The organism is Cupriavidus sp. DB3 (genome assembly GCF_020418465.1).
In the GTDB taxonomy this organism is placed as follows: domain Bacteria; phylum Pseudomonadota; class Gammaproteobacteria; order Burkholderiales; family Burkholderiaceae; genus Cupriavidus; species Cupriavidus cauae.
The window spans coordinates 456,401-570,916 of record NZ_JAIZPL010000005.1 but is presented as its reverse complement, the minus strand read 5'-3'; the positions used below and the strand labels follow the sequence as shown (position 1 = coordinate 570,916).

The 114,516-nt window shown below is 68.7% G+C and carries 94 protein-coding genes, 1 other RNA gene and 1 pseudogene (1 of these 96 running past the window's edge); 62 read left to right on the top strand and 34 right to left on the bottom strand.

Annotated elements, in window-relative coordinates:
• A protein-coding gene (locus K7G19_RS18895; RefSeq protein ID WP_226108562.1) for a cysteine hydrolase family protein crosses the window boundary here: on the top strand, positions 1 to 471 show its 3' portion. 135 nt of this gene lie to the left of the window's left edge; the window shows 471 of its 606 coding nt (coding positions 136–606); the start codon falls outside the window, past its left edge; the stop codon is at positions 469 to 471.
• A gap of 177 nt (positions 472 to 648) precedes the next feature.
• Here K7G19_RS18895 and uvrA read toward each other — a convergent pair whose 3' ends face one another.
• Positions 649 to 6,570, bottom strand: coding sequence for an excinuclease ABC subunit UvrA (gene uvrA / locus K7G19_RS18890; protein WP_226108560.1), 5,922 nt, complete (start codon positions 6,568 to 6,570; stop codon positions 649 to 651).
• 514 nt (positions 6,571 to 7,084) lie between these two features.
• Between uvrA and K7G19_RS18885 the strand changes: the two genes are divergently transcribed.
• On the top strand, positions 7,085 to 8,449 hold the full coding sequence (locus tag K7G19_RS18885) for an ankyrin repeat domain-containing protein (RefSeq protein ID WP_226108558.1): 1,365 nt from the start codon (positions 7,085 to 7,087) through the stop codon (positions 8,447 to 8,449).
• Positions 8,450 to 8,632: 183 nt separating this feature from the next.
• On the opposite strand, the gene K7G19_RS18880 is transcribed toward K7G19_RS18885, so the two are convergent.
• The 7 genes from K7G19_RS18880 to ilvA form a co-directional block, all read right to left on the bottom strand.
• On the bottom strand, positions 8,633 to 10,372 hold the full coding sequence (locus tag K7G19_RS18880; RefSeq protein ID WP_226108556.1) for a TolC family protein: 1,740 nt from the start codon (positions 10,370 to 10,372) through the stop codon (positions 8,633 to 8,635).
• A 137-nt stretch (positions 10,373 to 10,509) separates the two neighbouring features.
• Positions 10,510 to 11,673 (bottom strand): ABC transporter permease, encoded by a 1,164-nt coding sequence (locus tag K7G19_RS18875; protein ID WP_226108554.1) that lies wholly within the window; start codon positions 11,671 to 11,673, stop codon positions 10,510 to 10,512.
• Between the two features lie 44 nt (positions 11,674 to 11,717).
• Complete coding sequence (locus tag K7G19_RS18870; RefSeq protein WP_226108552.1) at positions 11,718 to 12,746, bottom strand: ABC transporter ATP-binding protein; 1,029 nt, start codon at positions 12,744 to 12,746, stop codon at positions 11,718 to 11,720.
• Positions 12,743 to 13,912: an HlyD family secretion protein gene (locus K7G19_RS18865; protein WP_226108551.1), complete on the bottom strand. Its 1,170-nt coding sequence runs from the start codon at positions 13,910 to 13,912 to the stop codon at positions 12,743 to 12,745. The genes K7G19_RS18870 and K7G19_RS18865 overlap by 4 nt, the downstream gene beginning before the upstream one ends.
• A 27-nt stretch (positions 13,913 to 13,939) precedes the next feature.
• Positions 13,940 to 15,061, bottom strand: coding sequence for a TetR/AcrR family transcriptional regulator (locus tag K7G19_RS25125; RefSeq protein WP_370639576.1), 1,122 nt, complete (start codon positions 15,059 to 15,061; stop codon positions 13,940 to 13,942).
• 126 nt (positions 15,062 to 15,187) lie between these two features.
• On the bottom strand, positions 15,188 to 16,021 hold the full coding sequence (gene queF, locus K7G19_RS18855) for an NADPH-dependent 7-cyano-7-deazaguanine reductase QueF (RefSeq protein WP_226108550.1): 834 nt from the start codon (positions 16,019 to 16,021) through the stop codon (positions 15,188 to 15,190).
• A 210-nt stretch (positions 16,022 to 16,231) separates the two neighbouring features.
• Positions 16,232 to 17,770, bottom strand: coding sequence for a threonine ammonia-lyase, biosynthetic (ilvA, locus tag K7G19_RS18850; protein WP_149320149.1), 1,539 nt, complete (start codon positions 17,768 to 17,770; stop codon positions 16,232 to 16,234).
• 340 nt (positions 17,771 to 18,110) lie between these two features.
• Between ilvA and otsB the strand changes: the two genes are divergently transcribed.
• The 3 genes from otsB to otsA all read left to right on the top strand — a co-directional run bounded on the left by otsB (position 18,111) and on the right by otsA (position 22,358).
• Positions 18,111 to 19,034, top strand: coding sequence for a trehalose-phosphatase (gene otsB / locus K7G19_RS18845; protein ID WP_150084766.1), 924 nt, complete (start codon positions 18,111 to 18,113; stop codon positions 19,032 to 19,034).
• A 119-nt stretch (positions 19,035 to 19,153) separates the two neighbouring features.
• Positions 19,154 to 20,911, top strand: coding sequence for a glycoside hydrolase family 15 protein (locus K7G19_RS18840; protein ID WP_149320169.1), 1,758 nt, complete (start codon positions 19,154 to 19,156; stop codon positions 20,909 to 20,911).
• 55 nt (positions 20,912 to 20,966) lie between these two features.
• Positions 20,967 to 22,358 (top strand): alpha,alpha-trehalose-phosphate synthase (UDP-forming), encoded by a 1,392-nt coding sequence (otsA, locus tag K7G19_RS18835; protein WP_149320151.1) that lies wholly within the window; start codon positions 20,967 to 20,969, stop codon positions 22,356 to 22,358.
• A 93-nt stretch (positions 22,359 to 22,451) separates the two neighbouring features.
• Here otsA and K7G19_RS18830 read toward each other — a convergent pair whose 3' ends face one another.
• From K7G19_RS18830 to K7G19_RS18795, 8 genes are all read right to left on the bottom strand, one after another.
• Positions 22,452 to 23,060: an NTP transferase domain-containing protein gene (locus K7G19_RS18830; protein WP_149320152.1), complete on the bottom strand. Its 609-nt coding sequence runs from the start codon at positions 23,058 to 23,060 to the stop codon at positions 22,452 to 22,454.
• Entirely contained in the window at positions 23,042 to 24,070 is a 1,029-nt protein-coding gene (locus K7G19_RS18825) for an XdhC family protein (RefSeq protein ID WP_226108549.1), read from the bottom strand. The genes K7G19_RS18830 and K7G19_RS18825 overlap by 19 nt, the downstream gene beginning before the upstream one ends.
• Entirely contained in the window at positions 24,043 to 24,636 is a 594-nt protein-coding gene (locus K7G19_RS18820) for a CoxG family protein (RefSeq protein ID WP_226108548.1), read from the bottom strand. Before K7G19_RS18820 ends, K7G19_RS18825 begins: the two co-directional genes overlap by 28 nt.
• Entirely contained in the window at positions 24,627 to 26,036 is a 1,410-nt protein-coding gene (locus tag K7G19_RS18815; RefSeq protein ID WP_226108547.1) for a VWA domain-containing protein, read from the bottom strand. The genes K7G19_RS18820 and K7G19_RS18815 overlap by 10 nt, the downstream gene beginning before the upstream one ends.
• Complete coding sequence (locus K7G19_RS18810; protein WP_226108545.1) at positions 26,037 to 26,945, bottom strand: MoxR family ATPase; 909 nt, start codon at positions 26,943 to 26,945, stop codon at positions 26,037 to 26,039.
• Positions 26,946 to 27,120: 175 nt separating this feature from the next.
• Positions 27,121 to 28,011, bottom strand: a complete 891-nt coding sequence (locus K7G19_RS18805; protein WP_226108543.1) for a xanthine dehydrogenase family protein subunit M — start codon at positions 28,009 to 28,011, stop codon at positions 27,121 to 27,123.
• 17 nt (positions 28,012 to 28,028) lie between these two features.
• Positions 28,029 to 30,491, bottom strand: coding sequence for a xanthine dehydrogenase family protein molybdopterin-binding subunit (locus K7G19_RS18800; RefSeq protein ID WP_226108541.1), 2,463 nt, complete (start codon positions 30,489 to 30,491; stop codon positions 28,029 to 28,031).
• A gap of 13 nt (positions 30,492 to 30,504) precedes the next feature.
• Positions 30,505 to 31,053, bottom strand: a complete 549-nt coding sequence (locus K7G19_RS18795) for a (2Fe-2S)-binding protein (RefSeq protein ID WP_150084480.1) — start codon at positions 31,051 to 31,053, stop codon at positions 30,505 to 30,507.
• Positions 31,054 to 31,461: 408 nt separating this feature from the next.
• Between K7G19_RS18795 and K7G19_RS18790 the strand changes: the two genes are divergently transcribed.
• The 16 genes from K7G19_RS18790 to K7G19_RS18715 all read left to right on the top strand — a co-directional run bounded on the left by K7G19_RS18790 (position 31,462) and on the right by K7G19_RS18715 (position 51,361).
• Positions 31,462 to 32,040 (top strand): YqaA family protein, encoded by a 579-nt coding sequence (locus tag K7G19_RS18790; RefSeq protein ID WP_149320159.1) that lies wholly within the window; start codon positions 31,462 to 31,464, stop codon positions 32,038 to 32,040.
• A gap of 156 nt (positions 32,041 to 32,196) precedes the next feature.
• Entirely contained in the window at positions 32,197 to 36,171 is a 3,975-nt protein-coding gene (locus tag K7G19_RS18785; protein WP_150084479.1) for an FAD/FMN-binding oxidoreductase, read from the top strand.
• 10 nt (positions 36,172 to 36,181) lie between these two features.
• Positions 36,182 to 36,640 carry an HIT family protein gene (locus tag K7G19_RS18780; RefSeq protein ID WP_226108539.1) on the top strand — a complete coding sequence of 153 codons (459 nt, stop codon included), beginning with the start codon at positions 36,182 to 36,184 and terminating at the stop codon, positions 36,638 to 36,640.
• A gap of 228 nt (positions 36,641 to 36,868) precedes the next feature.
• A complete protein-coding gene (locus K7G19_RS18775) occupies positions 36,869 to 38,797 on the top strand; it encodes an ABC transporter ATP-binding protein/permease (RefSeq protein WP_149320276.1) in 1,929 nt (642 codons plus the stop codon).
• A gap of 61 nt (positions 38,798 to 38,858) precedes the next feature.
• Complete coding sequence (locus tag K7G19_RS18770) at positions 38,859 to 39,278, top strand: gamma-butyrobetaine hydroxylase-like domain-containing protein (RefSeq protein WP_149320275.1); 420 nt, start codon at positions 38,859 to 38,861, stop codon at positions 39,276 to 39,278.
• A 44-nt stretch (positions 39,279 to 39,322) separates the two neighbouring features.
• The gene (ubiE, locus tag K7G19_RS18765) at positions 39,323 to 40,054 is read left to right on the top strand and encodes a bifunctional demethylmenaquinone methyltransferase/2-methoxy-6-polyprenyl-1,4-benzoquinol methylase UbiE (protein ID WP_149320274.1); all 732 of its coding nucleotides are present in this window, start codon (positions 39,323 to 39,325) and stop codon (positions 40,052 to 40,054) included.
• A gap of 41 nt (positions 40,055 to 40,095) precedes the next feature.
• Positions 40,096 to 41,085 carry a Tim44 domain-containing protein gene (locus K7G19_RS18760; RefSeq protein WP_149320273.1) on the top strand — a complete coding sequence of 330 codons (990 nt, stop codon included), beginning with the start codon at positions 40,096 to 40,098 and terminating at the stop codon, positions 41,083 to 41,085.
• A 146-nt stretch (positions 41,086 to 41,231) separates the two neighbouring features.
• A complete protein-coding gene (locus K7G19_RS18755; protein WP_226108537.1) occupies positions 41,232 to 41,927 on the top strand; it encodes an SCP2 domain-containing protein in 696 nt (231 codons plus the stop codon).
• Between the two features lie 118 nt (positions 41,928 to 42,045).
• Complete coding sequence (ubiB, locus tag K7G19_RS18750) at positions 42,046 to 43,620, top strand: ubiquinone biosynthesis regulatory protein kinase UbiB (RefSeq protein WP_150084475.1); 1,575 nt, start codon at positions 42,046 to 42,048, stop codon at positions 43,618 to 43,620.
• Between the two features lie 352 nt (positions 43,621 to 43,972).
• The gene (locus K7G19_RS18745; protein ID WP_226108535.1) at positions 43,973 to 45,409 is read left to right on the top strand and encodes a sodium:solute symporter family protein; all 1,437 of its coding nucleotides are present in this window, start codon (positions 43,973 to 43,975) and stop codon (positions 45,407 to 45,409) included.
• Positions 45,410 to 45,790: 381 nt separating this feature from the next.
• Positions 45,791 to 46,123 (top strand): FmdB family zinc ribbon protein, encoded by a 333-nt coding sequence (locus K7G19_RS18740; protein ID WP_149317643.1) that lies wholly within the window; start codon positions 45,791 to 45,793, stop codon positions 46,121 to 46,123.
• A 13-nt stretch (positions 46,124 to 46,136) separates the two neighbouring features.
• Positions 46,137 to 46,838 carry a DUF502 domain-containing protein gene (locus tag K7G19_RS18735; protein ID WP_149317644.1) on the top strand — a complete coding sequence of 234 codons (702 nt, stop codon included), beginning with the start codon at positions 46,137 to 46,139 and terminating at the stop codon, positions 46,836 to 46,838.
• Between the two features lie 46 nt (positions 46,839 to 46,884).
• Positions 46,885 to 48,693: an aspartate--tRNA ligase gene (gene aspS, locus K7G19_RS18730; protein WP_149317645.1), complete on the top strand. Its 1,809-nt coding sequence runs from the start codon at positions 46,885 to 46,887 to the stop codon at positions 48,691 to 48,693.
• Positions 48,694 to 48,872: 179 nt separating this feature from the next.
• Positions 48,873 to 49,757 carry a hypothetical protein gene (locus tag K7G19_RS18725; RefSeq protein WP_149317646.1) on the top strand — a complete coding sequence of 295 codons (885 nt, stop codon included), beginning with the start codon at positions 48,873 to 48,875 and terminating at the stop codon, positions 49,755 to 49,757.
• Between the two features lie 282 nt (positions 49,758 to 50,039).
• Positions 50,040 to 50,573 carry a dihydroneopterin triphosphate diphosphatase gene (nudB, locus tag K7G19_RS18720; protein ID WP_150084473.1) on the top strand — a complete coding sequence of 178 codons (534 nt, stop codon included), beginning with the start codon at positions 50,040 to 50,042 and terminating at the stop codon, positions 50,571 to 50,573.
• Positions 50,570 to 51,361, top strand: a complete 792-nt coding sequence (locus K7G19_RS18715; protein ID WP_150084471.1) for an endonuclease/exonuclease/phosphatase family protein — start codon at positions 50,570 to 50,572, stop codon at positions 51,359 to 51,361. The genes nudB and K7G19_RS18715 overlap by 4 nt, the downstream gene beginning before the upstream one ends.
• Before the next feature lie 54 nt (positions 51,362 to 51,415).
• Here the strand turns inward: K7G19_RS18715 and mobB are convergent, their stop codons facing one another.
• On the bottom strand, positions 51,416 to 51,925 hold the full coding sequence (mobB, locus tag K7G19_RS18710) for a molybdopterin-guanine dinucleotide biosynthesis protein B (protein WP_226108533.1): 510 nt from the start codon (positions 51,923 to 51,925) through the stop codon (positions 51,416 to 51,418).
• A gap of 340 nt (positions 51,926 to 52,265) precedes the next feature.
• Between mobB and clsB the strand changes: the two genes are divergently transcribed.
• The 6 genes from clsB (at position 52,266) to K7G19_RS18680 (ending at position 61,099) form a co-directional block, all read left to right on the top strand.
• A complete protein-coding gene (gene clsB / locus K7G19_RS18705; RefSeq protein ID WP_226108531.1) occupies positions 52,266 to 53,597 on the top strand; it encodes a cardiolipin synthase ClsB in 1,332 nt (443 codons plus the stop codon).
• Positions 53,598 to 53,963: 366 nt separating this feature from the next.
• Positions 53,964 to 54,554: a TetR/AcrR family transcriptional regulator gene (locus K7G19_RS18700; RefSeq protein WP_006578334.1), complete on the top strand. Its 591-nt coding sequence runs from the start codon at positions 53,964 to 53,966 to the stop codon at positions 54,552 to 54,554.
• 71 nt (positions 54,555 to 54,625) lie between these two features.
• Positions 54,626 to 56,413 carry an acyl-CoA dehydrogenase C-terminal domain-containing protein gene (locus K7G19_RS18695; RefSeq protein WP_226108529.1) on the top strand — a complete coding sequence of 596 codons (1,788 nt, stop codon included), beginning with the start codon at positions 54,626 to 54,628 and terminating at the stop codon, positions 56,411 to 56,413.
• A gap of 112 nt (positions 56,414 to 56,525) precedes the next feature.
• Positions 56,526 to 58,952, top strand: coding sequence for a 3-hydroxyacyl-CoA dehydrogenase/enoyl-CoA hydratase family protein (locus K7G19_RS18690; RefSeq protein ID WP_226108527.1), 2,427 nt, complete (start codon positions 56,526 to 56,528; stop codon positions 58,950 to 58,952).
• Positions 58,953 to 58,971: 19 nt separating this feature from the next.
• Positions 58,972 to 60,171 (top strand): acetyl-CoA C-acyltransferase, encoded by a 1,200-nt coding sequence (locus tag K7G19_RS18685; protein WP_149317653.1) that lies wholly within the window; start codon positions 58,972 to 58,974, stop codon positions 60,169 to 60,171.
• Positions 60,172 to 60,322: 151 nt separating this feature from the next.
• On the top strand, positions 60,323 to 61,099 hold the full coding sequence (locus tag K7G19_RS18680) for an enoyl-CoA hydratase (protein ID WP_150084461.1): 777 nt from the start codon (positions 60,323 to 60,325) through the stop codon (positions 61,097 to 61,099).
• Between the two features lie 93 nt (positions 61,100 to 61,192).
• On the opposite strand, the gene K7G19_RS18675 is transcribed toward K7G19_RS18680, so the two are convergent.
• Positions 61,193 to 61,597, bottom strand: a complete 405-nt coding sequence (locus tag K7G19_RS18675) for an acyl-CoA thioesterase (RefSeq protein WP_149317655.1) — start codon at positions 61,595 to 61,597, stop codon at positions 61,193 to 61,195.
• Positions 61,598 to 61,864: 267 nt separating this feature from the next.
• Between K7G19_RS18675 and K7G19_RS18670 the strand changes: the two genes are divergently transcribed.
• The 4 genes from K7G19_RS18670 to K7G19_RS18655 all read left to right on the top strand — a co-directional run bounded on the left by K7G19_RS18670 (position 61,865) and on the right by K7G19_RS18655 (position 66,925).
• Positions 61,865 to 63,820, top strand: a complete 1,956-nt coding sequence (locus tag K7G19_RS18670; protein ID WP_149317656.1) for an ABC transporter ATP-binding protein/permease — start codon at positions 61,865 to 61,867, stop codon at positions 63,818 to 63,820.
• Positions 63,821 to 64,144: 324 nt separating this feature from the next.
• Positions 64,145 to 65,242 carry an ABC transporter substrate-binding protein gene (locus K7G19_RS18665; RefSeq protein WP_149317982.1) on the top strand — a complete coding sequence of 366 codons (1,098 nt, stop codon included), beginning with the start codon at positions 64,145 to 64,147 and terminating at the stop codon, positions 65,240 to 65,242.
• Positions 65,239 to 66,150, top strand: coding sequence for an ABC transporter ATP-binding protein (locus tag K7G19_RS18660; protein ID WP_226108525.1), 912 nt, complete (start codon positions 65,239 to 65,241; stop codon positions 66,148 to 66,150). The genes K7G19_RS18665 and K7G19_RS18660 overlap by 4 nt, the downstream gene beginning before the upstream one ends.
• A 1-nt stretch (position 66,151) precedes the next feature.
• The gene (locus tag K7G19_RS18655; protein ID WP_149317984.1) at positions 66,152 to 66,925 is read left to right on the top strand and encodes an ABC transporter permease; all 774 of its coding nucleotides are present in this window, start codon (positions 66,152 to 66,154) and stop codon (positions 66,923 to 66,925) included.
• A 16-nt stretch (positions 66,926 to 66,941) separates the two neighbouring features.
• Here K7G19_RS18655 and K7G19_RS18650 read toward each other — a convergent pair whose 3' ends face one another.
• Positions 66,942 to 67,409, bottom strand: a complete 468-nt coding sequence (locus tag K7G19_RS18650) for an Lrp/AsnC family transcriptional regulator (protein ID WP_149317657.1) — start codon at positions 67,407 to 67,409, stop codon at positions 66,942 to 66,944.
• A gap of 130 nt (positions 67,410 to 67,539) precedes the next feature.
• Complete coding sequence (locus K7G19_RS18645; RefSeq protein ID WP_149317658.1) at positions 67,540 to 68,202, bottom strand: cysteine dioxygenase family protein; 663 nt, start codon at positions 68,200 to 68,202, stop codon at positions 67,540 to 67,542.
• A gap of 167 nt (positions 68,203 to 68,369) precedes the next feature.
• Between K7G19_RS18645 and K7G19_RS18640 the strand changes: the two genes are divergently transcribed.
• The 6 genes from K7G19_RS18640 to K7G19_RS18615 all read left to right on the top strand — a co-directional run bounded on the left by K7G19_RS18640 (position 68,370) and on the right by K7G19_RS18615 (position 74,273).
• Positions 68,370 to 69,344, top strand: a complete 975-nt coding sequence (locus K7G19_RS18640; RefSeq protein WP_226108523.1) for a LysR substrate-binding domain-containing protein — start codon at positions 68,370 to 68,372, stop codon at positions 69,342 to 69,344.
• A 222-nt stretch (positions 69,345 to 69,566) separates the two neighbouring features.
• Positions 69,567 to 70,871 (top strand): Glu/Leu/Phe/Val dehydrogenase, encoded by a 1,305-nt coding sequence (locus tag K7G19_RS18635; RefSeq protein ID WP_149317660.1) that lies wholly within the window; start codon positions 69,567 to 69,569, stop codon positions 70,869 to 70,871.
• 272 nt (positions 70,872 to 71,143) lie between these two features.
• Positions 71,144 to 72,043: a glutamate/aspartate ABC transporter substrate-binding protein gene (locus K7G19_RS18630; RefSeq protein ID WP_149317661.1), complete on the top strand. Its 900-nt coding sequence runs from the start codon at positions 71,144 to 71,146 to the stop codon at positions 72,041 to 72,043.
• Between the two features lie 76 nt (positions 72,044 to 72,119).
• On the top strand, positions 72,120 to 72,848 hold the full coding sequence (locus K7G19_RS18625; protein ID WP_006578983.1) for an amino acid ABC transporter permease: 729 nt from the start codon (positions 72,120 to 72,122) through the stop codon (positions 72,846 to 72,848).
• A 10-nt stretch (positions 72,849 to 72,858) separates the two neighbouring features.
• The gene (gltK, locus tag K7G19_RS18620; RefSeq protein WP_149317662.1) at positions 72,859 to 73,542 is read left to right on the top strand and encodes a glutamate/aspartate ABC transporter permease GltK; all 684 of its coding nucleotides are present in this window, start codon (positions 72,859 to 72,861) and stop codon (positions 73,540 to 73,542) included.
• A complete protein-coding gene (locus K7G19_RS18615; RefSeq protein ID WP_149317663.1) occupies positions 73,539 to 74,273 on the top strand; it encodes an amino acid ABC transporter ATP-binding protein in 735 nt (244 codons plus the stop codon). The genes gltK and K7G19_RS18615 overlap by 4 nt, the downstream gene beginning before the upstream one ends.
• Positions 74,274 to 74,333: 60 nt before the next feature.
• Here the strand turns inward: K7G19_RS18615 and K7G19_RS18610 are convergent, their stop codons facing one another.
• A complete protein-coding gene (locus K7G19_RS18610; protein ID WP_149317664.1) occupies positions 74,334 to 75,164 on the bottom strand; it encodes a class II glutamine amidotransferase in 831 nt (276 codons plus the stop codon).
• 255 nt (positions 75,165 to 75,419) lie between these two features.
• Between K7G19_RS18610 and K7G19_RS18605 the strand changes: the two genes are divergently transcribed.
• The 5 genes and pseudogenes from K7G19_RS18605 to rnpB all read left to right on the top strand — a co-directional run bounded on the left by K7G19_RS18605 (position 75,420) and on the right by rnpB (position 80,314).
• Positions 75,420 to 76,493, top strand: coding sequence for a tartrate dehydrogenase (locus K7G19_RS18605; RefSeq protein WP_149317665.1), 1,074 nt, complete (start codon positions 75,420 to 75,422; stop codon positions 76,491 to 76,493).
• A gap of 20 nt (positions 76,494 to 76,513) precedes the next feature.
• Complete coding sequence (locus K7G19_RS18600; RefSeq protein ID WP_226108643.1) at positions 76,514 to 77,797, top strand: glycerate kinase; 1,284 nt, start codon at positions 76,514 to 76,516, stop codon at positions 77,795 to 77,797.
• Positions 77,798 to 77,880: 83 nt separating this feature from the next.
• Entirely contained in the window at positions 77,881 to 78,924 is a 1,044-nt protein-coding gene (pyrC, locus tag K7G19_RS18595; RefSeq protein WP_149317666.1) for a dihydroorotase, read from the top strand.
• 39 nt (positions 78,925 to 78,963) lie between these two features.
• A pseudogene (locus tag K7G19_RS18590) lies at positions 78,964 to 79,794 on the top strand (DUF3025 domain-containing protein); the annotation flags it as partial.
• A gap of 175 nt (positions 79,795 to 79,969) precedes the next feature.
• An RNA gene (rnpB, locus tag K7G19_RS18585) (RNase P RNA component class A) lies at positions 79,970 to 80,314 on the top strand.
• 74 nt (positions 80,315 to 80,388) lie between these two features.
• On the opposite strand, the gene K7G19_RS18580 is transcribed toward rnpB, so the two are convergent.
• Positions 80,389 to 80,811, bottom strand: coding sequence for an OsmC family protein (locus K7G19_RS18580; protein ID WP_226108521.1), 423 nt, complete (start codon positions 80,809 to 80,811; stop codon positions 80,389 to 80,391).
• Between the two features lie 732 nt (positions 80,812 to 81,543).
• Here K7G19_RS18580 and rplM point away from each other — a divergent pair.
• From rplM to erpA, 4 genes are all read left to right on the top strand, one after another.
• Complete coding sequence (rplM, locus tag K7G19_RS18575) at positions 81,544 to 81,972, top strand: 50S ribosomal protein L13 (RefSeq protein WP_006576930.1); 429 nt, start codon at positions 81,544 to 81,546, stop codon at positions 81,970 to 81,972.
• Positions 81,973 to 81,983: 11 nt separating this feature from the next.
• Complete coding sequence (rpsI, locus tag K7G19_RS18570) at positions 81,984 to 82,376, top strand: 30S ribosomal protein S9 (protein WP_006576929.1); 393 nt, start codon at positions 81,984 to 81,986, stop codon at positions 82,374 to 82,376.
• Positions 82,377 to 82,615: 239 nt separating this feature from the next.
• On the top strand, positions 82,616 to 83,029 hold the full coding sequence (locus tag K7G19_RS18565) for a polymer-forming cytoskeletal protein (protein ID WP_149317667.1): 414 nt from the start codon (positions 82,616 to 82,618) through the stop codon (positions 83,027 to 83,029).
• A gap of 109 nt (positions 83,030 to 83,138) precedes the next feature.
• Positions 83,139 to 83,507: an iron-sulfur cluster insertion protein ErpA gene (gene erpA, locus K7G19_RS18560; protein ID WP_149317668.1), complete on the top strand. Its 369-nt coding sequence runs from the start codon at positions 83,139 to 83,141 to the stop codon at positions 83,505 to 83,507.
• Positions 83,508 to 83,688: 181 nt separating this feature from the next.
• On the opposite strand, the gene K7G19_RS18555 is transcribed toward erpA, so the two are convergent.
• Positions 83,689 to 84,486, bottom strand: a complete 798-nt coding sequence (locus tag K7G19_RS18555) for a phytanoyl-CoA dioxygenase family protein (RefSeq protein ID WP_226108519.1) — start codon at positions 84,484 to 84,486, stop codon at positions 83,689 to 83,691.
• Between the two features lie 198 nt (positions 84,487 to 84,684).
• Here K7G19_RS18555 and K7G19_RS18550 point away from each other — a divergent pair, with 198 nt between their 5' ends.
• A complete protein-coding gene (locus K7G19_RS18550; RefSeq protein WP_150084454.1) occupies positions 84,685 to 85,620 on the top strand; it encodes a LysR substrate-binding domain-containing protein in 936 nt (311 codons plus the stop codon).
• 81 nt (positions 85,621 to 85,701) lie between these two features.
• Here the strand turns inward: K7G19_RS18550 and K7G19_RS18545 are convergent, their stop codons facing one another.
• Both K7G19_RS18545 and K7G19_RS18540 read right to left on the bottom strand, forming a co-directional pair.
• A complete protein-coding gene (locus K7G19_RS18545) occupies positions 85,702 to 86,823 on the bottom strand; it encodes an anhydro-N-acetylmuramic acid kinase (RefSeq protein WP_226108517.1) in 1,122 nt (373 codons plus the stop codon).
• 31 nt (positions 86,824 to 86,854) lie between these two features.
• Positions 86,855 to 88,231, bottom strand: coding sequence for a M23 family metallopeptidase (locus tag K7G19_RS18540; RefSeq protein WP_149317672.1), 1,377 nt, complete (start codon positions 88,229 to 88,231; stop codon positions 86,855 to 86,857).
• Between the two features lie 214 nt (positions 88,232 to 88,445).
• On the opposite strand from K7G19_RS18540, the gene tyrS reads away from it, so the two are divergent.
• From tyrS to K7G19_RS18520, 4 genes are read left to right on the top strand one after another with little or no spacing between them, the layout of a single operon-like run.
• Positions 88,446 to 89,687 carry a tyrosine--tRNA ligase gene (gene tyrS / locus K7G19_RS18535; protein ID WP_149317673.1) on the top strand — a complete coding sequence of 414 codons (1,242 nt, stop codon included), beginning with the start codon at positions 88,446 to 88,448 and terminating at the stop codon, positions 89,685 to 89,687.
• 10 nt (positions 89,688 to 89,697) lie between these two features.
• Entirely contained in the window at positions 89,698 to 90,216 is a 519-nt protein-coding gene (dtd, locus tag K7G19_RS18530) for a D-aminoacyl-tRNA deacylase (protein WP_226108515.1), read from the top strand.
• A gap of 16 nt (positions 90,217 to 90,232) precedes the next feature.
• Positions 90,233 to 90,895, top strand: a complete 663-nt coding sequence (locus tag K7G19_RS18525; RefSeq protein WP_149317675.1) for a YbhB/YbcL family Raf kinase inhibitor-like protein — start codon at positions 90,233 to 90,235, stop codon at positions 90,893 to 90,895.
• A gap of 60 nt (positions 90,896 to 90,955) precedes the next feature.
• A complete protein-coding gene (locus tag K7G19_RS18520; protein ID WP_150084448.1) occupies positions 90,956 to 91,633 on the top strand; it encodes a histidine phosphatase family protein in 678 nt (225 codons plus the stop codon).
• A 130-nt stretch (positions 91,634 to 91,763) separates the two neighbouring features.
• Here the strand turns inward: K7G19_RS18520 and K7G19_RS18515 are convergent, their stop codons facing one another.
• Entirely contained in the window at positions 91,764 to 92,486 is a 723-nt protein-coding gene (locus K7G19_RS18515; RefSeq protein ID WP_149317677.1) for a queuosine precursor transporter, read from the bottom strand.
• Between the two features lie 206 nt (positions 92,487 to 92,692).
• Between K7G19_RS18515 and tam the strand changes: the two genes are divergently transcribed.
• On the top strand, positions 92,693 to 93,460 hold the full coding sequence (tam, locus tag K7G19_RS18510; protein WP_150084446.1) for a trans-aconitate 2-methyltransferase: 768 nt from the start codon (positions 92,693 to 92,695) through the stop codon (positions 93,458 to 93,460).
• 10 nt (positions 93,461 to 93,470) lie between these two features.
• Here the strand turns inward: tam and K7G19_RS18505 are convergent, their stop codons facing one another.
• From K7G19_RS18505 to lptF, 3 genes are read right to left on the bottom strand one after another with little or no spacing between them, the layout of a single operon-like run.
• Positions 93,471 to 93,992: a sirohydrochlorin chelatase gene (locus K7G19_RS18505; RefSeq protein ID WP_226108513.1), complete on the bottom strand. Its 522-nt coding sequence runs from the start codon at positions 93,990 to 93,992 to the stop codon at positions 93,471 to 93,473.
• A 3-nt stretch (positions 93,993 to 93,995) separates the two neighbouring features.
• Positions 93,996 to 95,150 (bottom strand): LPS export ABC transporter permease LptG, encoded by a 1,155-nt coding sequence (gene lptG, locus K7G19_RS18500; protein WP_149317680.1) that lies wholly within the window; start codon positions 95,148 to 95,150, stop codon positions 93,996 to 93,998.
• Entirely contained in the window at positions 95,147 to 96,268 is a 1,122-nt protein-coding gene (gene lptF, locus K7G19_RS18495; protein ID WP_149317681.1) for an LPS export ABC transporter permease LptF, read from the bottom strand. The genes lptG and lptF overlap by 4 nt, the downstream gene beginning before the upstream one ends.
• 187 nt (positions 96,269 to 96,455) lie before the next feature.
• Between lptF and K7G19_RS18490 the strand changes: the two genes are divergently transcribed.
• The 3 genes from K7G19_RS18490 (at position 96,456) to K7G19_RS18480 (ending at position 99,949) form a co-directional block, all read left to right on the top strand.
• On the top strand, positions 96,456 to 98,012 hold the full coding sequence (locus K7G19_RS18490) for a leucyl aminopeptidase (protein ID WP_149317682.1): 1,557 nt from the start codon (positions 96,456 to 96,458) through the stop codon (positions 98,010 to 98,012).
• Between the two features lie 13 nt (positions 98,013 to 98,025).
• Positions 98,026 to 98,469, top strand: a complete 444-nt coding sequence (locus K7G19_RS18485) for a DNA polymerase III subunit chi (RefSeq protein ID WP_149317683.1) — start codon at positions 98,026 to 98,028, stop codon at positions 98,467 to 98,469.
• A gap of 265 nt (positions 98,470 to 98,734) precedes the next feature.
• A complete protein-coding gene (locus tag K7G19_RS18480) occupies positions 98,735 to 99,949 on the top strand; it encodes an Rpn family recombination-promoting nuclease/putative transposase (RefSeq protein ID WP_226108511.1) in 1,215 nt (404 codons plus the stop codon).
• A gap of 72 nt (positions 99,950 to 100,021) precedes the next feature.
• Here K7G19_RS18480 and rocF read toward each other — a convergent pair whose 3' ends face one another.
• Complete coding sequence (gene rocF, locus K7G19_RS18475; protein WP_226108509.1) at positions 100,022 to 100,933, bottom strand: arginase; 912 nt, start codon at positions 100,931 to 100,933, stop codon at positions 100,022 to 100,024.
• A 90-nt stretch (positions 100,934 to 101,023) separates the two neighbouring features.
• Positions 101,024 to 101,449: a VOC family protein gene (locus K7G19_RS18470; protein ID WP_226108506.1), complete on the bottom strand. Its 426-nt coding sequence runs from the start codon at positions 101,447 to 101,449 to the stop codon at positions 101,024 to 101,026.
• A 110-nt stretch (positions 101,450 to 101,559) separates the two neighbouring features.
• On the opposite strand from K7G19_RS18470, the gene K7G19_RS18465 reads away from it, so the two are divergent.
• A complete protein-coding gene (locus K7G19_RS18465; protein WP_226108504.1) occupies positions 101,560 to 102,141 on the top strand; it encodes a TetR/AcrR family transcriptional regulator in 582 nt (193 codons plus the stop codon).
• Between the two features lie 118 nt (positions 102,142 to 102,259).
• Here K7G19_RS18465 and ilvD read toward each other — a convergent pair whose 3' ends face one another.
• Entirely contained in the window at positions 102,260 to 103,933 is a 1,674-nt protein-coding gene (gene ilvD / locus K7G19_RS18460; RefSeq protein ID WP_226108502.1) for a dihydroxy-acid dehydratase, read from the bottom strand.
• 203 nt (positions 103,934 to 104,136) lie between these two features.
• Between ilvD and K7G19_RS18455 the strand changes: the two genes are divergently transcribed.
• Positions 104,137 to 105,135: a LysR family transcriptional regulator gene (locus K7G19_RS18455; RefSeq protein WP_226108500.1), complete on the top strand. Its 999-nt coding sequence runs from the start codon at positions 104,137 to 104,139 to the stop codon at positions 105,133 to 105,135.
• 80 nt (positions 105,136 to 105,215) lie between these two features.
• A complete protein-coding gene (lgt, locus tag K7G19_RS18450; protein WP_226108498.1) occupies positions 105,216 to 106,019 on the top strand; it encodes a prolipoprotein diacylglyceryl transferase in 804 nt (267 codons plus the stop codon).
• A gap of 55 nt (positions 106,020 to 106,074) precedes the next feature.
• Here lgt and K7G19_RS18445 read toward each other — a convergent pair whose 3' ends face one another.
• Positions 106,075 to 107,829 (bottom strand): ShET2/EspL2 family type III secretion system effector toxin, encoded by a 1,755-nt coding sequence (locus tag K7G19_RS18445; RefSeq protein ID WP_226108495.1) that lies wholly within the window; start codon positions 107,827 to 107,829, stop codon positions 106,075 to 106,077.
• Positions 107,830 to 107,892: 63 nt separating this feature from the next.
• Here K7G19_RS18445 and K7G19_RS18440 point away from each other — a divergent pair, with 63 nt between their 5' ends.
• A complete protein-coding gene (locus K7G19_RS18440) occupies positions 107,893 to 110,157 on the top strand; it encodes a hypothetical protein (RefSeq protein ID WP_226108493.1) in 2,265 nt (754 codons plus the stop codon).
• Positions 110,158 to 110,164: 7 nt separating this feature from the next.
• On the opposite strand, the gene K7G19_RS18435 is transcribed toward K7G19_RS18440, so the two are convergent.
• Positions 110,165 to 111,115, bottom strand: a complete 951-nt coding sequence (locus K7G19_RS18435; RefSeq protein WP_226108491.1) for a LysR substrate-binding domain-containing protein — start codon at positions 111,113 to 111,115, stop codon at positions 110,165 to 110,167.
• Positions 111,116 to 111,267: 152 nt separating this feature from the next.
• Here K7G19_RS18435 and K7G19_RS18430 point away from each other — a divergent pair, with 152 nt between their 5' ends.
• From K7G19_RS18430 to K7G19_RS18420, 3 genes are all read left to right on the top strand, one after another.
• Complete coding sequence (locus K7G19_RS18430; protein ID WP_226108489.1) at positions 111,268 to 112,440, top strand: CaiB/BaiF CoA-transferase family protein; 1,173 nt, start codon at positions 111,268 to 111,270, stop codon at positions 112,438 to 112,440.
• A 14-nt stretch (positions 112,441 to 112,454) separates the two neighbouring features.
• The gene (locus K7G19_RS18425) at positions 112,455 to 113,285 is read left to right on the top strand and encodes a CoA ester lyase (RefSeq protein ID WP_226108487.1); all 831 of its coding nucleotides are present in this window, start codon (positions 112,455 to 112,457) and stop codon (positions 113,283 to 113,285) included.
• Between the two features lie 347 nt (positions 113,286 to 113,632).
• Positions 113,633 to 114,367, top strand: coding sequence for a GntR family transcriptional regulator (locus K7G19_RS18420; protein ID WP_226108485.1), 735 nt, complete (start codon positions 113,633 to 113,635; stop codon positions 114,365 to 114,367).
• Positions 114,368 to 114,516: the final 149 nt, after the last annotated feature.

The window sequence follows — 114,516 nt, the reverse complement described above, 5'->3', positions numbered from 1 at the left end:
GAGGCCGTCGCCGAGTGCCAGCGCCTGCTGGCCGCCGCCCGCAAGGCCGGCGCACCGGTGGTGCACATCCAGCATCACGGCAAGCCCGGCGGCGCGATCTTCGATCCGCAGGGCCCCTATGTCGAGCTGATTGCCGAACTGGCGCCTGCGCAGGGCGAGGCGGTGATCGCCAAATCCCTGCCGAACGCGTTCGCCGGCACGGGCCTGGCCGACGCACTGGCCAGGACCGGCCGCAAGCAGCTGGTGGTGGCGGGCTTCATGACCCATATGTGCGTCAGCGCAACGGCGCGCGCCGCGCTCGATCTGGGCTTCACCACCACGGTAGTCGCGGCCGCCTGCGCGACGCGCGATCTGCCCGATCCCGTCAACGGCGAGGTGGTACCCGCCGCGGTCGTGCATCGCACCGCCCTGACGGAACTGAACGACCTGGTGGCGCTGGTGGTGCCGGATGCGGGAGCGTTGGGGGCGTAAGCGAGAACGCAGCCGTCTCCGCGGACGCGGGGATCCAGCGACGTTGGAAAGACGTTGGGATTCCCCGGCTTCGCGGGAAGGATGTGCGCGCTGGTGGTGCTTCGCCAGAGCCCATGGCGGAAGAGGCCGCTCGCGCGGCCTCTTCTGCTTCTTCTGCTGTCTGGGGATCGAGCGGGGCTATGCCACTGCCCCGCGCACCACCCTCGGCCCGACCTCGTTGGCCGCGACCGCCGCGGTGCGCGCCAGCACCGGCACCAGCGCCGCCCCGGTATGGCTGCCCGGCGTGCGCGCCAGCACGTCGGGCGGTGCCGCCGCGACGATGGTGCCGCCGCCGTCGCCGCCTTCCGGACCGAGGTCGATGACCCAGTCGGCTTCGGCGATCACGTCGAGGTCGTGCTCGATCACCACCACGCTGTGGCCGCCGTCGACCAGCCGGTGCAGCACGCGGATCAGCTTGGCGACGTCCGCCATATGCAGGCCCACGGTCGGCTCGTCCAGCACGTACAGCGTATGCGGCGGCTTCTGGCCGCGGCGCGTGATGTCGTCGCGCACCTTGGCCAGTTCGGTGACCAGCTTGATCCGCTGTGCCTCGCCGCCCGACAGCGTCGGCGACGGCTGGCCCAGCGTCAGGTAGCCGAGCCCCACGTCCTTGAGCAGCTGCAGCGGATGCGCGATGTTCGACTGCGCGGCAAAGAACTCCACCGCCTCGTCGATCTCCATCGTCAGCACCTCGCCGATATTGCGGCCCCGCCAGGACACCGCCAGCGTCTCCGCGTTGAAGCGCTGGCCGTGGCAGACGTCGCACAGCACCTTGACGTCCGGCAGGAAACTCATGCCGATGGTGCGCACGCCCTGGCCCTCGCAGGCCGGGCAGCGGCCGTCGCCGGTGTTGAACGAGAAGCGCGACGCGGTATAGCCCCGCGCGCGCGCCTCCAGCGTATCGGCGAAGAGCCGCCGGATCGCGTCCCAGACGCCGATGTAGGTGGCCGGGCACGAGCGCGGCGTCTTGCCGATCGGGGTCTGGTCGACCTCGAGCACGCGGTCGATCGCCTCCCAGCCGGTCACCGACTCGCAGCCCTGCCAGACATGCTGGACGTCGAGCTTCCTCACGCCCTTGCTGGCGCCCGCGGTGCCCGCCGCGGTCTCGCTTGCCTGCGCCGACTTGCGCGCGCGGCGCGTGGCCGGCGACGACAGCACCGAGCGGCCGACCGCATCGAGCAGATTGGTCATCAGCACATCGCGCGCCAGCGTGGACTTGCCGGAGCCGCTGACGCCGGTGATCGCGACCAGCCGCGACAGCGGCAGGCTGGCGGTGACGTTGCGCAGGTTGTGCAGCGTGGCGCCGTGCACGGTCAGCCAGCGTTCGGGCACCGCCGTGTCCGCAGTGCCCGCCTTGCCTCGCGTTGCCGCCGCCGACACGGGCCGGCGCGCCTGCAGCGGATGGACGATCGGCCGGGCCAGGAACTGCCCGGTCAGCGACGACGGCTGCGCCGCCAGATCGGCGACGCCGCCCTGCGCGACCACATGGCCGCCGCGCTTGCCGGCGCCGGGGCCGATGTCGATGATGTGGTCGGCGCGGCGGATGGTGTCCTCGTCGTGCTCGACCACCACCAGCGTGTTGCCCTTGTCGCCGAGCTTGCGCAGCGCGTCGAGCAGGATGCGGTTGTCGCGCGGATGCAGGCCGATGGTCGGTTCGTCCAGCACATAGCAGACGCCCTGCAGATTGCTGCCGAGCTGCGCCGCCAGCCGGATCCGCTGCGCCTCGCCGCCCGACAGGCTGGGCGCGGCGCGGTCCAGGCTCAGGTAGCCCAGGCCAACCTCCTCGAGGAATTCGAGCCGGCTGCGGATCTCGCTGACCACGTCGCGCGCGATCTCGGCGTCGCGGCCGCCCAGCGTCAGCTGCTCGATCCACGCGCGGGTCTGCGACACGGTCCACTGCGCGATGTCGACGATCGAGCGGCCGGCGAAGCTGACCGCGCGCGCGGCCGCGTTCAGCCGCGTGCCGTGGCACGAGGGGCAGGCCGCATGGCCGACGCCTTCGGGCTCGAGCTCCTCCGACGGCAGCGTCTGCTCGCGGCCGCGTTCGTCGCCGCCGATCACGCTGTCGTCATAGGCGGCGCGCTGCTCGCCCGTCAGCGCCAGGCCCGTGCCGACGCAGCTCTCGCACCAGCCATGCTTGCTGTTGTACGAGAACATGCGCGGGTCCAGCTCGGGATAGCTGGTGCCGCATTGCGGGCAGGCGCGCTTGGTCGAGAAGACCTTGGTCTGGCCGACGCCATCGCCGTTGTGGCCGTTGCCGAACGCTTCGCGCAGGCCGTCCAGCGGCGCCAGCAGATGCATCACGCCCTTGCCGTGCTCGAGCGCCTGCTCCAGCAGCGCGCGCAGCGCCGCCTCGTTGTCGGGAGAGACCACCACGTCGCCGACCGGCAGCTCGATCGTGTGTTCGCGGAAGCGGTCCAGCCGCGGCCACGGATCGACCGGCAGGAAGGCACCGTCGACGCGCAGGTGCGTATGGCCGCGCGCCTTGGCCCATTTGGCGAGATCGGTATAGACGCCCTTGCGGTTGACCACCAGCGGCGCCAGCAGGCCGACGTGCTGGCCGCGGTATTCCCGCAGCAGCTGCGCGACGATCGATTCGGGGCTCTGCGCGCTGACCGGCGTGCCGTCGTGCACGCAGTGCTGCAAGCCGAGCTTCACGTACAGCAGCCGCAGGAAGTGCCAGACTTCGGAGGTGGTCGCCACCGTGCTCTTGCGGCCGCCGCGCGACAGGCGCTGCTCGATCGCCACGGTCGGCGGAATGCCGAACACCGCGTCGACCTCGGGCCGGCCCGCGGGCTGCACGATCGAGCGCGCGTAGGCGTTCAGCGATTCGAGATAGCGCCGCTGGCCCTCGTGGAACAGGATGTCGAAGGCCAGCGTCGACTTGCCCGAGCCCGACACGCCGGTCACCACGTTGAACTTGTTGTGCGGGATATCGACGTTCAGCGACTTCAGGTTGTGCTCGTGCGCGTTGACGATGCGCACCACGTTCTCGCCCTGGATTTCGGCCAGCGCGCGCCGCGCGCGGCGGGCGGCCGGCGAGCCGTGCGCCGACTGCAGCCGCAGCGCGTCGTGCTCGGCCTGCGCGTCGCTGCGCCCGATCTGGTTCTCGTACTGCAGCAGCGCCGCGCCGGTATGCGAAGCCGCGCACCGCTTGACGTCGTCCGGCGTGCCCGCGCAGACCAGCTGCCCGCCGGCGTCGCCGCCTTCCGGGCCGAGATCGATCAGCCAGTCGGCGGCGCGGATCACGTCGAGGTTGTGCTCGATCACGATCAGCGAATGGCCGCCGTCCAGCAGCTTGCCGAAGGCGCGCATCAGCTTGGCGATGTCGTCGAAGTGCAGGCCGGTGGTCGGTTCGTCGAACATGAAGAGCCGCCCTTCGCTGGCGTCCGGCGCGACGCGCTTGCGCGCGGCCTGCGCGGTCTCGGCCAGGAAGCCGGCCAGCTTCAGGCGCTGCGCCTCGCCGCCCGACAGCGTCGGCACCGGCTGGCCCAGCTTCACGTATTCGAGGCCGACGTCGACGATCGGCTGCAGCACGCGCAGCACCTCGGCGTCGGCGGCGAACAGCGCCACCGCCTCGCTGACGGTCAGCTCCAGCACGTCGGCGATGCCCAGCGCGCGGCCGCCGCGCTCGATCCTGACCTCGAGGATTTCGGCGCGATAGCGCGTGCCGTCGCAGTCCGGGCAGCGCAGGTAGACGTCCGACAGGAACTGCATCTCGACGTGCTCGAAGCCCGAGCCGCCGCAGGTCGGGCAGCGTCCGTCGCCCGAGTTGAAGCTGAAGGTGCCGGCGGTATAGCCGCGCTGCCTGGCCAGCGGTGCCTTGGCGAACAGCTTGCGGATCTCGTCGAAGGCGCCGACATAGCTGGCCGGATTGGAGCGCGCGGTCTTGCCGATCGGCGACTGGTCGACGAACACCGCATCGCCGATCTGCTCGGCGCCGACCAGTGCGCGATGCGCGCCGGGGCTTTCGGTGGCGCGGCCGAAATGGCGGGCCAGCGCGGGGTGCAGCACGTCCTGGATCAGCGTCGACTTGCCCGAGCCCGACACGCCGGTCACGCAGACCAGGCGCTGCAGCGGGATCGACACGGTGACGTCCTGCAGGTTGTGCTCGCTGGCGCCCTCGAGCACCAGCCGCGGCGTGGTGTCGTCGACCGGCCGGCGGACCCAGTCCGACGCATCGGCGACGCGGCGCTGGCCGCTCAGGTACTGGCCGGTCAGCGTGCCGGCGTGGCGGATCTCGGCCGGCGTGCCGTCGTAGACGATCTCGCCGCCGCGCTCGCCGGGGCCCGGGCCCATGTCGATCAGGCGGTCGGCGGCCAGCATCACCGACGGATCGTGCTCGACAACCACCAGCGTGTTGCCGGCATCGCGCAGCCGCCGCATCGCCTCGACGATCCGGTTCAGGTCGCGCGGATGCAGGCCGATGCTGGGCTCGTCCAGCACGAACAGCGTGTTGACCAGCGAGGTGCCGAGCGCGGTGGTCAGGTTGATCCGCTGCACCTCGCCGCCGGACAGCGTGCGGCTCTGGCGGTCCAGCGTCAGGTAGCCGATGCCGACGTCGCACAGGTACTTCAGGCGCGTGCGGACTTCGGTCAGCAGCAGCTTCAGCGCGTCGTCGAGCAGCGCGCTCGGCAGCGTCAGCGTGTCGAAGAAGCGGCGGATGCGCTCGATCGGCAGCAGCATCAGGTCGTGCACGGTCAGGCCGGGCAGCGCCTCGAGCTGGTCGCGCCGCCAGGCCACGCCACGCGGCATCACGCGGCGGGCGGGATCGAGCACGGCATCGGCGTTCTCGCGCGAGCCCAGGCGCCACAGCATCGCCTCGGTCTTCAGGCGTGCGCCGCCGCAGGTCTCGCACAGCGTGTAGCTGCGGTACTTCGACAGCAGCACGCGGATATGCATCTTGTAGGCCTTCGACTCCAGATAGTCGAAGAAGCGGCGCACGCCGTACCACTGGCTGTTCCACTTGCCGTTCCAGGCGGGATCGCCGTCGATGACCCAGTCGCGCTGCGCCTGTGTCAGTTCGGCCCACGGCGTGTCGCGCGGAATGCCGGCGCGCGCGGCGTAGCGCATCAGGTCGTCCTGGCACTCCTTCCATGCCGGCGTCTGCATCGGCTTGATCGCGCCCTCGCGCAGCGTCTTGCGCCCGTCGGGAATCACCAGGCCGAGGTCGACGCCGATCACGCGGCCGAAGCCGCGGCAGGCCTCGCAGGCGCCGTAGGCCGAGTTGAACGAGAACAGCGCCGGCTGCGGGTCTGCATAGCGCAGGTCGCTTTCAGGACAGTGCAGGCCGGTGGAGAAGCGCCAGATGGTGGCTTCGGCGTCGGCGGCTTCCCCGGAAGCCGCTTCGCCCTCCGGCAGCACGTAGATATTGACCCTTCCGGCGCCGCGCTTGAGCGAGGACTCGATCGCCTCGACCACGCGCGCCTTGTCGGCGCGCTGCAGGCGGAAGCGGTCGGCCACCACGTCGAGCATCTTGCGCGGGCCTGTCGGCGAGTTCACCACGCGCTGCGCCTGCACGCGGGTGTAGCCGCTGACCGACAGCCATTGCGCGATCTCTTCCTCGGTCGCGGACTCCGGCAGCTCGACGGGGAAGGTCACCGCCAGGCGCGGATCGCCGTCGCGGGTGCGTTCGAGCAGCTCGGCGTAGATCGTCTCGGGGGTGTCGTGGCGCACCGGCAGCGCGGTCTCGCGGTCGAACAGCTGGGCCGAGCGCGCGAACAGCAGCTTCAGGTGGTCGTTCAGCTCGGTCATGGTGCCGACCGTCGAGCGCGAGCTGCGCACCGGATTGGTCTGGTCGATCGCGATCGCCGGCGGCACGCCCTCGACGCGCTCGACCTGCGGGCGGTCCATGCGATCGAGGAACTGGCGGGCGTAGGCGCTGAAGGTCTCGACATAGCGCCGCTGCCCTTCGGCATAGAGGGTGTCGAAGACCAGGCTGGATTTGCCGGAGCCGGACGGACCCGTGACCACCGTCATTTCGCCGGTGCGCAGGTCCAGATCGACTTGCTTGAGATTGTGCTGACGCGCGCCGCGGATGCGGATGACGCCGGAAGACATGGGGGAATCCTTTCGATGGCCGCACCGCGCCCAAGGCCGGGGGCGGTGGAAAGTCGGGCGTAAACTTTAGCAAAAGTCCCGCGGACGCGTCCGAATGCCACCCGGACGCCGGCTGGCGGCCCGCCGATGGCCGCCGGACGCGGGATGCCGCACCGACTGCCGCCGATTCTCCCGGCGCGCTCCTTTGCACAGATTCCGGGTGTTTTCAATAGATTCCGCCAGCCGGCACCCATAGCATGGCGGCGCCGGCGGTGGGCGCGTCCGGTCGAGCGGCATACCGCTCCGGCTGCCGGAATCGCCGCCGGCAGTCTCCGCAGTCCCCCGGCCGCCGCTGGCAACGACAAGCCGCCACCGGCGGCCGCCGGCAGCTACCCGCCTTCACAGGCAGCCGCCTGCTCCCACCAGCAAGCCCACCGCCGTCCTTACGCCGCCAGCCCGCCATCCCGGCGCTCGGCTGGCAACCGGCGCCGCCACCTTCCGCGGCGTCCATCCCCAACGCCAGGAGTACACGCACATGGTGCTAACAACCAGGAGTCTCGTCGACGCCAAACCTGCCGGTGCGGCGGGCGGCGCACCCACCGTGGAAGGGGCGGAGGTCGCCGCCCTGCATGCCGCCCTGCATGCCGCCATCACGCGCGGCGACGCCGCGGCGATCGACACGCTCGCCGCCGGCCAGCCCGCGCTGCTGCGGGTGCCGGACCGCGATGGCAATACCGCGCTGCACCTGGCGATGCTCGCCGGCGGCGATCTGAAGACCGTCGAACGTCTGCTGCAGCATGGCGCCGATCCGGCGCTGACCAACGTCAATGGCGATACCGCGCTGCATCTGGCTTTCCAGATCCGGCCGCCCGCGCCGCAGCTGGTACGCGCGCTGCTGCGCCAGCTGGAGTACCAGGGCACCCATGCCGCGAAGCTGGCGCTGTCGGCCCGCAATGGCGACCATCAGCCGCCGGTGGCGCTGGCGGCCGACACGCTGGCAGACGACGGCGCGCTGTCGGCCACCATCGGCGAACTGGTCTCGGACTATCTCGGCTGGCTCGCACGCAGCGGTACCGGTGAACTGGCCCACGCCGCCGGCAGCGGCGACGTGGCGCAACTGGCGCCGTGGCTGGCGCGCGCCGAATCGTTGTCGCTGCCGCTGTCGCCGCGCGGACACGGGGCGCTGGCCATCGCCGCCGGGCGCGGCCACCTGGCGGCGATGCGCGAACTGATCGCGGCCGCGCAGCCGCACGGCACCTGGCTGATCGACCTGGCTTCCTTTCCCGACGGCGAGACGCCGCTGGCGCGCGCCGCCACCTTCGGGCGGCGCGAGGCGGTGGCGCTGCTGCTCCAACATGGCGCCGCGGTCGACGGGCGCGACGCCGCGCGCCGCACGCCGCTGATGCGCGCCGCGGTCTACGGCCATGCGGACGTGGCCGCGACGCTGCTGGCCGCGGGCGCCGATCCGCGGGCGAGCCAGGCCGAAGGCTGGACGCCGCTCGGCTATGCGGCCGCGGCGCTGCAACCGGAGGTCGTCGCGATGCTGCTGATGCATGGCGCCGGCGATAGCGTGCAGCAGCGCAATGCCGCGATGCGCACGCCCTTGCTGCTGGCGGCGGCGAGCGACGAGCTGGGGCGGTCCCCGGCGGTGCGGGCGCGCACGGTGGCCCTGCTGCTGCAGGCCGGTGCCGGCGTCGATGCGGCCGATCAGCACGGCACGACGCCGTTGATGTTCGCCGCACGGTCCGGCGACGTCGCCGTGGTCAGGCTGCTGCTCGAGGGCGGCGCCAATGCGCTGCTGCGCAATGCCAAGGGGCACACCGCGCTGACGCTGGCGCAGGCCGCGGGACAGCACGAAGTCGCCGCGCTGCTGGCCGCGGCGGCGAACGCGCCGGTCTGAGGCGGAGCCGAGCTTGGACGCCGGGCCGACGCTTCAGCGCAAGGCCGTGGTTCCGTGGCGCCGCCGGTCCCGCCCCGCCACCAGCCTCCGCCGAGGCTCAGTGCGAGGCCGTCGTCGCGGGGCCGCCGGCGAGTTCCCGCGGCGCGCCGTCGGCCTCGGCCTGCCACCAGCCGCCGCGGAGGTTCAGCGCGAGGCCGTGGTCGCGGGGTTGGCGGCCCGGTCCGGCGGCGGGGCCCCGGCATTGGCCTCGGCCTCGGTCTGCCACCAGCCGCCGCCGAGTGCCTGCAGCAGGGCCGCCGAATCGGCCAGCCGATCGGCGCTGGCCCGCGTCAGCGCCAGCGTGGTTTCGCGATGCTGGCGTTGCGCGTCGATCAGCGCCAGCTGGCTGACGCCGCCTAACCGATATTGCTCGCTGACGATGGCAAGCGTGGCGGCGGCGCGCCGGGCCGCTTCGGCCCGCGCGCGCAGCGTGGCGGCATCGCTGTGCACCGCCTGCAGCGCATCGGCAACCTCGCGCAGCCCCTGCAGCACCGCCTGCCGGTGCGCCGCCAGCGCCTGGCGATAGGCCGCCTCCGCCGCGCGTTGCCGCGCCCGCAGCGCGCCGCCGCGAAACACCGGCTGCACCAGTCCCGCGGCGATATTCCATACATTGAGGTGATCGAACAGGTCGCCGCCGCTGCGCGACTGCGTGCCCGCGCTCGCCGACAGCGTCAGGCTCGGATACAGGTTGGCGGTGGCGACGCCGATATCGGCGCTGGCCCGGTGCAGCAGCGCCTCGGCCGCGCGGATATCGGGACGCCGGCGCGCCAGCGTCGAGGGCAGGCTGACCGGCAAGGTGTCGGGCAGCCGCAGTTCGGCAAGGCGGAATACCGGCACGGCGGTGGCCGGCGCGTTGGAAGCGGCCTGTCCCGCCTCGCTGTCCGCCCCAGGTCCGGCCGCCGGTCCGCCCGTCGGGGCGCTCGCCGCTTTGTTCGACCGCTCGCTCGACGGTTGGCGCGCGCGTTCGCTCGCCGGTCCACTGGTCGAAGCGCTCGCCGCCTTGTGCGCCGGTTCGCCCGCGAGTTCGCTCACCGGCTCCGCCGCCGCTGCCGGCGGCAATCCCAGATAGACCGCCAGCTGATGGCGCGTCGCCGCCAACTGCCGCGTCAGGCCCGGCAGCAGCGCCTCGGTCTGCGCCAGTTCGCCGCGTTGGCGCTCCGCTTCGACCCTCGCGGTCCCGCCGAGCGTGACCCCTTGCTCGACGATCGCCAGCTGCCGCCGCTGCGCGTCGACCAGCGCCTCGGTGTCCTCGATCTGCGCGCGCAGGCTGGCCTCGCGGATGGCGGCGGTGGCGACATTGGCGGCGAGCGACAGCCGCGCGGCCTCGAGCTCGAAGCGCTGGAAATCCACCGCCGCGCGCAGGCCTTCCAGTTCGCGCCGCTGGGCGCCGAACAGGTCCAGCACGTAAGAGACCCGCACCGACGCGCCGTACAGCGTGAAGGGCGGGGGACTGGGGAACGCCGTGATGCCCATCGACTCGATATTGACCTGCTGGCGCGCGGCGTCGAGGCGCGCGTCGATGGCGGGCCACTGCGCGATGCCCGCCGCCGCCGCGTAGTCGTGCTGCGCGCGCTCGAGGCTGGCCTGCGCCTGCGCCAGCGTCGGACTGTTGGCGAGCGCGGTGCGGATGGCGCCATCGAGGGCGGCGCTGCCGAACAGCCTCCACCATTGCGCCGGCACGTCGGCGCCATCGAGCAGACGCTGCGCATCACCGTGCCGCACTGGCGCGGAGGTCGTCGTCGAAGGCGAGGACCCGGCGCCGTAGCGGGTGCCGTCGGGCGCTGGCGGTGCGACGAAGTCCGGGCCGACGGCGCAGCCGGCGAGCAGCGTGGCGGCACCGACGAGCGGCGCCAGCCGTTTGCATCGGAACGCGGACAGGGTCATCGCAATCTCCTTGCTGGCATCGAGGTTTGGCGAACGCATCGGTCGATCGTCACAGCCCGATCAGTCTTCACCGTCGCTTCGGCAGTCGCAGTCGCATCGGCCATCACGGTCGCATCGGCACCACAATCTCACCGCCCTCAATCCAGCGTCCGTCGATAGAAGCGCACCGCGATCGCCATCACCACCGCGGTAAACAGCAGCAACGGCCAGACATTGGGCCAGAGCTCTGTCCAGCCGCTGCCCTTGAGCAGGATGCCGCGGATCATCCGGTGGAAATACGTCATCGGCAGCAGGTTGCCGATCGCCTGCGCCCACTGCGGCATGCCCTGGAACGGGAACATGAAGCCCGACAGCAGGATGCCCGGCAGGAAGTAGAAGAAGGTCAGCTGCATCGCCTGCAGCTGGTTCTGCGCCAGCGACGACAGCGTGATGCCGACCGTCAGGTTGGCGGCGATGAACAGCAGCGCGGCCAGATAGACCGCGACCACCGAGCCGACGAAGGGCACGCCGAAGACCCAGCGCGCCGCCAGCAGGATGATGGTGCTCTGGATCAGCCCGATGAAGACATAGGGCACGATCTTGCCGCTCATCACCTCGAGCGGGCGCACCGGCGTGGCGAGCAGGTTCTCCATCGTGCCGCGCTCGCGTTCGCGCGTCATCGCCAGCCCGGTCATCATCACCATCGTCATCGACAGGATCACGCCCATCAGGCCCGGCACGATGTTGTACTGGGTCAGGCCCTCGGGGTTGTAGAGCCGGTGCACCTGCACGTCGAAGGCCGGCTTGCCGCCGGCGAGCGGCGCCAGTGGGCCCTTCAGGTCCTTGTCGGCGACCGCGACCGGCATCTGCGCCAGCGCGGCCAGCGCGGCGCCGGTCGCCGAAGGATCGGTGGCGTCGGCCTCGACCAGCACCGCGGGCCGTTCGCCGCGCAGCAGCCGGCGCGTGAAATCGGGCGGGATGGTGACGACGAACTGCAGCTCGCCGCGCATCAGCGCCTCGCGTCCCGCGGCCTCGTCGGGCAGCGTGCCGACCACGCGGAAATAGCGCGAGGCCTGCATGCTGGCGACCAGCGAGCGCGTGAATTCACTGTGGTCGGCGGCGATCACGCCGGTGGGCAACTGGCGCGGATCGGTATTGATGGCGAAGCCGAACAGCAGCAGCTGCAGCACCGGCAGCCCGACGATCATGCCGAACGTCACGCGGTCGCGGCGCAGCTGCAGGAATTCCTTCAGCACGATGCTCCACCAGCGCCGCAGCGAGAAGCCGAGGGGCGCTTCGCCGGCGTGCCCGCCGGCTCTCATATCGCCTCCCGCATCTCCTCTCGCATGGCCTCGCGCATCGCGCCTCACGGTCCGGCCCTCCGTGCATGCCCGGCGGCCCGCCGGTCCGCGCGCGCGCTGTTGTCGGCCCGCATGTTGTCGTCCGCCCGGTTCATCATGTGGATGAACACGTCCTCCAGGCTGGTGTCCACCGGTGCGATCCGATGTCCGCCTTCGCCGGCCAGCCGCCGCAGCGTGGCTTCCAGCGCGGCGGCGTCGCGGCCGGTCACGTGCAGCGCGTTGCCGAACACCACGGTCTGCTCGACCGCCGCTTCGTCGGCGAGCTGGCGCGACAGCGCGTTCAGGTCGCCGCCCTCGACCGACCAGGTCGACAGGCCCTGCGCCGCCACCACCTGCTCGGCGGTGCCCTGCGCCAGCAACTTGCCGTAGGCGATATAGGCGAGCTTGTGGCAGCGCTCGGCCTCGTCCATGTAGTGCGTGCTGACCAGCACCGAGATGCCGCGCGCGGCGAGCCGATGCAGTTGCTCCCAGAAATCGCGCCGCGCCTTCGGATCGACGCCGGCGGTGGGCTCGTCGAGCAGCAGCAGCTCCGGTTCGTGCAGCAGGCAGGCGGCCAGCGCCAGCCGCTGCTTCCAGCCGCCCGACAGCGCGCCGGCCAGCTGGCGCGCGCGGCTGGCCAGCCCCAGTCCGTCGAGCGCGCGCTCGACCGCCGCCTTGCGATCGGGCACGCCGTAGACGCGCGCGACGAAGTCGAGGTTCTCGCGGATCGACAGGTCTTCCCAGTACGAAAACTTCTGCGTCATATAGCCGACGCGACGCTTGATCTGCGCGCTGTCGCGCAGGATGTCGAAGCCCAGGCAGGTGCCGTGGCCGGCGTCGGGCGTCAGCAGCCCGCACATCATGCGGATCGACGTGGTCTTGCCGCTGCCGTTGGGGCCGAGGAAGCCGAAGATCTCGCCACGGCGCACCTGCAGCGTCAGGCCGTCGACCACCTGCTTGTCGCCGAAGCGCTTGCCCAGGTCGTGCACGTCGATCGCCAGTTCGGGGGCATCGCGCTCCATCGTCGGGGTGTCGGCTGGCGCGCTGCGGTTCATGACCGCGCTCCACTTGCGGGGGCCGTTGGGGCCGATTCGTTCGTTGCCGCCGCAGCCGGCTCGACCTCCACCGGCTGGCCCGGGTGCAGCCGCGCCGCGTCGGCCGGCGCCGGGCGCGCCTCGACCAGGAAGACCAGCTTGCGCCGCGTCTCGTTGCTGTAGATCACCGGCGGCGTGTATTCGGCCTGGCTGGAGACGTAGCGGATCGTGGCCGGGATCGCGGCGCCGCAGCCGTCGCAGGTCAGCCGTACGGTTTGCCCGGCCCGCAGCGTGCCGACCGCCGCTTCGGGCACGAAGAAGCGGACCTTGACGTTGCCCGGCGGCAGCAGCCGCACCACCGGGCTGCCGGCCGGCACCCATTCGCCCTGCCGGTAGAGCGTGTCGTAGACCAGGCTGCCCGCGGGCGCGGCGATGGCCTTGCGCGAGAGCCGCCAGTCCGCCTGCGCCAGCGCGGCGCGCGCGGCTTCGACCTGGGCCTGTTGCGCGCCGCGGCGCGCTTCGCGTCCGGGCAGTCGGGCCACCGCCAGATCGCTGCGCAGCTCGCGCACCCGCGCGGCGTCGGCCTGGGCGGTGGCGCGGCTCTGTTCGAGCTGGGCCTGCGGGATCGCGCCGATGCGCAACTGCGCCTCGTCGCGCGCCAGCGCGGCGGCGCTGCGCTGCGCGGCGGCCTCGGCCTGCGCCAGTTGCGCGCGGACGGCGTCGATTTCCGGGGGGCGCCGGCCCGTCTGCAGATCGGCGAGCTCCGCTTGCGCGGCTTCGAGCTGCGCGACCGCCTGTGCGCGGGCGGTCGATTCTTCCTCGGTCTCCAGCGCGAACAGCGGCGCGCCGGCGGCGACCTGCTGGCCGCGCTCGACGCTCAGGCGCTCCAGCCGGCCGGGGAAGGGGGAGGCCAGGTGGACGAACTCGCCTTCGACATAGCCTTGCCAGCGGGCGGGGGGCGCGTCGCCGCAGCCGGACAGGACCAGCGCCGCCCCCAGCGCGCCGGCCCCCGCCGGGTTCGGCGCCCAGGCCCGGGCCAGCGCCGCCAGCGCCCAGGCCCGAGCCAGCGCCCAGGCCCGAGCCAGCGCCGCCAGCGCCCCAATCCGTAACCATGCGCTCCGTCGACCTGCCGGAGGCGATGACGCGGGTGGGTGGCAATCGATCTGCGGAAGGTCGGCGGCGGGCATGGCGGCGGTGCGGGTCGGTGGTGGTGGTCAGCGGCGATCGGCGGCGCGGCCCTTGCGGCGATCGGTGGGCCGCGCCTCAGGGCGGGCAGAGGAGACGGCAGAGGGCACGGCATCGGGCGCGGCACCGGGCGCGGCACCGGGCACGGCAGAGGGCACGGCAGAGGGGACGGCAGAGGGGACGGCGGAGGAGACGGCGGAGGAGACGGCACGTTCCGCGGGACGGATGCCATGCGTCAGCAGCGCGCGCGCATGCGCGACCATGGCGTCGACATCGACGGCGTCGGCCCCCGGCAGGCGCCGCCAGATATGGCCGGTGGCCAGCGGCAGCAGCGCCAGGCCGATCACCGAGACCATCAGCAGCGGCGGGGCCAGCGCAGCGTCGATCCGGCCGCGCTCGCGCGCCTCGCTCAGCGCGGCGACCACGACGCCCAGGCGCTGCAGCCCGAAGCGCTGCATCACGCGTTCGCGCAACTGGCCCTCGCCGGTGACGATCTCGCGCACCCAGAGGGCCGGAAACCATGGCGTGGCCACCGCCGCGCGGATCAGCCGCTCGGCGATGCCGGCCAGCAGCGCGGCGGGGTCGGCAACCGCGCCCGAAGCATCGATATCGGCTCCTGCCCTTGCACCGGCTCCGGCCCTGTCCCCGGCTTTGGCGGCGGCCTTTGCACCAGCACCGCCCCCGGCGCGAGCACCAACGCCAGCACCAGCACCAACGCCAACGCCAGCACCAGCGCCAACGCCAGCACCAGCACCAGGCGCGGCGTCGCCCGGCTCAGCCTGCGCAAAGACCCGGTCCACCAGCGGCCCGAGGCGTTCCTCGGCCACCGCATCCAGCAGACGGCCCCGGTCGCCGAAGTAGTAGTGGACCAGCGCCGGCGTCACGCCGGCGCGGGCCGCGATGGCCTTGACCTGGGTCGCGGCGATACCGTGCTCCGCAAACAGCGTCACGGCGGCGTCCAGCAGGCGCTCGCGCTGGTCCTCGGCGGCAAGCGTACGACCCGGGCCGCGCGGCGGCGCGCTGCCGAGGCCCTTGCTCGCCGGGGCGCTCCGCCCGGGACGGCCGGGGCGGCGCAACGGCGCGGGCTGCTGCGGCGAAGCAGGGAGGGCGGCGGGAGAAGCGGCGGAAGAGCGGGAGCGGCGGGCGGTCATGGGCGGAGGGGATCTGGTGTGCTGGATATTAATTGGCACATTAATTAATTCAAGGCCTGTTACAAAGAAGGCCGGCGCAGCGCTGTCGCGCCGACGCCGGCCCGGCCTTGTCTTCGGAGAGGGACCTTATTGCCGCGCGTTGCGCCGGTTATCCGGCCACGGTGTGTTGAAGTTGGTGCGGAATGGATTGATGTCCAGGCCGCCGCGCCGCGTATAGCGCGCGTAGACGGCCAGCTTGACCGGCTTGCACTGGCGCAGCACGTCCATGAAGATGCGCTCGACGCACTGCTCGTGGAACTCGTTGTGATTGCGGAACGAGATCAGGTACTTCAGCAGCCCTTCCTGGTCGATCGGCGCGCCGACATAGCGGATCTGCACGCTGCCCCAGTCCGGCTGCCCGGTGACCAGGCAGTTCGACTTGAGCAGATGCGAGACCAGCGTTTCCTCGACCGGCGTCTCTTCCTGGTCGGCGCGCAGCAGCTGCGGCGCCGGCTCGTAGATGTCGGTCTCGATGTCGAGGCGGTCCAGCAGCAGGCCGTCGAGCTCGCCCATCTGCTGGCGGCCGAAGTCCGGCTCGGCCGTCAGGCGCACCTGCACCGCGCCGCCGGTCGCTTCGGACAGGTCGTTGCGCAGCAGCTGCTGCAGCGCCTCCGGCGATTCCAGCCGGGTCTGGTTGAAGCTGTTCAGATACAGCTTGAACGACTTCGATTCGACGATGTTCGGCGTGTCGGCCGGGATGATGAAGCTCGCCAGCGCGACCTGCGGCTTGCCCTTCGGATTGAGCCACGACAGCTCGTAGGCATTCCAGATGTCCACGCCGAAGAACGGCACCGCGCGGCCGTCGGGCAGGCCGATCTCGGCGCGCTTGGGCGCGCGCGGGATCGGAAACAGCAGGCTGGCGTCGTACTCGGTCTTGTAGGCCGAGACTTTGCCCAGCGGCGAATGTTCGGGCACGGTCATGAGGACTCCTGTCGGGGTTCCGCCATTCAGCGGTTCAGCGGTTCAGCGGTTCAGCGGTTCGGCGGTTCAGCGGTTCAGCGGTTCAGCGGTTCGGCGGTTCAGCGGTTCGGCGGTTCGGCGGGTCGGCGGTTCGGCGATCCGTCGATCAAGCGATTTCCGCAATCCGGCGGTTCGGCCACCCGGCGTGACGGCGGCGGACGGCAGCCGCCGTCACGCCAGGAACAGCTTGTAGACCGGATTGTCGGTTTCTTCCCAGTGTAAGTAACCGAGCGTGGCAAGGAAGGCCCGGAATTCGCGCTTCTCGTTCTTCGGCACCTGGATGCCGACCAGGATGTTGGACGTGTCGGCGCCCTGGTTGCGGTAGTGGAACAGGCTGATGTTCCAGTTCGGGCTCATGCTCGACAGGAACTTCATCAGCGCGCCCGGACGCTCGGGAAATTCGAAGCGGTACAGCAGCTCGTCCTGGGCCAGCGCGGAGTGCCCGCCGACCATATAGCGGATGTGCTGCTTGGCCAGTTCGTCGTTGGACAGGTCCAGCGCCGCGAAACCATGGCGGCGGAAGCTCGCGGCGATCTTGTCGCTCTCGGCGCGGCTGCCGATCTGCACGCCGACGAAGATGTGGGCGAGCTGGTTGTCGGCGATGCGGTAGTTGAACTCGGTCACGTTGCGCGTGCCCAGCTGCTCGCAGAAGCGGCGGAAGCTGCCGCGCTCCTCGGGGATGGTCACCGCGAACACCGCCTCGCGCGCCTCGCCGACCTCGGCCCGCTCGGCCACGAAGCGCAGGCGGTCGAAGTTCATGTTGGCGCCCGAGGCGATCGCCACCAGGTTCTTGCCCTTGAGCTTCTCGCGCTCGGCATAGGCCTTCAGGCCGGCGACGGCCAGCGCGCCCGAGGGCTCCAGGATGCTGCGGGTGTCCTGGAACACGTCCTTGACGCCCGCGCACAGCGCGTCGGTGTCGACCAGCACGATCTCGTCGACCAGTTCGCGCGCGATGCGGAAGGTTTCCTTGCCGGCCAGCTTGACCGCGGTGCCGTCCGAGAACAGGCCCACGTCCTTGAGTTCGACGCGCTTGCCGGCCTCGATCGAGCGCTTCATCGCGTCGGAGTCGACCGTCTGCACGCCGATCACCTTGATTTCGGGCCGCACGGCCTTGATGTACGACGCCACGCCGGCGATCAGCCCGCCGCCGCCGATGGCGACGAACACCGCGTGCAGCGGGCCCGGGTGCTGGCGCAGGATTTCCATCGCCACGGTACCCTGGCCGGCGATCACCTCGGGATCGTCGAACGGATGGATGAAGGTCAGCTTGTGCTTGCGCTGCAGTTCGGCGGCGTGCTGGTAGGCGTCGCTGTACGACTCGCCGTGCAGCACGACCTGCACCCACTTGCCGCCGTGCTTGCGCACCGCGTCGATCTTGACCTGGGGCGTCGTCACCGGCATCGCGATGATGGCCTTGCACTCCATCCGCGCCGCGGCCAGCGCGACGCCCTGCGCGTGATTGCCGGCCGAGGCGGCGATCACGCCGCGCTTGAGTTCGTCGGCGGTCAGCGAGGCCATCTTGTTGTAGGCGCCGCGCAGCTTGAACGAAAACACCGGCTGGGTGTCCTCGCGCTTGAACCAGACCCCGTTGCCAATTCGCGCCGACAGTTCGCGGGCGTAGGTCAGCTCGGTCTCCTGCGCCACGTCGTACACCTTGGCGGTCAGGATCTTCTTCAGGTAGTCGGGTTTGCTGGCTGTCTTGCGGGTCATGTCGACGACCGGCGCGGGGCCGGATTGGATGGACGGAGGAAGGCGGAGGGCCGGCGCCGGGGGCGGGGCGCAGGGCGGCTCGGGGTCGCGGCGCGCGATGCTTGCGCCGCCCCGGCATCGGCCTTGGCGTTCGGGAAACCGCTAATGATAAAGGATCGGGCGGCGTCGGGTCCGCATGGCGCCCGGTGCTACGCCATGGTGCAGGCCCCCTGGCGTGCCGCACCGCCGCGGTGCTCGCGGGGCGTCGCGGCCGGCGGCGTGCGTGCGCCGGTGACCCATCCGCCTTGTAGGACGCCATCCGGTGGACGCTCGTCAAGCTAACGTGATACGGTGTGCGGCGATGTCATCCCTTCCGCTGATCGATCCCGATAACGCGCTATTCCTCGACTTCGACGGCACGCTGGCCGACCTGGCGCCACGCCCGGAGCTCGTGCAGGTCGAAGCGGGACTGGTGGGAACGCTGCGCACGCTGCACCGGCAGCTGGGCGGCGCGGTCGCGATCGTATCGGGGCGCACCATCGCCGAACTTGACGCCTTCCTGGCGCCGCTGCAGCTGCCCACCGCGGGCGTGCATGGCGCCGAACTGCGCGACGCCGAGGGCCGGCGGCTCGAAGTCCCCGCCCCCGATCTGGACCGGCTGCACCGCCGGCTCGAGGATTTCGCGCAGGCCCATCCCGGCCTGCGGCTCGAACGCAAGCCGATGGCGCTGGCGGTCCACTACCGCGCCGCGCCGGAGCTCGAGACGCTGGTGCGCGAACAGGTCGCCCAGGCGCTGGGCGATGTCAGCGGACTCGAAATGCTCCACGGCAAGATGGTGGTCGAGGTCAAGCCGGCCGGCGTCACCAAGGGCAGCGCGGTCGAGCTGATCATGCGCTCGCCGCCGTTTGCTGGCCGCATGCCGATCTTCGCCGGCGACGACGTGACGGACGAGGACGGCTTCGCGATGGTCGCCCATCTGGGCGGGGTCGGCGTGCTGGTCGGCCAGCGGCCGAGCGCCGCCACCGTCAGCGTGCCGGCGCCCGCGGACCTGCGCGCCTGGCTGCATCGCAGCGCGAAGGCGCTCGATGGCGGTGCGGCCGGTGGTGCCGGTGCCGCCGGCGAGGGCGGCAAGGCTGGCGGGCCATCCTCCGCGCATGCCGCCGGCGCCGACACCCATGCCGGCACCGATGCCGGCACCGATATCGACGCCGCTCCCGCCGCTGCCGCGGCAGCGGCGCCGTCCGGCAGCGGCACCAATCCATCCGCGTCCACCACCTCATCCTGACAAGGGGGAAGTTTGTGAGTCAGCCTGAATCCGGGGTAGCGCGCAACCGCGCCGACGAGATCAACAGCGACGGCACACAGCAGGGCGGGCGATATTGCCCGCCTTCGCTATCGCTGGGCATGATCGGCAACTGCGCCTTCTCGGCGCTGGTCGATTCGCGCGGCCGCATCGTCTGGTGCTGCCTGCCGCGCTTCGACGGCGATCCGGTCTTCAACGCGCTGCTGGACCCAAGCGAGAACGCCGGCCACTTCTCGATCGAGATCGAGGACTTCGCCGAATCGCGCCAATGGTACGAGCCGAATACCGCGGTGCTGCGCACGCGCCTGACGGACCGTCACGGCAATTGCCTCGAGATCACCGATTTCGCGCCGCGCTTTTTCCGCCTCGGCCGCTATTTCCGTCCGCTGACGCTGGTGCGGCGCATCCGCCCGGTCAAGGGCGCGCCGCGCGTGCGGGTCTGCATCGCGCCGCGCTTCAACTGGGGCCGCACGGTGCCGCAGACCTCGCGCGGCAGCAGCCACGTCCGCTTCGTCGGCGACGACATGACGCTGCGCATGACCACCGACGCGCCGCTGACCTATGTGATGGCCAACACGCCGTTCCTGGTCACGCAGGGCATGAACTTCATCCTCGGCCCCGACGAGACGCTGCAGCACGGCGTCGACGAGACCGCGCGCGACTTCGAGCAGGAGACCATCTCGTACTGGAAGCTGTGGACGCGCCGGCTGGCGGTGCCGCGCGAATGGCAGGACGCGGTGATCCGGGCCGCCATCACGCTGAAGATGTCGCTGTACGAGGAGACCGGCGCGATCGTCGCCGCGATGACCACCAGCATTCCCGAGGCCCCGCACAGCGGCCGCAACTGGGACTATCGCTTCTGCTGGCTGCGCGACGCCTTCTTCGTGATCCGCGCGCTCAACAGCCTGTCCGAAGTCGGCACCATGGAGGACTATCTGCGCTGGATGTCCAATGTGGTGATGCAGTCCAAGGACGGCCATATCCAGCCGCTGTACGGCATCGGCCTCGAACGCGAGCTGCCCGAGAGCGTGCTCGAACATGTCGCCGGCTACCGCGGCATGGGGCCGGTGCGGGTCGGCAACCAGGCGCAGGAACACTTCCAGCACGACGTCTACGGCAACGTGGTGCTCGGCGCCGCGCAGGCCTTCCACGACCACCGGCTGCTGCATCGCGGCGGCCCGGCCGAATACCGCGTGCTGGAGCAGGTCGGCGAACAGGCGGTGCGCGTGTTCGGCACGCCCGATGCCGGTATGTGGGAGTTGCGCACGCGCGCCCGGGTGCATACCTCGTCCGCGCTGATGAGCTGGGCGGCCTGCGACCGGCTCGCCAAGATCGGCGACGAGCTGCAGCTGCCGGCGCGGGCGGCCTACTGGCGCAAGCATGCGGACACGATGCGCGAGCGCATCCTGCGCGAATCGTGGAGCGAGGAACGCCAGGCCTTCGCCGAGAGCTTCGGCGGACGCGAGCTCGACGCCAGCGTGCTGCTGATGGCCGAGGTCGGCTTCATCGATCCGCGCGACGCGCGCTTCGTCGCGACCCTCGAACGGCTGGAAGAGGTGCTGTGCGACGGCCCCTACATGCGCCGCTACGAGGCGCCCGACGATTTCGGCAAGCCCGAGACCGCCTTCAACATCTGCACCTTCTGGCGGATCGATGCGCTCGCGCGCATCGGCCGCAAGGAACAGGCACGCGAGATCTTCGAGGCGATGCTGGCCGCGCGCAATCCGCTCGGCCTGCTGTCCGAGGACACGCATCCGGTCACCGGCGAAATGTGGGGCAATTTCCCGCAGACCTATTCGATGGTCGGCCTGATCAACGGCGCGATGCGCCTGTCGTCGCCATGGGACGCGGTGATCTGAGCCGGCCCCGATTCACCGGGCGGCGCGCGCCGGCGCGCCGCCACACAGGAGGCCTATGTCAAGACTGGTAGCGGTATCCAACCGCGTCGCCGACCCCCGCAATGCCGCCGCCGGCGGTTTGGCGGTGGCGCTCGGCGAAACGCTGAATGCCACCGGCGGGCTCTGGTTCGGCTGGAGCGGCCGGGTCGTCGAGACCGCGCAGGGTGGCACGCCCGGAGAAGGCGAACTGCATCTGCAGCATGCCGGCGACGTAACGCTGGCCACGGTCGACCTGAGCCGCGAGGACCACGACGCCTACTACCTCGGCTACAGCAACGGCGTGCTCTGGCCGGTGTTCCACTACCGCGTCGATCTGGCCGATTTCGACGCCGGCCATCTGAACGTCTACCGCCGCGTCAACCAGCTGTTCGCGCGCAAGCTGGCGCCGCTGCTGCGGCCGGACGACATGATCTGGATCCACGACTATCACCTGATTCCGCTGGCCGCGGAACTGCGGGCGATGGGATGCGGCCAGCGCATCGGTTTCTTCCTCCATATCCCGCTGCCGCCACCGCCGATCCTGACCACCATTCCGCAGCACGAATGGCTGATGCGCGCGCTGTTCGCCTACGACCTGATCGGCTTCCAGAGCCAGGCCGACCTCGAGCACTTCGCGCGCTACGCGCAGTCCGAGGCCGGCGCCGAGCCGATGGGCGACCACCGCTACCGCGCCTTCCATCGCACCGTGCGGGCGCAGGCGTTTCCGATCGGCATCGACGTCGACGAATTCGTCTCGCTGGGCAAGGGCCACGAGGCCCAGGAAACCTACGAGATGATGATGGCCCAGTACGCGCGCCGGCGGCTGCTGCTGGGCGTGGACCGGATGGACTATTCGAAGGGGCTGCCGGAGCGGCTGAAGGCGTTCCAGGCGCTGCTGGCGCAGTATCCCGAGAACCGTTCGAGCGCCACGCTGATCCAGATCGCGGCGCCCTCGCGCGAGTCCGTCGACGCCTATGCCGATCTGCGCCGCCAGCTGGAGGGCATGTCCGGGGCGATCAACGGCGAGTATGGCGAGCTCGACTGGATGCCGATCCGCTATATCCACCGCACCACGTCGCGCCGGCGCCTGCCCGGGCTGTGCCGCGCGGCGCGCGTCGCGCTGGTGACGCCGCTGCGCGACGGCATGAACCTGGTCGCCAAGGAATATATCGCCGCGCAGGACCCGGACGATCCCGGCGTGCTGGTGCTGTCGCGCTTCGCCGGCGCTGCCGAGCAGCTCAAGGAAGCGCTGCTGGTCAATCCCTACGACATCCAGGGCACCGCGCAGGCGATCCAGCAGGCGCTGCACATGCCGCTGGCAGAGCGGCAGAGCCGCCATCAGAAGCTGCTCGAGAACATCCGCGCCCAGGACGTGCACTGGTGGAGCCGCGAATACCTGCGCAGTCTTGCGGAGAGCGATCAGGGGTGATGGGGCACTCCATCTTTTTTCCGTCGCCCCAACCCTCTCCCCCTGAGGAGGAGAGGGAGAACGCAATCAGCTAGCGGGCCGCGCCCGCAGCCATCAGCGCAGGTCCTCGGGCGTATCGATATCCCTGAAGGCGCCGTCGTGATCGGTCAGGATGCGTGTCACCGCCCGGCCCTGCAGCAGCGCGCGGGCGCCCTCGTCGCCGTCCAGCCGCAGCAGCGCGTCGCGCCACGCGCGGCCGAACGCCACCGGGTGGCCGCGCCGGCCGTCGCGCCACGGCGCGGCAATCGCTTCGGCGCTGGCCTCCGGCGTGACGATGCTCAGCGCCACCGCGCGCACCAGTTCGACCGGCAGCCACGGCATGTCGGCCAGCGCCACCAGCCAGCCGGCCGCCTGTTCGCTGGCCGTGACCGCCGCCGCCAGCGCGGCGCCCATGCCGGCCTCGGCGCGCGCCGAGGCAACGACCTTGCAGCCGCCCTCGCTCAGTTCCCGTTCCAGTTCGGGTTGTCCCGGCCGCACGACGGCGATCGCGCCAGGCAGCGCGGTGGCCAGCGTGCGGGCGCTGTGCCAGGCCACCGTGCGTCCGTCCGGCAGCGCCTGCAGCAGCTTGTTGCGCGCGCCGCTGGCATCGAAGCGGCGGCCGTAGCCGGCGGCCAGCAGGATGCCGGCCGGCAGATCGGAATCGATCAGCGGCCCGGACTGCATGCGCTCGCCTCGTTGGCGGCCAGTTCGCGCGCGGCCTTGGCGCCCTCGACCTGCAGGATGTCGGGCAGCGACACGTGGTTCTTCGCCGCCACCACCTCGGCCAGGATCGAGATCGCGATCTCCGGCGGCGTGCGGCTGCCGATATAGATGCCGACCGGCCCATGCAGCCGCGCCAGCTGCGCGTCGTTCAGGTCGAATTCCTTCAAGCGCTCGCGCCGCGCCTGGTTGTTGCGGCGCGAGCCCAGCGCGCCGACATAGAACGCGCGCGTGCGCAGCGCCTCCATCAGCGCGAGATCGTCGAGCTTGGGGTCGTGCGTCAGCGCGATCACCGCGCAGCGCTCGTCCAGCTTCATCTCGATCACGGTGTCGTCCGGCATGGTGCGCACCATGGTGACGCCGGGAATGTCCCAGGTCTCGGTGTATTCCTCGCGCGGATCGCAGACGGTGACCTGGAAGCCGAGGCCGACCGCGATCTGGCACAGGTACTTCGACAGCTGGCCGGCGCCGATCACCAGCATCCGGTAGCGCGGCCCGTGGATCGTCGCCAGCGTGCGGCCGTCGAAGGTCAGGCCGTCGGTGGCCTCGGCAGGGCCCAGCGTGGCCTTGCCGGTCTCCATGTCGAGCGTGCGGGTCACCAGCCTGCCGTTCTCGACCGCGTCCAGCAGCTCGGCCAGTCCGCTGTCGGCGCTGACCGGCTCGGCGACCAGCTCGATCGTGCCGCCGCAGGGCTGGCCGAAGCGGTGCGCCTCCTCGGCGCTGATGCCGTACTTGATCGCCTCCGGCGCGCGGGCCGCGATGCCCTCGCGCCGGACCCGGTCGATGATGTCGTCCTCGATGCAGCCGCCCGACACCGAGCCGACCACCAGCCCGTCGTCGCGCACCGCCAGCATCGCGCCCTCGGGGCGGGGCGACGAGCCCCAGGTCCTGACCACCGTGACGAGCAGCGTGCGGTGGCCCTCGGCGGTCCAGCGCACGCTGCTTTTCAGGACTTCGAGATCCACGCTGTCCATGATCGCTTCCGTTTGGTTTGTTCGCCTGCTTGTTTGTCAGCCGGTTCGCCCGCGGCAGTGGCTTGGTTCGATTCGCCCGCCAAAGGTTCACCGGCTTCGCCTGCCTGTCCGTCGGCCGGCTGCTGGCCGCCGCTGACCGCCTCGGAAATGCGCGTGAAGAAGGTGTCCGCCATCTTGCGCGCGGCGCCGTCGACCAGCCGCGAGCCGATCTGCGCGATCTTGCCGCCGACCTGCGCCTGCACCGTGTACGACAGCACGGTCTCGTCGCCGTCGGGGTCCAGCCGCACCTTCGCGGTGCCCTTGCCGAAGCCGGCCGCGCCGCCCTGGCCGTCGAACGCGATGGTATAGCTGTCCGGCGCCTGGATGTCCTGCAGCGCCATCCGGCCCTTGAACTTCGCCTTCACCGGCCCGATCGCGGCCGTCATGCTGAGCAGATAGGCGTTGTCGCCATCGGGCTCGATACTCTCACATCCCGGAATGCAATGCTGGAGCAGGGCCGTGTCGTTCAACGCCTCCCAGGCGACCTGCTGCGGCACTGGCAGCCGGTGGGTTTGGGTCATTTCCATGGTGCGGGGTTCTCCTTGTCGTTGGGGGCTCGCCGGCCCGGGGCCGGACCGGGGCGCTGTTGCGCCGCGGAATGCGATGCGGAATGCGGTGCGGAAGGCGGCGCCGCCAGCAGCGATTCCAGCGCGAACAGGCTCGCCAGGTTGTGGGCGGGGCGCAGCGCGTCGACATGCGGCAGGATCGCCTGCACGCCGCGCGCCTGCGGCGTGAAGCCCGCGTAGCGCAACAGCGGATTCAGCCAGACGATGCGATGGGCGAAACGCCGCAGGCGCGCCATCTCGTCGCCGAGCAGGTCGATCCGTTCGTGATCGAGGCCGTCGGTGACCAGCAGCACGGTGGCGCGGCCGCCCAGCGTGCGGCGCGCCCACTGGCGGTTGAAAGTCGCCAGCGCGGCGCCGATGCGCGTGCCGCCGGCCCAGTCTCTCACCTGCTGCGAGATGGCCTCGACCGCGTCGTCCGGATCGCGCTCGCGCAGCGCCCGGCTGACATTGGTGAGCCGCGTGCCGAACAGGAAGACCGACAGCCGCTCGCGCGATTGCATCAAGGCATGGCAGAAGTACAGCACCGCACGCGAATACTGGCTCATCGATCCCGAGATATCGAGCAGCAGCACCAGCGGCGGGCGGCGCTCGGCGTGGCGGCGATATTTCCAGCGCATCCATTCGCCGTGCTGGCGCACCGCCAGACGCGCGCTGGCGCGCAGGTCGGCATGGGTGCCGTGCGCGGCGGCCCGCAGCCGGCGCGTGCGCTCGGTGGCCAGATGGGTGCGGCGCGAGCGGATCAGATGCTGCAGCGCGCGCCATTCGTCGGCCGACAGCGTGTCGAAGTCGCGCTGCGCCAGCCGCTCCTGCGCCGAGAAGGTCAGCACCGCGCCGATGCGCTCCTCGGCAGGCGAAGGCGCCGGTGCGGGTTGCGCGGCGGGCGGCTCGCGCGCGGCCAGCGCATCGGCGAGACGGTTGCTGCGGCGGGGCGGCGGTGCGCCGGCCTCGACGCGCGGCAGCAGCAGCGCGCGCAGCTTGCCCTCCCAGTCGGGGTCGCGCCAGAACAGGTCGAAGGCGGCGTCGAACAGCGGACGTTGATCGGGGCCGGACAGCATCAGCGCCGCCAGCGTGGCGTGCACCTCGTCGCGCCGGCCCAGGTCGACATGCCGCAGCGCCTGCAGCGCGTCGACCGCCTGCGCCGGCGACAGCGGCAGGCCGGCCGCGCGCAGCAGCCGTACGAAATGGGTGATATTGCGGGCCAGCACCGGCAGGGGCGGCGGCAGCGCCGCCGGCGCGACCGGCGTGGCCTGCCCGACCGGTGGACCCGGCGGCTCCGGCGGGACCGGCGCCGCCGCCGCGTCCGGCGCTGTCCCCGAACGAGGCTCGGGCGGAGTCGCGTCGGCTGGCTGGCGCGGCGTCATTCAGCGCTCCCCGGCCGGCTCCGTCGGCGTGCCGGCCAGCAGTTCGGCTACCGTTGGCCCGTCGACGCGCGCGAGATCGTCCTGGTACTTGAGCAGGACCCCGAGCGTGTCGCGCACCGAATCGGGATCCAGCTCGGTCACGCCGAGCGCCGCCAGCGCGCGGCACCAGTCGATTGCCTCGGCGATGCCGGGCGCCTTGAACAGATCGATGCCGCGCAGGCGGTGCACGAAGTCGATCGCCTGTGTCTGCAAGGCGGCCGCGGCCTCTGGTGCGCGGGCGGCGACGATGTCGAGCTCGCGCTGGCGCTCGGGATAGCCGATCCAGCGATAGAGGCAGCGGCGCTTGAGCGCGTCGTGCACCTCGCGCGTGCGGTTCGACGTGATCACGATCAGCGGCGGGCGTTGCGCGGCGATGCGGCCGATCTCCGGGATCGACACCTGGTATTCGGACAGCACCTCGAGCAGGAAGGCCTCGAACGGTTCGTCGGCGCGGTCGATCTCGTCGATCAGCAGCACGCGCGGCACCGCAGGAGCGGCCGGGTCGGGCAGCAGCGCCTCCAGCAGCGGGCGCTTGAGCAGGAATTCGTCGCGGTACAGCGATTGCGCCTCGGGCCGCTCGCCGCGCGCCTCGGCCAGCCGCAGCGCCATGATCTGGCGCGGATAGTCCCATTCGTACAGCGCGCTGGCGGCGTCGAGCCCTTCGTAGCACTGCAGGCGCAACAGCCTGGTGCCGAGGCCCGCGGCGATCGCCTGCGCCAGCGCGGTCTTGCCGACGCCGGGTTCGCCTTCCAGGAACAGCGGGCGCTGCATCTTCAGCGCGAGGAACAGCACGGTCGCGGTCTCGCGGTCGGCGAAATATTGCTCGCGCTGGAGCAGCGTCAGGGTCTGGTCGATCGAATCGGGCAGCATGAAGGCGAGGTCGGGCGATGGCTGGCGATGGCTGGCGATGGCTATGGCGGGCAGGCGGGCGGCGCGCTGATAAACGAAATCAGGTTCGCAGGGGGAAAGACTGCGGCGGGACGGCGGACCGGCGAGCCGCTGTCCTTCACGGCCCGCCGCGCCGCTTCACGTCCCGCCCCCCGCTTCAGGGCGATGGCGTGGACGACTGCGAGGAGGCCTTCATGGACGATTGCCCCAGCGCCTGCTCGACCGCCCGCGCCGCCAGCACCGGAATCAGATGCGCCCGGTACTCGGCGGACCCGTGCAGGTCGTCGTTCAGGCCCTCGGTCGGAATCGTCACGGCGCGCGCGGCCGCCGCGCTGAAGTCGGCCGACAGCGCCCGCTCCAGCGGCTCGCAGCGGAACACCGCATCGGCGGCGCCGGTCACGGCAACGCGCACGTCGCCGCCACTGCCACCGTTGCCACCGCCGCTGCCGTTCGCAGCGCCGCCGCCGACGCCACGCGCCACCATCACGCCGACCAGCGCAAAGCGCGAGGCCGGGTTGCGGAACTTGACGTAGGCCGCCTGCCGCGGACAGGGGAAGCGCACCGCGGTGATCAGCTCGTCCGGCTCGAGCGCGGTCTCGTACATGCCGACGAAGAAGTCGTCGGCGGCGATGCTGCGCCGGTCGGTCACCACGGTGGCGTTCAGCCCGAGCACCGCGGCCGGATAGCAGGCGGCCGGATCGTTGTTGGCGATCGAGCCGCCCAGCGTGCCGAGCGCGCGCACCTGGCGGTCGCCGATGCCGCCGGCCAGCGCGGCCAGCGCCGGCAGCCGGCGTTTGACCTCGGGGTGCGCCTCGACATCGGCGTGCCGCGCGCCGGCGCCGATCACCAGCGTGTCGCCCTCGACGCGGATATCGCGGATGCCTGGAATGCGGTTGATATCGACCAGCGTCGATGGCGCGGCCAGCCGCAGCTTCATCGCGGCGATCAGGCTCTGTCCGCCCGCCACGATCTTGGCGTCGGGGTCGTTGCGCAGCAGCGCGGCCGCGGCCTGGGCATCGGTCGCGCGTTGGAACTCGAATGCGTACATGGAAGTCTCCTCGCGCGTCAGATGGTCCGGGCCGCGGTGGCGGTCTGGCCGGTGGTCTGGTTCGCGGCCTGGCCCGCGGCCGGGGAAGCCCCCTGCGTGCCGCCGCGCTGCCTGGCCGCGTGGATCGCCTGCCAGACCCGGTGCGGGGTCGCGGGCATCTGCAGGTCGCGCACGCCCAGCGGCGACAGCGCGTCGATCAGCGCGTTGATGAAGGCCGGCGGCGAGCCGATCGCGCCGGCCTCGCCGCAGCCCTTGACGCCCAGCGGGTTGTGCGTGCACGGCGTGCCCTGCGCGGTCTCGACGGTGAAGTCGGGCAGATCGGCCGCGCGCGGCATCGCGTAATCCATGTACGAGCCGGTCAGCAGCTGGCCGCTGTCGCCGTCGTAGACGCACTGCTCGAGCATCGCCTGCCCCAGCCCCTGGCCGATGCCGCCGTGCACCTGCCCCTCGACGATCATCGGATTGATGATGTTGCCGAAGTCGTCGACCGCGGTGAACTTGACCACCTGCGTCTCGCCGGTGTCCGGGTCGACCTCGACCTCGCAGACATAGGCGCCCGACGGATAGGTGAAGTTGGTCGGGTCGTAGAACGCGTTCTCGTTCAGCCCCGGCTCCAGCCGTTCGAGTGGGTAGTTGTGCGGCACATAGGCCGACAGCGCGACCTCGCCGAAGGTCTTGCTGCGGTCGGTGCCGGCCACGCGGAACACGCCGTTGCTGAACTCGATGTCGTCGGCCGACGCTTCGAGCAGGTGCGCGGCGATCTGCTTCGCCTTGGCCTCGATCTTGTCGAGCGCCTTGACGATGGCCGAGCCGCCCACCGCCAGCGACCGCGAGCCGTAGGTCCCCATGCCGAACGGCACGCGGCCGGTGTCGCCGTGCACCACCTCGACCGCGTCGAGCGTAATGCCGAGCCGGTCGGCCACCACCTGCGCGAAGGTGGTCTCGTGGCCCTGCCCGTGGCTGTGCGAGCCGGTGAAGACGGTCACGGTGCCGGTCGGATGCACGCGGATCTCGCCGACCTCGAACAGGCCGGCGCGCGCGCCGAGCGCCCCGGCGATATTCGACGGCGCCAGCCCGCATGCCTCGATGTAGCAGGAATAGCCGAGACCGCGCAGCTTGCCGCGGCGCTGGGCCTCGTCGCGGCGCGCCGGGAAGCCGGCGACGTCGGCCAGCTCCTGCGCGCGCTGCAGGCAGGGCTCGTAGTCGCCGGTGTCGTAGGTCAGGCCGACCGGCGTGGCATAGGGGAAGCTGCGGATGAAATTGCGGCGGCGCAGTTCGGCCGGATCGATGCCGAGCTCGCGCGCCGCGGTCTCGACCAGGCGCTCGACCACATAGGTCGCCTCGGGCCGGCCCGCGCCGCGATAGGCGTCGACCGGCGCGGTATTGGTGAACACCGCGGTGACCTCGGCGTAGATCGCCGGGGTCGCGTACTGGCCGGCCAGCAGCGTCGCGTACAGGATGGTCGGCACGCTGGAGGCGAAGGTCGACAGGTAGGCGCCCATGTTGGCGGTCGTGTGGACCCGCATCGCCAGGAACTTGCCGTCGGCATCGAGCGCCAGTTCGGCGCGCGTGACATGGTCGCGGCCGTGGGCGTCGGTCAGGAAGGACTCCGAACGCTCGGCGGTCCACTTGATCGGCCGCTTGACTTTCTTCGACGCCCAGGTCAGCGCGACGTCCTCCGGATACAGGAAGATCTTCGAGCCGAAGCCGCCGCCCACGTCGGGCGCGATCACGCGCAGCCGCGATTCCGGCAGGCCCAGCACGAAGGCGCCCATCAGCAGCCGCTCGACGTGCGGGTTCTGGCTGGCGACGTACAGCGTATAGCTGTCGTCCATGCGGTTGTAGCTGGCGTTGACCGCGCGTGGCTCGATCGCGTTGGGGACCAGCCGGTTGTTGACGATCTCCAGCGTGGTCACGTGCGCGGCCTTGGCAAACGCCGCATCGGTGGCCGCGCGATCGCCATGGCCCCAGACGTAGCAGGTGTTGGCCGGCACGTCGTCGTGCACCAGCGCGGTGGCCGAGGTCGCGTCGGCGGTGCGCACCACCGCCGGCAGCTCCTCGTAATCGACCTCGATCTTCTCGGCGGCGTCGCGCGCCTGCTGCAGCGTCTCGGCCACCACCAGCGCGACCTGGTCGCCGACATGGCGGACCTTGCCCTGGGCCAGCACCGGATGCGGGGGCTCCTTCATCGGCGAGCCGTCGATGCTGTGGATCAGCCAGCCGCAAGGCAGGCCGCCGACCTTGTCGGCCGCCATGTCCTCGCCGGTGAAGACGCCGATCACGCCCGGCGAGGCCATCGCCTCGCGCGTGTCGATCGAGCGGATGCGCGCATGCGCGTAGGGCGAGCGGACGAAATAGCCGTAGCTCTGCTGCGGCTGCACGATGTCGTCGGTGTACTGGCCGATGCCGGTCAGGTAGCGGTAGTCTTCCTTGCGCTTGACGGAGGCGCCGACCAGCCGTTGGGTCTCGGGTGCGTTCATGGCGGGCTCCTCCTTACTCGGCCGCTGCGGTGGCCGCTGCGTTGGTCGGTGCCGTGGCCGATGCGTTGGCCGATGCGTTGGCCGATGCAGCGCCGCCGGTCATCGCGGCCTGGCCCTGCTGCACCGCGCGCACGATGTTGTGATAGCCGGTGCAGCGGCACAGGTTGCCGTCCAGATGCGCGCGGATCGTCGCGGCGTCTGCGTTCGGGTGCTCCTGCACCAGCGCGGTCGCGCTCATCACCATGCCGGGCGTGCAGAAGCCGCATTGCAGGCCGTGGCAGTCGCGGAAGGCGGCCTGCATCGGATGCAGTTCGCCGTCGGGGGCCAGCCCCTCGATGGTGGTCACCTGGCTACCGTCCGCCTGCACCGCCAGCAGGTTGCACGACTTTACCGCCCGCCCGTCCAGATGCACGGTGCAGGCGCCGCATTGCGCGGTGTCGCAGCCGACATGGGTGCCAGTCAGGCGCAGCTGTTCACGCAGGAATTGGACGAGAAGGGTGTGGGGTTCGACCTGGGCGTCGACGGTCTTGCCGTTGACGGTCAGGCGGATCGGAATCGCCATGCTGGTCTCCATGTGGGTGGACGCACATGGCCGGCCCCGGACATCCCGCGTGTATCCCGAAAATGCGCGATGACTGCCCGGAACAGGCTACGGCGCGGTGCTGCCGCTTGTTGGAACGCGGCTATTTCGTGATGGTGGTGCAGCGAGTGTTACAGCAACGATGCAGCTAACGATGCAGCGGTCAATTCGGGCGACGGGCGATCCGCCGCGGTCCATCGGCCGGTGAACGTTCGGGCCGAAAAGGCTCTAACAGTAAATCACAAATCCCTGGGGTGTGCCATGCGGGTTGCCCCGTTCGGCGCTTGCTAGAATGGCCGGCCGCGTGGGCGGGGCAGGTCCGGCATGACCTTGTCGCCGACGGCCACCGTACCCCTCTTCGAACCCTGCACCGAACCACCGCATTCATCGATGGAAGGCCTGATCGACTGGCTGTTCGACACCGCCGCGCTGCCCAAGGTTGGACTGAGCGCGATCTTTCTCGTCAGCCTGCTGTCGGCGACGTTGCTGCCGGTCGGCTCGGAGCCCGCGGTATTCGGCTATATCAAGCTCAATCCGGACATGTACTGGCCCGCGCTGCTGGTGGCCACCGCCGGCAACACGCTCGGCGGCGCGATCGACTGGTGGCTGGGCTATGCGGCCAAGCTGGCGCTGGTGCGCTACCACCTGCGGCGCCAGCATCGCGAACACGAGCGCGAGCATGCCGAACACCGCAAGCATCCGCGCAAGCCCCGCAAGCCGCCGCTGGACGCGCGCTACTTCCGCTGGATGCGCCGGCTCGGCCCGAAGACGCTGCTGCTGTCCTGGCTGCCGATGTTGGGTGATCCATTGTGCACATTGGCCGGATGGCTGCGCCTGCCGTTCTGGCCGAGCCTGGGCTACATGGCGATCGGCAAGCTGCTGCGCTATCTGGCGATGACCAGCGCGCTGCTGTGGATTCCGGACAGCTTCTGGCAGCGGCTCGGCGACACCATGCGGGCCTGGTTCTAGACGGTCCGCCGATTCCCGCCGCCAGCCGGAGTGCCCATCGCCCCAGCGCGGGTATGGAATTGCTGCGCCGCGGAAAAACGGGGCGTTGCAGTACAATCGCGCTTTAGTTGACGACAGGCGCACCGTCCCCGTGCGCCGCATGCCGCGGTCCCGCCCATGAATGCCCCACTCGTGCTCGACGCCAAGCTCGCCGCGCAGGACGCTCCTCCGCGCCTGCGCGAGATCCCCTATAACTACACCTCCTTTTCAGACCGCGAGATCGTGATCCGCCTGCTGGGCGAGGAGGCCTGGCGGATCCTGGACGAACTGCGGGGCGAGCGCCGCACCGGCCGTTCGGCGCGGATGCTCTACGAGGTGCTGGGCGACATCTGGGTGGTCCGCCGCAATCCGTATCTGCAGGACGACCTGCTGGAGAACCCGAAGCGCCGCGAGATGCTGATCTCCGCGCTGCACCACCGGCTCGCCGAGATCGAGAAGCGCCGCGCCGCCGATCGCGCGGAGCATGCCGAGCCGGCCGCCGAGGACCGCTCGCACCGGGTCGAGCAGCTGGTCACCTTCGCCCGGCAGGCCATCGAGGAATTCAAGCGCGAGTTCACCGACGCCTACGACCTGCGCAAGCGCGCGTTGCGCGTGCTGGGCCGCGTCACGCAGAAGGACAACATCAAGTTCGACGGGCTCTCGCGCGTGTCGCACGTGACCGACGCCACCGACTGGCGCGTCGAATATCCGTTCGTGGTGCTGACCCCCGACAGCGAGGAAGAGATCGCCGGGCTGGTCAAGGGCTGCTTCGAACTGGGCCTGACCATCATTCCGCGCGGAGGCGGCACCGGCTATACCGGCGGCGCCGTGCCGCTGACACCGTTGTCGGCCGTCATCAATACCGAGAAGCTCGAACAGCTGGGTCCGGTCGAGGAGACCGACCTGCCGGGCGTGCAGGGCAAGGTCGCGACGATCTTCTCCGGCGCCGGCGTGGTGACGCGCCGCGTCGCCGATGCGGCCGACAAGGCGGGCCTCGTCTTCGCGGTCGATCCGACCTCGATCGACGCGTCGTGCATCGGCGGCAACGTCGCGATGAACGCCGGCGGCAAGAAGGCCGTGCTGTGGGGCACCGCGCTGGACAACCTGGCCTGGTGGCGCATGGTGGATCCGGAGGGCAACTGGCTCGAGGTCACGCGCCTGGACCACAACCTGGGCAAGATCCACGACGTGCCGGTGGCCACCTTCGAGCTCAAGTGGTTCGACGGCAACCGCGCCCCGGGCGAGAAGCTGCTGCGCAGCGAGACGCTGGCGATCGAGGGCCGCAAGTTCCGCAAGGAAGGGCTGGGCAAGGACGTCACCGACAAGTTCCTGGCCGGCCTGCCGGGCGTGCAGAAGGAAGGCTGCGACGGCATCATCACCAGCGCGCGCTGGATCCTGCATCGGATGCCGCGCCATATCCGCACGGTCTGCCTGGAGTTCTTCGGCCAGGCGCGCGACGCGATCCCGAGCATCGTCGAGATCAAGGACTTCCTCGATATCGAGTCGAAGACGCCGGGCGGCGCGATCCTCGCCGGCCTCGAGCATCTGGACGAGCGCTATCTGCGCGCGGTCGGCTACGCCACCAAGAGCAAGCGCAATGCCTTCCCGAAGATGGTGCTGATCGGCGACATCGTCGGCGACGACGAGAACGCGGTCGCGCGCGCCACCTCGGAAGTCATCCGCATGGCCAACGGCAAGAGCGGCGAGGGCTTCGTCGCGATCAGCCCGGAGGCGCGCAAGAAGTTCTGGCTCGACCGTTCGCGCACCGCCGCCATCGCCCGCCACACCAACGCCTTCAAGATCAACGAAGACGTGGTGATCCCGCTGAACCGGATGGGCGAATACACCGACGGCATCGAGCGCATCAATATCGAGCTGTCGATCAAGAACAAGCTCAAGCTCGCCGACGAGCTGGAGAGCTTCTTCGCGCGCGGCAACCTGCCGCTGGGCCGCAGCGACGACGCCAACGAAATCCCCAGCGCCGAACTGCTGGAGGACCGCGTGCAGCAGGCGCTGACGCTGCTGCGCGACGTGCGCGCGCGCTGGATGTACCTGCGCGACAACCTCGACACGCCGCTGACGCAGGCGCGCGCCGCGCTGATCGGCCATGGCCTGGGCCTGCTGGGCCAGGCCTTCGAGGCGCGCCTGGCGCAGCAGCCCGATGCCGCGGTGTTCCACCTGCTGCAGGACCGCACCATCCGCGTGTCGTGGAAGAACGAGCTGCGCGCCGAGCTGCGCAAGATCTTCAACGGCGGCGAGTTCAAGCCGATCCTCGACGAGGCGCAGAAGATCCACAAGCAGGTGCTGCGCGGCCGCGTCTTCGTCGCGCTGCACATGCACGCCGGCGACGGCAACGTGCACACCAACATCCCGGTCAACTCCGACGACTACGACATGCTGCAGGACGCCCACAAGGCGGTGGCCCGCATCATGGCGCTGGCGCGCTCGCTCGACGGCGTGATTTCCGGCGAGCACGGCATCGGCATCACCAAGCTCGAGTTCCTGACCGAGGAAGAGATCGGCGACTTCCGCCAGTACAAGCAGCGCGTCGATCCGCAGGGCCGCTTCAACAAGGGCAAGCTGCTGCCGGGCGCCGATCTGCGCAATGCCTACACGCCGTCGTTCGGCCTGATGGGGCACGAGTCGCTGATCATGCAGCAGAGCGACATCGGCGCGATCGCCGACAGTGTCAAGGACTGTCTGCGCTGCGGCAAGTGCAAGCCGGTGTGCGCCACGCACGTGCCGCGCGCCAACCTGCTGTACAGCCCGCGCAACAAGATCCTGGCCACCTCGCTGCTGATCGAGGCCTTCCTGTACGAGGAGCAGACCCGCCGCGGCGTGTCGATCAAGCACTGGGACGAGTTCTCCGACGTGGCCGACCACTGCACCGTCTGCCACAAGTGCGTGACGCCGTGCCCGGTCAAGATCGACTTCGGCGACGTGTCGATGAACATGCGCAACCTGCTGCGCAAGATGGGGCAGAAAAAGTTCAACCCCGGCACCGCGGCGGCGATGTTCTTCCTGAACGCGACCAACCCGCAGACCATCAACATGACCCGCAAGGTCATGATGGACTGGGGCTACAAGGCCCAGCGCGCCGGCAACGAGCTGATGAAGACGCTGGCGCGCAAGCAGACCGCGCATCCGCCCGCCACGGTCGGCAAGCCGCCGGTGCGCGAGCAGGTGATCCACTTCGTCAACAAGAAGATGCCGGGCAACCTGCCCAAGAAGACCGCGCGCGCGCTGCTCGATATCGAAGACAACGAGATCGTGCCGATCATCCGCAATCCGAAGGCCACCTCGGTCGAGAGCGAGGCGGTGTTCTACTTCCCGGGCTGCGGCTCGGAGCGGCTGTTCTCGCAGGTGGGTCTCGCCACGCAGGCGATGCTGTGGCACGTCGGCGTGCAGACCGTGCTGCCGCCGGGCTATCTGTGCTGCGGCTATCCGCAGCGCGGCACCGGCCAGTTCGACAAGGCCGAGAAGATCGTCACCGACAACCGCGTGCTGTTCCACCGGGTCGCCAATACGCTGAACTACCTCGACATCAAGACGGTGGTGGTCAGCTGCGGCACCTGCTACGACCAGCTCGCCGGCTATGAATTCGAGAAGATCTTCCCGGGCTGCCGCATCATCGACATCCACGAATACCTGCTCGAGAAGGGCGTCAAGCTCGAGGGCGTGACCGGGGCGCGCTACATGTACCACGACCCCTGCCACACGCCGATCAAGACGATGGACCCGACCAGGCTGGTCAACCAGCTGATGGGCGGCAACGGCGAGGCCGGCAGCATCGAGAAGAACGAGCGCTGCTGCGGGGAATCGGGCACGCTGGCGGTGACCCGTCCGGACGTGTCGACGCAGGTCCGCTTCCGCAAGGAAGAGGAAATGCGCAAGGGCGCCGGCAAGCTGCGCGCCGACGGCTTCGACGGCGACGTCAAGATCCTGACCAGCTGCCCGTCGTGCCTGCAGGGCCTGTCGCGCTACAACGAGGATGCCTCGGTGCAGGCGGACTACATCGTGGTCGAGATGGCGCGCCATCTGCTGGGCGAGAACTGGATGCCCGACTACGTCGCCGCGGCCAACGCGGGCGGCATCGAGCGGGTCCTGGTGTGAGGACCCGGCCATGAGCGCGGCGGAGCAGGGCGCGGCCCGCGTGACGGGCTGCCCGCTGTGCGAAGGGGAGGGAGGCGAGCTGGCCTGGCAGGATCCGGGCCGGCGCGCCCGCGTGATCCTGGTCGAGCACGAGCGCTTTCCCGGCTTCTGCCGCGTGGTCTGGCAGGACCACGTGGCCGAGCAGACCGATCTGTCCGATGCCGACCAGGCCTGGCTGATGCGGCTGGTGGCCCGCGTCGAACGCACCGTGCGCGACGCGATGGCGCCCGACAAGGTCAACCTGGCCGCCTTCGGCAACATGGTGCCGCACCTGCACTGGCACATCATCCCGCGCTATCGCTGGGACACCCACTTTCCCGAGGCGGTCTGGGCCGCGCCGCAGCGCGAGCGCGACGCGAGCCGCATCGAGGCGCTGCAGGCGCGGCTGCCGGCCTTGCGCGCGGCGCTGGCCGCGTTGCGGGCCGACTGACGCCGATCCCGACTGACGCCGATCCCGCATCGCGCTCCGGTCGCCCCGGCCGTCAACCCGGCCGTCAACCCGACGCGCCGCCAATGCGCTCAATAGGGATGTCTGCCCCGCGGGCGTGGAACCCGGCCGGGGCGGGCGCCGTCTGATGCCTGATCCGGCTGGATAGGCCGATGACGCCGTTTCCGCCAATTCCGCCGCTCCCGTTTTCCCCTTCGCCGACCCGACTTCATGTCCACGCCCACCACCGCTACCGTGCCCGGTCCCGCCGTTCCGGCCCGCGAGCTGCAGATCCAGAGCCGCCTGCGCTTTCGCGCGACCTGGGCGCTGATCAAGCCCTACTGGAAATCCGAGGACCGCAAGGCCGGCCTCGGGCTGTTGCTGCTGCTGGTCGCGCTGAACCTGGGCATCGTCTACATCAACGTGCTGCTCAACGAGTGGAACCGCGTGTTCTACAACGCGCTGGAGCAGCGCGACTACGCCTCGTTCAAGGAGCTGCTGCTGCGGTTCAGCATGATCGCGGCCTGCTTCATCGTCGCCGCGATCTTCCGCCAGTACTACACGATGATGCTGCAGATGCGCTGGCGGACCTGGATGACCAACCAGTTCCTCGGCAAGTGGCTGGCCTGGCAGGCCTACTACCGCATCGAGCAGACCCACGCCACCGACAACCCCGACCAGCGGCTGGCCGATGACCTGCGGCTGTTTACCGACGGCGCGCTGTCGCTGTCGCTCGGCCTGCTCAATTCGGTGGTCACGCTGGTGTCCTTCGTCGGCATCCTGTGGGCGGTGTCCGGGCCGATCAGCTTCGCGCTGGGCGGCACGACGATGACGATCCCCGGCTACATGGTCTGGTTCGCCGGCGGCTACGCGGTGCTCGGCTCGCTGCTGACGCACTGGATCGGCCGGCCGCTGATCGGCCTGAATTTCCAGCAGGAGCAATACGAGGCGAACTTCCGTTTCTCGCTGGTGCGGCTGCGCGAAAACGCGGAGCCGGTCGCGCTCTATCGCGGCGAGCCCACCGAGCAGGCCGGGCTGCGCGCGCGCTTCGAGCAGATCCGCGTCAACTGGAACCAGCTGATGTTCTATACGCGGCGGCTGACCTTCATCAGCTCGGGCTACGGCCAGTTCGCCATCATCTTCCCGATCCTGGTGGCCGCGCCGCGCTATTTCGCCGGCAAGATGACGCTGGGCGGGCTGATGCAGATGTCGACCGCCTTCGGCCAGGTGCAGGGCGCGCTGTCGTGGTTCGTCGACAACTACGCGACGCTGGTCGGCTGGAAGGCCGCGTCGAACCGCCTGATCGATTTCCAGCACGCGATTCGCGAGGCCCAGCGGCAGGAGCGCCTGCACGACGGCGAGCACGACATCCAGGTCAACGTCGGCGAGGCGCACGCGGGCGGGCGCGACCGCATCGAGATCGACGCGCTGGCGCTGGCCCTTCCGGTCCTGTCCGGCCCCGGCCTGCCGGTGGTCAAGCGGCCGCTGGTGTCGGCGTTCTCGCTGACGATCGAGCGCGGCGAGCGCTGGCTGGTGACCGGTCCGTCGGGCTGCGGCAAGAGCGTGCTGTTCCGCGCGCTGGCCGGCATCTGGCCATACGGCAGCGGCTCGGTGGCGATGCCGGCGGCGTCGCGCACGTTGTTCCTGCCCCAGCGCAGTTATCTGCCGGTCGGCACGCTGGCCGACGCGCTGGCCTATCCGCAGGCCGGCGACGCGCATCCGGCCGAGGCGCTGCGCGACGCGCTGCGCCAGGCCCAGCTCGGCGCGCTCGCCAACCAGCTGGACGTGTTCGACAACTGGGCGCTGCGGCTGTCGCCCGGCGAGCAGCAGCGGCTGGCGTTCGCCCGCGCGCTGCTGTGCAAGCCCGATTTCCTGTTCCTCGACGAGGCCACCAGCGCGCTCGACGAGGAAACCGAGCGCGCCATGTACCAGCTGATGGTCGACGCGCTGCCCGGCGCGGCAATCGTCAGCATCGCGCACCGCAGCACGGTCGCGGCCTTCCACAATCGCCGCCTGCGCTATCTGCCGGAGCGCGAGACCTTGCAGTCCGATGGCGCGGCCGATGGCGTGGCGACCGAGGCCGGCGTGCCCCGGCCGGCGCTGGAAGATGGGCAAGGCGGGTCGCGTGCGGTAAGCTATCGGGTCGTACAAGAAGCGTGAACTCGGCGTGAGTCCCGACCCGGGGCCCGGGTTCGCGCCAACACGGCTGGCGCCGACAATCATGGCAGGACTGGAAAAAGATACCCCGCACCCCACCGCGCTGACGGTCCATACGCAATCGCGCGTGCTGGAAATCGGCTTCGACAATGGCGCCAGCTTCCGGCTGCCGTTCGAGTACCTGCGGGTCTATTCGCCGTCCGCCGAGGTGCAGGGCCACGGCCCGGGCCAGGAAGTGCTGCAGACCGGCAAGCGCGACGTCAACGTGACCGCGGTCGAGCCGGTCGGCAACTACGCGATCCTGATCCGCTTCTCCGACGGCCACGACAGCGGCATCTATTCCTGGGATCTGCTGTACCGCCTCGGCGCCGAGCAGGAGGCGCTGTGGCAGGACTACCTGCGGCGGCTCGAGGCCGCCGGCGCCGATCGCGACACGCCGATGCCGCCCGCCGCGGCGCACGGCCACGGCTGCGGCCACCACTGAGCCGGCCGGTCCCCACCGACTCCCCTGGATTTCTGGAGCCAGCGATGAGCGAAACCCACTTCGGGTTCGAGAAGGTCGACGAGACCGAGAAGGCCGGCAAGGTTGCCGGCGTGTTCCATTCGGTCGCGTCGAAGTACGACCTGATGAACGACCTGATGTCGGGCGGCATGCACCGGCTGTGGAAGCTGTTCACGATCGCCCAGGCGGGCGTGCGGCCGGGCCACAAGGTGCTCGACATCGCCGGCGGCACCGGCGACCTGGCCAAGGCATTCGCCCGCCAGGCCGGCCCGACCGGCGAGGTCTGGCTGACCGACATCAACGAATCGATGCTGCGCGTCGGCCGCGACCGGCTGCTGAACGACGGCATCGTGACGCCGACCTGCCTGTGCGACGCCGAGCGGATCCCGTTTCCGGACAATCACTTCGACCTGGTCACCGTGGCCTTCGGCCTGCGCAACATGACCCACAAGGACCGCGCGCTGGCCGAGATGCGGCGCGTGACGAAGCCTGGGGGCAAGGTCATGGTGCTGGAGTTCTCCAAGGTCTGGAAGCCGCTGGAAAAGGCGTACGATGTCTATTCGTTCAAGGTGCTGCCCTGGCTGGGCCAGCGCGTCGCGGGCGACGCCCACAGCTACCGGTATCTCGCCGAGTCGATCCGCATGCACCCCGACCAGGGGTCGCTTGTGCGGTTGATGGAACAAGCGGGCCTCGAGAACGTCGAATACTTCAACCTGACGGCAGGCGTGGTCGCCTTGCATGTCGGCCGTAAGTACTGAATCAGCGCCGATTGCGGCGCAATAAAAGGGGATAACAAATCATGTCCACGATTCGCGGAAAATTCCTGGCGGGGTCGCTGGCCGGCATGCTGGCCTTCGGGATGGTGTTCGATGCGGAGGCCAAGCGCATGGGCGGCTCCCGCAGCTTCGGCAAGCAGTCGTCCAACGTGACCCAGCAGCGCCAGCAGGCGCCGCAGACGCCGGCCCAGCAGCAGGCTCAGCAACCGGCCCAGCAGGCGGCGCCGGCGACCGCCGGAGCCGGCGCCGCGACGGCCGCCGCGCCCCGCCGCAACTGGGGCGGCATCCTCGGCGGCATCGCCGCCGGCCTGGGTATCGGCTGGCTGCTGTCGCACTTCGGCCTGGGCGGCGCCGCGCTGACCTTCCTGTCCAACCTGATCCTGATCGCGCTGATCGCCATGGTCGCCATCTGGCTGATCCGCAAGTTCCGCGGCGGCGCCAAGCGCCCGCAGCCGGCCTACGCCGGCGCTGGCGCTGCACCCGGTGCAGGCCGTACCGACCTGAACCGCGGCGCCTTCGATCGCGGCCAGGAGCCGATGATGCGCGAGCCCGTGCTGCAGCCCTCGGCGCAGCCTGCCGCGCAACCGGCCCTGCAACCGGCCGGGGTGGCGCAGTCGCAAGGCGTGCAGCCCTGGGGCGTGCCGGCGGACTTCGATACCGAAGCCTTCCTGCGCAACGCCAAGGTCTACTTCGTGCGCCTGCAGGCCGCCTGGGACGCCGGCAATCTCGACGACATCCGCGAATTCACCACGCCGGAAATGTTTGCCGAGATCAAGATGGACCTGGGCGATCGCGGCGCGCAAAGCAACCACACCGACGTGGTCACGCTGGACGCGACGCTGCTCGGCATCGAGTCCACCGACAACCAGCATGTGGCGAGCGTGCGCTTCAGCGGCATGATCCGCGAGAACGAGGGCGAGGCGGCCCAGCCGTTCGCCGAAGTGTGGAACCTGGCCAAGCCGGCCAGCGGCGCCGGCGGCTGGGTGCTGGCCGGGATCCAGCAGGAATCCTGAGTCCGCGGCTGAGCCGCTGGTCGAGCCAGTCTCCGGGCGCGGCGTGATGTGCCCGGCGCTGGCTTAGAATGGAGGCCCACGCGCCAACGCGCGTGGGCCTTTTTCATTGGCGCCGGCCTGGCCGGCGTGGTCCGCCCCATCACGCCATGAACACTCTTCCGTCCGCGCTGGCCGGCCCCATCGTCGCCGCGCTCAATCATCTGCTGGAACAGGAACCGTGGGCGCGCAAGCTGCTGACGCCCTATGCCGGCCGCGTGATCGGCTTCGATGCCGCCGCCTTTGCGATGGCCCTGCGGATCGACGCGCAGGGCCTGGTGGCGCTGGCCGCCGCCGACGCGCCGCCGCCCGCGGTGACCATCACCGTGCCGCTGCAGCAATGGCCGCTGGTGGTGGCCGACGTCGCCGCCGGCGGGCAGGCCGCCGCGATGCGGCATGTGCGTCTGGAGGGCGATGCCGAGCTGGCCAATACCGTGTCGACGCTGGCGCGCAGCCTGCGCTGGGATGCCGCGGAGGATCTGGCGCGGGCCTTGCGTGCCGTGATGGGCGGCACCGTCGGCGACAGCGTCGCGCAGCGGCTGGTGGACGGCGCGCAGCAGGCCCATGCCGGCGCGCTGCGGGTCGGGCGGGCGCTGGTCGAGAACGTGACCGAATACCTGCTGGACGAACAGCCGACGCTGGTCCGCCATGCCGCGCTGGACGATTTCCGCGCCGACGTGGCCGCGTTGCGCGACGATCTGGCCCGGCTGGAAAAGCGCCTGGAGCGGCTGGAGCGCGGCACGGGTGCTGGCTCCGGCGCTGGCACCGGTACCGGCCCCGCCCGGCTGCCGTCCGCGCATCGCTGAACCGGAGCCACCGGGCCAACCGCGCCGACCGCGGAACCGCTGACGAGAATCCCGCCTGCCGGCGGCAAGGACGCGCAACAGCGCGCCCCGATCCGGCCGGCTTACCAACAAGACCTGCATGACCCGTTTCCTGCGCCTCTGCAAGATCGCCTTTGTCATCTTCTATTACGGCCTGGACGAGCTGGTGCTGTCCGGTTTCCAGAACCGGCATATCCGCCTGCTGGTCAGGGTCATCACGATCGGCCGCCGGCTCGATACCGTGCCGCGCGGCGTGCGGCTGCGGCTGGCGCTGACGCGGCTGGGGCCGATCTTCGTCAAGTTCGGCCAGGTGCTGTCGACCCGGCGCGACCTGCTGCCGGCCGACATCGCCGATGAACTGGCGCTGCTGCAGGACCAGGTGCCGCCGTTCGATCCGGCCGTCGCGGTCGCCATCATCGAGCGCTCGCTGGGCCGGCCGCTGACCCAGCTGTTCGAGACCTTCGAATACCAGCCGGTCGCCAGCGCGTCGATCGCGCAGGTGCACTTCGCCACGCTGAAGGCCGGCACGCACCGCGGCCGCGAGGTAGCGGTCAAGGTGCTGCGCCCCGGCATGCTGCCGGTGATCGACAGCGACCTGGCGCTGATGCGCGACGTCGCGATCTGGATCGAGCGGGTCTCGGCCGACGGCAAGCGGCTCAAGCCGCGCGAGGTGGTCGCCGAGTTCGACAAGTACCTGCACGACGAGCTGGACCTGATGATCGAGGCGGCCAACGCCAGCCAGCTGCGCCGCAATTTCCAGGACACCGAACTGCTGCTGGTGCCCGAAGTGTTCTGGGACTTCTGCAGCAGCGAGGTGTTCGTGATGGAGCGGATGCACGGCATCCCGATCTCGCGCACGGAATCGCTGAAGGCCGCCGGGGTCGACCTGCACCGGCTGGCGGAGGAGGGCGTCGAGATCTTCTTCACCCAGGTGTTCCGCGACGGCTTCTTCCACGCCGACATGCACCCCGGCAACATCCTGGTATCGGTGCAGCCCGAGACCTTCGGCCGCTATATCGCGCTGGACTTCGGCATCGTCGGCGCGCTGTCGGAGTTCGACAAGAACTACCTGGCGCAGAACTTCATTGCCTTCTTCCGCCGCGACTACCACCGCGTCGCGCTGCTGCACGTGGAATCGGGCTGGGTGCCGCCGCAGACCCGGGTCGAGGAGCTCGAGAGCGCGGTGCGCGCCTGCTGCGAGCCGTACTTCGACAAGCCGCTGAAGGAAATCTCGCTGGGCATGGTGCTGATGCGGCTGTTCCAGACCTCGCGCCGCTTCAACGTCGAGATCCAGCCGCAGCTGGTGCTGCTGCAGAAGACGCTGCTCAATATCGAGGGGCTCGGCCGGCAATTGGATCCGGACCTGGACCTGTGGAAGACCGCCAAGCCCTACCTGGAACGCTGGATGCACGAGCAGGTCGGCTGGCGCGGCGCCTGGGAACGCATCCAGGTCGAGGCGCCGCAGTGGGCCAAGATGCTGCCCGACTTTCCCCGCCTGGCCCACCAGTTCCTGGAGCGCCGCGCGCTGGTCAACAACAGCCAGCAGGACCGCCTGCTGGCCGCGCTGGTGGTCGAGCAGCGCCGCACCAACCGGATGCTGGCGATCGGGCTGCTGCTGGGCGGCGCCGTGACCATCGCGCTGGTGCTGACGCAGCTGGCGGACTGGTTCGGTTGAGGGTTTGGCCGGGGTTGGCCTGGCTGCCGGCTGGCCCGATGTTGACCCGATGGTGGCCCGATGTTGACCCGCCGTTGGCCGACGGTTTGGCCTATATCGGCCGCTGACCCTGTGCGGGCCGATGCCCCGCCCGGCTGCCAATTTTTTTGGCACAACGGGCTTGTATCGTCGCTTGCATCGCTATAATCCGCGTCTTGATTCGGCTACGACCGCAGGCCAGTGCTCCTCCCAGGGCACCCGATCCGCCACCCACGCGGCCCCGACCGATGAATTGGACTGCGGACGCGCGCACCTTGCCGCCGTCCGCCATTCGGTTTCTTGGCCCCTGGGCTCTTTGGGATAGGGCAGCAGCATGCTGATCTGGTTTGTCATCATCTACTGGGTAATCTCGGTCGGCATCGGCCTGTGGGCCGCGCTGCGCGTGCGCAACACGACCGATTTCGCCGTGGCCGGCCGCAGCCTGCCGTTCTACGTGGTCACCGCGACCGTGTTCGCGACCTGGTTCGGCTCCGAGACGGTGCTCGGCATTCCGGCGGTATTCCTGAAGGAGGGGCTGTCCGGCGTCGTCTCCGACCCGTTCGGCTCGTCGCTGTGCCTGATCCTGGTCGGCCTGTTCTTCGCCCGTCCGCTGTACCGGATGAACCTGCTGACGATCGGCGACTACTATCACAACCGCTATGGGCGCCTGGCCGAGATCCTGACCACGCTGTGCATCGTGGTGTCCTACCTGGGCTGGGTCGCGGCGCAGATCAAGGCGCTGGGGCTGGTGTTCTATACGGTGTCGGACGGCGCCCTGTCGCAGGACGCCGGCATGATGATCGGCGCCGCCAGCGTGCTGGTCTACACGCTGTTCGGCGGCATGTGGTCGGTGGCGATCACCGACTTCATCCAGATGATCATCATCGTGATCGGCATGCTGTATATCGGCTACGAGGTCAGCGGCCAGGCCGGCGGCGTGTCGGCGGTGGTGTCGCACGCGGCCGCGGCGGGCAAGTTCGAGTTCCTGCCGGAGCTCGACCTGATCCAGATCATCGGCTTTGCCGCCGCGCTGTCGACGATGATGCTCGGCTCGATCCCGCAGCAGGACGTGTTCCAGCGCGTCACGTCGTCACGCACCGAGCAGATCGCCGGCCGCGCCTCTGTGCTGGGCGGCGTGCTGTACTTCTGCTTCGCCTTCATCCCGATGTTCCTGGCGTACTCGGCCACGCTGATCGATCCGGCGATGGTGCAGCGCTATATCAATACCGATTCGCAGCTGATCCTGCCGACGCTGATCCTGGACCACGCGCCGCTGTTCGCCCAGGTGATGTTCTTCGGCGCGCTGCTGTCGGCGATCAAGAGCTGCGCGTCGGCCACGCTGCTGGCGCCGTCGGTGACGTTCGCCGAGAACATCCTGCGGCCGTATTTCCGCCATCTCGACGACAGGCGCTTCCTGCGGGTGATGCAGGCGGTCGTGCTGGTGTTTACCGTCCTGGTCACGCTGTTCGCGCTGAACTCGCACCTGTCGATCTTCCACATGGTCGAGAATGCCTACAAGGTCACGCTGGTGTCGTCGTTCGTGCCGCTGGCCTTCGGCCTGTTCTGGAAGCGCGCCACGCGCCAGGGCGGCCTGGCGGCGATCCTGCTGGGCCTGAGCTCGTGGCTGGTCTGCGAGATCCTGTTCTCCGAGGCCGCGGTGCCGCCGCAGATGGTCGGCCTGCTGTTCTCGCTGGGCGGCATGCTGGTCGGCTCGCTGCTGCCGCAATGGATCGGCGACCGCCCGCCGGTCAAGGAAGTGCATATCGCGTGATCGCGGCGCGAAAGGGCTGGCGCACGCCAATCCGGGCTGAACAATCCGGGCTGAAGCGAGGCGCTGAACCCGGGCGATTTCGGAGCGGATTCGCGGCAAATCCGGGGCCGATCCGAGTCGAATCCGGGGCCCATCTGCCGCCAATCCGGCGTCGATCCGGCCGAATCCCCTCAATCGGCCGGTCTGCGCCCCAGGCAGGCCGCTTTTCCGGCGGCAACGGCGCCCAAACGGTTTATAATTCAAGGCTTTGCATGGCCGGACGGTGGCGGGCGACAGCCCGGAACGCCGCGCCGGCCGCGCGCGTTGATTTCCTTTGATTTTTTGTTGACCCCTTTGTTGACCCCCGTTGTTGACCCAATGGGGATCTCCCGGAGAGCCACGATGCCGATCTATGCCTACCGTTGCGACGCCTGCGGCCATGGGCGCGATGTGCTGCAGAAAATGAGCGATGCCCCGCTCACCGACTGCCCATCCTGCAATACGGCGGGGGCCTTCAAGAAACAGCTGACCGCGGCCGGTTTCCAGCTCAAGGGTTCGGGCTGGTATGTGACCGACTTCCGCGGCGGCAACACCAACAACGGCGCCAGCACCGGCGCCAGCTCGGGCGCGGGCAGCACCGGCGACGCCGGCGCCGCCAAGCCGGCCGAGACGTCGGCCTCCGCCAGCGCGGCGCCCGCGGCCGGCGGCTGCGGCAGCGCCTGCGCCTGCCACTGAACCAGGAAGGAACGTGGCAACCAACAAGAAAACTTCCGCACTGAAGACCTGGTTCCTGACCGGCCTGCTGGTGCTGGTCCCGCTGGGCATCACGCTGTGGGTGCTCAGCCTGATCATCGGCACGATGGACCAGAGCCTCGCGCTGCTGCCCGAGGCCTGGCAGTTCGACCGCCAGCTGTTCGGCATGCGCGTGCCCGGCCTGGGCGCGATCCTGACGCTGCTGTTCATCCTGCTGGTCGGCGTGCTGACGCACAACTTCATCGGCCAGCGCCTGGTGCGCTGGTGGGAAGCGCTGCTGCACCATATCCCGGTGGTGGGACCGATCTATTCCAGCGTCAAGCAGGTCTCGGACACGCTGCTGTCCTCGTCCGGCAACGCCTTCCGCAAGGCGCTGCTGGTGCAGTACCCGCGCGAGGGCTCGTGGACCATCGCCTTCCTGACCGGCCGGCCCGGCGGCGACGTGCAGAACCACCTGCAGGGCGAATACGTCAGCGTCTACGTGCCCACCACGCCGAATCCGACCTCGGGCTTCTTCCTGATGATGCCCAAGGCCGACACCATCGAGCTCGACATGACCGTCGATGCCGCCCTGAAGTACATCGTGTCGATGGGCGTGGTCGCGCCGGCCGAGCTGCCGCGCAAGGCCGCGCCGAGCCGAGCCCCCGCCGCCGCTGCCGCCGGCGCCTCCGCCGCCGACCCATCGCACTCCAATTGACCGCGGGCCGCCCGAGCGCGGCCGCGCCTTACCGGGAATTTCTCCTATGTCCTCCATGCGAACTCACTACTGCGGTCTCGTGACCGAACAACTGACCGGCCAGGAAGTGGCCCTGACCGGCTGGGTGCAACGGCGCCGCGACCACGGCGGCGTGATCTTCATCGACCTGCGCGATCGCGAGGGCCTGGTGCAGGTCGTCTGCGATCCGGACCGCCCCGAAATGTTCAAGGTCGCCGAGGACATCCGCAACGAGTTCTGCATCCGCGTGACCGGCAAGGTGCGCGCGCGTCCGGCCGGCACCGAGAACGCCAACCTGACCTCGGGCAAGATCGAGGTGCTGTGCCATGAGCTGACCGTGCTGAACCCGTCGGTCACGCCCCCGTTCCAGCTCGACGACGACAACCTGTCGGAGACCACCCGCCTGACGCACCGCGTGCTGGACCTGCGCCGCCCGCAGATGCAGTACAACCTGCGCCTGCGCTACAAGGTGGCGATGGAAGTGCGCAAGTACCTGGACGAGCAGGGCTTCATCGACATCGAGACGCCGATGCTGGGCAAGAGCACGCCCGAGGGCGCGCGCGACTACCTGGTGCCGTCGCGGGTCAACCCGGGCCACTTCTTCGCGCTGCCGCAGTCGCCGCAGCTGTTCAAGCAGATGCTGATGGTGTCGGGCTTCGATCGCTACTACCAGATCACCAAGTGCTTCCGCGACGAGGACCTGCGCGCCGACCGCCAGCCCGAATTCACGCAGATCGACTGCGAGACCTCGTTCCTGACCGAGCAGGACATCCGCGACCTGTTCGAGAACATGATCCGCACGGTGTTCAAGAACACCATCGGCGTGGCGCTGGACGACCGCTTCCCGGTGATGGAATTCCGCGAGGCGATGGCCCGCTTCGGCTCGGACAAGCCGGACCTGCGCGTCAAGCTCGAGTTCACCGAGCTGACCGAGGTCATGAAGGACGTCGACTTCAAGGTGTTCTCGGGCCCGGCCAACAGCGACAACGGCCGCGTGGTCGCGCTGCGCGTGCCCGGCGGCGGCCAGATCTCGCGCGGCGAGATCGATGCCTATACGCAGTTCGTCGCCATCTACGGCGCCAAGGGCCTGGCCTGGATCAAGGTCAACGAAGTGGCCAAGGGCCGCGACGGCCTGCAATCGCCGATCGTCAAGAACCTGCATGACGCCGCCATCGCCGAGATCCTGAAGCGCTCGGGCGCGCAGGATGGCGACATCCTGTTCTTCGGCGCCGACAAGGCCAAGGTCGTCAACGACGCGATGGGCGCGCTGCGCCTGAAGATCGGCCACTCGGAATTCGGCAAGGCCAACGGCCTGTTCGAGGACGCGTGGAAGCCGCTGTGGGTGGTGGACTTCCCGATGTTCGAGTACGACGAGGAAGACGCCCGCTGGGTCGCGATGCACCACCCGTTCACCAGCCCCAAGGACGAGCACCTGGAGTACCTGGCCACCGATCCGGGCAAGTGCATCGCCAAGGCCTACGACATGGTGCTCAACGGCTGGGAAATCGGCGGCGGCTCGGTGCGTATCTATCGCGAGGACGTGCAGAGCAAGGTGTTCCGCGCGCTGAAGATCAACGAGGAAGAGGCCCGCGTGAAGTTCGGCTACCTGCTGGATGCGCTGCAGTACGGCGCGCCCCCGCATGGCGGCATCGCCTTCGGCCTGGACCGCATCGTCACGATGATGGCCGGCGCCGATTCGATCCGCGACGTGATCGCCTTCCCGAAGACGCAGCGCGCGCAGGACCTGCTGACGCAGGCGCCGAGCTCGGTCGATGAGAAGCAGCTGCGCGAGCTGCATATCCGCCTGCGCACGCCCGAGCCGAAGGCTTCGGCGTGATGCCGCTGGCGAGGTAGCGAGAGACGACGGCCGTGCGCGAGCGCGGCCGTTTTTCGTTTGTGTAGGCTGGGGAGGGCGATCGAGGTTTCCAATTGTTTCCCATGGGAACGATCGGCCACCCCGCGAGGTCATCCATCGGGCTGCCGCGGGCAGCCGCACCTGACAAGGGGAGAACAAAGGTGACACTGGATATCGAACTGATCCGCCAATTCCTGCTGCAGCACGCGGAGACGATCCTGACCTGGCTGGTCGCCGGGCTGGTGATGATGCTGCTGGCGCGCTTCGAGCTGCGCCGGGCGGTGCGCAAGTCCGCGCAGGCGATGTCCGAATCGGTGGCGACCACGGTGGCCGCCTGCGTCCCCGATATCGCGCACGCCGCGCAGGTGGGCAGCGCGGCGGCCGAAGGCGGCGCCGTGCAGATGCAGCGCGCCGAGGCGCTGCGGCGCGTGGCGCTCGATACGGTTGCCGCGGTGATGGCGCGCGGGCGCTGGCTGGAGGAAGTCGGCAACCTGCGCCTGCCGGAGGATGCCCTGCTGACGGGCCGCCGCGGCAGCGGCGCCGATCCGCTGCTGGTGGTCGCGCCGCAGCCGGTGGTGCAGGCCTATCTGGCCGCGCAGCGGACCTTCGAGACGATGGCCGCGCAACTGCAGGCGCGTCGCCGCGACGCGCTGGCGCTGCAGGATGCGGCACAGGCGCTGGTCGCCGAGGCCGCGCAGATCGAGCAGGAGACCGCCAGCATCGTGCTGCGCTTCGAGCAGGTGAACGCGCAGGCCGCGCAGGCCCCGCATGGCGAGGGCGGCGACTACCAGCGCTTCCTGATCCAGAAGTACCACGCGCTGGGCCAGCGCGAGAAGGAGGTCGCGCAGGCGCGCACCGAGATGCAGGCGCGCGCCAACCAGGCCGCCGAAGCGCTGGCGACCGAGGCGCACGCCGCCGCCGCGCGCTACACCGAATCGCTGGCGCCGCTGATGCAGCAGCTGCGCGCCGCCTGGGGCCACGGCGACTCGCCGGAAGTGTTCGACAGCTGGGTGCGCGAAGCGGGCGTCCGGGAAGAGCGGGCCTGACAGCGGATTTTCTCCCCTCTCCCGCAAGCGGCAGAGGGGCAGGGGAGAGGGTAGCGGCAGGTGGTCGGGCCACGGCGCATTGGAACCATCCCCCCTCCGCAATCCTCGTCCCCGAGGAGGAGAGGGAGAACATCCCCGGTCCAGGGTGCCGGCGGCCTCGCAGCGCGTTCGCAGTGCCCACGCCATCACATCATCCCCACGCCTCCCAGGCTTGTCGGACTAACGCCGGTGGCGCCGGCGGGCAACTGCGTTAAGCTTGTCAGCCTGTTCCCGTCCGATCCCATGCCCTACAAGATTCCCGAATCCGTGCTGGTCGTGATCCATACGACCGATCTGCAGGTCCTCTTGCTGGAGCGCGCCGACCGTCCCGGCTTCTGGCAATCCGTCACCGGCAGCCTCGATACCCCCGACGAACCCTTGGCATTGACCGCCGCCCGCGAGGTGGCCGAGGAAACCGGCATCGTCGCGAGCGAGCACCGCCTGCAGGACTGGGGCCACCACATCGAATACGAGATCTATCCCGAATGGCGCCATCGCTACGCGCCCGGGGTCACGCGCAATGTCGAGCACTGGTTCGGCCTGTGCGTCGAGCGGCCGCTGCCGGTCACGCTGTCGCCGCGCGAGCATCTGCAATCGGTCTGGCTGCCGTGGGAGCAGGCGGCCGCGCGCTGCTTCTCGTCGAGCAACGCCGAAGCAGTGCGCCAGCTGGCGTGGCGAGCGGCGGCCGGGGCGACGGCTTGCGGCGCGGGCGCCATGAACGCTGGGGGCGCCGCCGTGGACGCAGCAGGCGCCGGCCAGGCCGGAGGGCCGCGATGAAGCTGCGCGTGGTCACCTACAACATTCACAAGGGGCTGACCGGCTTCGCGCGCCGTCCGCGCATCCAGCATGTCCGTGACGGGCTGCAGACGGTCGACGCCGACATCGTCTTCCTGCAGGAAGTGCAGGACCGCAACGATCGCCTGGTGGCCGCCTCCCTGTTCGATTCCGACTACACGCAGCTGAACTACCTGGCGACCGACGCCTATCCGCATTCGGTCTACGGCCGCAACGCGGTCTACGACCACGGCCACCATGGCAACGCGATCCTGTCGCGCCATCCGATCCTGATGTCGGAGAACCTCGATATCTCGGACCACCGCTTCGAGCAGCGTGGCCTGTTGCATGCGGTCGCCGACGTCCACGGCATCGAGGCGCATCTGATCTGCGTGCATTTCGGCCTGTTCGCGCGCAGCCGCGCGCGCCAGGCCGAGGCGCTGGTCGAACGCGTGCGCAATGTGGTGCCGGCGGACGCGCCGCTGGTGATCGCCGGCGACTTCAACGACTGGAACCACCGGCTCGATGCGCTGATCTGCAACACGCTGGGCGCGCTGGAGGCCTCGCAGGCGCGCGGCTCGCGGCTGCATACCTTTCCGAGCCATATGCCGTGGTGGCAGCTCGACCGGATCTACGTGCGGGGCTTCGAGATCGAGCGCGCCCGTGTGCTGACCGGGCGCGACTGGGCGCAGCGCTCGGACCATGTGCCGCTGGTCGCCGAACTGGCGCGGCCACAGGTGCCCGAGGCCAATCCGCGGCACAGCGACGAGACGGCGGGCGCCGCCGGATAGTCGCCCGGGGGCCGCCGGCCCGGCGGCGAGGCCGCGCCAAGGCGTCCGCTTCCGCTACAGCCCGGCCCGTTCCCGCACGAAGGCCTCGATGGCGTCGATCCGGTTCAGGTCGAGCACCGGCAGCCGGGTCAGCGCGGCCACCTCGCCCGGCGCATCGGTGGCGACGCCGACGATCCCGGGCACATCCGGCCACAGCGGCGCCCGGCCGTGGCCGGGACGATAGACCTCGAGCTTGGGCACGTCGCTGTGCTTGTATCCCTCGACCAGCACCAGGTCGGTATCGGCGGGCAGCACCGCGAGCGCGTCGGCCAGTTCGGGCGGCGGCGCGCCTTCTTCGTATCGGCGCATCAGCGTCAGATGGCGCGCACCGACCAGCACCACATTGGCGCAGCCCGCCTCGCGCATCCGCCACGAATCCTTGCCCGGCGTGTCCGGGTCGAACCCGTGATGGGTATGTTTGACGCCGGCCACGCGTAGCCCGGACGCGACGAAGCGGGGAATCAACTGGTCCAGCAAGGTGGTCTTGCCGCTGCCGGAAGTGCCGGCGATACCGAATACCTTCACGATCGAATCAGTTCCATGCGCAACGCGGTGCGCACCTGAGTGCGCGGGGGCGACGGTGGGGACGATGTCAGCAACAGCGTCGGGACGAAAGCGCGACGATAGCAGAGTCGGCGCGGGCCCGTCCCTCCGGGCCCGAAGTCCCACCCGAGGTCTGGCCCGAAGTCTGGTCCGAAGTCTGGCCCCAAGTCTGGCCCGAGGTCTGGCCCGAAGTCTGGCCCGAGGTCTGGCCCCAAGTCTGGCCCGAAGTCTGGTCCGAAGTCCGGCCCAAGGTCTGGCCCGACTTCGGGCGCCAATGCCCGCCGGGTGGCGTTCCCGCCGCGAGGTGACCGATAATGCCGCCATGCCCTTGTCCGAGAGCCCACCCGAACCCACCCGGTCCTCCAGGATCGCCGCCCATGCGGTGGAAGGCGAGACGGCTGCCACGGCCGCCGAAGGGCGGCACGGCCCCCGCCTGCTGCACACCGGGCCCGGCCGGCCGGTGGGCGGCAACCGCGTCGAGCTGCTGCGCGGCGGCGGCGAATATTTCCCGGCGCTGATCGCGGCGATCGACCAGGCGGTGCTGTCGGTCTCGCTGGAGACCTATATCTATGCCGACGACCAGGTCGGCCAGGCGGTCGCCGACGCGCTGGTGCGCGCGGTCGAGCGCGGCGTGCGCGTCCATCTGCTGGTCGATGGCTTCGGCGCCGGCGACATGCCCGCGCCGCTGGTCGAGCGGCTGCAGCAGGGCGGCGTCAGGCTCGGCGTGTACCGGCCGCTGCGGGGCTTTCGCCTGGCGCGCCGGCATCTGCGCCGGCTGCACCGCAAGCTCGCGGTGATCGACCGGCGCATCGCCTTCGTCGGCGGCATCAACATCATCGACGACCACAATCACGGCCCCTTCGACGAGGCCCAGCTCGGTCCCCGCTACGACTTCGCGGTGCGCGTCACCGGCCCGCTGGCCGGCCAGGTCGCACTGACCGCCGAGCGGCTGTGGTGGCGGCTCGCGCTGCGCGGCGAGATGCAGGGTGGTGTGCGGGCGGGCGGCCTGTCGAGCCTGGCCGGCGAGTTTCCGCTTGCGCAGGCCCCGGTGCCCGCGCCGGCCGAGGGGGGCGGCGTGCGGGCGGCGCTGCTGCTGCGCGACAACCTGCGCAATCGCCGCACCATCGAGCGAGCCTATCTGCAGGCGCTGGGCGCGGCGCGGCACGACGTGATCATCGCCAACGCCTATTTCCTGCCGGGCGCGAAGATGCGGCGCGCGCTGCTGGCCTGCCGCCGCCGCGGCGTGCGCGTCCGGCTGCTGCTGCAGGGGATGGTCGAGTACAGGCTGCAGCATTACGCGACCCACGCGCTGTACGCCACGCTGCTCGAGGCCGGCGTCGAGATCCACGAGTACGCCGAGAGCTTCCTGCACGCCAAGGTTGCGGTGGTCGACGACAGCTGGGCGACGGTCGGCTCCAGCAACATGGATCCGTTCAGCCTGCTGCTGGCGCGCGAGGCCAATGTGGCGGTCTACGACGAGGCCTTCGCCGCCGAGCTGCGCCGCGAACTGGAGCGTGCGATCGCGCTGCGCAGCGCGCCCGTCGTGCCGGAGGATCATGCCCGCCGCGGCCGCCTGCGCCGCTGCCTGGACTGGACCGCCTACATGCTGTTGCGCTTCGGCGTCATGGTGGCCGGCGCGGCCGGCCGCTATTGAACGTGGCATGCCGGTGCTGCCTTGCGGCAAAATGCGGCGCGCATCCGCACATCGGCCTCGCCGCTGACGCCGGCCGGCGGATGTTGCACCGCAGTTCGGTGCAAGTTCGGTTTAGAAACGAAGGTCTAATTAAAAACTTGATAGCGGCAGGCGCGGCCAGAATAATCTGAACGACCGTTCTTTTTTGGCTTAGACTGCGTGCATTCGCCACCCGGCGCCGCCTTGTCCAGCGGGGCCGCGGCGATCGACATCACAGGCCAGGGCCAAGCGCGGCATCGCGAACCGATGCCGCAAAAAGTACGGAGAAAAATCATGCGACACCAGTCAGCCCGTCTCGAATCCGCCGCCAACGCTTCTCCCACCCCGATGCGCAAGGGGGAGATGACGCGGGTGGCGATTCTCGACGCCGCACTGGAATTGTCGTCCCGCGACGGACTCGAAGGTTTGACCATCGGTCTGCTCGCGGAACGCATGCAAATGAGCAAGAGCGGCGTGTTCGCGCATTTCGGTTCGCGCGAAGACCTGCAGGTGGAGGTGGTGCGCGAGTATCACCGCCGGTTCGAGCAGGAGGTCTTCTATCCCTCGCTGAACGAGCCGCGCGGTCTGCCGCGCCTGTGGTCGATGGTGCGGCGCTGGATGGAAAAACGGATCCAGGAAGTCACCACCGGTTGCATCTACATCAGCGGGGCGGTCGAATACGATGACCGCGCGGAAAGCCCGGTGCGCGACGAGCTGATCAAGAGCGTCACGATCTGGCGGGCCGCGCTGACACGCGCGATCGAACAGGCCAAGGAAGAAGGCCATCTGCGCGCGGACTGCGATCCGCGGCTGATGCTGTTCGAGATGTACAGCCTCGAGCTGGGGCTGCATCACGATGCCCGCTTCCTGCGCCTGCCCGACAGCGCCGAGCTTGCCATGGTCGCGCTCAACAAGCTGATTCAGTCCTACCGTACCTGATGCCGTCGCGGGCATGGCGTGCTTGACAGCACCAGCGGCGCGGCGGCTTCGCCAACTCCAAGGAGATCTTGATGGGCCAGTACACCGCTCCGCTGCGCGACATGCAATTCGTGCTGCACGAACTGCTCGGCGTCGAGGCCGAGCTCAAGGCGATGCCGCCGCATGCCGACGTCGATGCGGACACCATCAACCAGGTCATCGAGGAAGCCGGCAAGTTCTGCTCGGAAGTCATTTTCCCGCTGAACCAGAGCGGCGACCGCGAGGGCTGCACCCACCACGGCGACGGCGTCGTGACCGCGCCGGCGGGCTTCAAGGAAGCCTACCGGCAGTACGTCGAGGCCGGCTGGCCGGCGCTGGCGTGCGATCCCGAATTCGGCGGCCAGGGCCTGCCGATCCTGGTCAACAACGCGCTGTTCGAGATGCTGAACTCGGCGAACCAGGCCTGGACGATGTACCCGGGCCTGTCGCACGGCGCCTACGAGGCGCTGCACGCGCACGGCACGCCCGAGCTGCAGCAGCGCTACCTGCCCAAGCTGGTGTCGGGCGAGTGGACCGGCACCATGTGCCTGACCGAGCCGCACTGCGGCACCGACCTGGGCATCCTGCGCACCAGGGCCGAACCGCTGGACGACGGCTCGTACAGCCTGACCGGCACCAAGATCTTCATCTCGGCAGGCGAGCACGACCTGTCGGCCAACATCATCCATCTGGTGCTGGCGCGCCTGCCTGACGCGCCGCAGGGCACCAAGGGCATCTCGCTGTTCGTGGTGCCGAAGTTCATTCCCGATGCCGACGGCAATCCGGGCGAGCGCAACGGCATCGTCTGCGGCTCGATCGAGCACAAGATGGGCATCCACGGGAACGCAACCTGCGTGATGAACCTGGACGGCGCGCGCGGCTGGCTGGTCGGCGAGCCCAACAAGGGCCTGAACGCGATGTTCGTGATGATGAACGCCGCGCGCCTTGGCGTCGGCATGCAGGGCCTGGGCCTGACCGAGGTCGCCTACCAGAACTCGGTGGCCTACGCGAAGGAGCGGCTGCAGATGCGTTCGCTGACCGGGCCCAAGGCGCCGGACAAGCCGGCCGATCCGATCATCGTGCATCCCGACGTGCGCCGCATGCTGCTGACGCAGAGGGCCTTCGCAGAAGGCGGCCGCGCCTTCAGCTACTGGACCGCGCTGCAGATCGACCGCGAGCTGTCGCACCCGGACGAGGCCGTGCGCAAGCAGGCCGGCGACCTGGTCGCGCTGCTGACGCCGGTGATCAAGGCCTTCCTGACCGACAACGCCTTCATCGCCACCAACGAGGGCATGCAGGTGTTCGGCGGCCACGGCTATATCTCCGAATGGGGCATGGAGCAGTACGTGCGCGATGCCCGCATCAACATGATCTACGAGGGCACCAACACGATCCAGGCGCTGGACCTGCTGGGCCGCAAGATCCTCGGCGACATGGGCGCGAAGATGAAGGCGTTCGGCAAGATCGTGCAGGAGTTCGTCGAGGCCGAGGGCACCAACGAGGCGATGCAGGAGTTCATCAATCCGCTGGCGGACCTCGGCGACAAGGTGCAGAAGCTGACGATGGAGATCGGCATGAAGGCGATGGCCAATCCCGACGAGGTCGGCGCCGCCGCGGTGCCCTACCTGCGCGTGGTCGGTCACCTGGTGTTCGCCTACTTCTGGGCCCGCATGGCCAAGATCGCGCTGGAGAAGCAGGGCAGCGGCGACAAGTTCTACACCGCCAAGCTGGCCACCGCGCGCTTCTATTTCGCCAAGCTGCTGCCGGAGACCGCCGCGCAGATCCGCATGGCGCGCGCCGGCGCCAGCACGCTGATGGCGCTGGACGCCGAGCTGTTCTGAGGCACCGCCGAGACACCGAGACCATCCTCCCGGTTTTCCCTCTCCCGCAGGCGGGGGAGGGAAGGCAACCGAGGACATCCATCATTTCAACGCTCACCTCCGAGGAGCGCGCATGTCCAATTTCATCGTCAAGAAAGTCGCCGTGCTGGGTGCCGGCGTCATGGGCGCGCAGATCGCGGCCCACCTCGTCAATGCCCGCGTGCCGGTGGTGCTGTTCGATCTGCCGGCCAGGGAAGGCCCGAAGAACGGCATCGTGCTGCGGGCCATCGAGAACCTGAAGAAGCTGTCGCCCGCGCCGCTCGGTCTCAAGGACGACGCCGGCCTGATCCGCGCCGCCAACTACGAGGACGACCTCGCGCTGCTGAAGGAATGCGACCTGGTGATCGAGGCGATCGCCGAGCGCATGGACTGGAAGCACGACCTGTACCGGAAGGTCGCCCCGCATCTGGGCACCGATGCGATCTTCGCCACCAACACCTCCGGCCTGTCGATCACCGCGCTGTCCGAGGGCTTCGACGCCGAGCTGAAGGCGCGCTTCTGCGGCGTGCACTTCTTCAATCCGCCGCGCTACATGCATCTGGTCGAGCTGATCCCGACCGAGGCCACGCAGACGGCCATCCTCGACCGCCTGGAAGCGTTCCTGACCACGACCCTGGGCAAGGGCGTGGTGCGCGCCAAGGACACGCCGAACTTCATCGCCAACCGGGTCGGCATCTTCTCGATCCTGGCGGTGTTCGCCGAGGCCGAGAAGTACGGCATTCCGTTCGACGTGGTCGACGACCTGACCGGCAGCAAGCTGGGCCGCGCCAAGTCGGCGACCTTCCGTACCGCCGACGTGGTGGGCCTGGACACCATGGCCCACGTGATCAAGACCATGCAGGACAACCTGCAGGACGATCCGTTCGCGCCGGTGTACCGGACGCCCGCGGTGCTCAAGTCGCTGGTCGACGCCGGCGCGCTGGGCCAGAAGACCGGCGCCGGCTTCTACAGGAAGGAAGGCAAGCAGATCAAGGTGCTGGACGCCAGGACCGGCCAGTATGTCGACGCCGGCGGCAAGGCCGACGAGATCGTCGCGCGCATGCTGAAGAAGGAGCCGGCCGAGCGCATCAAGCTGCTGCGCGAATCGGGCAACCCGCAGGCGCAGTTCCTGTGGGCGATCTTCCGCGACGTGTACCACTACATCGCCGTCTATCTCGACCAGATCGCAGGTTCGGCGGCCGACGTCGACCTGGCGATCCGCTGGGGCTTCGGCTGGAACTCCGGTCCGTTCGAGGACTGGCAGGCCGCGGGCTGGCAGCAGGTCGCGCAATGGGTCAAGGAAGACATCGAGGCCGGCAAGGCGCTGTCGAAGGCGCCGCTGCCCGAGTGGGTCTTCGCCGGCCCGGTGGCGGACAACCAGGGCGTGCATTCGGCGCAGGGCTCGTGGTCGCCGGCCACGCAGTCGTTCGTCGGCCGCAGCGCGCTGCCGGTCTATCGCCGCCAGGCCTTCCGCGCCGCGTTGAAGGGCAGCGACGCGGTCGATCCGCGCAAGGCCGGCCGCACCGTCGAGCAGAACGACGCGGTGCGGATCTGGGTCTGCGAGGGCCAGGACGACGTGCTGGTGATCTCGTTCAACAGCAAGATGAACACGATCGGGCCGGACACCATCGACGGGCTGATCCGCGCGATCGATCTGGCCGAGAGCGCCTACAAGGGCCTGGTGGTGTGGCAGCCGACCTCGCTGCAGCTCGGCGCGCCGGGCGGTCCGTTCTCGGCCGGCGCGAACCTCGAGGCGGCGATGCCGGCCTTCATGATGGGCGGCGCCAAGGGCGTCGAGCCCTTCGTCAAGAAGTTCCAGGACGGCATGATGCGCGTCAAGTACGCCGCGGTGCCGGTGGTGTCGGCGGCGTCCGGCATCGCGCTGGGCGGCGGTTGCGAGCTGATGCTGCATTCGGCGCGGCGCGTGGCCGCGCTGGAGACCTATGTCGGCCTGGTCGAGGTCGGCGTGGGCCTGGTGCCGGCCGGCGGCGGACTGAAGGAGGCCGCGCTGGCGGCCGCGCGCGCCGCGCAGGCCGCTGGCAGCACCAACTATCTGCAGTTCCTGACGCAGCGCTTCCAGAACGCGGCGATGGCCAAGGTCTCGGCCTCGGCGCTCGAGGCGCGGCAGATGGGCTATCTGCAGGCGGGCGATCCGATCGTCTTCAACGTGCACGAGTTGCTGCATGTCGCCTGCAGCGAAGTGCGCGCGCTGCACGAGGCCGGCTACCGTCCGCCCGCGCAGGGCGAGCTGGTGCCGGTGGCGGGCCGCTCGGGCATCGCCACCATCAAGGCGTCGCTGGTCAACATGCGCGACGGCGGCTTCATCTCCGCGCACGACTTCCTGATCGCCTCGCGCATCGCCGAGGCGGTCTGCGGCGGCGACGTCGAAGCGGGCGCGCTGGTCAGCGAGGAATGGCTGCTGGCGCTGGAGCGCCGCGCCTTTATCGAACTGCTGGGCAACCCCAAGACGCAGGAACGCATCATGGGCATGCTGCAGACCGGCAAGCCGGTGCGCAACTAATCGGCACGCGAGGAAATCGATCATGAAACAACTGCAAGACGCCTATATCGTTGCCGCGACCCGCACGCCGATCGGCAAGGCGCCCAAGGGCGCGTTCAAGCACTACCGGCCCGACGATCTGCTGGCCACCACGCTGCGCGCCGCGCTGGCGCAGGTGCCGAACCTGGACCCGGCGCTGATCGAGGACGCCATCGTCGGCTGCGCGATTCCCGAAGCGCAGCAGGGCCTGAACGTCGCGCGCATCGGCGCGCTGCTGTCGGGCCTGCCGACCTCGGTCGGCGGCATCACCGTGAACCGCTTCTGCGCCTCGGGCCTGAGCGCCGTCGCGATGGCGGCCGACCGCATCCGCGTCGGCGAGGCCGACGTGATGATCGCCGCCGGCGTCGAATCGATGAGCATGGTGCCGATGATGGGCAATACGCCGTCGATGTCGCCGTCGATCTTCGCGCGCGACGAGAACGTCGGCATCGCCTACGGCATGGGCCTGACGGCCGAGCAGGTCGCGCGCAAGTGGCAGGTCAGCCGCGAGGACCAGGACGCCTTCGCGCTGGCCTCGCACCAGAAGGCGCTGGCCGCGCAGCAGGCCGGCGAGTTCGCCGACGAGATCACGCCGGTCGAGATCGTCGAGAAGCTGCCGAACCTGGCCAGCGGCGAGGTCGAACTGAAGACCCGCACGCTGTCGCTGGACGAGGGCCCGCGTCCCGATACCTCGCTGGAGGGGCTGGCGAAGCTGCGCCCGGTGTTCGCCAACAAGGGCAGCGTGACCGCCGGCAACAGCTCGCAGACCTCGGACGGCGCCGGCGCGCTGATCCTGGTCTCCGAGAAGATCCTGAAGGCCTGCAACCTGGTGCCGCTGGCCCGCTTCGTGTCGTTCGCGGTGCGCGGCGTGCCACCGGAGATCATGGGCATCGGTCCGAAGGAAGCCATTCCGGCCGCGCTGAAGGCCGCCGGCATGACGCAGGACCAGCTCGACTGGATCGAACTGAACGAGGCCTTCGCCGCGCAGGCGCTCGCGGTGATCCGCGATCTGGGCCTCGATCCGGCAAAGCTGAACCGGATGGGCGGCGCGATCGCGCTGGGCCACCCGCTCGGCGCGACCGGCGCGATCCGCTCGGCCACCGTGGTGCATGCGCTGCGCCGGCACAACCTGAAGTACGGCATGGTGACCATGTGCGTCGGCACGGGCATGGGCGCCGCCGGCATCTTCGAACGGGTTTGACGAGAGGGCGAGCCCAGGGATTGCCCCGGGAAGCCGCTCCGGGGAACCGCGTTTCCCCCGGGGCGGTTCCCGTCGCGGCGGCACAGAGGGGAACATCGCCGGGAACACGGCCAAGAACATCGACGAGAACACCGACCACCAAGGAGACACCATGAGCATCCTGACCCGCATCGAGCAAGGCGTGCTGACCATCGAGTTCGACCGCCTGGACAAGAAGAACGCGATCACCGCGGCGATGTACCAGCAGATGGCCGACGCGCTGCGCGCGGCGGCCACCGACGACGCCGTGCGGGCGATCGTGATCCGCGGCAAGGACGAGATCTTTACCGCGGGCAACGATCTGGAAGACTTCCTGAAGCGGCCGCCGAGCAGCGAGGAGGATGCCGCCAAGGCGCCGGTGTTCCAGTTCCTGCACGAGATCAGCCATGCCGCCAAGCCGCTGGTGGCGGCGGTCAGCGGGCCGGCGGTGGGCATCGGCACCACGCTGCTGCTGCATTGCGACCTGGTCTATGCGGCCGAGGGCGCGCGCTTCTCGCTGCCGTTCGTGCAGCTGGGGCTGTGCCCGGAAGCCGCGTCGAGCCTGCTGCTGCCGCGCCTGGCCGGCTACCAGCGCGCGGCCGAGAAGCTGCTGCTGGGCGAGCCGTTCAGTGCACAGGAGGCGCAGCAGATCGGGCTGGTGACCCGCGTGGTGGCCGGCGCCGAGCTGCACGACTTCGCGCTGGCGCAGGCGCGCAAGCTGGCGGCGCTGCCGGCGTCGTCGCTGCGGGAAACCAAGCGGCTGATGAAGGGCGCGGATACCGCGCAGATGGAGACGCAGATGGCGCAGGAGGGCGCGGTGTTCCGCCGGCTGCTGCAGTCGCCCGAAGCGAAGGAGGCCTTCACGGCCTTCTTCGAGAAGCGCAAGCCGGACTTCTCGCGGTTCAATTGATCGGGGAAGGGGGCAGGCCACCCCTTCTCCCTGCCCTTCTCCCAGAGGAGCTGGAGGAGAGGGCGGGGCGCACGCGATGCCGCGGCGCCCGTCCTAGACCTTCGGCAGCACCCGCGGCTGCCGTTCCTCGTCGGTCGCCACATAGGTCAGCGTGGCCTCGGTGACCTTGACGATCTCGTTGCTATGGCGCATCCGCTGCGCATAGACCTCGACCTCGACGGTGATCGAGGTCCGCCCCGTCCTGACGATGTCGGCATAGAAGCTGACCAGGTCGCCGACGAACACCGGATGCTTGAACAGGAAGGAATTGACCGCCACCGTGGCGACGCGGCCCTGCGCGCGCTCGACCGCGGGAATCGAGCCGGCGATGTCGACCTGCGCCATGATCCAGCCGCCGAACACGTCGCCGTGCACGTTGGCATCGGCGGGCATCGGCACCACGCGCAGCGCGGGGTTCTTGCCGGGAGGCAGGGACGACAGGGTCTGGGGTTCGCTCATGGTCAATCCGGAAGGCAGCAGGGGCAGCAAGGGCAGTAGGGGCCGATTCACAGGCCGAGTTCATGGGCCAGATCCATAGGCCCCTTCAACAAGCCCGGTTCATGGGCCCGAATCAGGGCCGGTCCAAGACGGGCGGGGCAGAAGGAAAAGCCGGGCGCGTGCAGGGGCAATACTGGGGCAATACTGGGGCAATACAGCGGAAACACAGGCGGAAAACCCCTCGCCCCGAACTCTGCGACAATCGCACATTCGCCCGAATTCTAACGTATGCGACGCTACTCCACGACGGACGAGCCTGCCCCCACGGCCCCGTCCTCGCCGCTGTTCTCCGGCGCGCGCGGCCAGCGCAGCGACTGGCAGACCGTGCGCAATCTGCTTCCCTATCTGTGGCATTACAAGTGGCGCGTGATGCTGGCGCTCACCTGCCTGGTGGCCGCCAAGGCCGCCAACCTGGGCGTGCCCGTGCTGATGAAGCGCCTGATCGACGCGATGAACATCGCGCCCGGCGATCCGCGCGCGCTGCTGGCGGTGCCGGCCGGGCTGATCGTCGCCTACGGCCTGCTGCGGCTGTCGACCACGCTGTTTACCGAGCTGCGCGAGATCCTGTTCTCCAAGGTCACGCAGAGCGCGGTGCGCGAGATCGCGCTGCAGGTGTTCCGCCATCTGCACAGCCTGTCGCTGCGCTTCCATCTGGACCGGCAGACCGGCGGCATGAGCCGCGACATCGAGCGCGGCACGCGCGGCATCCAGTCGCTGATCTCGTATTCGCTGTACAGCATCCTGCCCACGCTGGTCGAGATGGCGCTGGTGATGGGCTTCTTCCTGCTGCACTACGACATCTGGTTCGCCGCGATCACCGGCGGCGCGCTGCTCGCCTATATCGTCTTCACGGTGGTGGTGACCGAATGGCGCACGCACTTCCGCCGCAAGATGAACGAGCTCGATTCGCGCGCCAACCAGAAGGCGATCGACTCGCTGCTGAACTTCGAGACCGTCAAGTACTTCGGCAACGAGGCGTACGAGGCCGCGCGCTACGACGAGAACCTGCGCACGTACAGGACCGCCGCCATCCGCTCGCAGAACTCGCTGTCGCTGCTGAACTTCGGCCAGCAGGCCATCATCGCGATCGGCCTGATCCTGATCCTGTGGCGCGCCACCGTCGGCGTGGCCGAGGGCGTGCTGACGCTGGGCGACCTGGTGCTGGTCAATACGCTGATGATCCAGCTGTACATCCCGCTCAATTTCCTCGGCGTGATCTACCGCGAGATCAAGCAGGCCACCACGGACATGGATCGGATGTTCGTGCTGCTCGGCACCAACCGCGAGGTCGCGGATTCGCCCGATGCCCGCCCGCTGGCCGTGCAGGGCGCCGAGGTGCGCTTCAGCCATGTCGGCTTCGGCTACGACAGCAACCGCCGCATCCTCGACGATGTCGATTTCACGATCGCGGCCGGTACCACCACCGCGGTGGTGGGCCATAGCGGCTCGGGCAAATCGACGCTGGCGCGGCTGCTGTTCCGCTTCTACGACGTCGGCAGCGGCGCGGTGCTGGTCGATGGCCAGGACATCCGCACCGTGACGCAGGACAGCCTGCGCCGCGCGATCGGCATCGTGCCGCAGGACACGGTGCTGTTCAACGACAGCATCTACTACAACATCGCCTACGGCCGCCCGGGCGCGAGCCGCGAGGAGGTCATCGAGGCCGCGCGCGCCGCGCAGATCGACGCCTTCATCCGCGAGCTGCCGCAGGGCTACGACACGCCGGTCGGCGAGCGCGGGCTGAAGCTGTCGGGCGGCGAGAAGCAGCGCGTGGCGATCGCGCGCACGCTGCTGAAGAACCCGCCGATCCTGATCTTCGACGAAGCCACCTCGGCGCTGGACTCGCGCACCGAGCAGGCGATCCAGGCCGAACTGATGCGCCTGGCGCAGAACCGCACCACGCTGCTGATCGCGCACCGCCTGTCCACCGTGGTGCATGCCGACCAGATCCTGGTGATGGACCGCGGCCGCATCGTCGAGCGCGGCACGCATGCCGAGCTGATGCGTGCCGACGGACGCTATGCCGAGATGTGGCGCATCCAGGCGCGCAGCGCGGCGCAGGGCGCGACGTCGGCGGACGGGACGGCCGATGGGGCGGCTGATGCCAACGGCGGCGAACTGGCCCGCATCGAAGGCGCCGCCGCGGTCGCGGCCGACCTCGGCGACGCGACGCAGGACGCCTGAGGTCGAGCCGCAGGCCACTTGAGATCGGCCGAGATCGCCTGACATCGCCCATGGCCGCCTGAGACCGCGCCAGGCCGCCGCCCTCGCATTGTCGACAATGGCCGCGTGCAATCACGCGTGGCCAGGCGCGGTGCACAAGTTTGGTTGGACAAACCGCCGCGGCCATGCCCCGCTTTGGGGCCGCCTTGATGCAGTTTTGGCTGGCATATCGCTTGCAGACACTGTTCGCGCAAAACAGGCACGAACAGGAGAGCAAACATGCCGCACCACAGGTCGCAACACCAGGATCCGCAGCAGCAAACGCAGCCGCAGGCGCCGCAGGACATGCATCGGGGCGAGGGCGCGCGCGGGGCGCAGGCCAGCGCGGCACCATCGCCGCTGCGCCGCCGGATGCTGCGGCTGGGCACGCTGCTCGGCACCGCGATGGTGCTGTCGACACAATGGGCCGCGCCGGCCCATGCACAGGCGGCGACCAAGGTCCGCTTCCAGCTCGACTGGCGCTTCGAGGGGCCGTCCGCGCTGTTCCTGCTCGGCGAGCAGAAGGGCTACTACAAGGCCGAGAAGCTCGACGTGTCGATCGACGCGGGCAACGGTTCGGGCAATGTGGTCAACCGCGTGGCCTCCGGCACCTATGACATGGGCTTCGCCGACCTTGCCTCGGTGATGGAGTTCTACGGCAACAACCCGGAGGCGAAGAACAAGCCGGTCGCCGTGATGATGGTCTACAACAACACGCCGGCCGCGGTGCTGGCGCTGAAGAAGTCCGGCATCAAGGCGCCGAAGGACCTCGCCGGCAAGAAGCTCGGCGCGCCGGTGTTCGACGCCGGCCGCCGCGCCTTCCCGATCTTCGCCAAGGCCAACGGCCTGCAGGCATCGAGCTTCAACTGGCAGGCGATGGACCCGACGCTGCGCGAGACGATGCTGACGCGCGGCGATCTCGATGCGATCACCGGCTTCTCGTTCACCTCGATCCTGAACCTCAATGCGCGCGGCGTGAAGGACGAGGACATCGTGGTGCTGCCGTACCCGCAATACGGCGTCAAGCTGTACGGCAATGCGGTGATCGCGTCGGAGGACTTCCTGAAGAAGAACCCCGAGGCGGTCAAGGCCTTCCTGCGGGCCTTCGCCAAGTCGGCGCGCGACGTGATCGCCAGGCCGGAGGAGGGCATCAAGGCGGTCAAGGCGCGCGACGGCATCATCGACGAAAAGCTCGAGGTCCGGCGCCTGAAGCTCGCGCTCGACAGCGTGGTCAAGTCGCCCGATGCCCGCGCCGACGGCTTCGGCCGCGTCAACAAGCCGCGCCTGTCGCTGATGGCCTCGCAGGTGGCCGATGCGTTCGGCACCAAGGGCCGGATCAATCCGGATGCGCTGTGGACCGACGCCTATCTGCCGTCGGCGGCGGAACTGGACGTGCTGCGATGACGGCCGACCTTGCTGCATCGGTTGCTGCATCGACTACAGCATCGGCCGCGGTATCCACCACAGTCTGCGGCGGCGTGCCGGGGGCACCGGCCGCACCGCCCGCCGCCGACGCCGAAGCTCCCTTCGTCGACTTCAATCGCGTCTGGCTCGCCTACAACGACGAGCTGGCCCGCCAGGGCGAGTTTGCGGTCGAGGACATCTCGCTGCAGGTGCGGCCGGGCGAGTTCATCGCGATCGTCGGCCCGTCGGGCTGCGGCAAGTCGACCTTCATGAAGCTGGCGACGGGGCTGAAGCCGGCCACGCGCGGCGTCGTGAAGATCGCAGGCGAGAAGGTGACCGGCCCGCTGAAGATGGTCGGCATGGCCTTCCAGGCGCCGACGCTGCTGCCGTGGCGCACCACGCTGCAGAACGTGATGCTGCCGCTGGAGATCGTCGAGCCCTACCGCTCCACGCTGCGGGCCCGCCGCGACGAATACGTCGAGCGCGCCCGCACGCTGCTGCGCACCGTGGGGCTGGCGGGCTACGAGGACAAGTACCCGTGGCAGCTGTCGGGCGGCATGCAGCAGCGCGCGTCGATCTGCCGCGCGCTGATCCACGAGCCGCGCATGCTGCTGCTGGACGAACCGTTCGGCGCCCTCGACGCCTTCACCCGCGAAGAACTGTGGTGCGTGCTGCGCGACCTGTGGCAGGCGCAACGCTTCAACGTGATCCTGGTCACCCACGACCTGCGCGAGGCGGTGTTCCTCGCCGACACGGTCTACGTGATGAGCCAGCGGCCGGGCCGCATCCTGATGCGCAAGCCGATCGAGCTGCCGCGTCCGCGCGATCTCGAACTGACCTATACCGAACCCTTCGCCGATCTGGTGCACATGCTGCGCGAGAAGATCGGCCATGTCCGCCAGCACTGAGATGACCACGCTGACCGATTCGACCCAGCGGCGCGTGGAGCGCGTCGCCCCCTGGCTGCTGCTGGCCGCCTGCCTGCTGCTGTGGCAGGGCGCCTGCATGATCTTCGACGTGTCCGACTTCATCCTGCCCAGCCCGGCAGCCATCGTGGTGTCGCTGGTCGACTACTGGGACGTGATCGCCGTCCATGCGTGGCGCACCTTCTGGACGACGATGGTGGGCTTCGGCATCGCCATCGCGGTCGGCGTGGTGCTGGGCCTGCTGATGGGCTCGTCGCGGCTCGCGTATGCGGCCGGCTATCCCTTGATGACCGCGTTCAACGCGCTGCCCAAGGCGGCCTTCGTGCCGATCCTGGTGGTGTGGTTCGGCCTCGGCGCCGGGCCCGCGATCCTGACGGCGTTCCTGATCTCGTTCTTTCCGGTGATGGTCAATATCGCCACCGGGCTGGCGACGCTGGAGCCCGAGCTGGAGGACGTGCTGCGCGTGCTGGGCGCCCGGCGCACCGACGTGCTGTTCAAGGTCGGCCTGCCGCGCGCGCTGCCGTATTTCTTCGCCTCGCTGAAGGTGGCCATCACGCTCGCCTTCGTCGGCACCACGGTGTCGGAGATGAACGCGGCCAACGAGGGCATCGGCTATCTGCTGGTATCGGCCGGCTCGGCGATGAAGATGCCGCTGGCCTTCGCCGGCCTGGTGGTGATCGCGGTGATGGCGATGGCGATGTACGAGCTGTTTGCCGTGCTGGAGAAGCGGATGACCGGGTGGGCGCATCGGGGCTGAGGCCCCGGGGCGATGCTCAAACGTACTCCAGCGGCAGCGCCGTCGTGTACTTGATCTGCTCCATCGCGAAGCTCGAGCTGACGTCGGCCAGCTCGGCGCCCTGGATCAGCCGCTTGTAGACGCGGTCGTAGGCGGCGATGTCGGGCACCACCACGCGCAGCAGGTAGTCGGTGTCGCCGGCCATCCGGTAGAACTCGGTGACCTCCGGGATCGATGCCACCAGCCCGTGAAAGGTCTTGAGCCACTTCGCGCTGTGCTGGTTGGTGCGGACCGACACGAACACGGTGACGCCGACGTTCAGCTTGGCGGGGTCGAGCAGCGCCACGCGCTTGCGGATCACGCCGCTCTCCTGCAGCTTCTGCACGCGGCGCCAGCAGGGCGTCGAGGTCAGGCCGACCCGTTCGGCCAGTTCGGCCACCGGCAGGTCGGCGTTCTGTTGCAGCTCGGCCAGGATCTGGCGGTCGTATCGGTCAAATCGGTCCATCGTGCTGGCTCCATCGGTATGGCGGGATTCGTTGGATCGCGAACGGGCGGCGCCACCGCGCCCAGCCATGGCCATCGCGCCTCGCTGCGCCCTCACCGCGCCTCACCGCGCCTCACCGCCTGATGCTGCGCTAGCCCGTCGCCACCAGCAGATTGATGCCGGTGGCGATCTGCGCGGCCTCGACGCCGTACAGATGCAGCGAGACGGCGATGTCGCCGGCCTCGCCGTCGTGCTGGTCCATGTGCTGGTCCATGTCCTGGGCCATGCCCCTGTCCATGCCCCGGCCCGCATGGCCGAGCGAGTGGATATGGCCAAGCCCCGCCGGCACGCTGAACACCGCGCCCGGCTCCCGCACGACGCCGCCGCTCGGCCGCGCAACTTGCGCCGCCTCGTCCCAGCGGTAGTGCCGCTCGTACAGCGAGCCCTGCAGCACGCGGTAGGCGCACCAGGTGCGGTGCCCGTGCACGGGACTCGCCTGGCCCGGGCGCCAGACCAGCAGCATCGCCGAGAAGCGCGCCATCGGGTCGGCATAGATCAGGTGGCGCGTATAGCCGTCCGGGCTGCCGGCACGCGCGGCCGCGGGCAACAGCGCCAGCAGCGCGTCGGCATCGTCGCCGAGGCAGGCCTGGACCTGCGCCGCCACGCTGCGCGCGCTGTCGTCGAACACCCGTGCCAGCGCCGGCGACAGCGCGGACAGCGCGGACGGTCCGCACGAGGACGGCAGGCCGGCTTGCGGGCCGGCGGCTTGGGGCGACGACAGGCGCGACTGCGGTTCGGCGTGCAGGCTTGGCATGGAGACTCCGGAGGGCAAGAGAGCGGATGGGTCCGATCATAGCCAGCCGGGCCGAGCAAGCCGATCTAAAATGTGGTGCCGAAGCGATCCGGTGGGGAATGATATTCCGCTTCGATCGGGCTTTCTAGAATATTTTTGCGCCGGCGGCCGCCGAGAGATAATGCGCCATGGAAATCAAATGGCTTGAAGACTTCGTCAGCCTGGCGGAGACGCACAGCTTCTCGCGCTCGGCCGAGCTGCGGCACGTGACCCAGCCCGCCTTCTCGCGCCGCATCCAGTCGCTCGAGGCCTGGCTCGGCACCGAGCTGATCGACCGCTCCAGCTATCCGACCAACCTGACCCCGGCCGGCAAGGTGTTCTACGAGCAGGCGCTGGCGATGCTGGCCCAGGTCAGCGAGACCCGTGCGCTGATGCGCGGCCAGCGCTCGGCCAACGCGCAGATGCTCGAATTCGCGGTGCCGCACACGCTATCGCTGACGTTCTTCCCCGAATGGCTGAAGGCGCTGGAGCGGCAGGTCGGCACGCTGGCCTGCCGGCTGCGCGCGCTGAACGTGCACGACGCGGTGCTGATGCTGGTCGAGGGCGGCTGCGACCTGGTGATGGTCTACCACCATCCGCGCCAGGCGATCCAGCTCGATCCCTCGCACTACGACATGCTGGTGCTCGGCGTCGAGCGGATGTCGCCGTTCAGCGTGCCCGATGCCGGCGGCAAGCCGCTGTACCGGCTGCCGGGCACCGACCGCAAGCCGGTGTCCTTCCTCAGCTATACGCCCAACGCTTTCCTCGGCCGGATGGTCGAGATGCTGCTGTCGGACACCAGCGAGTCGTTCAAGCTCGACAAATGCTACGAGACCGATATGGCCGAGGCCCTCAAGGTGATGGCGCTGGCCGGCCATGGCCTGGCCTTCCTGCCCGAGAGCGCGGTGCGGGAGGAGGTCGCGCAGGGCCGGCTGGTGCGGGCAGAGGGCCCGCGCGCGGCGCCGCTGTCGATCGAGATGGAGATCCGGCTGTACCGGGCGCGGCCCGGCGAGCATGGCAACGACCGGCGCGGCAGCCAGCTGCGCCGCAAGCGGGAGCTGGTCGACCGCATCTGGGCCAGCCTGTCGGCCGGCGCGGCGCCGATCGAGGGCGGGGCGGGCTGAGACCTGGGACGGGGCGGGCGGAGTTCGGAGAAGGGCGGGCTGAGCGCGGGGACGGGCCGCCCACATGGGCGTTCCGGCAACGCCCGGCACCCCCTTTCGGCGGGGTGGATCGCGCTCTCGCAAGGTTATGCATTTCCGGCATGACCGAATGAACAAACGGCATTGGATTTCCGCGGCGCGGCGCCCCTAAGCTTGTCGCCATTCCATTTCCGGATAACCACGATGTCTTCCGATTCGCCGATCATCACCGCTTCCGCGCATTCCGTCCCCTCCTATCTGAACGCCGACAACCTCGGCCCCTGGGGCATCTACCTGCAACAGGTCGACCGCGTGACCCCCTACCTGGGCTCGCTGGCCCGCTGGGTCGAAACGCTCAAGCGCCCCAAGCGCGCGTTGGTGGTCGACGTGCCGATCGAGATGGATGACGGCACCATCGCCCACTTCGAGGGCTACCGCGTCCAGCACAACACCTCGCGCGGCCCGGGCAAGGGCGGCGTGCGCTTCCACCAGGACGTGACCCTGTCCGAGGTGATGGCGCTGTCGGCCTGGATGTCGATCAAGAACGCCGCCGTCAACGTGCCGTACGGCGGCGCCAAGGGCGGCATCCGCGTCGACCCGCGCAAGCTGTCGCGCGCCGAGCTCGAACGCGTGACGCGCCGCTATACCAGCGAGATCAACATCATCATCGGGCCGAACAAGGACATCCCGGCCCCGGACGTCAACACCAACGAACAGGTGATGGCGTGGATGATGGACACCTATTCGATGAACGAGGGCAGCACGTCGACCGGCGTGGTCACCGGCAAGCCGATCTCGCTGGGCGGCTCGCTGGGCCGCCGCGAGGCGACCGGTCGCGGCGTGTTCGTCGTGGGCGCCGAGGCCGCGCGCAACCTGGGCCTGGAAATCAAGGGCGCGCGCATCGTCGTGCAGGGCTTCGGCAATGTCGGCAGCGTCGCCGCCAAGCTGTTCCACGAGGCCGGCGCCAAGGTCATCGCGGTGCAGGACCACAAGACCGCGCTGTTCGACCCGGCCGGCCTGGACGTGCCGGCGCTGATCGAACACGTCGCGCACAACGGCACCATCGACGGCTTCCGCGCCGAGACCATCAGCGCCGAGCAGTTCTGGCAGACCGAGAGCGAGATCCTGATCCCCGCCGCGCTGGAAGGCCAGATCACCGCCGCCAACGCGCCCCACATCAAGACCCGCATGGTCATCGAGGGCGCCAACGGCCCGACCACGCCCGAGGCCGACGATATCCTGCGCGAGCGCAATATCCTGGTGGCGCCGGACGTGATCGCCAACGCCGGCGGCGTCACGGTGTCGTACTTCGAATGGGTGCAGGACTTCTCCAGCTTCTTCTGGACCGAAGAGGAAATCAACCAACGGCTGGTACGGATCATGCAGGAGGCGTTCCGCTCCATCTGGCAGGTCGCGCAGGAGAACAAGGTCACGCTGCGGACCGCGGCGTTCATCATTGCCTGTACCCGTATCCTGCAGGCGCGCGAAATGCGCGGCCTGTATCCCTGATCGCCCAGCGCGAAATCGGGGCAATCGGACCCGCGCCGGGGCATGCGCCATGCTGCGATGCACCAAGGCGGGGGCCGGACGACAAGCGAGGCGGCAGCCGGAGATTCCGGCTGCCGCTTTTTTTATTACAGCCGCGTGGCGCAGCCGATTGCCGGACAGCGGCGGCTAGGGAAATACCCGTTGTATTGCAGCGTCGGCTTGCGCAATACTATTTCGTCGGCGGCACGTTTCTTGTTAGAGTCCCGCCTTTCTCTCATGGTCAAGGAGATGTTATGAAGGTTGCCAAACTGGCTGCGCTGATGATTGCGGCAGGCGTGCTGTGCGGTACCGCACAAGCGGCCGAGCAATTGACCGGCACGCTGAAGAAGATCAAAGACACGGGTGTCATTACGCTGGGCGTGCGGGAATCGTCGATTCCCTTCAGCTATAACCTCGGCGGCGTCCGCACCGTCGGCTATTCCTATGACATCAACGTCAAGATCGTCGAGGCGATCAAGGACCAGCTGAAGCTGCCGAACCTGCAGGTCAAGGAAATTCCGATCACCTCGCAGAACCGCATTTCGCTGCTGCAGAACGGCACCATCGATATCGAGTGCGGCTCGACCACCAATAACCTCGACCGCCAGAAGCAGGTTGCCTTCAGCAATACCATCTTCATCATCGGCACCCGCTTCATGACCAAGAAGGACAGCGGGATCAAGGACTGGGCCGACCTGAAGGGCAAGAACGTCGTCACCACCGCCGGCACCACGTCCGAGCGCCTGCTGCGCACGATGAACGACCAGCAGAAGCTGGGCATGAACATCATCAGCACCAAGGACCACGGCCAGTCGTTCCTGACGCTGGAGTCGGGCCGTGCCGCCGCCTTCATGATGGACGACGCGCTGCTGTACGGCGAGCGCGCCAAGGCCCGCAACCCGGCCGACTGGGTCGTCACCGGCAAGCCGCAGTCGCGCGAATCGTACGGCTGCATGCTGCGCAAGGACGATGCCCCGTTCAAGAAGGTCGCCGACACGGTGATCGCCAATCTGATGAAGAGCGGCGAGATCAACAACCTCTACGCCAAGTGGTTCACCCAGCCGGTGCCGCCGAAGGGCCTGAACCTGGACTTCCCGATGTCCGACGACATGAAGGCACTCATCAAGAACCCGAACGACAAGGCGCTCGACTGATTCGGCTCCAGTCACGCGTGTGAAACGGAAGGCGTGCGCGAAGGCATGTCCTTCCGTTTCTTTTTGAGGACGCATCATGAATTACAACTGGCATTGGGGTGTTTTCCTCGAAGAAGCCGCGATGAACGAGACCTATCTCGACTGGATGATTTCCGGTCTGAAGGTCACCATCGCGCTCGGCCTGACTTCGTGGGTAATCGCCCTGATCATCGGCTCGATTCTCGGCGTATTGCGCACGGTTCCGAATAAATTCCTGTCGGGTATCGCGGCCACCTACGTCGAAATCTTCCGCAATATTCCGCTGCTGGTGCAGCTGTTCATCTGGTATTTCGTCGTTCCCGAATTGCTGCCGTTCGGCGAATCGATCAAGCAGATGAATCCGTTCACCCAGCAATTCCTGGCCGCGATGTTCTGCCTCGGCACCTTTACCGCCGCGCGGATCTGCGAACAGGTGCGCTCGGGCATCAACTCGCTGCCGCCGGGACAGCGCAACGCCGGCCTGGCGATGGGCTTCACGCTGCCGCAGACCTATCGCTACGTGCTGCTGCCGATGTCGTTCCGCGTCATCGTGCCGCCGCTGACCTCCGAATTCCTGAACATCTTCAAGAACTCGGCGGTGGCGTCGACGATCGGCCTGCTGGAACTGGCGGCGCAGGGGCGCCAGCTGGTCGACTACACGGCGCGGCCGTACGAGTCCTTCATCGCGGTCACGCTGATGTACGCGCTGATCAATATCGTCGTCATGCTGGGAATGCGCTGGGTGGAAAAGCGCACGCGCGTGCCGGGCTTCATCGGCAGCAAGTAAGGGGAACGCGATGGCTTATTCATTCGATTTCACCTCGATCAACGCCGATACGCTGCACGTGCTCGGCGAGGGCATGATGGTGTCGCTCAAGATCACCGCCACCGCGGTGGTGGTCGGCATCGTCTGGGGCACCATCCTGGCGATGATGCGCCTGTCCTCGGTCAAGCCGCTGAACTGGTTTGCGCAGGGCTACGTCACCGTGTTCCGCTCGATACCGCTGGTGATGGTGCTGCTCTGGTTCTTCCTGATCATTCCGCAGGTGCTGCAGGGCATCTTCAATCTGTCGCCCGCGACCGATCTGCGCATGACGTCCGCGCTGGTCGCGTTCGCGCTGTTCGAGGCGGCCTATTACTCGGAGATCATCCGTGCCGGCATCCAGAGCGTGTCGCGCGGGCAGATGTACGCGGCGCAGGCGCTCGGCATGACCTATGGGCAGACCATGCGGCTGGTGGTGCTGCCGCAGGCGTTCCGCAACATGGTGCCGCTGCTGCTGACGCAGGGCATCATCCTGTTCCAGGATACCTCGCTGGTCTACGTCAGCGCGCTGGCCGATTTCTTCGGGCAGGCGTATGGCATCGGCGAACGCGATGGCCGCATCGTCGAGATGCTGCTGTTCGCGGGTCTGGTCTATTTCGTGATCTGTTTTTCCGCATCGTTGCTGGTCAAGCGATACCAGAAAAAGGTGGCTGTATGATCGAAATCAATAACGTTTCCAAGTGGTACGGCTCCTTCCAGGTGCTGACCGATTGCACCACCCGCGTGGCCAAGGGCGAAGTGGTGGTGGTGTGCGGCCCGTCCGGTTCGGGCAAGTCCACGCTGATCAAGACCGTCAATGCGCTCGAGCCCTTCCAGAAGGGCGAGATCTTCGTCGACGGCACCCCGGTCGGCGGACCGAAGACCGATCTGCCGAAGCTGCGTTCTCGCGTCGGCATGGTGTTCCAGAACTTCGAGCTGTTTCCGCACCTGTCGATCACCGAGAACCTGACCATCGCGCAGATCAAGGTGCTGGGCCGCTCGCGCGACGAGGCGATGGCCAAGGGCATGAAGTACCTGGAGCGCGTGGGCCTGAAGAACCAGGCCAACAAGTTTCCGGGTCAGCTGTCGGGCGGCCAGCAGCAGCGCGTGGCGATCGCGCGCGCGCTGTCGATGGATCCGATCTGCATGCTGTTCGACGAGCCGACCTCGGCGCTGGACCCCGAGATGGTCAATGAAGTGCTGGACGTGATGGTGCAGCTGGCCCACGAGGGCATGACGATGATGTGCGTGACCCACGAGATGGGCTTTGCCCGCAAGGTGGCGAACCGCGTGATCTTCATGGACCAGGGCCGCATCGTCGAGGACACGCCGAAGGAGGAGTTCTTCGGCAATATCGAGGCGCGTTCGGAGCGGGCCCGCCAGTTCCTGTCGAAGATCCTGCAGCACTGAGCAGAGGGCTCCCTCTCCCCCGGCCCCTCTCCCGCTTGCGGGAGAGGGGCGTCACCCCCCTCAAGTACAGGCCGAATTGGCCGCGTTGCGCGCCTGCACCTCGGGCGGAATCGGCACCGTCAGCGTCATCGTCGGCTGGCCGGCCTCGAACATCATCAATTCCCCCGGCGCGAACGGCGTCCACACTTCATCGTCGGTCAGCGGCGCGGTGGCGATCACCGCCACGCGGTCTTCCGGCGTGGTCACCTGGGCGAAGTCGATCGACAGGTCCGCATCGATCAGATGCGCGGTCGAGAACGGCCATTGGCGCACCAGGTAATACAGCCGCGTCGAACAGTGCGCGAACAGCGCCTGCCCATTGCTCAGCAGATAGTTGAAGACACCGTACAGCGTGATCTCGCGCGTGATGTCGGCCAGCGCGTGGCACAGCTCGTTCAGCGGCGGCTGCGAGCCGGGGAAACGCTTGCGCAGGCCCTGCATCAGCGCGCAAAACGCCAGCTCGCTGTCGGTGTCGCCGACCGGCTGATAGACCCCAGACAGGAACGGCGCGAAGCCCTTCAGGTCGCCGTTGTGGGCGAAGATCCAGTGGCGGCCCCACAGCTCGCGCATGAACGGATGGCAGTTCTCCAGCCGCACCGTGCCCTGCGTGGCCTTGCGGATATGGGAGATGACGTTCTTCGACTTGATCGGGTAGTTCTTGATCAGTTCGGCCACCGGCGAGGTACCCGCCGACTGGTTGTCGATGAACAGGCGGCAGGCCTTGTCCTCGAAGAAGGCCACGCCAAAGCCGTCGGCATGATGATCCGTGACGCCGCCGCGCGCGGCGAAGCCGGTGAAGGAGAACGTCACGTCGGTCGGCGTGGCGCAGTTCATGCCGAGCAGCTGGCACATGGCGTGGGACCGGGACGGCGTGAGGGCCGGCCGATTGCAATAGAATTGCGACATTATCCCGCCGGGCCGGGCGTTCTGCCAAGCACGGCCGCGGCCGCCGGCGTGGTGCGCTGGCGTGGCAGCCCGAGGCAGCCGAATCGCCCGGCGATCCGCTTCCACCAGCCGCTATTAGCTTCCACCAGCCGCCACTTCGCTGCAACGAGCTTCAACCAGCCTCAACCAGCCTCCACCAGCCTCCACATCGAGCCCTCCGCCATGAGCCAATACAAGATTGCCGTGATCCCTGGAGACGGGATCGGCACCGAAGTGATGCCCGAAGGCGTCCGCGTGATGGACGCCGCCGCGCGCCGCTTCGGCATCGACCTGCAGTGGGACCATTTCGATTTTTCCAGCTGCGACTACTACGCCCGCCACGGCAAGATGCTGCCGGACGACTGGTTCGATACGCTGTCGCGCTATGACGCGATCTATTTCGGCGCGGTGGGCTGGCCGGCCACGGTACCCGACCATGTGTCGCTGTGGGGCTCGCTGCTGCAGTTCCGCCGGGCCTTCGACCAGTACGTGAACCTGCGCCCGGTCCGGCTGATGCCCGGCATCCGCAGCCCGCTGGCCGACCGCAAGCCCGGCGACATCGATTTCTACGTCGTGCGCGAGAACACCGAGGGCGAGTATTCCAGCATCGGCGGCCGCATGTTCCCGGGCACCGAGCGCGAGGTCGTGATCCAGGAAACGGTGATGAGCCGGATCGGCGTCGACCGCATCCTGAAGTTCGCCTTCGAGCTGGCCAGCAAGCGTCCGAAGAAGCATCTGACCTCGGCCACCAAGTCCAACGGCATCTCGATCACGATGCCCTACTGGGACGAGCGGGTCGAGGCGATGGCGGCGAACTATCCGGACCTGAAGGTCGACAAGTACCACATCGACATCCTGACCGCGAATTTCGTGCTGCATCCGGACTGGTTCGACGTGGTGGTGGCCAGCAACCTGTTCGGCGACATCCTGTCGGACCTTGGCCCCGCGTGTACCGGCACCATCGGCGTCGCGCCGTCGGCCAATATCAATCCGGAGCGAACCTATCCCAGCCTGTTCGAGCCGGTGCACGGCTCCGCGCCCGATATTGCCGGCCGCGGCATCGCCAATCCGATCGGTCAGATCTGGTGCGGGGCGATGATGCTCGAACACCTGGGCCATGCGGATGCTGGCGCGGCGGTGCTGGGCGCGATCGAATCGGTGCTGGCCGCCGGGCCCGCGCACGCGCCGCTGACGCGCGATATCGGCGGCAACGCCGGCACCGCCGACCTCGGCCGCGCGATCGCGGAAGCGCTGTGAGCGAGACCACCAAGCCGGGCATGGACCCGCGCGCGCTGCTGCGCGCGAGCTTCGATGCGGCGGTCGCGGCCGCCGATCCGCTGCGCATCGTCGACGCGCACCTGCCGCCGCCGAGCCGCCAGGGCCGCACGCTGGTGGTCGGCGCCGGCAAGGCCGCGGCGTCGATGGCGCTGGCGGTCGAGCGCGCCTATGCCGGCGTCGCGCTCGAAGGGCTGGTCGTCACGCGCTACGCGCATGGCCTGCCGACCGAACATGTGAAAGTCATCGAGGCCGGCCACCCGGTGCCGGACGAGGCGGGCGAGCGCGCCGCCGCGGAAATCCTGGCCCGCGTGCAGGCGCTCGGGCCCGAGGACCGGCTGATCGTGCTGGTCTCCGGCGGCGGCTCCAGCCTGCTGTCGCTGCCGGCCGAGGGCGTGTCGATGGCCGATCTGCGCGCCACCACGCAGGAGCTGCTGCGCTGCGGGGCGCCGATCACCGAGATGAACGTGGTGCGCAAGCATCTGTCGCGCATCCAGGGCGGGCGCCTGGCCCAGGCCAGCCGCGCGCGGGTGACCACGCTGATCGTCTCGGACGTCGCCGGCGACGATCCCAGCGCCATCGCGTCGGGTCCGACCGTCGCCGATCCGAGCACCTACGACGATGCGCTGGCGATCCTGCGCCGCTACGAGGCCCGCGTGCCGCCCGCGGTGCAGGCCTATCTCGAAGCCGGCGCGCGCGGCGAGCATGCCGAGACGCCGAAGCCCGGCGATCCGCTGTTCGCGCGCGTCGACAACCGCATGATCGCCACCGCGCACGGCAGCCTGGCGGCCGCCGCCGAGGTGTTCCGCGCGCACGGCGTGACCCCGGTGATCCTCGGCGATACCGTCACGGGCGAGGCCCGCGAGGTGGCGCGCGTCTACGCGGCGCTGGTGCGCGAAATCCGCGCGTACAATGCGCCGTTTGCCGCGCCGGTGGCGCTGATCTCCGGCGGCGAATGCACCGTGACGCTGCCCAAGGACGGCGCCGGACGGGCCCGCGGCGGCCGCTGCTCCGAATTCCTGCTGTCGCTGGCGATCGAACTGGAGGGCGTGGCTGGCGTGCATGCGATCGCCGCCGATACCGACGGCATCGACGGCTCGGAGGACAATGCCGGCGCGCTGGCCGATCCCGGCACGCTGGCCCGCGCCGAAGCGGCCGGCATGCCGGCGCGCCGCCAGCTGGAGGCGCACGATGCCTGGGGCCTGTTCGATGCGATCGGCGACCTGGTCGTGACCGGGCCGACCCGCACCAATGTCAACGACTACCGCGCCATCCTGATCCTGTAATCGCCGATCGTCCACGCCGCCCGCCGCCGCCGCTGCGGACCGTTGCCGACCGCTCAATCCCACGCTTTCGATTTGCCGAAGTCATGACCCAGACCCTGACCATCACCCGCCCCGACGACTGGCACCTGCATCTGCGCGACGGCGCCGCCCTCGCTGCCGTGTTGCCCGATACCGCGCGCCAGTTCGCCCGCGCCATCGTGATGCCGAACCTGAAGCCGCCGGTCACCACGGTGGCGCAGGCGCAGGCCTATCGCGCCCGCATCCTGGCGGCGCTGCCGGCCGGCCTGTCGTTCGAGCCGCTGATGACGCTGTACCTGACCGACAACACGCAGGCCGACGAGATCGTCGCCGCCAAGGCGAGCGGCTTCGTCCATGGGGTCAAGCTGTATCCGGCTGGCGCGACCACCAACAGCGATGCCGGCGTGACCGACATCCGCCGCTGCAGCGCGGCGCTGGAGGCGATGCAGCGCGTCGGCCTGCCGCTGCTGGTGCACGGCGAGGTCACCGACAGCGAGATCGACCTGTTCGATCGCGAGGCGGTCTTCATCGAGCGCGTGATGACGCCGCTGCGCCGCGATTTCCCGGGGCTGAAGGTCGTGTTCGAACACATCACGACCAAGGACGCGGCCGACTACGTGCGCGAGGCCGAAGGGCCGATCGGCGCGACCATCACCGCGCATCACCTGCTGTACAACCGCAACGCGATCTTCATCGGCGGCATCCGCCCGCATTACTACTGCCTGCCGGTGCTCAAGCGCGAGACGCATCGCCAGGCGCTGGTGGCCGCGGCGGTATCGGGCAACCCGCGCTTCTTCCTCGGCACCGACAGCGCGCCGCACGCGCGCGGTCTGAAGGAGCACGCCTGCGGCTGCGCGGGCTGCTATACCGCGCTGCATGCGATGGAGTTGTATGCCGAGGCCTTCGATGCCGCCGGCGCGCTCGACAAGCTGGAAGGCTTCGCCAGTTTCCACGGGCCCGACTTCTACGGCCTGCCGCGCAATACCGGCACGCTGACGCTGCGGCGCGAGCCGTGGCAGCTGCCCGAAGCGCTGCCGTACGGCGAGACGGAGCTGGTGCCGCTGCGGGGCGGCGAGACGCTGCAATGGAAGGCCGCGCTGGCCGCCTGAGCGGTGGGCGGTCCCAGCGCTGAGCGGGCCGTCGAGGGCCTGCAGCCTGCTGTCCAGGGCCTCACGCCTGCCGTCGACCTGGCGCAGCGGCTGGCCCGGGTCGATTGGTCCCGGCCCTGGTTTGCGCCGTTCGCGCGGGCGGGCGCCGCGATCGCGGCCGAGGTCGGCCAGGGCCGGCCGGTTCATGCGGCGCTCGATGCCTTTGCCGCCGCACAGGGGCTGACCAATGCCGCCGGTCTGCCGCTGCGCTTCGTCCCGCAGCACACGCTGCCGCCCGGCAGCGCCTACGAGGCCCATATCCACGCGCACGGCGAGGTGCCGACGCGCGAGAACCTGCACGACTTTTTCAATGGCCTGATCTGGCTGCATTTCCCGCGCACGAAGGCGATGCTGAACCGGCTGCAGGCCACGGCCATCGCCGCGCACGGCGTGCAGCCCACGCGCGGGCCGTTGCGCGACGCGGCGACGCTGTTCGACGAGAACGCGGTGCTGTTCGTCTGCGCCGAGCCGCGGCTGGAGGCGGCGCTAAGGGGATTTCGCTGGCGCGAACTGTTCGTCGACGGCCGCGGCGCGTGGGCTGATCGCTGCGCCGTGGTGCCGTTCGGCCATGCGCTGCTGGAAAAACTGGTCGCACCCTACAAGTCCATCACGGCGCACGCCTGGCCGATCGCCCGTTCGCTCGCCGATCCGCATCCGGCCACGGCGCAGACGCTGGATGGGCCGCTGGCCGAGATGCTCGCGCAGGCGCAGCTGCGGGGCCGAAGCAGCTTCGCGCCGCTGCCGGTGCTCGGCATTCCGCACTGGTGGCCGGCCAATGCCGATCCCGCTTTCTACGACGACACCACGGTGTTCCGCCCCGGCCGCCGCGGTCCCGGCGGTCCCAGTGGTCCCAGTGGTCCCAGTGGTCCCAGTGGTCCCAGTGGTCCCAGTGGTCCCGGCGGTATCAGCGGTCCCGGCGGTATCAACGATATCGGCGATGCAAGCGGTACTGGCGAGGCCGGCGCGACCGGCGGGATCGACCCAAAGGTGCTAGACTGCGGCCCGCGAAGCAGGACAGACAACCGCTGCTCGCCCGGCAACGGGCGAGGGGAGGAAAGTCCGGACTCCACAGGGCAGGGTGGTGGCTAACAGCCATCCACGGCAACGTGCGGAATAGGGCCACAGAGACGAGTCTTCGCGCCGGGTTTTGCCCGGTGCGAAGGGTGAAACGCGGTAACCTCCACCCGGAGCAATCCCAAATAGGCAGACGATGAAGCGGCCCGCCGAGTCTGCGGGTAGGGAGCTGGAGCCGGCCGGTAACGGTCGGCCTAGAGGAATGGTTGTCACGCGCGCGCGGATCGCAAGGCCCGTGCGTCGCGCACAGAATCCGGCTTATCGGCCTGCTTCGCTTCGAATTCGCTTCCCGGTGCGGCGCGCCGGGAACGCCTCAAGGGCGCCGACGCGCCAGTATCAAGCTTTCCGGTCTTACACCTCGACCAGTTCGACGCTGTGGCTGATCTCGGCCGTCTTGGCCAGCATGATCGACGCCGAGCAGTACTTGTCGTGCGACAGCTGCACCGCGCGTTCGACGGTCGCCGGGTTCAGGTTGCGGCCGGTCACCGTGAACTTGAAGTGGATGCGGGTGAACACCTTCGGATCCTCGGCGGCCCGGTCTGCCTGCAGCGTGACGGAGCAGCCGCGCACGTCGTGGCGTCCGCGCTTCAGGATCAGCACCACGTCATAGGCGGTGCAGCCGCCGGTGCCGAGCAGCACCATCTCCATCGGCCGCGGCGCCAGGTTGTGACCGCCGCCCTCCGGGGCACCGTCCATCGCGACGAGGTGACCGCTGCCGGTCTGCGCCACGAAGCTCATGCCGTCGTTGCCGATCCAGGTGACCTTGCATTCCATTTCGTTCGTTCCTGCTCTCAATGTTTCGTTTCGATGCTGCGATGCGCGTGCATCGAGCGCTTGCATTTTCCTCAAATTTTCCGTGCGCCGTGTGGTGTCTTTGCCGCTCGAACGGGCGGAAAACCGAGGGAAACCTCTAAGATGTCAGTTTGATGACATCTCGGTCTACCCGTAAGTTGTTGAATTTTAAGCTTTTCTGCTGGCTGTCGTCGCCGTGACAATTTTTTGCATTACGAAATGCCATTTCGCACTGCAAATTTTCTTGCATCGCACAAGCCGTCATGTATAATTTCAACCATTGAACGACGGCGCGCCGATGGCCCGCCAGAGTGCGAAAGCGAAGGGTGGTCGAAGCGACCGAGGCAGTTTCCCGACGCCAGCCCGCACCGCCGGCCCCGTCCCGTTGTTCTCCCAGTGTCTCCTCCACCCTCCTCCTTTGGTGGATTCAAACCCAAGCCTCAGCGGCTTGGGTTTTTTTTCGCCCCTGCGCCGCTTCCTTTCCTGGAAAAAGCGGTCCGCGAGACACTGCATGCCCCGATCTCTTGACGGCAAACGCATTGTTTGCTTGTGCCGGGCGGCGAACCGCAAGTATAATCGAGGGCTTTTCCGTCATGCCCGCGGAAGAAGAACTCAGGGAGAGCCTGCACACACAAGCAGGAAGGTCAGGTCCAAAGGGCCGGCCGACGACGAAAGTCATGTTACGGGCAGGTTCTACAAGTCTCAGGAAAGATCATGAAAACCTTTTCCGCCAAGCCTCATGAGGTAAAGCGCGACTGGTTCGTGATTGACGCGACGGACAAAGTCCTCGGCCGTGTCGCCAGCGAAGTGGCACGCCGTCTGCGCGGCAAACACAAGCCGGAATTTACTCCGCACGTCGACACGGGCGATTACATCATCGTCGTCAACGCGGCCAAACTGCGTGTCACCGGCACGAAGGAAACCGACAAGAAGTACTACCGCCACTCGGGCTACCCGGGCGGTATCTACGAAACCACGTTTGGCAAGATGCAACAGCGCTTCCCGGGCCGCGCCCTGGAGAAGGCTGTCAAGGGCATGCTGCCGAAGGGTCCGCTGGGCTATGCGATGATCAAGAAGCTGAAGGTGTACGCCGAAGCCGAGCATCCGCATGAAGCGCAGCAGCCCAAGGCGCTGGAAATCTAAGGGGGCCATCCATGATCGGAAATTGGAACTACGGTACTGGCCGCCGCAAGAGCGCTGTGGCTCGTGTCTTCATCAAGTCGGGCAAGGGCGACATCGTCGTCAATGGCAAGCCCATCAACGAGTACTTCGCTCGCGAAACCTCGCTGATGATCGTGCGCCAGCCGCTCGAACTGACCGCCCACGCACAGACCTTCGACATCAAGGTCAACGTGACCGGCGGCGGCGAAACCGGCCAGGCCGGTGCGGTGCGCCACGGCATCACCCGCGCGCTGATCGACTATGACGCCACGCTGAAGTCCGCGCTGTCCAAGGCCGGCTTCGTCACCCGCGATGCGCGTGAAGTCGAGCGCAAGAAGGTCGGTCTGCACAAGGCACGTCGTCGCAAGCAGTTCTCGAAGCGTTGATGCGCCGGGCAAGCCGGGATCCTGTCCCGGATTGCGCAGCCAGCAAGAACCGCACGCCTGTCGTGCGGTTTTTGTTTTGGTAGCGTCGCCATCTGGAGCGTCGTTGCCTGGTGCGCCTTTGCTTTGGAGCATCGTTGCCAGCAGCGTTGTTGCCGCATCACGGTGGTACGGGCAGTTGGCCGCACAATGCATCGTCATGGATACAATGGCGCTTTCCCAAGTTTCCCAGTGAGGCCGCGATGCTGTTTTCGAAGAAGAAAGGGTTGACGATCGACACCCTGATCGGTCGCCAGACCGTCGTCGAAGGCGACCTCCACTTCTCGGGCGGCCTGCGGCTCGACGGCCGCGTGCGCGGCAACGTGCTGGCCGTGGCCGATCAGCCCAGCATGCTGGTGGTCAGCGAGACCGGCGTGGTCGAGGGCGAGGTCAAGGTCGGCCATCTGGTGCTGAACGGCACGGTGACCGGTCCGGTACATGCCGCCGAGCTGCTGGAACTGCAGCCGCAGGCCCGTGTGCAGGGCGAAGTGCATTACGCGGCTCTGGAAATGCACCAGGGCGCGATTGTCGAGGGCCGTCTGGTTCCGCTCGGGAACACCGAGCCCAAGCAGTTGCCCAACTTGAAACTGGCCGCAGGCAGCGAAGAAAGCGCCTGAGGCCGCGCGCCCGGAAATGCGCGTGAACCATGCCCCTTGAATCGATGGGGGATCGGCACGATCTTTCCAGTGCGCTTAGAATACCGGCGTATCTAAATAGGAGAACCCCATGAACGCAGTCGCAGAGGCACCCGTTACCGAGGACGTGCCGGCCCCGTTCGTCTTTACCGACAGCGCCGCCGACAAGGTCAAGCAGTTGATCGAGGAAGAGGGCAATGCCGATCTGAAACTGCGCGTCTTCGTGCAGGGCGGCGGTTGTTCCGGCTTCCAGTACGGCTTCACGTTCGACGAGGAAGTGAACGAGGACGACACCACGATGGTCAAGAACGGCGTCACCCTGTTGATCGACTCGATGAGCTACCAGTATCTGGTTGGCGCGGAGATCGACTACAAGGAAGACATCAACGGCGCCCAGTTCGTGATCAAGAACCCGAACGCCACGACCACCTGCGGTTGCGGCTCGTCGTTCTCGGTCTGACGCCAGTCCGCCTCGGCAAAGAAAAAGCGCACCGGCCGGTGCGCTTTTTTTTGCCCCTCTTTATTGCTCCATCGGTTGCTCGGTCGGTTGCCGATTCGGTTGCCGATTCGGTTGCCGCTTCTGTTGCCCCCTCCTGTCAGCCCCTGCTGTTACCCCCAATTTCCGGCGGCGGCCGCGGGTCTTACTGCGTCGCCCGCCAGACCACCGGAAACCAGTCCTCGCGCATGCGCTCTCCGTCGGCGAGCCCGATGCCCGGGAAGGGCGGCGAGGTGCGGCCCGGGCGGGCGATGTAGCGCACATCGTCGCCGAGAAAGCGCGCCGAAAACGCGCGCCGGCGTCCGGTGCCGGTATTGCCGGCGGCGCCATGGACGGTGCGGAAATCGAACACCACCGCGTCGCCCGGCTCCAGCTCCGGCGTCAGGATCCGGTGCGAACCGTCCTCGACGTCGGGCATCTCCATGAAGGCGTCGTCGCCGGCATAGAAGTTGTCGTTGCTGGCCCAGCGCTTGGGCCGTACCAGCCTGGGCCAGCGATGCGAGCCGAGCACCACGCGCAGCGTGTTGGCGGTAGTGACCGGGTCCAGCGGAATCCAGTAGCTGGCGGTCTGGCAGCCGTCGACGCAGTAATAGGGCAGGTCCTGATGCCAGGGCGTCGGCTTGGCCGTGCCGGGTTCCTTGACCAGGATGTGCTCGTGGAAGACCTGGGCCGCCTGCGAGCGCATCAGTTGCCCCGCGATCGCGGCCGCCGGCGACTCCCGCATGAAGGCCGCGAAGGCGGGAATGCGCTGCCAGTTGCAGTAGTCCTCGAAGAAGCGGCCGCTCTCGCCGCTGCGCACGTTCTCGATGGCAAACGGCCCCGGCGACGCCAGGTTCTGCTCGAAGCCTTCGCGCAACCGCTCGACCCAGCCACTGAAGGCACCCCGTAGGACCAGCGCGCCGTCGCGCTGGAAGGTCTCGATCTGCGTGGCGCTGATTTCCATGGCTCCCCCTGAGTGATATCGGTCCGCGACGACAGTATCGACGGCCCCTCCGAATAGAGAAAGCATATATTTTCTATGCTTCAATATAGCCTATCTCTATAAAGCGGCCCCGACCCCTATCTCGACCCCGACCCCGCCCACCGGGCCCGTCCCGGGTTCCGGCTCCCTGGCCCCCAGGCCCAGCCCGCCACGCTCGCGATGATCGCCTTCTCCTTCCGCCAACTCGAATACTTTGTCGCCGTCGCCGAGCAGGGCAGCATCAGCGGCGCGGCGCGGGTGCGCCACGTTTCCCAGCCATCGGTGTCGCTGGCGATCGGCCAGCTGGAACAGATCCTCGGCACGCCACTGTTTCGCCGGCAGGTCAGCCGCGGCCTGGCGCTGACGCCGGCGGGCCAAAGGCTGCTGGCGCGCGCCCGCGACATCCTGGCGCTGGCGGCAGGCATCGGCGCGGACGAGGGCGAGGCGGCGACGCTGAGCGGCCAGCTGTCGCTGGTCTGCTTCCAGGACCTCGGTCCCTACCATGTGCCGGCGCTGCTGGCCGGTTTTCGCGCCCGCCATCCCGGCGTCGCCGTGACGCTGTTCGAGGCGGATCTGGCCACGGTTGCGCGCACGCTGCACGCCGGCAAGGCCGAGCTTGCGCTGACCTACGACCTCGGCTTCGACCACCGCGTGCTGCGCTGGCGCCTTGCCGAGCTGGCCCCCTATGCGCTGCTGCCGGCCGAGCATCCGCTGGCCGCGCAGCCGGACGTCAGCCTTGCCGAGCTGGCCGGCGAGCGCCTGATCCTCGAGGACATCGCGCAGACGCGCGAGTATTTCCTGTCCTTGTTCTGGGCCCACGGCCTGTACCCGCAGCTGCATCAGTACACGCAGACCTTCGAGATGCAGCGCGGCCTGGTCGCGCACGGCTATGGCGTGGCGCTGTCCTGCACGCGACCGGCCGGCGATCGCAGCTACGACGGTACGCCGATCGCCTGCCGCCCATTGCGCGAGACCGTGACGCCGCAGCGCGTGGTGCTGGCGCGGGCGGAATCGATCCGGCCCTCGCCGGTGGCGGAGGCCTTCATTCGGTGGGTCGAGCTGGAACGGGGTGCCGTGGCGTTGCACGAGGAGGGGCAGGCCGGCGCGGCCCGCTGAGACCGGTCCGCCGGTCCGCCAATCCGCCAGTCCACGGCACGCGAGAAGCGCGAGGCCGGGACCGCCGCGTCGCCGGAGCGATCAGCGCGGGTAAATCGCGCCGAGTACGCGCGGGCCGGCGGCGCCGGTCACCGTCGGCATATTGCCCGGTTGGCGGCGCAGGCATTGGCGCGCCAGCCAGGCAAAGGCGAGCGCCTCGACCTGCAGGACCGGCACGCCGAAATCGTCGGAGGTTTGCACGGTGACGCCGGGCAGGGCGGCCGCCAGGCGCGCCATCACGAAGCCGTTGCGGGCCCCGCCGCCGCAGACAATCAGGCGCCGCGCGTCCGGCGCATGGCGGCGGATATCCCGGGCGATCGCTTCGGCGGTCAGCGCCGCCAGCGTGGCCTGCACGTGCTGCGGGTCGCGTTCGGCGTCCTGCAGTTGCGCGTCCAGCCAGGCCGGATGGAACAGGTCGCGGCCGGTGCTCTTCGGCGGGGTTTGCTTGAAATAGGGCTCGTCGAGCAGCCGCGCCAGCAGCGCCTCGTCGATGCGGCCGCCGGCCGCCCAGTCGCCGTTGCCGTCGAAGGGCTGGCCGCGATGGCGCGCGATCCAGTGGTCCAGCAGCGCATTGCCCGGGCCGCAGTCGAAGCCGATCACCGGCCCGCCATCGCCGGGCAGCACGCTGATATTGGAGATGCCGCCGATATTGCAGACCACGCGGGTCTCGCCGGCCAGGCCGAACAGCGCCTGGTGCACGGCCGGCACCAGCGGCGCGCCCTGTCCGCCCGCGGCGACATCGCGGCTGCGGAAATCGGCAATGACGTCGATGCCGGTCAGCTCGGCGAGCAGCGCCGGATGCTGGCTCTGGCGCGTATAGCCGATGCCGTCGTAGCGGCCGGGACGGTGGCGGATGGTCTGGCCATGCGCGCCGATCGCCGCGACGGCGTCGGGCTTCACGGCGGCGTCGCGCAACAGTGCGGCCACGCAGTCGGCATAGACGCGCGCCAGCGCATTCGCGGCCAGCGCCTCGCGATGGATCTCGTCGTCGCCGGGCTGTTGCAGCGCGCCGAAGGCGGCGCGCAGGTCGTCGGGGAAGGGCTGGTGGCTGGCCGCGAGGACCCGGGGCTGCGCCCCGGCGAAGTCCACCAGCACGCCGTCGGCCCCGTCCATGCTGGTGCCGGACATCAGGCCGATCAGGAGTTCGGGGCGCGTGGCGGACATCGCGGCGTGGGGCGGTGCGCTCGGTGCCGCGTCAGTTGCCGTTGGAGGCGACGTTGTAGGTGCGCAGCGCGTTGATCCGGCTCAGCATGTCGCTGGTGTAGCTCAGGAACTGCTGGCGCGCGCGTCCGGTCAGCGCCGGCGATTCCATCAGCGTGATCGTCAACGGGTTCTGCGGCACGTCGTTGTGGCGGAACTCGTAGTGCAGGTGCGGACCGGTGGCCCAGCCGGTCGAGCCGACGTAGCCGATCAGCTGCCCCTGCATCACGCGCTGCCCTTGCTGGATGCCGGCAAAGCGCGACAGATGCGCGTAGTAGGTCGAGTAGCCGTTGTGGTGCTTGATGACGACGATATTGCCGTAGCCGTTTTGCTGGCCGACGAAATCGACTTCGCCATCGCCGGTGGCGAACACCTTGGTGCCGGTCGGCGCGGCGAAGTCCACGCCCTTGTGCTGCTGCCACTGGTGGTGCAGCGGGTGGTCGCGGCCGCCGAAACCGGACGACATCCGCGAGAACTCGACCGGCGAACGCAGGAACGGCCGCTTCATGCTGCGTCCGTCGAAGGTGTAGTAGGCGCCGTTCTTGCCGTCCGGCGCGTACCACAGCGCCTGGTGCAGCTGGTTGCGATTGATCAGTTCGATGGCGACCACGCGGCCGTTGCGCACGAAGGCCCCGTCGCGATAGCCCGATTCGTAGACGATGCGGAAGCGGTCGCCCTTGACGATGTCGTGGTGGAAGTCGATCACGCCCGAGAAGATCGAGATCATCTGGTCGACCACCTCATCGGGCACGTTGGCCGCGTCCATCGCCTTGAAGAAGCCGCCCGTGCCGATCGTGCCCGAGCCCATCTCGTAGTGCAGCTCGTTCTTGACGACCTCGATGCGGGCCTTGTACTCGGGATCGGCCAGGTCGCCGGCGCGCTCGATCACCAGCTGGCGCGAGATCGAGACGTCGCCGCCCATGTTGGCCTGCAGCGAGACCAGCAGATTGCTCTGGTCGACTTCCGCCTGCACGATCTGGCCCGGTTCGAGCTTGAACAGGCCGCGCGCGGTCGGGTTCTTGTGGATGAAGGCCTGCGCGTCGGGGTCGTCCACGCCGAGCCGCTTGAGCAGCGTGGCGATGGTGTCGCCGCGCTGCATGCGCTCCTGGCGTACGAAGGTGGCGCTGGTATCGGTCAGGCGCTCGAGCTGGTCGCGCAGGTCGGGCAGGCGCATGCCCTGGACCACGCGGGGCGCGTCGGGATCGTCGTAGGCGGTGCGCGGTGCCACGCCCATGGCGGCGGCCATGCCGAGCGTAAAGACGGTCGCGACCGACGCCGTCAATTGCTTGCGGCGGCGCGCATGCAGCGCATGGGTCGGATCGACGAGCACCACGAGCTCACGCGCGAAAACTTCGCGGAGTCTGGACCACATCACGTAAAATTCTGCCTTGGTTCGGGCTCCGCTGCCGCGACGATCTGTGCGTGTCTGCCTTCCTCCCCCGAGGTGCGGCGCGGGCTGTCTTTCGTTTGCCGCCTACAATGGCGGTTGGCCTACGGGATGGCTCCCGGCCGGCCGAATCGGCGGATTATACCAAAAACTTCCCCGGTGTCCGCCCGAATGTTCATGTATTTCAACGACTTAAGTCATGACCGACGTATCCTCCGGCGCCGCGACCTCCTATCCCCTGACACCGTCCGTGATGCACGCGCTGGAAGTGTCCAAGCGCGGCTGCGACGAACTGCTGATCGAATCCGAATGGCTGCAGAAGCTGGCGCGTAGCGAAGCGACCGGCGTGCCGTTGCGGATCAAGCTGGGCCTGGATCCGACCGCGCCGGACATCCACATCGGCCACACGGTCGTGCTCAACAAGATGCGCCAGCTGCAGGACCTCGGCCATCACGTGATCTTCCTGATCGGCGACTTCACTTCGACCATCGGCGATCCGTCCGGCCGCAACAGCACCCGGCCGCCGCTGACGCGCGAACAGATCGAAGCCAACGCGCAGACCTACTACCGCCAGGCCAGCCTGGTGCTCGACCCGTCCAGGACCGAGATCCGCTACAACAGCGAGTGGTGCGACCCGTTGGGCGCGCGCGGCATGATCCAGCTCGCCGCGAAGTACACCGTCGCCCGCATGATGGAGCGCGACGACTTCACCAAGCGCTACCGGTCTGGGATTCCGATTTCGGTCCATGAGTTCCTTTACCCGCTGATGCAGGGCTACGACTCAGTTGCATTGAAGTCCGATCTGGAGCTCGGCGGTACCGACCAGAAGTTCAATCTGCTGGTCGGCCGCGAGCTGCAGAAGGAATACGGCCAGGAGCCGCAGTGCATCCTGACCATGCCGCTGCTGGTCGGCCTGGACGGCGTCGAGAAGATGTCCAAGTCCAAGGGCAACTACGTCGGCGTGACCGAGCCGCCCAGCGAGATGTTCGGCAAGCTGATGAGTATCTCGGACGACCTGATGTGGCGCTACTACGAATTGCTGTCGTTCCGCCCGATGTCCGAGATCGACCTGATGAAGCAGGAAGTGGCGCTCGGCCGCAACCCGCGCGACTGCAAGGTGATGCTGGCGCAGGAGATCGTCACGCGCTTCCACAGCGCGGCCGATGCCGGCAAGGCGCTGGAGGACTTCAACCACCGCGCCCGCGGCGGCGTGCCCGACGACATCCCCGAAGTCAGCCTGTCCGGCGCGCCGCTGGGCATCGCGCAGCTGCTCAAGCAGGCCAACCTGGTGCCGTCGTCGTCCGAGGCCAACCGCAATATCGAGCAGGGCGGCGTGCGCATCGATGGCACCCAGATCAGCGACAAGGCGCTGAAGGTCGAGGCCGGCACCTATGTGGTCCAGGTCGGCAAGCGCCGTTTCGCGCGCGTGACGCTGTCCTGAGGCGGCCCCGATGATTGCGTTGATCCAGCGCGTGGCGCGAGCCAGCGTGACGGTCGATGGCCGGGTCACCGGCGAGATCGGTGCCGGCCTGCTGGCGCTGGTCTGCGCCGAACGCGGCGACACCGAGAGCGAGGCCGAGCGCCTGCTGGCCAAGCTGCTCGGCTATCGGGTGTTCTCGGACGCCGCCGGCAAGATGAACCTGCCGGTGCGCGACATCGACGGCAAGGGCACGCCAGGCGGCCTGCTGGTGGTGTCGCAGTTCACGCTGGCCGCCGATACCAACAGCGGCACGCGGCCCAGCTTCACGCCGGCGGCCTCGCCCGAGGACGGCCGCCGCCTGTACGAGCATTTCGTCGCGCGCGCGCGCGCCGCGCATCCCGAGGTGCAGACCGGGGAGTTCGGCGCGATGATGCAGGTCAGCCTGGTCAACGACGGCCCGGTCACGTTCTGGCTGCGGGTGCCGCCACCGTCGCCGCCGTCCCCGTCCCCGTCCCCGTCATCCACGCCGCCCCGCGCGGCCAACCCTTGAGCGCAAGGAGACAAGCATGAGACTCTGGAGCAACGCCTTTGCCGACATGGCGCCGATTCCCGGCGAGTTCGCCTTTGCCGTGCCGGATGCCGCCAACCACATCACGCTGTCCGGCAACCGCAATCCGGACCTGCACTGGGAAGGCGCGCCCTCGGGCACGCGCTCGTTCGTGCTGATCTGCCACGATCGCGACGTGCCCAGCCGCGGCGACGACGTCAACCAGGAAGGCCGCGAAGTCCCGGCCAGCCTGCCGCGCGTGGACTTCTTCCACTGGGTGCTGGTCGACATCCCGCCGGGCCTGACGACGATCTCGGCCGGCTCGCACAGCGACGGCGTGATCGCGCGCGGCAAGCCCGGTCCGGAGGCGACCGGCGGCACCGCGGCCGCGGGCGGCCTGCGCCACGGCGTCAACGACTACACCAGCTGGTTCGCCGGCGACAAGGACATGGCGGGCGACTACTACGGCTACGACGGCCCGTGCCCGCCGTGGAACGACGCGATCGTGCACCACTACGTGTTCACGATCTATGCGCTGGATCTGGACCGCCTGCCGCTCGAGGGCCGCTTCACCGGCGCGCAGGTGCGCGAGGCGATCGAAGGCCACGTGCTCGACCAGGCCAGCCTGACCGGCACCTATACCCTGAACCCCAAACTGGCGGCGAAGCAGTCGGCCGGCTGACGCCGCCGCAGCCCCAACACCAAGAAAAAGCGCGCACCCGGCGCGCGCGAAGGAAACGGCATGACGTTCACGCCCGGGCCGCAGTCGCTGCTGGCCATCACCCATCTGATCGTGATCCGACACGGCGAAACGGCCTGGAACCGCGAACGGCGGCTGCAGGGGCAGCTCGATATCCCGCTGAACGATACCGGCCACGCGCAGGCACGCGCGCTGGCCAGTTCGCTGGCGGGCGAACCGGTCGACGCGATCTATTCGAGCGACCTGTCGCGCGCGATGCAGACCGCGGCGCCGTTGTCCGAAGCGCTGGGCGTGCCGGTACAGTCCGAGCCGCGCCTGCGCGAGCGCTGCTACGGCACGCTCGAGGGCATGACCTATGCCGAGGTCGCGCAGCAGCGGCCGGAGGACTTCGCCCGCTGGCAGGCGCGCGTGCCGGACTACGCGCCGCCGCAGGGCGAGTCGCTGCGGGACTTCCACGAGCGCGCCGTCGAGGTCGTGCTGGCGCTGGTGCGCCGTCATCCGGGCGAGCGCATCGCGCTGGTCGCGCATGGCGGCGTGCTTGACTGCCTGTATCGCGAGGCCACCGGCATGACGCTGGAAGCGCCGCGCGAGCACGAGCTGCTCAATGCCAGCGTCAATCGCCTGCGCAGCGACAGCCACCGGCTGACCGTGGCGCAGTGGGCCGACGTCAGCCACCTGGCCACGCTGACGCTGGACGAGGTCGATCGGCGCGTGCCGTGACTTACGGCAGCGCCGATTCCGGTCGGCGCTATCCTCCGGCGCTATTCCCCGGCGTTATTCCGCGGCGCTATTCCGGAGCGCAACTTCCAGCGCTGTGCCGCGGCGTTATTGCCGAGCGCAATCTCCCACGCTATACCCGCAACCGGAACGGCGTGAAGTCGGTATCGCGGTCGTACCAGTCCTCGTCCTCGGCACGCTTCAGGAAGGCCACCACGCGATAGGTGACCGGCGTCATCACGACCTCCCAGCCGGTCTTCAGCACGTACTGCGCGACCGCCACCTGCACCACCTTCTCCAGCGGCCAGATGCCGTAGAACGCGATCACGTAGAACAGCGACGAGTCGACCAGCTCGCCGGCCAGCGTCGAGCCGATCGTGCGCGTCCACAGCCAGCGGCCGCGCGTCCACAGCTTCATCTTGGCCAGCACGTAGCTGTTGGTGAAGCTGCCGCAGCAGAAGGCGATCAGCGAGCCCAGCGCGATGCGCCACGTGTTGCCGAACACGTCCTCCAGGCTCTTCTGATAGTCGGCCATGAACGGCGCCACCGGCATCGACAGCACCACCAGGCTCATGAAGGTCGCGAAGGCCAGCGCCGCGAAGCCGGCCCACACCACGCGCCGGTCGCGGCCATAGCCGTAGACCTCGGTCAGCACGTCGCCGAAGATGTACGAGACCGGGAAGAACAGCACGCCGGCGCCGAAGGTCACCGGGCCGATCCAGGGCAGCGTGACCTGCGCCGCCTTGGCCGCGCCGATCAGGTTCGAGCACAACAGCACGGTGACGAAGGCCACCATCACCAGATCGTAGTAGCGGTAAACGCGTCCGGTACGGGGCGCGGCGCGGGTTGTGGTCATGGTGTTCCCTGGTTTTTTGCTGGCGATTATGCCAGCAGCGGGCAGGGCGGGCTGGCGGGGGGCCTGGAGGCCCCTGGTGCTTTGGGGCTTTGGGCCATTGGGGCTCCGGCGAGGCCGCCGTCCCCGCTGGCGCCGCATGCGAACGCGAGGCGCCAGGTGTATCGTTGCGGCATTCTCGACCGCCAAGCCACACGGAGCCCGCCGCCATGACATGGTCCTCCAGCCAATACCTGCAATTCGAAGACGAGAGAACGCGCCCGGCGCGCGAGCTGATCGCCGCCGTGCCGACGCAAACCGTTCGCAGCGCGATCGACTTGGGCTGCGGCCCCGGCAATTCGACCGAGGTGCTGGCCGCGCGCTATCCCGACGCGCGGATCGTCGGCCTCGACAGCTCGCAGGACATGATCGACGCCGCCCGCAAGCGGCTGCCGCAGTTCGAGTTCCAGCTCGGCGATATCAGCGCCTGGCGCGATCCGGGGCCGTACGATCTGGTACTCGCCAACGCCGCGCTGCAATGGGTGCCGGACCATGCCGGGCTGTTCCCGTCGCTGGCCCAGCGCCTTGCGCCGGGCGGCAGCCTGGCCGTGCAGATGCCCGACAACCTCGATCAGCCGACCCATCGGCTGATGCGCGAGGTCGCGGGGGACGGTCCGTGGGCGCAGGCGCTGTCGCAGGCCGCGGCCGCGCGCACCACGCTGCCGCCGGCGGGCTGGTACTACGACCTGCTGCGGCCCCACTGTGCCCGCGTCGATATCTGGCGCACGACGTATCACCACACGCTGGCGGGCGCGCCGGCCGTGGTCGAATGGCTGAAGGGAACGGGTCTGCGGCCTTTCCTGGAGCCGCTGGACGCCGGGCAGCGGGAGGCGTTTCTCGCGCGCTACACGGCGGCGATCGCCGAAGCCTATCCGGCGCAGGTCGATGGGGTGGTGCTGCTGCCGTTTCCGCGGCTGTTCATCGTGGCGACGCGATGATGCCGCGGCGTCAGTTCTTGCCGGCGGGGGGGTTGGTGGACGCGTCGGCGGGACCGTCGGCGCAATCGCCGGCGGAGGCGTTGGCGGAATCGCGGGCGGTATCGTTGGCAGAACCATCGCCCGTCGCGCCGGCGAGCGCAGCCGCGCAATAGGCGGCGATCGCGTCGAGCACGCTGTCGGCCTCGCCGACCGCCGCCGCGCTGCGGATCCGGATGCCGGCCAGCCGCGCGCGGCAATCGTCGAGCAGCGCCGGCAGGTCGCGGCGCAGATGGCCGCCCTGGCCGAAAAACACCGGCACCACCAGGATGTCGTCGATCTGCTGCGCGGCCAGTTGCGTCAGCGTGTCGGGCAGGTTCGGCGTCATCAGCTCAAGAAAGGCCAGCCGGACCGCGCAATCGGGCAGCATCGCGGTCAGTCGCGCATGCAGCCGGTCGAACGGCTCCCGCCAGCGCGCATCGCGCGCGCCGTGGGCGAACAGCACCAGCGCCTGGCGGGCCGGCTTGTCGCTGGGCAGGTCGGCGCGCGAGGCCATCGCTCAATGCCGGTCGACCCAGCGCAGCGCGGTCAGCGCGACCAGCAGGTACAGCGTGCCGGGCAGCAGCGCGGAAACGATCGGCGGCCAGGTGTGCAGCAGGCCCACGTGCGAGAACAGCGTGTTGGACAGGTGGAAGGACAGCCCCAGCATGATGCCGCCGAACACCTTGATGCCGACCGCGCCGGCGCGTGCGTGCAGATAGGCGAACGGCAGCGCCAGCGCCATCATCACGAACAGCGTCAGCGGATAGACCACCTTCTTCCAGAACGCGATCTCGTAGCGCTGCGTGTCCTGCTTGTTGTCGCGCAGATGGCGGATATAGCGGAACAGGTCCAGCGTCGACATGCGCTCCGGCGTCACCAGCAGCACCGACAGGATCTGCGGCGTCAGCTCCGAGTGCATCGTCATGTCGGGAAAGCTCTTGCGCTCGGCCCGGAACGCCGGCGCCAGCCCGTCGCGCTGCGCGCCGGCCGGCGGCGGCGCTTCGGCGAAGCGGGTTTCCGTGACCTTGGACAGCTGCCATGACTGGTCGCCGCGGTAGCGCCCTTCCTCGGCGACGCGGATCACGCTGAGGCGATAGTCGCCGTCGAATTCGTAGATCGTCACCCCATTGATGGTCTGGTCCGGCTTCAGGCCGGCCACGTTGACGAAGCGGGTCAGCTCGCCGCCGGTGGCCGGATCCTTGCCGCGGTCCTTGACCCAGACGCCCGAGCGGAAGCCCGACGACACCGTCGCGCCCAGCGAATCGAGCTTGACCTTCTGCGCGTACTGCTCGGTCTTGGGTCCGATGAACTCGCCGAACAGGAACGTCGCGATCGCCAGCGGAATCGCCAGCTTGAACAGCGAGAACAGCGCCTGCCGCGTATTGAGACCGGCCACGCGGAAGATCGTGTATTCGGACTGGCTCGCCAGCTGCGAGAACACATAGATCGCGCTGATCAGCGCCGCGATCGGCAGCACCTCGTAGATTCGGGTCGGCGCCTGCAGCACGACGTGGAAGAAGGCGACCAGCGAGGTGTAGCCGGCCGTCACGTTCTCCAGCTCGTTGAGCATGTCGAAGAACACGAACAGCGCCAGCACCGCGAACAGGATGAACGCGAAGACGCCGTAGATCAGCCGGCCGAAGTAGCGCTCGTAGACGTGCAGCAACCTCATGCCGGGTCTCCCTGCGGGGTGCGGCGGCGCAGCCCGAACACCGCGCGCCAGCCACCGAGGCTGTAACGCTGGCGGTAGCGGAACAGCATCACCGCGCCGAGGAAGGCGAGCAGGTGGAACGGCCACCAGGCGAGCCCAAAGGGCAGCGAGCCGGAGCGGACCCAGGCCTGCGACAGGTTGATCAGGTTGCTGTAGGTCAGGTAGATCAGCACGGCGAACACCAGCGGCGTATAGCGCCCCAGGCGCGGGTTGACATAGGCCAGCGGGATCGCGATCAGCACGAAGTTGAAGGCCAGGATCGGCAGCGACAGCCGCCAGATCAGCTCGCCCAGGTTTTCATTGGTCGGATTGCGCAGCAGCTCGATGGTGTCGCGGCTCTTGACCGGAAGGTTGGCGTCGCTCTCGGGCGGCTTGCTGTCGACCTTGACCGCATAACGGTCGAACTCGACGATGCGGTAATCCAGCTTGCCCGGGGTGCCGGCGTAGCGGCGGCCGTCCTCCATCACCACCAGCCGGTCGCCGTTGGGCATGGTCTCGAACTGGCCCTGATGGGCCAGCGCCACGCCGACCTTGCCGGCTTCGGCATTGGCCACGAAGACATTGCGCGCATGGCGCATATCGCCGTCGATGCTCTCGATGAACAGCACGTAATTGCCGTTGGCCGGCTCGATGAAGCGGCCGGCGGCGATCATCGACAGCACGCCGCGCTGCTGGAAGCGGTCGCGGAACAGCGCGCTCTGCTGGTTGGCCCAGGGCCAGGCGAAGGCGCCCAGGAACAGCGCCAATATCACGAAGGGCGCCGCGAACTGCAGCACGGGCTTGATGAAGTCGCGCAGGGACAGGCCGGCCGAGAACCAGACCACCATCTCGGAGTCCTTGTACCAGCGCGTCAGCACGATCAGCGTGGAGATGAACAACGTCGCGCACAGCAGGATCGCCAGGTAGCCGAGCGCGGCCAGGCCGATCAGCATCAGCACGTCGTTGGGGCTGGCACGGCCGGTGGCGGCCATGCCGAGAATACGGATCACGAGCGAGGTCAGCATGAAGGTCAGCATGACCAGGAACACCGCGCCGGCGGTGTAGGCGAGCTCGCGTCGCAAGGCTTGTTGAAAAATCATGCGATGTCGGTTCCGGGCTGCCGGCCAGCGCGGCGGCGGCGCACGCCGGCGGCTGACGGAGGGTACGGCGTCAGCGCTGCAGGCCAGCGGCGGCCAGTCGCTGCGGAAGTGACTGCCAAAAGTTCGCGAAGCAAAATCGCGGATAATGGAGGCTTTCGTTCTACACGAGCCCCTGGAAGGAAGCGCGATGGAATTTAGCACAAAAGCCCTGGATTTGAGCAAAGCGGGCCAGAATGGTTTCCTGGCGACCAAGACCGACTGCCTGGTGGTCGGTGTGTTCGAGGGCCAGAGCCTGGACGGCGTCGCCAAGGCGCTGGACGCCGCGACCCGGGGCCTGGTGGCTAGATTGATCAAGCTCGGCGACTTCGAAGGCAAGCGCAATTCGCAGCTGATGCTGCACGAGGTCGCCGGCATCGGCGCCGCCCGCGTGCTGCTGGTTGGCCTGGGCAAGGAGGCGGAGTTCGGCGACAAGGCCTTCGCCGATGCGGTGCGTACCGCGTTGCGTGCGTTGAGCGGCACGCGTGCCGCCAATGTCCTGTGGTGCCTCGCGCAGCCGGCGCCGCGCGCCGCCGGGCAGGGCGCGGAGGGCGCGACCCGCGACATCGCCTGGCGCGTGATCACCACCGTCACGCTGATCCGCGAGGCGGGCTACCGGCTGCTGGAGCGCCATCCTGAGCTCAAGCGCAACGGCGCCAAGAACAACGACAAGGCCCTGGGCCTGCGCAAGGTCGTGCTGGCGGTCGATGCGGCCGAGGCAAAGGCCGCGAACCAGGCCGTGGTGCGCGGCGTGGCGATCGCCAACGGCATGGAGCTGACCAAGGACCTGGGCAACCTGCCTTCCAATATCTGCACGCCGACCTATCTGGCCGACACCGCGCGCTCGATCGCGCGCCGCTTCAAGCTGAAGGTCGAGGTGCTGGGCCGCAAGCAGATCGAGGCGCTGAAGATGGGCGCCTTCCTCGCGGTCACCAAGGGCACCGCCGAGCCGCCGCAGTTCATCGTGCTGCGCTACGACGGCGGCGGCGCGCGCCAGGCGCCGGTGGTGCTGGTGGGCAAGGGCATCACCTTCGATACCGGCGGCATCTCGCTGAAGCCGGGCGAGGGCATGGACGAAATGAAGTACGACATGTGCGGCGCCGCCTCGGTGCTCGGCACGCTGCAGGCGGTGGCCGAGATGGGGCTGAAGCTCAATGTCATCGCCGTGGTTCCGACCTGCGAGAACATGCCGAGCGGCACCGCCACCAAGCCGGGCGACGTGGTGACCAGCATGTCGGGCCAGACCATCGAGATCCTGAACACCGATGCCGAGGGCCGCCTGATCCTGTGCGACGCGCTGACCTATGTCGAGCGCTTCAAGCCGGCCGCGGTGATCGACGTCGCCACGCTGACCGGGGCCTGCATCATCGCGCTCGGCCACGTCAACAGCGGCCTGTACGCGCGCAGCGACGCGCTGGCCGACCAGCTGGTGCAGGCCGGCCGCAAGGCGATGGACGGCGCGTGGCGCATGCCGCTGGACGACGAGTACCAGGAGCAGCTCAAGTCCAACTTCGCCGACATGGCGAACATCGGCGGCCGTCCGGCCGGCAGCGTCACGGCGGCCTGCTTCCTGGCGCGCTTTGCCGACAAGTACGACTGGGCCCACCTGGACATCGCCGGCACCGCGTGGAAGAGCGGCGCGGCCAAGGGCGCCACGGGCCGCCCGGTGCCGCTGCTGACGCAATTCCTGATGGACCGCGCAGGCTGATCTCCCAACTCCCATGACGCGCATCGACTTCCACAGCAACGTGCCGGACAAGCTCGGCTATGTCTGCCGGCTGATCCGCAAGGCCTACGGGGCCGGGCAAAAGATCGTGGTGCATGCCGAGCCGGCGATGCTGGCGCGGCTCGATGCGCAGCTGTGGACCTTCTCGGCGCTGGATTTCCTGCCGCACTGCGGGCTCGACAGCCCGCACGCGGCGGAAACGCCGATCGTGCTGGCCGCCGCGCTCGACGCGGTGCCGCACCACGAACTGCTGATCAATCTGGATACGAGGATCCCGCTGCAGTTCGCCAGCTTCGAACGCATGATCGAAGTGGTCGGCGGCGACGCCGACGATCGCGCCGCCGGGCGCGAACGCTATCGCCAATATCGCGAGCGGGGCTATCCGCTGATGCACCACGATATCGGGCAACGCAATCAGGGCGAGGCCGCCGGCGCCTAGCGTCGGCTTCCCTCGGGGCAGCGTAGCGCGGTCCCTCCAACGCTCGCTCCGAACGCTTCGCTTCGAGCGCTCCCTTCGAACGCTTCGCTTCGAGCGCTCCCTTCGAACGCTCGCCTTCGAGCGCTTCCCTTCGAACGCTTCCTATAGTGGTCTCCGCCAGTTAACTTCGCAGCATTTCAGGCAAGCACCGTAGCCCATAGGCTGGCAACTTACGGCATCGGCTTCCGCCGTGTTCCGTTGTCCTTCCTTCAGGTGTCCTTGCCCTATGCTCGACTACTCTGCTCGCCAGCCGCGGCCGCGTCCGCCGCGCCATTCAGGCCGAAACCCGGTCGATCGCCATGTTGCCGATCATGCCGGCCGCTATCCGCTGTACGGTCCTCTGCGCTATCCCACCGGCCATTCCCGCATCCCGCCCGGGCATGACGGTCACGACTTCCACTTGCCGTGCCGCCTGCCGGGGCCGACCTGCCTCGACGTACGCGAGCCCGTCGACGAGGCGAATGGGGACGGGCTGCGAACGCCCGGCTGTCATCACGACGCCTCATACAAGCTGGTGTTCGCGTTTCGCGAGGTCGTCCGCGACCTGATCCGCGACTTCATCTCGGATCCGTGGCTGCAGACGGCCGACTTCGATTCCATGGAGATGGTGCCGACGCACCACGTATCGGACGGGCTGCGCGTGGGCCTGAACGATGTGGTCTGGCGGGTGCGCGTGCCGGGACAGCAGCAGCCGGTCCACCTGCTGATCGAGTTTCAAAGCAGCCACGACCCGCATATGGCCGCGCGCATGCTGGCCTACGTCGGCATGTTCTATCGCGATGTCAGCCGACGCTGCCGCGGCCGGGGCCGGCACCGCTATCCGTTGGTATTCCCGATCGTGCTTTACAACGGCACCGAGCGATGGCGTGCGCCGACGGACATTGGCGCAATGATTCCGGTCGTACCGGGCCGCGTCGCAGATCATCAGCCCAGTCTGCAGTACTGCCTGATCGACCGTAGCGCCTATACCCAATCGGAACTGGCAACACAGCGCAATCTTGTCGCCGTGCTGATGCGACTCGAACAGGCGACGACGGTGGATGCCGTGTTTGCGCCGTTGCGGCTTGCCAGGGAACTGGCGCAAGGCAATGCCGCGCTCGACACCGCGCTGGCCGCATGGGTCGTGGCGCGAGCCGCCAACTTCAGCGCCGCCGCGCTGGATCTCAACGAAGTGCACAACCTGATGGAGCTGGATATGGAACTGTCGCAAGGCTATGGAAAGTGGGCGCGCCGGTTGGAGCGCGACATCACGCGGAAGGTCAAGGCCAAGCTCGAGGCCGAAGTAAGGGCAGAGCTATTGATCAAACTGCTCGACCATCGCTTCGGTCCCTTGCCCGAGGACATCGCCGCCAAGGTGCTTTCCGCGTCGGTGCAGCAGATCGAGGACTGGGCGCGTCGCGTGCTATACGCGCAACGCCTCGATGACGTGTTCCTCTGCTAGCCGGCGGCCGTCCCGCCGGCGCCTGGGTCGCGGCGCACGTCTCGCGAACGCGACCCCCAACTCCCCGACGCTTCACTGGCGTATCAGCGTCGATCTCCCGAACAGGCTCTCGAGAAAATCCACCATCAGCCTGGCGGTCTGGTTGCGCACGTCGCAAGCCGGATTGAGTTCGAGCACGTCGAGCGATCCGAGCCGGCCGGTGTCCGCGATCATCTCCATGCAAAGCTGCGTTTCGCGATAGGTCGGGCCGCCCATCACGGTTGTGCCGACGCCCGGTGCGATGCTGCAGTCGAGGAAGTCCACGTCGAAGCTGACGTGTAGATGGGTGTTGTCGTCGATGCCAGCGAGCGCGTTCTGCATGGTATGGCGCATGCCGTTCTCGTCGATGTAGCGCATGTCGAAGACCGCGAGGTTCAGGTCTCGCAGCCGCCGTTTCTCTTCGGCGTCGACGCTGCGAATGCCGACCTGCCGGATATGCTCGGGCTTGACCGCCGGCACCGTGCCGCTCAGCGAGATCAAAGGCGCGGGGCCATCGCCGCACAGGCACGCCACCGGCATGCCGTGGATATTGCCGGTCGGACTGGTGGAGCCGGTATTGGCGTCGGCGTGCGCGTCCAGCCAAAGCACCAGCAGCTTCTTGCCGGTGTCGCGGCAATGGCGCGCGGCCGCACTGATCGACCCGATCGCCAGGCAATGGTCGCCGCCCAGCAGCAGCGGAAAGCGTCCGTCCTGCAGGCAGCCGTAGCAGGCATCGAACACGCCGCGGTTCCACGCCACCACTTCGTCGAGGTGCCGCATGCCGTCGATCGGCTGATGCCACGGATTGGCCGGGCCGGATAGATTGCCCCCATCGACGACGTCGAGCCCATTGCGCAGCAGGGCGCCGGCGATATCGGCGACGCGCATCGCCTCCGGTCCCATCGATGCGCCGCGCGTGCTGGCGCCGACATCGGTAGGCGCGCCAATCAACATCACTGTCTTCATGGTCCCTCCTTGCGGTATCCGGGGCCGCCGGTGCCGGCGCGTTGTCCGGGGCCGCCGATCACCGGGCCATGATACCGCCCGGAGGACAGCTCAGTCCGGCATGGCCCGCGGGTCGTATTGCGCGGCGAACTCGGGCGAGGGCGGAATCGGCTTGATGATGTCGATCAGTACGCCGTTGGGATCGGCGGTGATGAAGTGCCGCTGGCCGAAGGGCTCGTCGCGCAGCGCCAGCCGGATCGGCAGGCCGGCCTGCTGCAGCCGCGCGTACAGCGTGTCGACGTCCTCGACCTCGAAGTTCAGGATGGTGCCCGCAACCGGCGCGCGGCTGCCCACGGGGATCGTCTCGTGCCGGTAGTCGAGCACGGCGAGGTTGACGCCGGCATCGTCCGCCGACTGCAGATGCCAGTACCAGTCGCTCGAGAACAGCGCCTTGAAGCCGAAATGCCGCTGATAGAAGGCCGCCGTGGCTGCCACATCGGTGGTCTGGATGACGGGGTAGAAGCTGGTGATCTTCATGACGGACTCCGTTCGGTGCGGCCGCTTGGGGAAATGGCCAGATGACATTAACATGCAGTCTGTATCTTTTTCGTCGTTATAACATACAGGCTGTATGTATGCAAAGAAAAATGCCACGGACCAACCGTGAACGCACCGAGGCCACGCGCGGCGCCTTGCTGGCGGCCGCGCGCGCCCTGTTCGTCGACAAGGGGTATGCCGATACCTCGACCCCGGAAATCGTCGCGGCCGCCGGCATCACGCGCGGCGCGCTCTATCACCACTTCGATGACAAGCGCGCGCTGTTCCGCGCGGTGCTGGAGGAGGAGGCAAGGGCGGTGGCCGACGAGATCGAGCGCGCGGCGCCCGCCACGCGCTCGGCGCGCAAGGCGCTGATCGCCGGCAGCGAGGCCTATCTCGATGCGATGACGGTGGCCGGACGCACGCGGCTGCTGCTGGTGGACGGTCCGGCGGTGCTGGGCGCCGGCGAAAGCCTGGCGCTGGACCAGGCCCACGCCGGCCGCACGCTGCGGGAGGGGCTGGCGGCGGCCCTCGGCCCGCGCCTGCCGCCGCCGCTGACGGTCGATGCGCTCGCGACGCTGCTGTCGGCGGCATTCGACCGGGCCGCGCTTGCCATCGATGCCGGCGACGACCCGGCCGCGATCCGCGCCGCGATGGTCCGGCTGATCGAGCGGACCGTGGCGGCGGGCTGAGCGGGGGGTGAACCGACGCGCTGATCCGCGCGCGGCGATCCCACAAACAGAAAAGCCTGCGATCGCTCGCAGGCTTTGGCATGGCGCCCGCAGGCGCCGACCTACTGGACGATGTCGCTCAGTCCGTGACCGCGCCCTTGCTGGCCGTCGACGCCAGCTTCGAGAACTTGGCCAGCACGCCGCGCGTATAGCGGGGCGTCGGCTGCTTCCAGGCGGCACGGCGGCGCGCCAGTTCCTCGTCGCTGACGTTCAGCTGCAGCAGCAGCTTGTGCGCGTCGATCGTGATCGAATCGCCTTCCTGGACCAGGGCGATGGTGCCGCCGACAAAGGCTTCAGGCGCGACGTGGCCGACCACCATGCCCCAGGTACCGCCCGAGAAGCGGCCGTCGGTGATGAAGCCCACGGACTCGCCCAGGCCCTTGCCGATGATCGCCGAGGTCGGCGCCAGCATTTCCGGCATGCCCGGGCCGCCCTTCGGTCCGAGATAGCGCAGCACCAGCACGTCGCCGGCCTGGATCTTGTCGGCCAGGATCGCGTCCATCGCGCTCTGCTCGTCGTCGAACACGCGCGCCGGGCCGGTGATGACTGGGTTCTTCAGCCCGGTGATCTTGGCCACCGCGCCTTCCTCGGCCAGGTTGCCCTTCAGGATGGCCAGATGGCCTTCCTTGTACAGCGCCTTGTCGATCGGCAGGATCACGTCCTGGTCGGCGCGCGGCTGGTCGGCCACGTGCTCCAGTTCCTCGGCCAGCGTGCGGCCGGTGATGGTCAGGCTGTCGCCGTGCAGCAGGCCGGCGTTCAGCAGGATCTTCATCACCTGCGGAATGCCGCCGGCGCGATGCAGGTCGGTGGCGACGTACTGGCCCGACGGCTTCAGGTTGCAGATCACCGGCACCTTGCGGCGGATGCGCTCGAAATCGTCGATGGTCCATTCGACCTCGGCCGCATGCGCGATCGCCAGGTAGTGCAGCACCGCATTGGTCGAGCCGCCGGTCGCCATGATCAGGCTGACGGCGTTCTCGATTGACTTGCGCGTGATGATGTCGCGCGGCTTGATGTCCTTCTTGATCGCCTCGACCAGCACGCGCGCCGATTCGGCGGCGCTGTCGACCTTTTCCTGGTCCGGATTGGCCATCGTCGACGAATACAGCAGCGACATGCCCAGCGCCTCGAACGACGAGCTCATCGTGTTGGCGGTGTACATGCCGCCGCAGGAGCCGGTCGACGGGCAGGCGTTCTTCTCCACGCCCTCGAAGTCCTCCTGGCTCATCCGGCCGGCGGTGAACTCGCCCACGGCCTCGAACGAGGACACGATGGTCAGGTCCTTGCCCTTCCAGTTGCCCGGCTTGATGGTGCCGCCATAGACATAGATGCCCGGCACATTGGTGCGCGCCAGCGCGATCATGCCGCCCGGCATGTTCTTGTCGCAGCCACCGATGACGACCACGCCGTCCATCCATTGGCCCTGCGCGGCGGTCTCGATGCAATCGGCGATTACCTCGCGCGAGATCAGCGAGTACTTCATGCCCTCGGTGCCCATCGACATGCCGTCCGAGATGGTCGGCGTGCCGAAGATCTGCGGATTGGCGCCGGAGGCCTTGATCGCATCGACGGCGGCATCGGCCAGGCGCTGCAGGCCGGCGTTGCACGGCGTGATGGTCGAGTGGCCGTTGGCGATGCCGACCATCGGCTTGTCGAAGTCTTCCTTCTGGTAGCCCAGCGCGTAGTACATCGAGCGGTTGGGCGAGCGCGCCACGCCTTGCGTGATGTTCTGCGAGCGTTTGTTGTATGCCATGCGTATCTCTCCGGGGACTGGCGTGGCGCCCGGCCGGGCGCCGCTGTAGTTGTGGCCGACAGCATGCCGTTTGCGTTTTGCAGTGTCAAATATATTATTCGTGCTGTATTGAGTCGTTTTTCCTATCACAAGAACATGTCACGGAAGCGGGCGATCGCCGGGAATCGATGGCGGTCGCCGGCCTCGCCGCACCGGGAGTCCGCGTGGATCTGCGCCAATTGCGCTATTTCGTCACCGTCGCCGAGGAACTGCACTTCGGCCGCGCCGCCGCGCGCCTGGCCATGACGCAGCCGCCGCTGTCGCAGCAGATCCAGGCGCTGGAGGACGAGATCGGCGTGCCGTTGTTCGTGCGGACGCGCCGCTCGGTGGCGCTGACCCCGGCCGGACAGCAGTGGCTGCCCGAAGTGCGCCGGGTGCTGGCCGACGCCGCCAACCTGCCCGCGCTGGCGCAGCGGCTGGCCCGCGGCGAGATCGGCACGCTGTCGCTGGCCTTCGTCAGCACGGCGGACTACGGCATCCTGCCCGACCTGCTGCGGCGCTTTCGCGCGCGGCATCCCGAGGTTCAGCTGCAGCTGCGCGAGGCCACCAGCGATATCCAGCTCGATGCGCTGGCCGACGGGCAGATCGACGCGGGGCTGGTGATCCGCCCGCAGATGCCCGCCTTGCCCCATGGCATGTCGTACCTGCCGCTGGTGCGCGAGCCGCTGGTGCTGGCGGTCCCGCAGGACTGGCGCGCGCCGGGCCGGCGCGGCGGCGCGAAGCAGCCGGATGCCGTCGCGCTGGCCGATTTCGCGCACGAACCGCTGATCCTGTTTCCCCGCCGAAGCGCGCCGGCGTTTCATGACATCATTACCGGTTACTATGCGCGCGACGGCTTCGCCCCGGTGATCGCGCAGGAAGCGATCCAGATGCAGACCATCGTCAGCCTGGTGTCGGCCGGCATCGGCGTCGCGCTGGTGCCGGCCTCGCTTTGCAACCTGCGGCGCACCGGCGTGTCCTATCTGACGTTGCGCGGCGCGGTGCCGGAGATCGAGACGGGCCTGGCGTGGCGCGACAATGGCGCGGCCGGACCGAGTCCGGTGCTGCGCTCGTTCATCGAGATTGCATCGGCGCTGGCGCCGGCGGCCCGCCCGGGCAGCGGCACATCGAAGGGCCGCGCCACCGTGCCCGGGCCGAATCCGGGGCCGAAGCCGAAGCATTGAGCCCGATGCCGATCCCGATCCTGAATTCGATCCCGTCCATCCCACCAACCTCATCCGACAACGCCAAGCGATAGACCCGCATGCTGATCCATCCGAACTTCGATCCCATCGCCATCCATCTGGGCCCGCTGGCGATCCGCTGGTACGGGCTGATGTACCTCGCCGGCTTCATCATGTTTATGTGGTTCGGCCGCATCCGGCTGCGCCAGCCGCAGGTGGCGGCGCAGGGCTGGACCGCGCGCGATATCGACGACCTGCTGTTCTACGGCGTGCTCGGCGTGATCCTCGGCGGCCGACTCGGCTACGTGCTGTTCTACAAGCCGTCCTTCTACCTGTCGCACCCGCTGGATATCTTCAAGGTGTGGGAGGGCGGCATGGCCTTCCACGGCGGCTTCCTCGGCGTGGTGATCGCGATGTGGGTGTTCTCGAAGGTGCGCGGCCGGCATTGGATGGAAGTGACCGACTTCATCGCGCCGATGATTCCCTGCGGCCTCGCCGCCGGGCGGCTCGGCAACTTCATCAATGGCGAGCTGTGGGGCCGTCCCACCGATCTGCCGTGGGGCATGGTCTTCCCGCAGGCCGGCGACAATATCGCGCGCCATCCGTCGCAGCTGTACCAGTTCGCCGGCGAGGGCGTCGCGCTGTTCGTGATCCTGTGGCTGTTTGCCCGCCATCCGCGGCCGACGGGCGCGGTGTCCGGCGCCTTCCTGCTGGGCTACGGGGTGTTCCGCTTTCTCGCCGAATTCGCGCGCGAGCCGGACAACTTCCTCGGCCTGCTGGCGCTGAACTTTTCGATGGGTCAGTGGCTGAGCCTGCCGATGATCGTGGCGGGCGCGGCGATGATGTGGTGGGCGTATCGGCGCCAGCCGCAGCTGTCGGCCTGAAATCGGGTGATATCAGGCCTGACGGCGCCTGATATCGCCCGACAGCCGTCCCGCGTCAGGCCAGTTCCCACTTCCAGCGTACCCAGCCTTTCGAGGCCGCCCTGGCACGCCCGCCCCGGTCGCCGCCCTCGCGCGACAGCACCGACGGGGCGAACCGCTCCAGATGCGATCGCATCATCTGCTCGATGATCGGGTCCTTGCGCCCCTCGGCATTCATCCGTCGAATCAACCGCCACGCCGGTTTCAGCAGATAGACGCAGGCTTGCGGCGGCAGCAGCGGGAACACCTTGGCGAAATTGCCGATGGTGCTCAGATCCTTGTTCCGCACGGCCACCTCCAGGCCCGTTTCGTTGTCGGCCGAACGCGCGCACATCAGCGAAGCGAGAAGCAGGGGCGGCAACGACGACAAGGCGGCGGCATACGCCGGCGGCGTATGGCAATACCCGTGCTTGCAGGCGTGATAGAGCGCGGAGGTTCCGTCCGGCATGGCGGCCACCAGCATGGCGTAGTGATGGTCGCTGGGCACCAGCGCCTGCAGCAGTTCCAGAAATGGCCGGAACATCTCGGTGCGGCCGGCCTTCACGGCATAACCGAATGCCGTCGTGCCGCAGTCCGCCTGCGACCGCAGCAGGCGAATCCGCTGCTCCAGCGGAAGGTCGGCGATCAGCTCCCCGAACAGCCTCGCCGACGATGGCAGCCCGTGCGACATGATGTCGTAGAACAGCTGGGTCGAGCGGTTCGTGCTTAGCCGCTGGATGCGCTCATGCTGGGGCAGCGCGCGCAGTGCCGGTGCCAGCTGACGGACCGCGTCCTCGCAGCCATAACGCAGCAGATACCACAACGCATCGGCAGTCAGAGGCGGCAGCGCACCCGACAATTGCCGCGGCTGCTCGGGCAGGGTCACGTCGATCTCGCGCAGCTGCCGCAGCGTCGCCATGTCGAGCTCGACCATCAGCATGGCGTCCACCGTGTTCAGCGTCCGGTGCTGCCGAAGGAATGGATCGTAGTCGCGCGCGAACTCGGTGAAGCATCGCGCCTCCAGCTCACGTACTCCTTCCATGTCGTCGAAGCACGCTTCCAGATGCGTGGCGGTGATGTTGGGATCGTAGAAGGCGACCACGTAGCGGGTTCGATGCGGGTGGGGCAGGACGCGCAGCCCGACGGCCATTGCGTGATCGGGTGTCAGGATCAGCAGGGTCGTGGCCGTTTCGTCCCGGCCCTCGAGTTCGGCCAGGCGCGCGGCGAACTCCTCGCCCCAGTCTCCGATCATCACCACACGCAGCTTGCCGAGCTGCACGGCGTTCGGTACCACCCTGTAGTCGTAGTGCAGCGGGATGTTGTCCCGCAGCGCCTGTGCGGTCCCCAGCCTGGAGTAGTCGGGGCCGTGCGGCAGGCCATCGATGAACAGGCCAAGCCAGAAGACGGCCAGATGGCGGCAGGCAATCGGCCCGGACGGGCGTCCACGCGCGAAGGAGACCTCGCCATTGAGCCGCACGCGCGGGTTGGTCCCGCGTGGCCAGTGGAACCGATCCTCGAACAGTTCACTGTATCTGTCGGCCAGCAGCGCCGCCAGCGCCTGCCGTTGCGGCTCCGCAGCCGTTTTGCTGCGGACATGGAGCCGCCCATTTTCCCAACGGATCCGGAAGCGATCGCTTCCACATTGGAGCCACCCGCCATGGGCTTGCAATAGCCGCCGCATGTCACGGTTGCGCAGCGCCTCCGGCACTGCGCATCGCACCACGACGGGTTGTTTCGTGGGGGGAGGGGCGAGGAACATGATGTTCTCCGGAAAAGAGCGGTCGAACAGCATGCGGCCACGGCATGGCATGGCTCAAGAGACATGTGTCACTTATCGCGAGTTGCCTGTCGATTTATGAAAGCCTTTGCACATTACTTGCGCCATCCTGCCGCATCGGCGATCGCTTCCCCCGACGATGCGACCCGTGCCGACATCGATCGGCATTGGTCCGCGCCTTCGTTCCTGCGGCCGTCGCCACATTCGCTTCCCTTCGTTCAGCCCGCTTCCGGATTCATCATGCCGCCCCTGTCCGCTCCCGCCATCGCTACCGTCCTCTTTCCATCGCTGACTCCTGGCATCCGAGACGATGTCGGCAAGCGGACCGGCCGGTCCGCCGAGGCGCCCGTCGACGCGGTCCCGCAGGCGGAAGGCGCGATCGGGGACACAGTGGCAGCGAGCTGCGCACAGCATCTGCATCAACTGAAAAGGACGATTGACGCGCTGGCCATTCCGGCCAGCCAGAAGCAGCCTTTGAGACAGGAACTCGATGCGTGCGACAAGGACCTGACGGCGCTGCTGAACACGGCACGGGACATCGCGCAGCTCGAGCATCGTGCCACCATGCCATGGGAGGCCGGCCCACACGCGCGGGAGCGACACATCGCCGTGGTGATGGCACGCAACCTGAAGCTCGCGACGCAATGCCAGGCGCTGATGCAAAGGCTTCAGTCGCTGCAGGACGACATCGCGCCCCACGTGCAAAAGCGCAGCGTCGGCAAGGCCATCGCGCTCGCCGTGGGCGCACTGCTCGGCATTGCCGGTGCCGTCACGCTGGCGGTGATCCTGTGGCCGGTGGCCGTGACCGGCGTTGCGCTGGGCGGCTCCTTCCTGCTGACGGCGGCGTGTGCGGCGGGAACCGGTGCATCGGCCGCCGTGGGCGTGCTTGCCACGATCTTCGGCGCAGGGGAAGTGTTCGCCAAGCCCGAGGCCTACCGCCATTTTCCTGACCGGCAACCCGATCTCGCCGGCCTGATACACGAGATTGGCGAGCAGATGAGCCGTTGGCTCCAGGCCAATTCGGATTTCTCGCAGCCGCTCGCGTGGGACGTGCTGTCGGAGCTTTGTGGCGGTGAGATCAGGGCGGCTCACTTTTGCGCGGAAGTGCAGGGCATCAAGCTGTGCGAGGCCGCCAAGCGCCTGGTCGACCAATTTGGCGAGCGCGCGCCGGCGCAGAGCGGCCTGGCCCGCACCGTATCGTCGCGGCCGATCGTCCCCGACCGGAGCGCGGCCGACGTGCCTGACAACGTGCCTGACAACGTGCCTGACAACGTGTCGGCCAACGTTCGCGCCAACGCGCCTGAGGACGTGGCCGGCAGCCACGACAGCGACTGGGACGAAGTCCTGGAAAACGACCAGATGATCGAACAGCTCTGGCGCCGCCTGGGCTTTGAGCGGAAGAGTCCACCGAACGCGGCGGGTTGCACCGCGGAGGCGGCGTCGGCGGACACACCGGTCGACAATGCAGGCGATACCGCCAGCGATCGCACATTGAGCCGAACCGTATCCACCTCGAGCATTGGGTCGTACAACTCGGTGTACATGGAAGAGGGCCCGGACGGGTTGGACGATGCGTCGGCCTATGGTCTTGGGAAGAGCGGGAGTGCCTCGCAGCCTCTTCCCGCCGCGGCGGCCACCCCGACGGCCGCTCCCGCCGCCGCCGATGCCGACGCGGGCCCCGATGCCGGGGCGGCCGCGGCAGGTACCTCCACAGTGCAGTCGGCGCAGGCGGTGCAGGCGCCCGCGGTTGACGTGCAGGCACAGTGGGAGGAGAGCCTGGCCTGGGCGCAGGGCCGGATCCGCACCGCGACGCGATACTTGCAACACCTTTCGACCGCGCTTGCGCAGCCCCTTCCGGACCGTATCGACGGGGCCGAGCACAAGAAGGACATCATGGTCGAATATCTCTGCGCCTTCCAGCTTCTGGAAAAGGTACGCAGCGAGATGCTCGCGCTGGAGGAGATGGGGGGCCTCCATGCCGACCGCTTTGCCACGGCCGGTGCGATGAATCAGCTCGCGGTCACGATGTATATGGAACGCGGCCGGTTTCTGGGCAATAACGTGACCGGACTGCGCGCGCTGTTCGACGACCACAACAGCATCGGCTTCGACGAATTGCCGGATGCTTCCGGGCGCGCCGCGGCAAGCCAGGCCTGGAACGCCGTCATTGCCCAGGCGGCGGCGCTCGCCCGCCAATTGGACGACGTGTGCGCTTCCGTTTTCCAGCGAACTTTCCGGAACCTGGCGCTCGAGCGAGCCATGCACTTCTTCGCCCAATCCATCGCCGCACGCATCGCGACGATGGAGCGGCAATTGAGGCGGGATCCGCCGAAAGGGCAGTAGGGCGGCGCTACGCGCGAGCCGGCTTCAACGAGCTGCCTTCCGCAATCTTCGCGGCGACGATCTCGCGCAAGGCCTCGGCCACCGCGTCGGCGGCGGCCGTCCGCGGCAGCGCACGCGGCCAGCAAAGCGACAGCGTGCGGTCGAGCTCGGGGAGAATCAGCCGTGTCGGCAGGGCATCGTCATCCGGCTCGCGGCTCAGTGACGACGCGGGCAGGATCGTGCAGGCCAGCCCTTCCCGGGCGGTCTGCAGCAGGATCGGCAGCGAGTCGAGGTCGGCCACGACCTGCAGCCGAATGCCGGCGCCGCTGGCATGCCGCTCCAGCACTTCGCGCAGCCCTTGCGCCCCGCTCGGCAACACCAGCGGGACATCGGCCAGCGCCTTCAGGGCAATGGTTCCTTCCTTGCCCGACCTGGCGCGATGCCGCTTCGAGGCCGCGGAGACAGGCGGCGTGCCGACCAGGTACAGCGCCTCGCTGGCCAACGGCTCCAGTTCCACCGCCCGCGATGGGGTATCGCGAAACAGAATGGCGAAGTCGAGCCGGTTGTTGTTCAGCAGTTCGGCGATATAGCCGCTCATGCTCTCGAACAGCTGCAGCCGGACGCCCGGATAGCGCTGGCGCACCGCGCGCACCAGCGGCATGCCGAATGCCGCGGCGGCGGTGGTCGGCAGGCCGATCGCCACGGTGCCGGCGATGTCCGCGCCGGCGACCTTGACGTCGGCGCGCGCCACGTCGATCTGCTTGAGGATCGCGCGCGCATGCCGGTACAGCGTGCGGCCCGCCTCCGTGGGTTTGACGCCCTTGGCGCCGCGATGCACCAGCGCCACGCCCAGTTCCGCTTCGAGCGCCGCAAGCTGCTGGCTCAGGGCGGGCTGGGCCACGTGGGCGACCTCGGCGGCGCGGGTCAGGCTGCCGTGCTCCACGATCGCGACGAAATAGCGCATGCCCCGGATATCCATGTCCCGCCCCAATGACCCAGTGAAAGCCGAAGGTATTGATTGTACTTATGGCTGGCTCGCGATTCCGTATTTCCGCGCGGCGGCGATCGCGGCTAGATTGATGCCATCGCCCGCCATCCCGGCCCTCCCATTCCCTTCGCCAAGCCACTGCCATGACCCGACCGCTTGAAGGCATCACCGTCATCTCCCTCGAACAGGCCATCGCCGCCCCGTTCTGCACGCGCCAGCTGGCGGACCTCGGTGCCCGCGTGGTCAAGATCGAGCGTCCGGGCGCCGGCGATTTCGCGCGCGCCTACGACGATCGCGTGCACGGCCTGTCCTCGCACTTCGTCTGGACCAATCGCGGCAAGGAGAGCCTGACGCTGGACGTCAAGCACGAGGGCGCGGGTCCGGTGCTCGACGCGCTGCTGGCGCGCGCCGACGTGCTGGTGCAGAACCTCGCCCCGGGTGCGGCGGCGCGGCTGGGGCTCGATCATGCCGCGCTGTCCGAGCGCTTTCCGCGGCTGATCGTCTGCGATATCTCGGGCTACGGCGCCGACGGTCCCTATCGCGACAAGAAGGCCTACGACCTGCTGGTGCAGAGCGAGTCGGGCTTCGTCTCGGTGACCGGCACGCCGGAGGAGGGCGTCAAGGCCGGCGCATCGATCGCCGATATCGCCGCGGGCATGTACGCCTACACCAATATCCTGGCCGCGCTGCTCGAGCGCGGGCAGACGGGCCGCGGCAAGCGCATCGATATCTCGATGCTGGAGTCGATGGTCGAGTGGATGAGTTTCCCGCTGTACTACGCCTTCGATGGCGCCTCGCCGCCGCCGCGCGCGGGCGCCTCGCATGCCACCATCTATCCCTACGGGCCGTTCCCGACCGGCGACGGCAAGACCGTGATGCTCGGCCTGCAGAACGAACGCGAGTGGGCGGTGTTCTGCGAATCGGTGCTGCAGCAGCCTGAGCTGATCTCGCATCCCGACTACGCCAGCAACAGCCTGCGCAGCGCCAATCGTGGCGCGCTGCGCGAGCGCATCGTCGCGGCGTTCTCGCAGTGGAGCGCCGAGGAGGTCGGCGCGCGGCTCGACGCCGCGAAGATCGCCAACGCGCAGGTCAATACGATGGCCGACGTCTGGGCGCATCCGCAGCTGGCCGCGCGGCAGCGCTGGCGCCAGGTCGACACGCCGGCGGGCGCCATCCCGGCGCTGCTGCCGCCCGGCATGACGGACGCGCGCATGGACCCGGTGCCGGCCCTGGGCCAGCATACCGACGCGATCCTGGCCGAGCTGGGCATCGCGGGCGAGCAGATCGCCGCGATGCGCGCGGCCGGCGCGGTATGACGGCGGAGAACGCGATGACGACTCCGGGTACGCGGCTGCCGCGCAGCTATCTGTTCGTTCCGGCCAACCGGCCGGATCGCGTCGGCAAGGCGCTCGCCGCCGGGGCCGACGCGGTGATCGTCGATTTCGAGGACGCGGTGGCGCCGGCCGACAAGGCCGCCGCGCGCGAGGGCCTGCGCGCGCCCTGGCCCGCGCTGGCGCGGCAGGCCGTCGATGCCGGCGTGCTGCTGCTGGTGCGCGTGAACGCCGCCGGCACGCCGTACCACGACGACGATATCGCCTGGTGCCACGCGCTCGGCGTCGACACGCTGGTGTTGCCCAAGGCCGATGCCGAAGCGATGCGGGCGCTGCGGCAGGCGCTGCCGGCGGTGCAATGCCACGCGCTGCTGGAAACCGCGGCGGGCTTCGCCCAGCTTGCGGAGCTGGCCGCGCAGCCCGGCGTGGTGCGGCTGCTGTTCGGCAGCATCGACCTGATGGGCGACCTGGGCGTGGGCGATGAAGGCGAGCCGCTGCATGCCTTTCGCAGTCTGCTGGTGCTGCATTCGCGCGCGGCGGGGCTACCTGCGCCGGTGGACGGCGTCTGCACCGCGCTCGGCGATACCGCGGTGCTGGCCGCCGAAACGGCGCGTGCGCGCGCCTTCGGCTTCGGCGCCAAGCTGCTGATCCACCCGGCGCAGGTGGACCCTGTCCACGCCGGTCTCGCGCCGACCGAAGCGGAGCTGGCCTGGGCCAGGCGCGTGGTCGAAGCGGCCGCCTCGGCCGATGGCGCCGCCGTGGCGGTGGACGGAAAGATGGTCGATCGCCCGGTGCTGGAGCGGGCGCGGCGCATTCTGGCGGACGGCTGAAGCGGCGGACCGTCCTTCGGCGCCTGCCCAGGGCGCCGCCTGCAAGGCAAGCGCCCTACGAGGCGAGGCCCCACAGGCGCTCCCAGCCGCCTCAAGCCTTCGGCAAGCCGCTCAGAGCCGCTCAGAGCCGCTCAGAGCCGCTCAGAGCCGCTCAGAGCCGCTCAGAGCCGCTCAGGGCCGCTCAGAGCCGCCGGGGGCCACCCTGCAACCCTTACAGCACTTGCCGCTCTGCAACATCGAAACGCCTTGCCATTCCCTCGGCGTTATTCATAATTATGAATTATTGCGAGGGCCTCCCAAGGGGCTCCGGCCTTCGCGATGTCCATGCATCGCACCGGGAGGCCTCCATGCGCATCGTCCAGCAGGCGCTGTATCTCGAAGTCGCCGATCGCCTGCGCGCCATGATCGACGAGCACACGCTCGTGCCGGGCGCCTGGATCGACGAGGCGGCCCTGGCGACCACGCTGGGCATCTCGCGCACCCCGCTGCGCGAGGCGCTGAAGGTGCTGGCCGCCGAAGGGCTGGTGCGGCTGGAGCCGCGCCGCGGCTGCTTCGTCAACGAGTTGTCCGAACAGGACCTCGACGAGATCTTTCCGCTGATGGCGCTGCTCGAAGGGCGCTGCGCCTACGAGGCGGCCCGCAACGCCACCGCCGCCGACCTCGACGCGCTCGAGGACCTGCATCGCGATCTGGCGCGCTACGCCCGCGCCGGCCAGATCGACGCCTACTACGAGGCGAACTACCAGATCCACGAGGCGATCCAGCGGCTCGCCGGCAATCGCTGGCTGTCCGGGCTGATCGGCGACCTGCGCAAGGTGCTGCGCCTGTCGCGGCACAAGAGCCTGCAGTTGCCGGGCCGCATCGACGAATCCTGTGCCGAGCACCTGTCGGTCTTTGCCGCGCTGAAGGCGCGCGATCCCGAAGGCGCCGAGGCGATGATGAAGACCCACCTGCTGCGCCAGCGCGCCGCGTTGAAGGCGCTGGACGCGGATGCGCAAGCGGCAGCGCCCGAACCCGCGGCCCCGGCGCGACGGCGCCACAGCCGGCTTCGCCTCGCCGCCAAGGCCGCCTCCGACCGCTAGACCGAGCGCTGACCGAGCGCTGACCGACGGCTAACCGACCCCGCTGACACGACCGCTAACCGACCGCTGATCCGACCATCGACGACTCTCACTCACCCTCGCCACGCAGCACCGTAACGTTTCGAGTTCCGCTTCCATCCTTTGCCCGA

Coding starts and splice junctions, on each gene's coding strand:
- K7G19_RS18430 (WP_226108489.1), top strand. CDS start 111,268: ATGACCCGACCGCTTGAAGGCATCACCGTCATCTCCCTCGAACAGGCC.
- K7G19_RS18690 (WP_226108527.1), top strand. CDS start 56,526: ATGTCCAATTTCATCGTCAAGAAAGTCGCCGTGCTGGGTGCCGGCGTC.
- K7G19_RS18615 (WP_149317663.1), top strand. CDS start 73,539: ATGATCGAAATCAATAACGTTTCCAAGTGGTACGGCTCCTTCCAGGTG.
- gltK (WP_149317662.1), top strand. CDS start 72,859: ATGGCTTATTCATTCGATTTCACCTCGATCAACGCCGATACGCTGCAC.
- K7G19_RS18425 (WP_226108487.1), top strand. CDS start 112,455: ATGACGACTCCGGGTACGCGGCTGCCGCGCAGCTATCTGTTCGTTCCG.
- K7G19_RS18715 (WP_150084471.1), top strand. CDS start 50,570: ATGAAGCTGCGCGTGGTCACCTACAACATTCACAAGGGGCTGACCGGC.
- K7G19_RS18655 (WP_149317984.1), top strand. CDS start 66,152: ATGACCACGCTGACCGATTCGACCCAGCGGCGCGTGGAGCGCGTCGCC.
- K7G19_RS18795 (WP_150084480.1), bottom strand. CDS start 31,053: ATGGCGATTCCGATCCGCCTGACCGTCAACGGCAAGACCGTCGACGCC.
- otsA (WP_149320151.1), top strand. CDS start 20,967: ATGTCAAGACTGGTAGCGGTATCCAACCGCGTCGCCGACCCCCGCAAT.
- lptG (WP_149317680.1), bottom strand. CDS start 95,150: ATGAGGTTGCTGCACGTCTACGAGCGCTACTTCGGCCGGCTGATCTAC.
- queF (WP_226108550.1), bottom strand. CDS start 16,021: ATGACCGTGCCCGAACATTCGCCGCTGGGCAAAGTCTCGGCCTACAAG.
- K7G19_RS18820 (WP_226108548.1), bottom strand. CDS start 24,636: ATGGAAATGACCCAAACCCACCGGCTGCCAGTGCCGCAGCAGGTCGCC.
- K7G19_RS18465 (WP_226108504.1), top strand. CDS start 101,560: ATGCCACGGACCAACCGTGAACGCACCGAGGCCACGCGCGGCGCCTTG.
- K7G19_RS18490 (WP_149317682.1), top strand. CDS start 96,456: ATGGAATTTAGCACAAAAGCCCTGGATTTGAGCAAAGCGGGCCAGAAT.
- K7G19_RS18515 (WP_149317677.1), bottom strand. CDS start 92,486: ATGACCACAACCCGCGCCGCGCCCCGTACCGGACGCGTTTACCGCTAC.
- K7G19_RS18865 (WP_226108551.1), bottom strand. CDS start 13,912: ATGCCCGCCGCCGACCTTCCGCAGATCGATTGCCACCCACCCGCGTCA.
- K7G19_RS18740 (WP_149317643.1), top strand. CDS start 45,791: ATGCCGATCTATGCCTACCGTTGCGACGCCTGCGGCCATGGGCGCGAT.
- K7G19_RS18520 (WP_150084448.1), top strand. CDS start 90,956: ATGACGTTCACGCCCGGGCCGCAGTCGCTGCTGGCCATCACCCATCTG.
- K7G19_RS18565 (WP_149317667.1), top strand. CDS start 82,616: ATGCTGTTTTCGAAGAAGAAAGGGTTGACGATCGACACCCTGATCGGT.
- K7G19_RS18635 (WP_149317660.1), top strand. CDS start 69,567: ATGTCTTCCGATTCGCCGATCATCACCGCTTCCGCGCATTCCGTCCCC.
- pyrC (WP_149317666.1), top strand. CDS start 77,881: ATGACCCAGACCCTGACCATCACCCGCCCCGACGACTGGCACCTGCAT.
- K7G19_RS25125 (WP_370639576.1), bottom strand. CDS start 15,061: ATGACCGCCCGCCGCTCCCGCTCTTCCGCCGCTTCTCCCGCCGCCCTC.
- ubiE (WP_149320274.1), top strand. CDS start 39,323: ATGAGCGAAACCCACTTCGGGTTCGAGAAGGTCGACGAGACCGAGAAG.
- K7G19_RS18505 (WP_226108513.1), bottom strand. CDS start 93,992: ATGGCCTCGCGCGCCGACCTGCCCAGCGACAAGCCGGCCCGCCAGGCG.
- K7G19_RS18485 (WP_149317683.1), top strand. CDS start 98,026: ATGACGCGCATCGACTTCCACAGCAACGTGCCGGACAAGCTCGGCTAT.
- K7G19_RS18605 (WP_149317665.1), top strand. CDS start 75,420: ATGAGCCAATACAAGATTGCCGTGATCCCTGGAGACGGGATCGGCACC.
- K7G19_RS18640 (WP_226108523.1), top strand. CDS start 68,370: ATGGAAATCAAATGGCTTGAAGACTTCGTCAGCCTGGCGGAGACGCAC.
- K7G19_RS18610 (WP_149317664.1), bottom strand. CDS start 75,164: ATGTGCCAGCTGCTCGGCATGAACTGCGCCACGCCGACCGACGTGACG.
- K7G19_RS18880 (WP_226108556.1), bottom strand. CDS start 10,372: ATGACCCTGTCCGCGTTCCGATGCAAACGGCTGGCGCCGCTCGTCGGT.
- K7G19_RS18810 (WP_226108545.1), bottom strand. CDS start 26,945: ATGCTGCCCGATTCGATCGACCAGACCCTGACGCTGCTCCAGCGCGAG.
- K7G19_RS18445 (WP_226108495.1), bottom strand. CDS start 107,829: ATGCTGTTCGACCGCTCTTTTCCGGAGAACATCATGTTCCTCGCCCCT.
- rplM (WP_006576930.1), top strand. CDS start 81,544: ATGAAAACCTTTTCCGCCAAGCCTCATGAGGTAAAGCGCGACTGGTTC.
- K7G19_RS18800 (WP_226108541.1), bottom strand. CDS start 30,491: ATGAACGCACCCGAGACCCAACGGCTGGTCGGCGCCTCCGTCAAGCGC.
- aspS (WP_149317645.1), top strand. CDS start 46,885: ATGTCCTCCATGCGAACTCACTACTGCGGTCTCGTGACCGAACAACTG.
- ubiB (WP_150084475.1), top strand. CDS start 42,046: ATGACCCGTTTCCTGCGCCTCTGCAAGATCGCCTTTGTCATCTTCTAT.
- K7G19_RS18580 (WP_226108521.1), bottom strand. CDS start 80,811: ATGGAATGCAAGGTCACCTGGATCGGCAACGACGGCATGAGCTTCGTG.
- K7G19_RS18825 (WP_226108549.1), bottom strand. CDS start 24,070: ATGGACAGCGTGGATCTCGAAGTCCTGAAAAGCAGCGTGCGCTGGACC.
- K7G19_RS18525 (WP_149317675.1), top strand. CDS start 90,233: ATGAGACTCTGGAGCAACGCCTTTGCCGACATGGCGCCGATTCCCGGC.
- lptF (WP_149317681.1), bottom strand. CDS start 96,268: ATGATTTTTCAACAAGCCTTGCGACGCGAGCTCGCCTACACCGCCGGC.
- K7G19_RS18660 (WP_226108525.1), top strand. CDS start 65,239: ATGACGGCCGACCTTGCTGCATCGGTTGCTGCATCGACTACAGCATCG.
- K7G19_RS18540 (WP_149317672.1), bottom strand. CDS start 88,231: ATGTGGTCCAGACTCCGCGAAGTTTTCGCGCGTGAGCTCGTGGTGCTC.
- K7G19_RS18555 (WP_226108519.1), bottom strand. CDS start 84,486: ATGGAAATCAGCGCCACGCAGATCGAGACCTTCCAGCGCGACGGCGCG.
- K7G19_RS18675 (WP_149317655.1), bottom strand. CDS start 61,597: ATGAGCGAACCCCAGACCCTGTCGTCCCTGCCTCCCGGCAAGAACCCC.
- K7G19_RS18550 (WP_150084454.1), top strand. CDS start 84,685: ATGATCGCCTTCTCCTTCCGCCAACTCGAATACTTTGTCGCCGTCGCC.
- tyrS (WP_149317673.1), top strand. CDS start 88,446: ATGACCGACGTATCCTCCGGCGCCGCGACCTCCTATCCCCTGACACCG.
- K7G19_RS18755 (WP_226108537.1), top strand. CDS start 41,232: ATGAACACTCTTCCGTCCGCGCTGGCCGGCCCCATCGTCGCCGCGCTC.
- K7G19_RS18480 (WP_226108511.1), top strand. CDS start 98,735: ATGCTCGACTACTCTGCTCGCCAGCCGCGGCCGCGTCCGCCGCGCCAT.
- K7G19_RS18770 (WP_149320275.1), top strand. CDS start 38,859: ATGGCAGGACTGGAAAAAGATACCCCGCACCCCACCGCGCTGACGGTC.
- erpA (WP_149317668.1), top strand. CDS start 83,139: ATGAACGCAGTCGCAGAGGCACCCGTTACCGAGGACGTGCCGGCCCCG.
- rpsI (WP_006576929.1), top strand. CDS start 81,984: ATGATCGGAAATTGGAACTACGGTACTGGCCGCCGCAAGAGCGCTGTG.
- K7G19_RS18700 (WP_006578334.1), top strand. CDS start 53,964: ATGCGCAAGGGGGAGATGACGCGGGTGGCGATTCTCGACGCCGCACTG.
- K7G19_RS18645 (WP_149317658.1), bottom strand. CDS start 68,202: ATGCCAAGCCTGCACGCCGAACCGCAGTCGCGCCTGTCGTCGCCCCAA.
- K7G19_RS18630 (WP_149317661.1), top strand. CDS start 71,144: ATGAAGGTTGCCAAACTGGCTGCGCTGATGATTGCGGCAGGCGTGCTG.
- K7G19_RS18870 (WP_226108552.1), bottom strand. CDS start 12,746: ATGAACCGCAGCGCGCCAGCCGACACCCCGACGATGGAGCGCGATGCC.
- K7G19_RS18625 (WP_006578983.1), top strand. CDS start 72,120: ATGAATTACAACTGGCATTGGGGTGTTTTCCTCGAAGAAGCCGCGATG.
- nudB (WP_150084473.1), top strand. CDS start 50,040: ATGCCCTACAAGATTCCCGAATCCGTGCTGGTCGTGATCCATACGACC.
- K7G19_RS18815 (WP_226108547.1), bottom strand. CDS start 26,036: ATGACGCCGCGCCAGCCAGCCGACGCGACTCCGCCCGAGCCTCGTTCG.
- K7G19_RS18665 (WP_149317982.1), top strand. CDS start 64,145: ATGCATCGGGGCGAGGGCGCGCGCGGGGCGCAGGCCAGCGCGGCACCA.
- rocF (WP_226108509.1), bottom strand. CDS start 100,933: ATGAAGACAGTGATGTTGATTGGCGCGCCTACCGATGTCGGCGCCAGC.
- K7G19_RS18545 (WP_226108517.1), bottom strand. CDS start 86,823: ATGTCCGCCACGCGCCCCGAACTCCTGATCGGCCTGATGTCCGGCACC.
- K7G19_RS18435 (WP_226108491.1), bottom strand. CDS start 111,115: ATGGATATCCGGGGCATGCGCTATTTCGTCGCGATCGTGGAGCACGGC.
- K7G19_RS18680 (WP_150084461.1), top strand. CDS start 60,323: ATGAGCATCCTGACCCGCATCGAGCAAGGCGTGCTGACCATCGAGTTC.
- K7G19_RS18830 (WP_149320152.1), bottom strand. CDS start 23,060: ATGCAGTCCGGGCCGCTGATCGATTCCGATCTGCCGGCCGGCATCCTG.
- otsB (WP_150084766.1), top strand. CDS start 18,111: ATGTCATCCCTTCCGCTGATCGATCCCGATAACGCGCTATTCCTCGAC.
- K7G19_RS18695 (WP_226108529.1), top strand. CDS start 54,626: ATGGGCCAGTACACCGCTCCGCTGCGCGACATGCAATTCGTGCTGCAC.
- K7G19_RS18670 (WP_149317656.1), top strand. CDS start 61,865: ATGCGACGCTACTCCACGACGGACGAGCCTGCCCCCACGGCCCCGTCC.
- K7G19_RS18805 (WP_226108543.1), bottom strand. CDS start 28,011: ATGTACGCATTCGAGTTCCAACGCGCGACCGATGCCCAGGCCGCGGCC.
- K7G19_RS18440 (WP_226108493.1), top strand. CDS start 107,893: ATGAAAGCCTTTGCACATTACTTGCGCCATCCTGCCGCATCGGCGATC.
- K7G19_RS18790 (WP_149320159.1), top strand. CDS start 31,462: ATGGAAGGCCTGATCGACTGGCTGTTCGACACCGCCGCGCTGCCCAAG.
- K7G19_RS18780 (WP_226108539.1), top strand. CDS start 36,182: ATGAGCGCGGCGGAGCAGGGCGCGGCCCGCGTGACGGGCTGCCCGCTG.
- lgt (WP_226108498.1), top strand. CDS start 105,216: ATGCTGATCCATCCGAACTTCGATCCCATCGCCATCCATCTGGGCCCG.
- K7G19_RS18420 (WP_226108485.1), top strand. CDS start 113,633: ATGCGCATCGTCCAGCAGGCGCTGTATCTCGAAGTCGCCGATCGCCTG.
- ilvD (WP_226108502.1), bottom strand. CDS start 103,933: ATGGCATACAACAAACGCTCGCAGAACATCACGCAAGGCGTGGCGCGC.
- K7G19_RS18840 (WP_149320169.1), top strand. CDS start 19,154: ATGATCGGCAACTGCGCCTTCTCGGCGCTGGTCGATTCGCGCGGCCGC.
- uvrA (WP_226108560.1), bottom strand. CDS start 6,570: ATGTCTTCCGGCGTCATCCGCATCCGCGGCGCGCGTCAGCACAATCTC.
- K7G19_RS18745 (WP_226108535.1), top strand. CDS start 43,973: ATGCTGATCTGGTTTGTCATCATCTACTGGGTAATCTCGGTCGGCATC.
- K7G19_RS18470 (WP_226108506.1), bottom strand. CDS start 101,449: ATGAAGATCACCAGCTTCTACCCCGTCATCCAGACCACCGATGTGGCA.
- K7G19_RS18760 (WP_149320273.1), top strand. CDS start 40,096: ATGTCCACGATTCGCGGAAAATTCCTGGCGGGGTCGCTGGCCGGCATG.
- K7G19_RS18650 (WP_149317657.1), bottom strand. CDS start 67,409: ATGGACCGATTTGACCGATACGACCGCCAGATCCTGGCCGAGCTGCAA.
- dtd (WP_226108515.1), top strand. CDS start 89,698: ATGATTGCGTTGATCCAGCGCGTGGCGCGAGCCAGCGTGACGGTCGAT.
- K7G19_RS18600 (WP_226108643.1), top strand. CDS start 76,514: ATGGACCCGCGCGCGCTGCTGCGCGCGAGCTTCGATGCGGCGGTCGCG.
- K7G19_RS18885 (WP_226108558.1), top strand. CDS start 7,085: ATGGTGCTAACAACCAGGAGTCTCGTCGACGCCAAACCTGCCGGTGCG.
- K7G19_RS18785 (WP_150084479.1), top strand. CDS start 32,197: ATGAATGCCCCACTCGTGCTCGACGCCAAGCTCGCCGCGCAGGACGCT.
- tam (WP_150084446.1), top strand. CDS start 92,693: ATGACATGGTCCTCCAGCCAATACCTGCAATTCGAAGACGAGAGAACG.
- clsB (WP_226108531.1), top strand. CDS start 52,266: ATGCCCTTGTCCGAGAGCCCACCCGAACCCACCCGGTCCTCCAGGATC.
- ilvA (WP_149320149.1), bottom strand. CDS start 17,770: ATGACCCGCAAGACAGCCAGCAAACCCGACTACCTGAAGAAGATCCTG.
- K7G19_RS18775 (WP_149320276.1), top strand. CDS start 36,869: ATGTCCACGCCCACCACCGCTACCGTGCCCGGTCCCGCCGTTCCGGCC.
- K7G19_RS18875 (WP_226108554.1), bottom strand. CDS start 11,673: ATGAGAGCCGGCGGGCACGCCGGCGAAGCGCCCCTCGGCTTCTCGCTG.